At 68.5% G+C, this 90,310-nt stretch carries 86 protein-coding genes and 3 tRNA genes; 55 read left to right on the forward strand and 34 right to left on the reverse strand.

What is annotated here, in order from left to right:
- Positions 1-92 precede the first annotated feature (92 nt).
- Positions 93-515 (reverse strand): ExbD/TolR family protein, encoded by a 423-nt coding sequence (locus AC3WQY_RS13095; protein ID WP_492708948.1) that lies wholly within the window; start codon positions 513-515, stop codon positions 93-95.
- On the reverse strand, positions 512-1,153 hold the full coding sequence (locus AC3WQY_RS13100; protein WP_285232758.1) for a MotA/TolQ/ExbB proton channel family protein: 642 nt from the start codon (positions 1,151-1,153) through the stop codon (positions 512-514). The genes AC3WQY_RS13095 and AC3WQY_RS13100 overlap by 4 nt, the downstream gene beginning before the upstream one ends.
- A gap of 380 nt (positions 1,154-1,533) precedes the next feature.
- On the opposite strand from AC3WQY_RS13100, the gene xseA reads away from it, so the two are divergent.
- The 13 genes from xseA (at position 1,534) to AC3WQY_RS13165 (ending at position 13,579) form a co-directional block, all read left to right on the forward strand.
- The gene (gene xseA, locus AC3WQY_RS13105; protein ID WP_492708951.1) at positions 1,534-2,835 is read left to right on the forward strand and encodes an exodeoxyribonuclease VII large subunit; all 1,302 of its coding nucleotides are present in this window, start codon (positions 1,534-1,536) and stop codon (positions 2,833-2,835) included.
- Between the two features lie 82 nt (positions 2,836-2,917).
- Positions 2,918-3,499, forward strand: coding sequence for a superoxide dismutase (locus tag AC3WQY_RS13110; RefSeq protein ID WP_492708953.1), 582 nt, complete (start codon positions 2,918-2,920; stop codon positions 3,497-3,499).
- Between the two features lie 82 nt (positions 3,500-3,581).
- Positions 3,582-4,283, forward strand: a complete 702-nt coding sequence (locus tag AC3WQY_RS13115; RefSeq protein ID WP_492708954.1) for a response regulator — start codon at positions 3,582-3,584, stop codon at positions 4,281-4,283.
- Entirely contained in the window at positions 4,273-5,676 is a 1,404-nt protein-coding gene (locus AC3WQY_RS13120; RefSeq protein ID WP_492708956.1) for a sensor histidine kinase N-terminal domain-containing protein, read from the forward strand. Before AC3WQY_RS13115 ends, AC3WQY_RS13120 begins: the two co-directional genes overlap by 11 nt.
- 96 nt (positions 5,677-5,772) lie before the next feature.
- Entirely contained in the window at positions 5,773-8,043 is a 2,271-nt protein-coding gene (locus AC3WQY_RS13125; protein WP_492708958.1) for a heavy metal translocating P-type ATPase, read from the forward strand.
- Between the two features lie 4 nt (positions 8,044-8,047).
- Positions 8,048-8,230 (forward strand): cbb3-type cytochrome oxidase assembly protein CcoS, encoded by a 183-nt coding sequence (gene ccoS / locus AC3WQY_RS13130; RefSeq protein ID WP_342399166.1) that lies wholly within the window; start codon positions 8,048-8,050, stop codon positions 8,228-8,230.
- A gap of 41 nt (positions 8,231-8,271) precedes the next feature.
- The gene (gene ccoN, locus AC3WQY_RS13135; RefSeq protein WP_492708960.1) at positions 8,272-9,711 is read left to right on the forward strand and encodes a cytochrome-c oxidase, cbb3-type subunit I; all 1,440 of its coding nucleotides are present in this window, start codon (positions 8,272-8,274) and stop codon (positions 9,709-9,711) included.
- A gap of 18 nt (positions 9,712-9,729) precedes the next feature.
- Entirely contained in the window at positions 9,730-10,353 is a 624-nt protein-coding gene (gene ccoO / locus AC3WQY_RS13140; RefSeq protein WP_285232751.1) for a cytochrome-c oxidase, cbb3-type subunit II, read from the forward strand.
- A 9-nt stretch (positions 10,354-10,362) separates the two neighbouring features.
- On the forward strand, positions 10,363-10,539 hold the full coding sequence (locus AC3WQY_RS13145; RefSeq protein ID WP_492708962.1) for a cbb3-type cytochrome oxidase subunit 3: 177 nt from the start codon (positions 10,363-10,365) through the stop codon (positions 10,537-10,539).
- On the forward strand, positions 10,536-11,450 hold the full coding sequence (gene ccoP / locus AC3WQY_RS13150; protein WP_492708964.1) for a cytochrome-c oxidase, cbb3-type subunit III: 915 nt from the start codon (positions 10,536-10,538) through the stop codon (positions 11,448-11,450). The genes AC3WQY_RS13145 and ccoP overlap by 4 nt, the downstream gene beginning before the upstream one ends.
- Before the next feature lie 24 nt (positions 11,451-11,474).
- Complete coding sequence (ccoG, locus tag AC3WQY_RS13155) at positions 11,475-12,932, forward strand: cytochrome c oxidase accessory protein CcoG (RefSeq protein ID WP_492708966.1); 1,458 nt, start codon at positions 11,475-11,477, stop codon at positions 12,930-12,932.
- Between the two features lie 31 nt (positions 12,933-12,963).
- The gene (locus AC3WQY_RS13160; RefSeq protein ID WP_492708967.1) at positions 12,964-13,218 is read left to right on the forward strand and encodes a hypothetical protein; all 255 of its coding nucleotides are present in this window, start codon (positions 12,964-12,966) and stop codon (positions 13,216-13,218) included.
- A 139-nt stretch (positions 13,219-13,357) separates the two neighbouring features.
- The gene (locus tag AC3WQY_RS13165; RefSeq protein ID WP_285232746.1) at positions 13,358-13,579 is read left to right on the forward strand and encodes a hypothetical protein; all 222 of its coding nucleotides are present in this window, start codon (positions 13,358-13,360) and stop codon (positions 13,577-13,579) included.
- A gap of 37 nt (positions 13,580-13,616) precedes the next feature.
- On the opposite strand, the gene fnr is transcribed toward AC3WQY_RS13165, so the two are convergent.
- Positions 13,617-14,351 carry a fumarate/nitrate reduction transcriptional regulator Fnr gene (gene fnr, locus AC3WQY_RS13170; RefSeq protein ID WP_285232745.1) on the reverse strand — a complete coding sequence of 245 codons (735 nt, stop codon included), beginning with the start codon at positions 14,349-14,351 and terminating at the stop codon, positions 13,617-13,619.
- A 179-nt stretch (positions 14,352-14,530) separates the two neighbouring features.
- Between fnr and hemN the strand changes: the two genes are divergently transcribed.
- The 4 genes from hemN to icd all read left to right on the forward strand — a co-directional run bounded on the left by hemN (position 14,531) and on the right by icd (position 20,260).
- A complete protein-coding gene (gene hemN / locus AC3WQY_RS13175; protein WP_492708969.1) occupies positions 14,531-15,940 on the forward strand; it encodes an oxygen-independent coproporphyrinogen III oxidase in 1,410 nt (469 codons plus the stop codon).
- A 4-nt stretch (positions 15,941-15,944) separates the two neighbouring features.
- Positions 15,945-16,631: a sulfite exporter TauE/SafE family protein gene (locus AC3WQY_RS13180; RefSeq protein WP_492708971.1), complete on the forward strand. Its 687-nt coding sequence runs from the start codon at positions 15,945-15,947 to the stop codon at positions 16,629-16,631.
- 121 nt (positions 16,632-16,752) lie between these two features.
- On the forward strand, positions 16,753-18,990 hold the full coding sequence (locus AC3WQY_RS13185; RefSeq protein ID WP_492708973.1) for an NADP-dependent isocitrate dehydrogenase: 2,238 nt from the start codon (positions 16,753-16,755) through the stop codon (positions 18,988-18,990).
- 16 nt (positions 18,991-19,006) lie between these two features.
- Positions 19,007-20,260: an NADP-dependent isocitrate dehydrogenase gene (icd, locus tag AC3WQY_RS13190; RefSeq protein WP_492708974.1), complete on the forward strand. Its 1,254-nt coding sequence runs from the start codon at positions 19,007-19,009 to the stop codon at positions 20,258-20,260.
- A 92-nt stretch (positions 20,261-20,352) separates the two neighbouring features.
- Here icd and AC3WQY_RS13195 read toward each other — a convergent pair whose 3' ends face one another.
- Positions 20,353-20,604 carry a cold-shock protein gene (locus AC3WQY_RS13195; RefSeq protein ID WP_285232740.1) on the reverse strand — a complete coding sequence of 84 codons (252 nt, stop codon included), beginning with the start codon at positions 20,602-20,604 and terminating at the stop codon, positions 20,353-20,355.
- A gap of 210 nt (positions 20,605-20,814) precedes the next feature.
- On the opposite strand from AC3WQY_RS13195, the gene clpS reads away from it, so the two are divergent.
- Both clpS and clpA read left to right on the forward strand, forming a co-directional pair.
- Positions 20,815-21,183 (forward strand): ATP-dependent Clp protease adapter ClpS, encoded by a 369-nt coding sequence (gene clpS, locus AC3WQY_RS13200; RefSeq protein ID WP_285232739.1) that lies wholly within the window; start codon positions 20,815-20,817, stop codon positions 21,181-21,183.
- Positions 21,180-23,495: an ATP-dependent Clp protease ATP-binding subunit ClpA gene (gene clpA, locus AC3WQY_RS13205; protein WP_492708977.1), complete on the forward strand. Its 2,316-nt coding sequence runs from the start codon at positions 21,180-21,182 to the stop codon at positions 23,493-23,495. The genes clpS and clpA overlap by 4 nt, the downstream gene beginning before the upstream one ends.
- Here clpA and AC3WQY_RS13210 read toward each other — a convergent pair whose 3' ends face one another.
- The 5 genes from AC3WQY_RS13210 to AC3WQY_RS13230 are packed head-to-tail and all read right to left on the reverse strand — an operon-like array spanning position 23,496 to position 26,670.
- Positions 23,496-24,263: a M90 family metallopeptidase gene (locus tag AC3WQY_RS13210; RefSeq protein WP_492708979.1), complete on the reverse strand. Its 768-nt coding sequence runs from the start codon at positions 24,261-24,263 to the stop codon at positions 23,496-23,498.
- Complete coding sequence (locus AC3WQY_RS13215; protein WP_492708981.1) at positions 24,263-25,054, reverse strand: UDP-2,3-diacylglucosamine diphosphatase; 792 nt, start codon at positions 25,052-25,054, stop codon at positions 24,263-24,265. Before AC3WQY_RS13215 ends, AC3WQY_RS13210 begins: the two co-directional genes overlap by 1 nt.
- Positions 25,051-25,554 carry a peptidylprolyl isomerase gene (locus AC3WQY_RS13220; protein WP_285232735.1) on the reverse strand — a complete coding sequence of 168 codons (504 nt, stop codon included), beginning with the start codon at positions 25,552-25,554 and terminating at the stop codon, positions 25,051-25,053. The genes AC3WQY_RS13215 and AC3WQY_RS13220 overlap by 4 nt, the downstream gene beginning before the upstream one ends.
- Positions 25,551-26,108, reverse strand: coding sequence for a peptidylprolyl isomerase (locus tag AC3WQY_RS13225; protein ID WP_492708983.1), 558 nt, complete (start codon positions 26,106-26,108; stop codon positions 25,551-25,553). The genes AC3WQY_RS13220 and AC3WQY_RS13225 overlap by 4 nt, the downstream gene beginning before the upstream one ends.
- Positions 26,109-26,139: 31 nt before the next feature.
- Positions 26,140-26,670 (reverse strand): tetratricopeptide repeat protein, encoded by a 531-nt coding sequence (locus AC3WQY_RS13230; protein ID WP_492708985.1) that lies wholly within the window; start codon positions 26,668-26,670, stop codon positions 26,140-26,142.
- Between the two features lie 207 nt (positions 26,671-26,877).
- Here AC3WQY_RS13230 and cysS point away from each other — a divergent pair, with 207 nt between their 5' ends.
- The 6 genes from cysS to AC3WQY_RS13260 all read left to right on the forward strand — a co-directional run bounded on the left by cysS (position 26,878) and on the right by AC3WQY_RS13260 (position 32,818).
- A complete protein-coding gene (gene cysS / locus AC3WQY_RS13235) occupies positions 26,878-28,251 on the forward strand; it encodes a cysteine--tRNA ligase (protein WP_492708987.1) in 1,374 nt (457 codons plus the stop codon).
- Positions 28,251-28,904: a DNA-3-methyladenine glycosylase family protein gene (locus AC3WQY_RS13240; RefSeq protein ID WP_285232731.1), complete on the forward strand. Its 654-nt coding sequence runs from the start codon at positions 28,251-28,253 to the stop codon at positions 28,902-28,904. The genes cysS and AC3WQY_RS13240 overlap by 1 nt, the downstream gene beginning before the upstream one ends.
- Positions 28,905-28,991: 87 nt before the next feature.
- Positions 28,992-29,963: an acetyl-CoA carboxylase carboxyltransferase subunit alpha gene (locus AC3WQY_RS13245; RefSeq protein ID WP_285232730.1), complete on the forward strand. Its 972-nt coding sequence runs from the start codon at positions 28,992-28,994 to the stop codon at positions 29,961-29,963.
- Positions 29,932-31,269, forward strand: coding sequence for a tRNA lysidine(34) synthetase TilS (gene tilS / locus AC3WQY_RS13250; RefSeq protein WP_492708990.1), 1,338 nt, complete (start codon positions 29,932-29,934; stop codon positions 31,267-31,269). Before AC3WQY_RS13245 ends, tilS begins: the two co-directional genes overlap by 32 nt.
- 118 nt (positions 31,270-31,387) lie before the next feature.
- Positions 31,388-32,656, forward strand: a complete 1,269-nt coding sequence (locus AC3WQY_RS13255) for an aspartate kinase (protein ID WP_492708992.1) — start codon at positions 31,388-31,390, stop codon at positions 32,654-32,656.
- Between the two features lie 69 nt (positions 32,657-32,725).
- Positions 32,726-32,818, forward strand: a tRNA-Ser gene (locus AC3WQY_RS13260).
- Positions 32,819-32,872: 54 nt separating this feature from the next.
- On the opposite strand, the gene pdxR is transcribed toward AC3WQY_RS13260, so the two are convergent.
- Entirely contained in the window at positions 32,873-34,336 is a 1,464-nt protein-coding gene (pdxR, locus tag AC3WQY_RS13265) for a MocR-like pyridoxine biosynthesis transcription factor PdxR (protein ID WP_492708994.1), read from the reverse strand.
- A 90-nt stretch (positions 34,337-34,426) separates the two neighbouring features.
- Here pdxR and AC3WQY_RS13270 point away from each other — a divergent pair, with 90 nt between their 5' ends.
- Together AC3WQY_RS13270 and AC3WQY_RS13275 are read left to right on the forward strand one after the other, a co-directional pair.
- Positions 34,427-35,044 (forward strand): FMN-binding negative transcriptional regulator, encoded by a 618-nt coding sequence (locus tag AC3WQY_RS13270; protein WP_492708996.1) that lies wholly within the window; start codon positions 34,427-34,429, stop codon positions 35,042-35,044.
- Between the two features lie 11 nt (positions 35,045-35,055).
- Positions 35,056-35,499: a GNAT family N-acetyltransferase gene (locus tag AC3WQY_RS13275; protein WP_492708998.1), complete on the forward strand. Its 444-nt coding sequence runs from the start codon at positions 35,056-35,058 to the stop codon at positions 35,497-35,499.
- Positions 35,500-35,523: 24 nt separating this feature from the next.
- Here the strand turns inward: AC3WQY_RS13275 and AC3WQY_RS13280 are convergent, their stop codons facing one another.
- Positions 35,524-37,260 (reverse strand): diguanylate cyclase domain-containing protein, encoded by a 1,737-nt coding sequence (locus AC3WQY_RS13280; protein ID WP_492709000.1) that lies wholly within the window; start codon positions 37,258-37,260, stop codon positions 35,524-35,526.
- 130 nt (positions 37,261-37,390) lie between these two features.
- Positions 37,391-39,076 carry an electron transfer flavoprotein-ubiquinone oxidoreductase gene (locus AC3WQY_RS13285; RefSeq protein ID WP_492709002.1) on the reverse strand — a complete coding sequence of 562 codons (1,686 nt, stop codon included), beginning with the start codon at positions 39,074-39,076 and terminating at the stop codon, positions 37,391-37,393.
- Between the two features lie 230 nt (positions 39,077-39,306).
- Between AC3WQY_RS13285 and AC3WQY_RS13290 the strand changes: the two genes are divergently transcribed.
- The 4 genes from AC3WQY_RS13290 (at position 39,307) to AC3WQY_RS13305 (ending at position 41,488) form a co-directional block, all read left to right on the forward strand.
- The gene (locus AC3WQY_RS13290; protein ID WP_285232713.1) at positions 39,307-40,089 is read left to right on the forward strand and encodes an SDR family oxidoreductase; all 783 of its coding nucleotides are present in this window, start codon (positions 39,307-39,309) and stop codon (positions 40,087-40,089) included.
- A gap of 4 nt (positions 40,090-40,093) precedes the next feature.
- The gene (locus tag AC3WQY_RS13295) at positions 40,094-40,741 is read left to right on the forward strand and encodes a YceH family protein (RefSeq protein WP_492709004.1); all 648 of its coding nucleotides are present in this window, start codon (positions 40,094-40,096) and stop codon (positions 40,739-40,741) included.
- Positions 40,742-40,874: 133 nt separating this feature from the next.
- The gene (locus tag AC3WQY_RS13300; RefSeq protein WP_285232711.1) at positions 40,875-41,141 is read left to right on the forward strand and encodes a hypothetical protein; all 267 of its coding nucleotides are present in this window, start codon (positions 40,875-40,877) and stop codon (positions 41,139-41,141) included.
- Positions 41,142-41,233: 92 nt separating this feature from the next.
- The gene (locus AC3WQY_RS13305) at positions 41,234-41,488 is read left to right on the forward strand and encodes a hypothetical protein (protein WP_492709006.1); all 255 of its coding nucleotides are present in this window, start codon (positions 41,234-41,236) and stop codon (positions 41,486-41,488) included.
- A 48-nt stretch (positions 41,489-41,536) separates the two neighbouring features.
- Here the strand turns inward: AC3WQY_RS13305 and AC3WQY_RS13310 are convergent, their stop codons facing one another.
- Positions 41,537-44,260, reverse strand: a complete 2,724-nt coding sequence (locus AC3WQY_RS13310; protein ID WP_492709008.1) for a TonB-dependent receptor — start codon at positions 44,258-44,260, stop codon at positions 41,537-41,539.
- Positions 44,261-44,515: 255 nt separating this feature from the next.
- Here AC3WQY_RS13310 and AC3WQY_RS13315 point away from each other — a divergent pair, with 255 nt between their 5' ends.
- From AC3WQY_RS13315 to AC3WQY_RS13340, 6 genes are all read left to right on the forward strand, one after another.
- Complete coding sequence (locus tag AC3WQY_RS13315) at positions 44,516-45,778, forward strand: cyanophycinase (RefSeq protein WP_492709010.1); 1,263 nt, start codon at positions 44,516-44,518, stop codon at positions 45,776-45,778.
- Positions 45,779-45,856: 78 nt separating this feature from the next.
- The gene (locus AC3WQY_RS13320; protein ID WP_492709012.1) at positions 45,857-46,978 is read left to right on the forward strand and encodes a succinylglutamate desuccinylase/aspartoacylase family protein; all 1,122 of its coding nucleotides are present in this window, start codon (positions 45,857-45,859) and stop codon (positions 46,976-46,978) included.
- 9 nt (positions 46,979-46,987) lie between these two features.
- Positions 46,988-48,376, forward strand: a complete 1,389-nt coding sequence (locus AC3WQY_RS13325; protein WP_492709014.1) for a YfcC family protein — start codon at positions 46,988-46,990, stop codon at positions 48,374-48,376.
- 13 nt (positions 48,377-48,389) lie between these two features.
- Complete coding sequence (locus tag AC3WQY_RS13330; protein ID WP_285232705.1) at positions 48,390-49,388, forward strand: GlxA family transcriptional regulator; 999 nt, start codon at positions 48,390-48,392, stop codon at positions 49,386-49,388.
- A complete protein-coding gene (locus tag AC3WQY_RS13335; RefSeq protein ID WP_492709016.1) occupies positions 49,385-50,440 on the forward strand; it encodes an arginine N-succinyltransferase in 1,056 nt (351 codons plus the stop codon). Before AC3WQY_RS13330 ends, AC3WQY_RS13335 begins: the two co-directional genes overlap by 4 nt.
- A complete protein-coding gene (locus AC3WQY_RS13340; protein WP_492709018.1) occupies positions 50,437-51,171 on the forward strand; it encodes an arginine N-succinyltransferase in 735 nt (244 codons plus the stop codon). Before AC3WQY_RS13335 ends, AC3WQY_RS13340 begins: the two co-directional genes overlap by 4 nt.
- Here AC3WQY_RS13340 and AC3WQY_RS13345 read toward each other — a convergent pair.
- Both AC3WQY_RS13345 and AC3WQY_RS13350 read right to left on the reverse strand, forming a co-directional pair.
- The gene (locus tag AC3WQY_RS13345) at positions 51,168-53,066 is read right to left on the reverse strand and encodes a B12-binding domain-containing radical SAM protein (protein ID WP_492709020.1); all 1,899 of its coding nucleotides are present in this window, start codon (positions 53,064-53,066) and stop codon (positions 51,168-51,170) included. The genes AC3WQY_RS13340 and AC3WQY_RS13345 overlap by 4 nt on opposite strands.
- A gap of 112 nt (positions 53,067-53,178) precedes the next feature.
- Complete coding sequence (locus AC3WQY_RS13350) at positions 53,179-53,538, reverse strand: HU family DNA-binding protein (protein WP_492709022.1); 360 nt, start codon at positions 53,536-53,538, stop codon at positions 53,179-53,181.
- 186 nt (positions 53,539-53,724) lie between these two features.
- On the opposite strand from AC3WQY_RS13350, the gene AC3WQY_RS13355 reads away from it, so the two are divergent.
- Together AC3WQY_RS13355 and AC3WQY_RS13360 are read left to right on the forward strand one after the other, a co-directional pair.
- Positions 53,725-54,573, forward strand: a complete 849-nt coding sequence (locus AC3WQY_RS13355) for an AraC family transcriptional regulator (RefSeq protein WP_492709024.1) — start codon at positions 53,725-53,727, stop codon at positions 54,571-54,573.
- 16 nt (positions 54,574-54,589) lie between these two features.
- Complete coding sequence (locus AC3WQY_RS13360) at positions 54,590-55,483, forward strand: DMT family transporter (protein ID WP_492709026.1); 894 nt, start codon at positions 54,590-54,592, stop codon at positions 55,481-55,483.
- Here AC3WQY_RS13360 and AC3WQY_RS13365 read toward each other — a convergent pair.
- The 4 genes from AC3WQY_RS13365 to AC3WQY_RS13380 form a co-directional block, all read right to left on the reverse strand.
- Positions 55,469-56,032 (reverse strand): PAS and helix-turn-helix domain-containing protein, encoded by a 564-nt coding sequence (locus AC3WQY_RS13365; RefSeq protein WP_285232699.1) that lies wholly within the window; start codon positions 56,030-56,032, stop codon positions 55,469-55,471. The genes AC3WQY_RS13360 and AC3WQY_RS13365 overlap by 15 nt on opposite strands.
- Positions 56,033-56,045: 13 nt before the next feature.
- The gene (locus AC3WQY_RS13370; protein WP_492709028.1) at positions 56,046-56,447 is read right to left on the reverse strand and encodes a PaaI family thioesterase; all 402 of its coding nucleotides are present in this window, start codon (positions 56,445-56,447) and stop codon (positions 56,046-56,048) included.
- 66 nt (positions 56,448-56,513) lie between these two features.
- Complete coding sequence (locus AC3WQY_RS13375; RefSeq protein WP_492709030.1) at positions 56,514-57,635, reverse strand: substrate-binding periplasmic protein; 1,122 nt, start codon at positions 57,633-57,635, stop codon at positions 56,514-56,516.
- 8 nt (positions 57,636-57,643) lie between these two features.
- On the reverse strand, positions 57,644-58,906 hold the full coding sequence (locus AC3WQY_RS13380) for a hypothetical protein (protein WP_492709032.1): 1,263 nt from the start codon (positions 58,904-58,906) through the stop codon (positions 57,644-57,646).
- A 156-nt stretch (positions 58,907-59,062) separates the two neighbouring features.
- Between AC3WQY_RS13380 and AC3WQY_RS13385 the strand changes: the two genes are divergently transcribed.
- The 4 genes from AC3WQY_RS13385 (at position 59,063) to AC3WQY_RS13400 (ending at position 63,116) form a co-directional block, all read left to right on the forward strand.
- Positions 59,063-59,770, forward strand: coding sequence for a CoA transferase subunit A (locus AC3WQY_RS13385; protein WP_285232695.1), 708 nt, complete (start codon positions 59,063-59,065; stop codon positions 59,768-59,770).
- Between the two features lies 1 nt (position 59,771).
- Positions 59,772-60,410 carry a CoA transferase subunit B gene (locus tag AC3WQY_RS13390; protein ID WP_285232694.1) on the forward strand — a complete coding sequence of 213 codons (639 nt, stop codon included), beginning with the start codon at positions 59,772-59,774 and terminating at the stop codon, positions 60,408-60,410.
- A gap of 130 nt (positions 60,411-60,540) precedes the next feature.
- Positions 60,541-61,245 carry a helix-turn-helix transcriptional regulator gene (locus AC3WQY_RS13395; RefSeq protein ID WP_285232693.1) on the forward strand — a complete coding sequence of 235 codons (705 nt, stop codon included), beginning with the start codon at positions 60,541-60,543 and terminating at the stop codon, positions 61,243-61,245.
- 50 nt (positions 61,246-61,295) lie between these two features.
- Entirely contained in the window at positions 61,296-63,116 is a 1,821-nt protein-coding gene (locus AC3WQY_RS13400; RefSeq protein ID WP_492709035.1) for a gamma-glutamyltransferase family protein, read from the forward strand.
- Here AC3WQY_RS13400 and ubiM read toward each other — a convergent pair.
- Genes ubiM through AC3WQY_RS13415 form a run of 3 tightly spaced genes read right to left on the reverse strand, consistent with a single transcriptional unit; the run spans position 63,103 to position 65,386 of the window.
- Positions 63,103-64,356, reverse strand: a complete 1,254-nt coding sequence (gene ubiM / locus AC3WQY_RS13405; protein ID WP_492709036.1) for a 5-demethoxyubiquinol-8 5-hydroxylase UbiM — start codon at positions 64,354-64,356, stop codon at positions 63,103-63,105. The genes AC3WQY_RS13400 and ubiM overlap by 14 nt on opposite strands.
- 44 nt (positions 64,357-64,400) lie before the next feature.
- On the reverse strand, positions 64,401-64,892 hold the full coding sequence (locus AC3WQY_RS13410; RefSeq protein ID WP_492709038.1) for a disulfide bond formation protein B: 492 nt from the start codon (positions 64,890-64,892) through the stop codon (positions 64,401-64,403).
- Positions 64,892-65,386, reverse strand: coding sequence for a RidA family protein (locus AC3WQY_RS13415; protein WP_285232689.1), 495 nt, complete (start codon positions 65,384-65,386; stop codon positions 64,892-64,894). Before AC3WQY_RS13415 ends, AC3WQY_RS13410 begins: the two co-directional genes overlap by 1 nt.
- A gap of 98 nt (positions 65,387-65,484) precedes the next feature.
- Here AC3WQY_RS13415 and AC3WQY_RS13420 point away from each other — a divergent pair, with 98 nt between their 5' ends.
- Positions 65,485-67,989 carry a DNA internalization-related competence protein ComEC/Rec2 gene (locus AC3WQY_RS13420; RefSeq protein ID WP_492709040.1) on the forward strand — a complete coding sequence of 835 codons (2,505 nt, stop codon included), beginning with the start codon at positions 65,485-65,487 and terminating at the stop codon, positions 67,987-67,989.
- On the opposite strand, the gene mltB is transcribed toward AC3WQY_RS13420, so the two are convergent.
- The 4 genes from mltB to AC3WQY_RS13440 form a co-directional block, all read right to left on the reverse strand.
- A complete protein-coding gene (gene mltB, locus AC3WQY_RS13425; RefSeq protein WP_492709042.1) occupies positions 67,977-69,014 on the reverse strand; it encodes a lytic murein transglycosylase B in 1,038 nt (345 codons plus the stop codon). The genes AC3WQY_RS13420 and mltB overlap by 13 nt on opposite strands.
- Positions 69,015-69,084: 70 nt before the next feature.
- Positions 69,085-71,151: a transglutaminase TgpA family protein gene (locus AC3WQY_RS13430; protein ID WP_492709044.1), complete on the reverse strand. Its 2,067-nt coding sequence runs from the start codon at positions 71,149-71,151 to the stop codon at positions 69,085-69,087.
- Positions 71,148-72,128, reverse strand: coding sequence for a DUF58 domain-containing protein (locus tag AC3WQY_RS13435; protein ID WP_492709046.1), 981 nt, complete (start codon positions 72,126-72,128; stop codon positions 71,148-71,150). Before AC3WQY_RS13435 ends, AC3WQY_RS13430 begins: the two co-directional genes overlap by 4 nt.
- Positions 72,129-72,135: 7 nt before the next feature.
- Positions 72,136-73,077, reverse strand: coding sequence for an AAA family ATPase (locus AC3WQY_RS13440; RefSeq protein WP_285232684.1), 942 nt, complete (start codon positions 73,075-73,077; stop codon positions 72,136-72,138).
- Between the two features lie 47 nt (positions 73,078-73,124).
- Here AC3WQY_RS13440 and AC3WQY_RS13445 point away from each other — a divergent pair, with 47 nt between their 5' ends.
- Both AC3WQY_RS13445 and AC3WQY_RS13450 read left to right on the forward strand, forming a co-directional pair.
- Positions 73,125-74,060: a histone deacetylase family protein gene (locus tag AC3WQY_RS13445; protein ID WP_285232683.1), complete on the forward strand. Its 936-nt coding sequence runs from the start codon at positions 73,125-73,127 to the stop codon at positions 74,058-74,060.
- 16 nt (positions 74,061-74,076) lie between these two features.
- Positions 74,077-75,375, forward strand: a complete 1,299-nt coding sequence (locus AC3WQY_RS13450; protein ID WP_492709049.1) for a mechanosensitive ion channel family protein — start codon at positions 74,077-74,079, stop codon at positions 75,373-75,375.
- On the opposite strand, the gene AC3WQY_RS13455 is transcribed toward AC3WQY_RS13450, so the two are convergent.
- The 5 genes from AC3WQY_RS13455 to AC3WQY_RS13475 form a co-directional block, all read right to left on the reverse strand.
- The gene (locus AC3WQY_RS13455; RefSeq protein WP_492709051.1) at positions 75,360-75,542 is read right to left on the reverse strand and encodes a hypothetical protein; all 183 of its coding nucleotides are present in this window, start codon (positions 75,540-75,542) and stop codon (positions 75,360-75,362) included. The two genes, AC3WQY_RS13450 and AC3WQY_RS13455, sit on opposite strands and share 16 nt — an antisense overlap.
- A gap of 162 nt (positions 75,543-75,704) precedes the next feature.
- Positions 75,705-76,718: an NADPH-dependent aldehyde reductase Ahr gene (gene ahr, locus AC3WQY_RS13460; protein ID WP_492709053.1), complete on the reverse strand. Its 1,014-nt coding sequence runs from the start codon at positions 76,716-76,718 to the stop codon at positions 75,705-75,707.
- 86 nt (positions 76,719-76,804) lie between these two features.
- A complete protein-coding gene (locus tag AC3WQY_RS13465; RefSeq protein ID WP_492709055.1) occupies positions 76,805-77,947 on the reverse strand; it encodes a branched-chain amino acid ABC transporter substrate-binding protein in 1,143 nt (380 codons plus the stop codon).
- Positions 77,948-78,011: 64 nt separating this feature from the next.
- The gene (locus AC3WQY_RS13470; protein WP_492709057.1) at positions 78,012-79,553 is read right to left on the reverse strand and encodes a fumarate hydratase; all 1,542 of its coding nucleotides are present in this window, start codon (positions 79,551-79,553) and stop codon (positions 78,012-78,014) included.
- A gap of 58 nt (positions 79,554-79,611) precedes the next feature.
- Positions 79,612-80,214 (reverse strand): TIGR00645 family protein, encoded by a 603-nt coding sequence (locus tag AC3WQY_RS13475; protein ID WP_285232677.1) that lies wholly within the window; start codon positions 80,212-80,214, stop codon positions 79,612-79,614.
- A gap of 163 nt (positions 80,215-80,377) precedes the next feature.
- On the opposite strand from AC3WQY_RS13475, the gene acs reads away from it, so the two are divergent.
- Positions 80,378-82,345, forward strand: coding sequence for an acetate--CoA ligase (gene acs, locus AC3WQY_RS13480; RefSeq protein ID WP_492709059.1), 1,968 nt, complete (start codon positions 80,378-80,380; stop codon positions 82,343-82,345).
- A gap of 63 nt (positions 82,346-82,408) precedes the next feature.
- Here the strand turns inward: acs and AC3WQY_RS13485 are convergent, their stop codons facing one another.
- Complete coding sequence (locus tag AC3WQY_RS13485; RefSeq protein WP_492709061.1) at positions 82,409-82,720, reverse strand: c-type cytochrome; 312 nt, start codon at positions 82,718-82,720, stop codon at positions 82,409-82,411.
- Between the two features lie 159 nt (positions 82,721-82,879).
- Here AC3WQY_RS13485 and AC3WQY_RS13490 point away from each other — a divergent pair, with 159 nt between their 5' ends.
- Positions 82,880-83,125 carry a TIGR04438 family Trp-rich protein gene (locus AC3WQY_RS13490; protein WP_285232674.1) on the forward strand — a complete coding sequence of 82 codons (246 nt, stop codon included), beginning with the start codon at positions 82,880-82,882 and terminating at the stop codon, positions 83,123-83,125.
- Positions 83,126-83,151: 26 nt separating this feature from the next.
- Here AC3WQY_RS13490 and AC3WQY_RS13495 read toward each other — a convergent pair whose 3' ends face one another.
- Both AC3WQY_RS13495 and ilvD read right to left on the reverse strand, forming a co-directional pair.
- Complete coding sequence (locus AC3WQY_RS13495; RefSeq protein ID WP_285232673.1) at positions 83,152-83,517, reverse strand: hypothetical protein; 366 nt, start codon at positions 83,515-83,517, stop codon at positions 83,152-83,154.
- A 136-nt stretch (positions 83,518-83,653) separates the two neighbouring features.
- On the reverse strand, positions 83,654-85,333 hold the full coding sequence (ilvD, locus tag AC3WQY_RS13500; RefSeq protein ID WP_285232672.1) for a dihydroxy-acid dehydratase: 1,680 nt from the start codon (positions 85,331-85,333) through the stop codon (positions 83,654-83,656).
- 100 nt (positions 85,334-85,433) lie between these two features.
- Between ilvD and AC3WQY_RS13505 the strand changes: the two genes are divergently transcribed.
- The 7 genes from AC3WQY_RS13505 (at position 85,434) to AC3WQY_RS13535 (ending at position 90,310) form a co-directional block, all read left to right on the forward strand.
- Positions 85,434-86,411, forward strand: a complete 978-nt coding sequence (locus AC3WQY_RS13505) for a LysR family transcriptional regulator (protein ID WP_492709063.1) — start codon at positions 85,434-85,436, stop codon at positions 86,409-86,411.
- A 32-nt stretch (positions 86,412-86,443) separates the two neighbouring features.
- Positions 86,444-87,436 (forward strand): tetratricopeptide repeat protein, encoded by a 993-nt coding sequence (locus tag AC3WQY_RS13510; protein WP_492709065.1) that lies wholly within the window; start codon positions 86,444-86,446, stop codon positions 87,434-87,436.
- A 9-nt stretch (positions 87,437-87,445) separates the two neighbouring features.
- Positions 87,446-88,441: a tetratricopeptide repeat protein gene (locus AC3WQY_RS13515; RefSeq protein WP_492709067.1), complete on the forward strand. Its 996-nt coding sequence runs from the start codon at positions 87,446-87,448 to the stop codon at positions 88,439-88,441.
- A gap of 34 nt (positions 88,442-88,475) precedes the next feature.
- Positions 88,476-89,276: a prolipoprotein diacylglyceryl transferase gene (lgt, locus tag AC3WQY_RS13520; protein WP_492709069.1), complete on the forward strand. Its 801-nt coding sequence runs from the start codon at positions 88,476-88,478 to the stop codon at positions 89,274-89,276.
- A 20-nt stretch (positions 89,277-89,296) separates the two neighbouring features.
- Positions 89,297-90,007 carry a DNA polymerase III subunit epsilon gene (gene dnaQ, locus AC3WQY_RS13525; RefSeq protein WP_285232667.1) on the forward strand — a complete coding sequence of 237 codons (711 nt, stop codon included), beginning with the start codon at positions 89,297-89,299 and terminating at the stop codon, positions 90,005-90,007.
- A gap of 87 nt (positions 90,008-90,094) precedes the next feature.
- Positions 90,095-90,169 (forward strand) — tRNA-Val (locus tag AC3WQY_RS13530).
- A gap of 66 nt (positions 90,170-90,235) precedes the next feature.
- A tRNA-Val gene (locus tag AC3WQY_RS13535) sits at positions 90,236-90,310 on the forward strand.

The raw sequence follows: 90,310 nt of genomic DNA on the forward strand, positions 1-90,310 counted from the left end.
TTGGCCAGGCGACGAGCCTGGCCTGCGGCGCGCGCCTAGATTGCGCCCCTGGGCTGCCTTGCGGGCACCATGACGGGGTCGCAAACACGCTCTTAGGGGCTGCCGGCGGCCGCCTGGCTGGCGAAGGTCAGGCGCGGCAGGCCGGCGCGGCGCGCGGCGTCCATCACATTGATCACCGCCTGGTGCGGCGTGGCGGCGTCGGCCGAGACGATCACCACCGCATCGCTGCGGCCCTCGGCGGCGGCGCGCAGCGCGCTGGCCAGCGCATCGACCGTGCGCCCATCCACCGCCTGGCGGTTGATGGCGTAGCGGCCCTCGGCCGACACGGCCACGATGACCTCGCCCGGCCGCTCCTTCAACTTCTCGGCGTCGGCCGTGGGCAGGGTGATCTGCAGCTCGGTGAAGCGCGAGTAGGTGGTGGACAGCATCAGAAAGATCAGGATCACCAACAGCACGTCGATGAAGGGGATCAGGTTGATCTCCGGCTCCTCCGAGCCACGGCGGCGGAACTTCATTTGCTGGCGGGCTGCAGCGGCGGCAGGCAGTAGCGGCTCAGGTGCGAGAGAAAGCGCTCGCTGGCCTGTTCCATCTCCACCACATAGGCTTCCACCCGGCCACGGAAGTAGCGGTAGAACATCAGCGAGGGGATGGCGATGATGAGGCCGAAGGCGGTGTTGTAGAGCGCGATCGAGATGCCGTGCGCCAGCATCGTCGGGTTGTTGCCGGTGGGGCTCTGGCTGCCAAAGATCTCGATCATGCCCACCACCGTGCCCAGCAGGCCCAGCAGCGGCGCCGCGGTGGCGATGGTGCCCAGGGTGTTCAGGTAGCGCTCCATCTGGTGGATGGCATGGCGGCCGGACAGCTCGAAGCTCTGGCGCAGGCGTGTCTCGGGGATGCGCGGCTCCAGGATCACGGCGCGCAGGCCGCTGGCCAGCACCTGGCCCAAGAGCGAGTTCTCGCTCAGCTTGCTGACCACGTCCAGGCTAGGCAGTTGCTGGCTGGTGACGCCCAGCACTTCGTCCAGCAGCTGGCCGGGTGCGACGCGCGAGGCGCGCAGGCTGGAGAAGCGTTCAATCACCAGGGCCAGGGCCACGACGGAGCACAGAAGCAGGGGCCAGATCGGCCAACCGGCGGCTTGTATGATCGAAAACAAAGGCTACCCCTCTCAGGACTTGGTCGGCTTGTTCATGGTGCTCGGCGCCGCGCAACAGGCTGCGCCGCACTGCGGGGGCGATTATGGCCCCAAGCCCGGCGCTCCAAGACAAGCGGCCGGGCGGATTTTGGTCAGGGTTTGTGCCTCCGAAGTCATCCACTTTTGCTGTGGATAACTTTGTGCGTAACTGGGCTGGCATCGGCCCCGGAGCACGCAGAATCGGGCCCAAAGACAAATTGCCTCATTTTTAAGCAGGAAAAAGCTCTTGAAATTCAAGCGTTTATGGCTCTGTGACGGTCGCATGACGGCCCGCATGGGCCGCCAGGCCAGTATTGGCGCGGCTGTGGAGTTCTGGACCCGCGCCAGCATTGGGTTTGCGCATGGTTGAGCCCTTCAAACCCGCTCCAACACGGCTGGTCTGGGGCGTGCAGGCGCTGCTGACGGCGGTCTCCGACAGCCTCGCCAGCCGCTATGCCAACTGCACCGTCGAGGGCGAGTTGTCGGGTTTCACCCGTGCCGCCAGCGGGCATTGCTATTTCAGCCTGAAGGACGCCGATGGCGCCACGGCGCTGCTGCGCTGCGCCATGTTCCGGCGCGCCGCCAGCCTGGTGGACTTCGCGCCGGGCGATGGCCACCGGGTCGAGGTGCGCGGCCGGCTGGCGCTCTATGAGCCGCGCGGCGAGCTGCAATTCGTCGTCGAGGCGATGCGCCGCGCCGGTGCCGGTGCGCTCTATGAGCAGTTCCTGCGCCTGAAGGCCAAGCTGGAGGCGCAGGGCCTGTTCGATGCCGAGCGCAAGAGGCCCCTGCCGGCCTATGCGCGCCGCATCGGCGTCATCACCTCCACCGCCGGTGCGGCCCTGCATGACGTGCTGACGGCGCTGCAACGGCGCGCACCGCATGCCGAGGTGTTCGTCTATCCCAGCCTGGTGCAGGGGCCGGAGGCGCCTGACAGCCTGGTGCGCGCCCTCCAGCTTGCCAACGAGCGCGGCGATGCCGAGTTGCTGCTGCTGTGCCGCGGCGGCGGTTCGCTGGAGGACCTGTGGGCCTTCAACGACGAGCGCGTGGTGCGCGCGGTGGCGGCCTCGGCCCTGCCGGTGATCTGCGGGGTCGGCCACGAGACCGACTTCAGCCTGGCCGATCTGGCCGCCGACCTGCGCGCGCCCACCCCCACCGCGGCGGCGGAACTGGCGACGCCGTCGCGCGCGTCCTGTCTGGACGCGCTGGACGCCCTGGCGCGCACGCTGCGGCGCCGGCTCGAGCAGCGCCTGGACGCCGCCGCCCAGCGCCTGGACCGCGTCGCCCTGCGGCTGGCGCGGCCAAGCGACAGCCTGACGCGCCAGCGCCGGCGCCTGGCCCTGCTGGCGCAGCGCTGGGGTCAGGTCTTGCCGCGGCTGCAAGGCCTGCAGGCGCAGACCCTCCGGCATCAGCAGCAAAGGCTCGTGCGCGTGCTGCCGCAGCAGCTCGAACGGCAGGCGCGCCGGCTCGATACGCTGGCGCAGCGCCTCGCCGCGCTGGACCCGCACCGGGTGCTGGCACGCGGCTATGCCTGGCTGGACGACGGGCAGGGCCGGGCGCTGAGTTCGGTGCGGCAGCTGCGGCTCGGCGCGGCCGTGCATGCGGTGCTGGCGGACGGCCAGGCCGAACTGCAGGTGCTGGCGCTTAAACCCGATGCCGCGCCCTGAATCCCCGCGCCCGAAAAGGTTGGCCCAAGCTGCCTACAATCGCGCCGATCTTTAGCCCCACTTGCGAATCAGAGGAGTCTCCATGGAACATACCTTGCCCGCCTTGCCCTATGCCAAGGACGCACTGGCCCCCCACTACAGCGCCGAGACGCTGGAGTTCCACCACGGCAAGCATCACAACGCCTATGTGGTGAACCTGAACAACCTGCAAAAGGGCACCGAGTTCGAGGCCATGGCGCTGGAAGAGATCGTCAAGAAGTCCAGCGGTCCGATCTACAACAACGCGGCCCAGATCTGGAACCACACCTTCTTCTGGAACTGCATGAAGCCCAATGGCGGCGGTGCGCCGAGCGGCGCGCTGGCGGACGCCATCAACGCCAAGTGGGGCAGCTTCGACGCCTTCAAGGAAGCCTTCACCAAGAGCGCGGTGGGCAACTTCGGCTCGGGCTGGACCTGGCTGGTGAAGAAGGCCGACGGCTCGGTGGACATCGTCAACACCGGCGCCGCCGGCACGCCGCTGACCACGGCCGACAAGGCGCTGCTGACCGTCGACGTGTGGGAGCATGCCTACTACATCGACTACCGCAATCTGCGCCCGAAGTTCGTCGAGGCCTTCCTGAACCATCTGGTGAACTGGGAGTTCGCGCAGGCCAACTTCGCCTGAGCCAGGCGGCGTCCTTGCCGAGGCCGGTCGCTGACCGGCCTTTTTCATGGCCGACAATGCCGGCCACCTTGGAGGGACCCCGATGCGAGTGTTGCTGGTCGAGGATGATGCGGCGCTGAGCCTGGGCGTGGCGCGCGCCCTGGAGCGCGAGGGCTGGCAGGTGGACGTGCTGGCCGACGGGCGCCAGGCGGCCGCGGCCGGCCTGGTGGCGCAGTTCGAGTTGGCGGTGCTGGACCTGGGCCTGCCCGGGCTGGACGGCATGGGCGTGCTGCGCGCCTGGCGTGCCCAGGGCGCCAAGCTGCCGGTGCTGCTGCTGACCGCCCGCGACGAGCTGGCCGATCGCGTCGGTGGCCTCAATGCCGGTGCCGACGACTATCTCGTCAAACCCTTCGATCTGCCCGAGCTGATTGCGCGCCTGCGCGCCCTGCAGCGGCGTGCCCAGGGCCGCGTCAGCGACACCTTGCAGCTCGGCGAGCTGCTGCTGGACGGCGCGCATCGCGAGCTGCTGTTCCGCGGCGAGCCGGTGCGCCTGAGCCAGCGCGAATTCGCGCTCACCGAGATGCTGATGCAGCGCGCCGGCCGCGTGGTGGGCAAGGACGCCATCGTGGCGCGCCTGTCCAGCTGGGAGGCCGATTTCAGCGAGAACTCGGTCGAGGTCTATGTGCATCGCCTGCGCAAGCGCTTCGCCGAGCTGGGGGTGGAGATACGCACCGTGCGCGGCTTCGGTTATGTGCTCGAGCCCGGCGCGCAGCTGCTCGGCGCGGACGCGCAACATGCCGGCTAGGCCGCCGAGCCTGCGCCGGCAATTGCTGGCACCGCTGGTGTGGATCTGGGCGCTGGGCATCGTGCTGGCGGCGGCCGGGGCCTATGGGCTGGCCAGCAGCAGCGCGAATGCCGCCTTCGACCGCGGGCTGCAGGACGAGACCAGCGCGCTGGCCGCCAAGATGGCGTGGACCGATCGCGGCCCCTTGCTCGACATGAGCCCGCAGACCCTGGAGCTGCTGACCTGGGACAGCACCGAGCGCAACAACTTCGTGGTGCTGGACGAGTCCGGGCGCGTGCTGGCGGGCGATGGCGAGGTGCCGCGGCCCGAGCTGCGCCACCACAGCTTCGCCAAGCCGCTGCTGTTCGACGGCCAGTTCCAGGGCCAGGCGGTGCGTGGCGCGATGTTCTCGCTGACCTCGCCGATGCTGGATCGTTCGGTGTCCATCATCGTGATCGAGACGCGTGGCAAGCGCCAGCGCTTGGTGCGCGATGTGCTGGTGGCGATGGCGCTGCCGACCCTGGCGCTGGGCGGCCTGAGCATGGTGCTGCTGGCATGGGGCATCCGGCGCGGCCTGCAGCCGCTGCGCGAGGTGGCACGCGAGGTGGCGCAGCGCGCCTCCAGCGATCTGCGCCCGCTGCCGATCGAGGGCGTGCCGGCCGAGGCCGTGCCGCTGATCGAGCGCATCAACACCTTGCTCAGCGACGTGCAGCATTCGGTGGCCCTGCAGCGGCGCTTTGTGGCCGATGCCGCGCACCAGATGCGCACCCCGGTGGCGGGCCTGCGCGTGTTGACCCAGGAGCTGGAGCAGGAACTCAAGGCCTTGCCCGCGGCGGCCGGTGCCGAGCCGGCCTGGGAGCCGGTGCTGCGGGCGATGCTGCAGTCCAGCGAGCGCCTGGCTCGCCTGATAGGCCAGTTGCTGAGCCTGGCGCGTTCGGAAGCGGCGCTCGCCTTCGATGGCGAGCAGGGCCGCATGGACCTGCGCCCCATCCTGCGCGAGGCCGCCGAGCCCCTGGCCCTGCGCGCGGCACGCGAGGGCAAGAGCCTGAGCCTGGAAATGCCCATGGAGCCGGTGCTGGCCCAGGCCCACCCGCTGTGGCTGGGCGAGGCGCTGGTGAACGTGCTGGACAACGCCCTGCGCTATGGCGGCGCCCACATCGTGCTGCGCCTGGGCGTGGTGGAGGGGCAGGCGCAGATCGACATCGAGGACGATGGCGAGGGCGTCGCGCCGCAGGATCTGCCGCGCCTCAGCGAAGCCTTCTGGCGCGGCGCGCGCGCCGACACGCGCAACGATGGCGGCACCGGCCTGGGCCTGGCGATCGCCTTTGAAATCATCAGCCGGCTGGGCGGCAGCTGGGCCGCCTTCACCCGGCCCGAGTTGCAGGGCTTTCGCATCCGCTGGCGTCTGCCCTAGGGTTTACTGGGGTGCGCTTGACATAAGTCATGACATCCGCCGTGCTTCTGCGTAGATTACGGCCTGCCGCCCGCTCCGCGGCGCCAGCCCTTGCTCATGTCCACAACCGCCGCCAGCGCCGCTCGCCCCGTCCCGGGGCTGGACGCGCTCGATGACCCCGATCTGCTTGCCAGCTATACGCAGTGGCAGACCCCGGCCGGTGGTGAGCGCATCGCCGTCTCGCAACTGCAGCTCACCGGCATGCATTGCGCGGCCTGCGCCAGCATCATCGAGTCCACCCTGACGGCCCAGGCCGGCGTGCTTTCCGCCCAGGTGAATGCGGCGGCCGAGCGCCTGCAGCTGCGCTGGGACCCGGCGCGTACCCGCATCAGCACCCTGGTGCAGGCGATTGCCGGTGCCGGCTATGGCGCCGCGCCGGATGCCGCCGCGCCGGCGCGCGAGCAGCGCGAGCGCGAGCGTCGCCAGGCGCTGTGGCGCTTGTTCGTCGCGGCCTTTCTGATGATGCAGGTGATGATGCTGGCCACGCCCATCTATGTGGCCGATCCCGGCGATATGAGCGCCGACCTGCGCCAGCTGCTGCTGTGGGGCTCCTGGGTGCTGAGCCTGCCGGTGATGCTGTTCTCGGCCGGGCCCTTCTTCAGCTCCGCCTGGCGCCAGCTGCGTGCCGGCCACCTGGGCATGGACGTGCCGGTGAGCCTGGGCCTGCTGGTGACCTTCGTCGCCAGCACCGGCGCCACCTTCGATCCGGGGGGGCTGTTCGGCCACGAGGTCTATTTCGATTCACTCACCATGTTCGTCAGCTTTCTGCTGGCCGGGCGTTTCCTGGAGCTGCGCGCGCGCCACCGCGTGGCGCAAAGCCTGGAGCAGGCGATGTCGCGCCTGCCGGATCGCGTCGAGCGCCTGGAGCCGGATGGCAGCAGCAGCCAGGTGAGCCCGCAGCGCCTGCGCGCCGGGGATCTGGTGCGCGTGTTCGCCGGCCAGGCCTTCCCGGCCGACGGGCGGCTGGAGCAGGGCGCCACCGAGGCCGACGAGGCGCTGCTGAGCGGCGAGTCGCTGCCGGTGCCCAAGCGCGTCGGTGACGAGCTGGTGGCGGGCAGCATGAACCTGCATGCACCGGTGCTGCTGCGGGTGCTGCGCGTGGGCGCGGACACGCGCTACGAGGGCATCGTGCAGCTGATGCGCAGCGCGCTGACGCAGCGCCCGCGCGAGCTGCGCATGGCCGACCGCATCGCCGGGCCGTTTCTGTGGGGTGTGCTGCTGCTGGCCGGGCTGGCGGCGCTGGCCTGGCACTTCGTGGCGCCCGAGCGCGCCATCTGGGTGGCGGTGTCGGTGCTGATCGTCACCTGCCCCTGCGCACTCTCGCTGGCCGGGCCCTCGGCCTGGCTGGCCGCCGCGGGCGCGCTGGCGCGGCGCGGCATCCTGCTGGGCCGCCTGGAAGCGCTGGAAACACTGGCGCGCGTGGACATGGTGGTGCTGGACAAGACCGGCACGCTCACCGAAGACCGGCTGGTGCTGGCGGGCAGCTGGCCGGCGCGGCCCGATGCCGCGCTGCTGGCCCAGGCGGCCGCGCTGGCGCACCATTCGCGCCACCCGATGGCGCTGGCGCTGGCGGCCGCACACCCGGTGGACGAGGCCGCCAAGGCGCAGTGGCTGGACGTGCGGGAGCTGCCCGGGCGCGGCCTGCAGGCGCGCGATGCCCAGGGCCGGCAATGGCGGCTGGGCAGCCTGGACTGGCTGGGCGCGGACCGTGCGCTGCTGCCTGAGGCGCAGCTGGCGTTCGGGAGTGAGGATGCCAAGGGCGGCGTGAGCCTGATGCTGGCCTTTGACGAGCAATTGCGCCCCGATGCCGCGGCCGCGATGCAGGCGCTGCGCGCTCAGGGCCTGCAGACCCTGCTGCTGTCCGGCGATCTGCCGGCGCGCGCCGAGCGGGTGGCGCGGCAGGCCGGCGTGCAGGCGGCGCGCGGTGGCGTCAGCCCCGAGGGCAAGCTGGCCGCGGTGGCCGAGCTGCAGGCCCAGGGGCGCTGCGTGCTGATGGTGGGCGATGGCATCAACGACGCGCCGGTGCTGGCGCGCGCCGACGCCAGCCTGGCGATGGGGCAGGGCGCCCTGGTCGCCAAGGCGCAGGCGGATGGCATCGTGCTGTCGACTCGGCTGAGCGATGTCGTGCTGGCGCGCGAGCTGGCGCTGCGCACGCGCCGCGTGATACGCCAGAACCTGGGCTGGGCCGCGGCCTACAACGCCGCCTGCATCCCCTTGGCCCTGCTGGGCTATCTGCCGCCCTGGGCCGCCGGCATCGGCATGGCGGCGAGTTCGCTGTTCGTGATCCTCAACGCGCTACGGCTCTCCCAAGAGCTGGGCAAGACCTGACACCATGGAAATCCTGTATTTGCTGATCCCGCTGTCGGTGGTGCTGGTGCTGCTGATCGTGGGCGTGTTCGGCTGGGCCATCAACAACGGCCAATTGGACGATCTGGAGCGCGAGGGCGGACGCATTCTGGAGGATGAAACCGCGGTGGTTGATGGCGATCAAGCTCGGTCGCCGCAACAACCCTAAGAATCGCCGGGTCAATTTAGAAACGTGTAAGGAGCAGCTCAATGGCTAGTGTCTCGCAACCGGCTGGGCCGGTGTATGAGGACGGCGTCGTACGCGCATTTGCGCTTGCGGCCGTCCTGTGGGGCGTGGTCGGCATGCTGGTCGGCGTCATCTGCGCCGCCCAGCTCGCCTGGCCCGAACTCAATCTGGGAATCCCTTTCCTGAGCTATGGCCGCTTGCGTCCATTGCACACGAACGCGGTGATCTTCGCCTTCGGCGGTTGCACGCTGTTCGCGACCGCCTACCACGTGGTGCAGCGCACCGGCCAGACGCGCCTGTTCGCGCCCGGCCTGGCCTGGTTCACCTTCTGGGGCTGGCAACTGGTGATCCTGCTGGCAGCGATCAGCCTGCCGATGGGCTTCACCTCCGGCAAGGAATACGCCGAGCTGGAATGGCCGATCGACATCCTCATCACCCTGGTGTGGGTCTCCTACGCGGTGGTGTTCTTCGGCACCGTCGGCACCCGCAAGATCCGCCACATCTATGTGGCGAACTGGTTCTTCGGCGCCTTCATCATCGCCGTGGCCCTGCTGCACCTGGTCAACAGCGCCGCCATCCCCGTCAGCCTGACCAAGAGCTACTCCGCCTATGCCGGCGTGCAGGACGCCATGGTGCAGTGGTGGTACGGCCATAACGCCGTGGGCTTCTTCCTGACCGCGGGCTTCCTCGGGATGATGTACTACTACATCCCCAAGCAGGCCGGTCGCCCGGTGTATAGCTACCGCCTCTCGATCGTGCACTTCTGGGCGCTGATCTTCACCTATATGTGGGCGGGCCCCCACCATCTGCACTACACCGCGCTGCCCGACTGGGCGCAATCGGTGGGCATGGTGTTCTCGCTGGTGCTGCTTGCGCCCAGCTGGGGCGGCATGATCAACGGCATCATGACGCTCTCGGGTGCCTGGCACAAGCTGCGTGACGACCCGATCCTGAAGTTCCTGATCGTCTCGCTGTCCTTCTACGGCATGTCGACCTTCGAAGGCCCGATGATGTCCATCAAGACGGTGAACGCGCTCTCGCACTACACCGACTGGACCGTTGGCCACGTGCACTCCGGTGCGCTGGGCTGGGTGGGCCTGATCTCGATGGGCTGCCTGTATCACCTGATCCCGCGCATGTTCGGCCGTGTGGAGATGTACTCCAAGCGCGCCATCGAGCTGCACTTCTGGGTCGCCACCATCGGCATCGTGCTCTACATCGCCGCGATGTGGATTGCCGGCGTGATGCAGGGCCTGATGTGGCGTGCGGTCAACCCCGACGGCACCCTGGTCTACACCTTCGTGGAAAGCGTCAAGGCCACCTATCCCTTCTATGTGATTCGCCTCGGCGGCGGTCTGCTCTATCTGGGCGGCATGCTGATCATGGGCTGGAACGTGGTGAAGACGGTGCAGGCTGGCAAGGCTCAGGCCGTGCGCATCCCCGCCGTGGTCGCCCACGCCTGAAGCAGACGGAGTCAACAAATGGCAAATACCAATCACGCCGTCGCTGGTCACGAGAAGATTGAAACCAGCAATTTCCTGATGATCGTGCTGGTGCTGCTGACGGTGGTCGTCGGTGGCATCGTCGAAATCGTGCCGCTGTTCTTCCAGCGCTCCACCACCCAGCCGGTGGAGGGCCTCAAGCCCTATACCGCGCTGCAGCTGGCCGGCCGGGACGTCTACATCCGCGAGGGCTGCTACAACTGCCACTCGCAGATGATCCGACCCTTCCGTGCCGAGACCATGCGCTATGGCCATTATTCGGTGGCCGGCGAATTCGTCTACGACCACCCCTTCCAATGGGGCAGCAAGCGCACCGGGCCCGACCTGCAGCGCGTCGGCGGCAAGTACAGCGATGAATGGCATCGCATCCACATGACCAATCCGCGCGACCTGGTGCCCGAGTCGAACATGCCTGCCTACCCCTGGCTGGCCAAGTCGAACGTCAACCCGGCCGACATGGCGCCCAAGTTCCGCGCCCTGCGCACGGTGGGCGTGCCTTATACCGACGACGACATCGCCAAGGCCGGCGATGAGGTCAAGGGCAAGACCGAGCTGGATGCGGTGATCGCCTACCTGCAGGTCATGGGCACCGCGCTCAAGTAAGGAGTGACCATGGATATCAATGACCTGAGAGCGGGATTCACCCTGCTGTCGATGCTGATGTTTGTGGGCATCGCCTTCTGGGCGTACTCCAAGCGCAATCTGCACCGCTTCGATGAGGTGGCCGCCATGCCCCTGATGGACGATGGCGAGCCAGCCGAACCCAACCTCGCAAGGAGGCCTGAATGAGTGACTTTTTCTCCAATGGCTGGTCGGTCTTCGTGGCCGGCGCCACCATCCTTGGCCTGCTGCTGTGCCTGGTGCTGTTGATCATCGCCAGCCGCCGCAAGATCATGGCCAACGACAACACCACCGGCCATATCTGGGACGAAGACCTGCGTGAACTGAACAACCCGCTGCCGCGCTGGTGGATGGGCTTGTTCGTGCTGACGGTGGTGTTCTCCGGCATCTACCTGGCCATGTACCCGGGCCTGGGCAGCACCGAGGGCAGCCTGAAGTGGACCAGCACCGGCCAGTACGAGGCCGAGCAGGCCAAGGCCCGCGCCGCACTCGAGGGTGTCTACGCCAAGTACGCGGCCATGCCGGCCGAGGCCCTGGCCAAGGACCCGCAGGCGATGGGCATTGGCGAGCGCCTGTTCGCGAACAACTGCGCCGGCTGCCATGGCTCCGATGCACGCGGCTCCAAGGGCTTCCCCAACCTGACCGATAGCGACTGGCTCTATGGCGGTGCGCATGACACCATCATCGAAACCATCAGCAAGGGCCGCAACGGCGTGATGCCGCCGATGGCCGCCGCGGTGGGCACGCCGGAAGACGTGCGCAATGTGGCCAACTATGTGCTGAGCCTGTCGGGCAGCCCGCACAACTCGATCGCGGCCCAGCTGGGCAAGCCCAAGTTCGGTGCTTGCGCGGCCTGCCATGGTCCGGACGGCAAGGGCAACCAGGCTCTGGGCGCGCCCAACCTGACCGACAAGGTATGGCTGCATGGCTGGGGCGAAGACGCGGTGATGGCGATGATCAACAACGGCAAGAACAACGTCATGCCCGCCCACGCCTCGCGCCTGAGCCCCGAGCAGGTGCGCGTGCTGGCGGCCTATGTGTGGAGCCTGTCGCAAACCACGGCCGTGGCCGCCAAGTAAGAAGTAGCAGAAAAGCAGCAACTGATGAGCAGCGAAGCCAGCGCCACGACCCAGCCCAGCCAGAGCGGTGGTGATGCCGCCGTGGAGATGGTTTCGCTCTATCAGGCACAGAAGAAGATCTACCCCCGCGCCGTCACGGGGTGGTTTGCGACCTGGCGCTGGAGCCTGGTCTGGATCACGCAGCTGCTGTTCTACGGCCTGCCCTGGTTGAACTGGAACGGCCGCCAGGCCGTGCTCTTCGACCTGGGCGCGCGCCGTTTCTATATCTTCGAACTGGTCCTGTATCCGCAGGACTTCATCTTCCTGACCGGGATCCTGCTGATCTCGGCCTATGCGCTGTTTCTCTTCACCGCGGTGGCGGGGCGGCTGTGGTGCGGCTATGCCTGCCCGCAGACCGTCTACACCGAGATCTTCATGTGGGTGGAGAAGCGCTTCGAGGGCGATCGCGCCGCACGCATGCGGCTCGACGCCGGCCCCTGGACCGCCGAGAAGCTGGCGCGCAAGGGCGGCAAGCAGCTGGTCTGGCTGAGCCTGGGCCTGTGGACCGGCTTTACCTTTGTCGGCTACTTCACGCCCATCAAGCTGCTGGGCAGCGAGGCCCTGGCCCTGAGCTTCGGGCCCTGGGAATGGTTCTGGGTGCTGTTCTACGGTTTTGCCACCTACGGCAACGCAGGCTATATGCGCGAGCAGGTCTGCAAATACATGTGCCCCTATGCGCGCTTCCAGAGCGCCATGTTCGACAAGGACACGCTGATCATCAGCTATGACGCCGAGCGCGGCGAGCCGCGCGGCGCGCGCGGGCGCAAGGCGGACCCGAAGCAACTCGGGCTCGGCGCCTGCATCGACTGCAATCTCTGTGTGCATGTCTGCCCCACCGGCATCGACATCCGCAAAGGCCTGCAATACGAGTGCATCGGCTGCGCCGCCTGCGTCGATGTGTGCAACGGCGTGATGGACAAGATGGGCTATGCGCGCGGCCTGGTGCGCTATGACACCCAGAACGGGCTGTCCCAGCACCTGACGCGCAGCCAGCTGCTGGCGCGCATGTTCCGCCCGCGCGTGCTGATCTATACCGCCATCCTTTTCGTCATCAGCGCGGCCCTGATGGCCAGCATCGCGCTGCGCACCACCTTCAAGGTGGACGTGGTGCGCGACCGCGCTTCGCTGGCGCGGCAGGTCGAGGACGGCTATGTGGAAAACGTCTACCGCCTGCAGATCATGAATGCCACCGAGCAGGAGCAGCGTTTCACGCTGACGGCCTCCGGCCTGCTGGGCCTGCGCATGCAGCCCGCGGTGGACGTCGTTGCGGTCGGACCCGCCGAGGCGCGCTGGATCTCGGTGGCGCTGCGCGTGCCGCCCGAGGTCGCGGCCAGCGAGGGCGCCGGCGCCCATCCGATCCAGTTCGAGATCCGCCGCCTCGCCAGCCCGGGCACCGACGCCGGCAGTCTGATGGAAAAATCAACCTTTGTGCTGCCGCGTTGAGCGGCGGCCCATTCATCCGAAAGAGCACGCCATGAGCAAGCAGCAAGACCTGACCCCGGCCGACAAGCCCGCCCCCTGGTGGCGCGAACGCATGATGTGGCTGGTGGTGGGCGGCCCGTCGGTGGTGATCGTCGCCTGCATCGCCACGCTGACGCTGGCGATCCGTTTCCCGGATCCGGTGATCGAGACCAAAGCCCGCCTGTCGGCCGACAGTGCGGAAGAGCAGGGCGCGGCCCTGCAGCCCGCCATCAAGGCCCGCAACCATGCGGCGACGGGCGGCCACTGACGCAGCAGACTCACAAGCCGAGGGGGCGCGTATGGGTGAAGCAGGGGACGCAGCAGGGGACGAAGCAGGGGACGAAGCAGGGGACGAAGCAGGTATTGAGCGCAGGCCAGGTGACCGGCCGGGGCTGGTGCGTTCGGCCATGTTCATCCTCTGGCCGTCCTTCTTCATGGCCGGCGTGACCGTGGCGCTGGTGTTCGCGGTGGTGGACCCCAGCGATCTGAGTTGGTTCGGCGCGGCCCCGATGGCGCTGCCGCGCGCCGCCATCTACACGCTCAGCTTCCTGATCTTCTGGCTGCTCATCAGCGCCGCATCGGCGATGTCGCTGTACCTGGCCCAGCAACAAAAAAGCCCGCCTCAGTAGCGGGCCTGGGCGGGCGTTTGAGGCTTTGCGGCCGCGCTCAGCAGGTGGTGCTGTTGACCAGCTTCTGCAGCCCCGGCTGATCCATGATGCGGATCTGGCGCTGCTTCACTTCCAGCAGCCCGTCTTCCTGGAACTTCGAGAAGGTGCGGCTGACCGTCTCCAGCTTCAGGCCCAGATAGCTGCCGATTTCCTCGCGCGTCATGCGCAGCACCAGGGCCGAGGCCGAGAAGCCGCGCGCCTGCAGGCGCTGGGTCAGGTTGAGCAGGAAGGCCGCCAGGCGCTCCTCGGCGCGCATGCTGCCCAACAGCAGCATCACGCCATGGTCGCGCACGATTTCGCGGCTCATGATCTTGTGGAACTGGTGCTGCAGATCGGTGAATTCGCGCGACAGCTCTTCCAACTGGCTGTAGGGGATCACGCAGACCTGCGAGTCCTCCAAGGCCACGGCGTCGCAGCTGTGGCGGTCATTGCTGATGCCGTCCAGCCCCAGCAACTCGCCGGCCATCTGGAAGCCGGTGACCTGGTCGCGCCCGTCTTCGGAAGACACGCAGGTCTTGAAGAACCCGGTGCGCACCGCATAAAGCGACTGGAAGGAGTCCCCGGTACGGAACAGCGTGTCGCCGCGTTCGACATTGCGGCGTGTGGCCACCAGGGCGTCCAGTTGATCCAGGTCACCCTTGGACAGGCCGACGGGCAAGCACAACTCCCGCAGGTTGCAGCTGGAACAAGCTACCTTGAAGGGCTCGATCTTGATGGCGTGGTTGGCATTCATGTGGCGAATTATGGTGGCTGGGCCCGGAGCTGGGGCGGATTCCGCACCCGATGGCGTGCCTGTGTGCATAGAGTTGAACATGATGCTCCTCAAGATTGACGCCATTCTTTCTCTATGCTCGCGCTGCAAGATTGACCCAAGTCAAACGCCCTGTCAACGGGCTTGGCACAGTACGGTCCATGGAACCAAGAGTCGCTGAACCCCTGCCAGGCATCACCGAAGACGTGTTGCGCCGCTTTGACGTTTCCGGGCCGCGCTACACCTCCTACCCGACTGCCGACCGTTTCGTCGAGGCCTTTACCACCACCCAATACCGTCAGGCCCTGCAACAGCGGGCCCAGGGCGGCGTGGTGGGCGGCGGCGCGCCGCTGTCCATCTATGTGCACATCCCCTTCTGCGAGTCGGTCTGCTATTACTGCGCTTGCAACAAGGTCATCACCAAGCACCATGAGAAGGCGGCCGAATACCTGGACGCGCTGGTCACGGAGATGGACCTGACCCTGGCGGATCTCGGACGCACCCAGTCGGTGTCGCAGCTGCATCTGGGCGGCGGTTCACCGACCTTCCTCAGCGATGCGGAGCTGACGCGCCTGATGGACGACATTCGCAGCCGCTTCAAGCTCGCGCCCGGTGCCGAGATCTCGATCGAGGTGGATCCGCGCACCGTCACCAACGAGCGCCTGCAGCATCTGCGCGGCCTAGGCTTCAATCGCCTGAGCTTTGGCGTGCAGGACTTCGACCCGGCGGTGCAGAAGGCCGTGCATCGCATGCAGAGCTACGAGAGCGTGGAAGCGTTGATGATCCAGGCGCGTGCCCTGGGCTTCGAATCCACCAATGTGGACCTGATCTACGGCCTGCCGCAGCAGACGCCCGAGTCCTTCGCCCGCACCATCGCCCAGGTGGCGGCGCTCAAGCCGGACCGCATCGCGCTGTATGGCTACGCCCATCTGCCGCAGCGCTTCAAGCCGCAGCGCCGCATCGACGCCGCGCTGCTGCCGGTGGCGGCCGACAAGCTGCACATGCTGTCGGGCGCGCTCGGCGGCTTTGTCGGCCACGGCTACACCTATATCGGCATGGACCATTTCGCCCTGCCCAACGACAGCCTGGCGGTGGCCAAGCGCCAGGGCAGGTTGCACCGCAACTTCCAGGGCTACAGCACCCAGCCTGATTGCGACCTGATCGGCCTGGGCGTTTCCGCCATCGGCCGCATCGGCGCCACCTACAGCCAGAATGCCAAGACCCTGCCCGAGTACTACGACGCGCTGGCCCATGGCCAGCTGCCGATCGAGCGCGGCCTGGCCCTGTCGCGCGACGACCTGGTGCGGCGCGCCATGATCATGGCGCTGATGTGCCAGGGGCGGGTGGAGTTCGAGTCCATCGAGCTGGCGCATCTGATCAAGGTGCAGGACTACTTCGGCCCCGAGCTGGAGCGCCTGCGCGCCATGGCCGATACCGGCCTGGTGCTGGTGGAGCCCAGCGCGATCCAGGTCACCGCCATGGGCTGGTACTTTGTGCGCGCCGTGGCCATGGTGTTCGATCGCTACCTGAGCGCCGACCAGACGCGCGCCAAGTTTTCGCGCATCATCTGACCCCATGTTGGATCTCGCACTTGCCGGCTCGGCCCTGCTGATGGGCCTGGCCGGCACGCCCCATTGTCTGGCCATGTGTGGCCCGACCGCCGCTGCTTGCGGCAGAGCGGGGCGAGGTGCGGCGGGCGCGTTCCAGCTGGGCCGCATGCTGAGCTATGGGCTTGGCGGCGCCGTGGTGGCGGCCAGTGTGGGCGCGCTGGCCTGGATCGGCAGTGCGGCGGCCTGGCTGCGGCCGCTGTGGCTGCTCGTGCATGCCGCGGCCCTGTTGCTGGGCCTGTACCTGCTGGTGTTTGCCAGGCAGCCGGCTTGGCTGGGTCAGATCGGCCGCCAGGTCAACGTGGCAACGCTCGCCATGCCCGGGGCAGGGCGGGTGGTGCTGTCGGCCCCGGCTCGATCCGGGCTGGTCGGCCTGGCCTGGGTGGCCTGGCCCTGTGGGCTGCTGCAATCGGCCCTGCTGACCGCGGGCCTGGCCAGCGGCGCTGCGGCCGGCGCACTGGTGATGATGGCCTTTGCAGCCGGCTCCGGAGCGGGCCTGGCGCTGGGCCCCGGCCTGCTGCTGAAAGCCCTGGGTGCGCAAGGCATGGCCTGGGCGGTGCGCCTGGCCGGCCTGGCCCTGATCGCCGCCTCCGGATGGGCCCTGGGCCATGGCGTCTGGTTGCAGGTCGCCGCCCTCTGCGGCCTGCCCAGCTGAGAAACTGATCAAGGCCAAGACTTCTATAAGACTTGGCTCGCCGGCCGGCGCACCTGCCCTAGAATCACCGCTCTAATCGACCACCCCGCGGGCCTCTTTGATGGGCCGATCTGGATACCTCATGACTACTCAGCAACCGACCATCATCTACACCCTGACCGACGAGGCGCCGCTGTTGGCGACCGCGTCCTTCCTGCCCATCGTGCGCGCCTTCACGGCGCCCGCCGGCGTGCATGTCGAGACCAGCGACATCTCCGTCGCCGGCCGCGTCCTGGGCCAGTTCCCCGAAGCGCTGAGCGAGGCGCAGCGCGCGCCCGACCATCTGGCCGAACTGGGCAAGCTGACCTTGAGGCCCGAGGCCAACATCATCAAGCTGCCCAATATCAGCGCCTCGGTCGCTCAGCTGAAGGCCGCCATCAAGGAGCTGCAGGGCAAGGGCTACAAGATCCCCGACTTCCCCGAGAAGCCGCAGACCGACGAGGAAAAGGAGATCCGCGCGCGCTACAACAAGTGCATCGGCTCGGCCGTGAACCCGGTGCTGCGCGAGGGCAACTCGGACCGCCGCGCACCCAAGGCCGTCAAGGAATACGCGCGCAAGAACCCGCACAGCATGGCCGACTGGAGCCAGGCCTCGCGCTCGCATGTCTCGCACATGCATGCCGGCGACTTCTACCACGGTGAGAAGTCCATGACCCTGGACCGCGCGCGCAACGTCAAGATGGAGCTGATCACCAAGAGCGGCAAGACCATCGTCTTGAAGCCCAAGGTGGCGCTGCTGGACCGCGAGGTCATCGACAGCATGTTCATGAGCAAGAAGGCCTTGCTGGATTTCTACGAAAAGGAAATCGAGGACGCGCGCCAGACCGGCGTGATGTTCTCGCTGCACGTCAAGGCCACCATGATGAAGGTCTCGCACCCGATCGTGTTCGGCCACTGCGTGAAGATCTTCTACCGTGAAGCCTTCGAGAAGCACGGCAAGCTGTTCGACGAGCTGGGCATCAATGTCAACAACGGCATGGTCGATCTGTACAACAAGATCGCCACCCTGCCGCAGAGCAAGCAGGACGAGATCAAGCGCGATCTGCACGCCTGCCACGAGCACCGCCCCGAGCTGGCCATGGTCGATTCGGCCAAGGGCATCACCAACTTCCACTCGCCCAACGACATCATCGTCGACGCTTCGATGCCGGCGATGATCCGCAACGGCGGCAAGATGTGGGGCGCCGACGGCCGCCTGAAGGACGTCAAGGCGGTGATGCCGGAGTCGACCTTCGCCCGCATCTACCAGGAGATGATCAACTTCTGCAAATGGCACGGCGCCTTCGATCCCAAGACCATGGGCACGGTGCCCAATGTCGGCCTGATGGCCCAGCAGGCCGAGGAGTACGGCTCGCACGACAAGACCTTCGAGATCCCCGAAGACGGTGTCGCCAACATCACCGACCTGGACAGCGGCGAGGTGCTGATGAGCCAGGACGTGGAGCAGGGCGACATCTGGCGCATGTGCCAGTGCAAGGACGCCGCGATCCGCGACTGGGTCAAGCTGGCCGTCAACCGCGCGCGCAACTCGGGCATGCCTGTGGTGTTCTGGCTCGACGCCTACCGTCCGCACGAGGCGCAGCTGATCACCAAGGTCAAGATGTATCTGCACGAGCACAACACCTCGGGCCTGGACATCCAGATCATGAGTCAGGTGCGTGCCATGCGTTACACGCTGGAGCGCGTGATCCGCGGCCAGGACACCATCAGCGCCACCGGCAACATCCTGCGCGACTACCTGACCGACCTGTTCCCCATCATGGAGCTGGGCACCTCGGCCAAGATGCTGTCGATCGTGCCGCTGATGGCCGGCGGCGGCATGTACGAGACCGGCGCCGGCGGCTCGGCGCCCAAGCATGTGCAGCAGCTGGTGGAAGAGAACCACCTGCGCTGGGACTCGCTGGGCGAGTTCCTGGCGCTGGCTGTGAGCCTGGAAGACCTGGGCCTGAAGAACAACAACCCGCGCGCCAAGCTGCTCGCCAAGACCCTGGACGCCGCCACCGGCCGGCTGCTGGACAACAACAAGAACCCCAGCCCCAAGACTGGCCAGCTCGACAACCGCGGCAGCCAGTTCTACCTGGCGCTGTACTGGGCCGAGGCGCTGGCCGCGCAGGGCGATGACGCCGAGCTGGCCGCGAAGTTCGCGCCGCTGGCCAAGGCCTTGGCCGACAAGGAGACCACCATCGTGGCCGAGCTGGCCGCGGTGCAGGGCAAGCCGGTCGACATCGGGGGCTATTACATGCCTGACATGGCCAAGCTGGAAGCCGTGATGCGCCCGAGCGCGACCTTCAACCTGGCGCTGGCGTCCGTCGCAGCCTGATCAGAAAGACCGCACCATGTACCAGCACATCAAACGCCCCGAGCAGGGCAGCAAGATCACCGTCAATGCCGATATGTCGCTGACGGTGCCGGACGAACCCATCATCCCCTTCATCGAGGGTGACGGCACCGGCCTCGACATCACGCCGGTGATGCTCAAGGTGGTCGACGCGGCCGTGGCCAAGTCCTATGGCGGCAAGAAGAAGATCCACTGGATGGAGGTCTATGCCGGCGAGAAATCGACCAAGGTCTACGGCCCCGATGTGTGGCTGCCGGCCGAGACGCTCGAGGCCTTGCGCGAGTACGTGGTCTCCATCAAGGGTCCGCTGACCACGCCCGTGGGCGGCGGCATCCGCTCGCTGAACGTGGCGCTGCGCCAGGAACTCGACCTCTACGTCTGCCTGCGCCCGGTGCAGTACTTCAAGGGCGTGCCCTCGCCGTTGAAGGAGCCCGAGAAGACCAATATGGTGATCTTCCGCGAGAACTCGGAAGACATCTATGCCGGCATCGAGTTCGAGGCCGAGAGCGACAAGGCCAAGAAGCTGATCAAGTTCCTGCAGGACGAGATGGGCGTGAAGAAGATTCGCTTCCCGAACACCTCGGGCATCGGCGTCAAGCCGGTCTCGCGCGAAGGCACCGAGCGCCTGGTGCGCAAGGCCATCCAGTACGCGATCGACAACGACAAGCCCAGTGTGACCATCGTGCACAAGGGCAACATCATGAAGTACACCGAGGGTGGCTTCCGTGACTGGGCCTATGCCCTGGCGCAGAAGGAATTCGGTGCCGAACTGATCGATGGCGGCCCCTGGTGCCGGCTCGTGAATCCGAAGAGCGGCAAGCAGATCACCATCAAGGATTCGATCGCCGACGCCTTCCTGCAGCAGATCCTGCTGCGTCCGGCCGAATACTCGGTGGTGGCGACGCTGAACCTCAATGGTGACTACATCTCCGACGCGCTGGCCGCGCAGGTGGGTGGCATCGGCATCGCGCCCGGCGCCAATCTGTCGGACTCGGTGGCCTGCTTCGAGGCCACCCATGGCACCGCGCCCAAGTACGCCGGCAAGGACTATGTGAACCCCGGTTCCGAAATCCTCTCGGCCGAGATGATGTTGCGCCACATGGGCTGGTTCGAGGCCGCCGACCTGATCATCAGCGCGCTGGAGAAGTCCATCGCCAGCAAGAAGGTGACCTACGACTTCGCGCGCCTGATGGACGGCGCGACCCAGGTCTCCTGCTCCGGTTTCGGCCAGGTGATGATCGACCATATGTAAGCCACCGGCCGGGGCCCGAGCCCCGCGCTGGCAAGTAAAAAGGCCCGCTGCAGAGCGGGCCTTTGTCTTGCTGGCTGCCGAGAATCCGGCGCCTACGCGGCACCGCTCAGCGAGGCCTCCTGTTGCGCCGCGGCGGCGGCTTCCAGCGGGGTGATGTTCTGTGCCAGCTGCCCCTTGGGGCCCTGCACCAGCTCGTAGTTCACGCGGCCGCCCTGCTTGAGGGTGCGGAAGCCCTCCATCTGTATCGCCGAAAAATGGGCGAACACGTCTTCTCCGCCTTGCTCGGGTTCGATGAAGCCAAAACCCTTGGCATCGTTGAACCACTTGACAGTTCCTAGTGGCATTTCCTTCTCCATCCCGGTGTCTAACGCACCAGTCGCGGATTCTCTCCACTGTCTCCCAGATGTCAATTCAGGGCCTGCCCGGGGGTGCCGGAAGCAAGTGCCGAGAATTGCGGCACGGCCGGCGCCCAGTTCATCTCTTGTGTGCGCAGGACTTGTCGGAAGATGGACCAGCCCCATGTGGGGAGTTGCCCCTGTCTATAGAATCGGTTCATGCCTGATCTTCCCAACCAGCCTCCCACGCCACCTGGCCAGACGCCGGGTGCGGTGCCGGGGCGCGACGATGCAGACGGCACCACCATTCTGGAGCGGGTGCCGCAGAAGACCGAGCCCCCGCGCCTGTACCAGGTGCTGATGCTCAATGACGATTTCACCCCGATGGAATTCGTGGTGATGGTGCTGCAGGAATATTTCCGCCATGACCTGGATACGGCCACCCAGATCATGCTCAAAATCCATCACGATGGCCGAGGCGTTTGCGGTGTGTTCACCAAGGACGTGGCGGCCACCAAGGTCGAGTTGGTGCTGGCCGCCGCAAGGCGTGCCGGCCATCCTTTGCAGTGCATTATGGAGGCCGCATGATTGCGCAAGAGCTTGAAGTCAGCCTGCACATGGCGTTTGTCGAAGCGCGCCAGCAGCGCCACGAGTTCATCACCGTGGAGCATCTGCTGATGGCGTTGCTGGACAACCCGTCCGCGGCCGAGGTGCTGCGGGCCTGTTCGGCCAATATCGACGATCTGCGCAAGAGTCTGGCGCAGTTCATCAAGGACAACACGCCCACGGTGGGCGGCAGTGATGAGGTGGACACCCAGCCGACGCTGGGCTTCCAGCGCGTGATCCAGCGCGCCATCATGCATGTGCAGTCCACCGGCAGCGGCAAGAAGGAAGTCACCGGCGCGAACGTGCTGGTGGCGATCTTCGGCGAGAAGGACTCGCACGCCGTCTACTACCTGCACCAGCAGGGCGTGACGCGGCTGGACGTGGTGAACTACATCGCCCACGGCATCAAGAAGAGCGAACCGCCCGAGCCGCCCAAGGGGCAGGAGGGTGGCGGTGGCGAGGCCGAGCGCGAAGAGACCGACGCCGGCGGCGGAAAAGGTTCGCCGCTGGAGCAGTTCACGCAGAACCTCAACCAGCTCGCCAAGGACGGCAAGATCGATCCGCTGATCGGCCGCGAGCATGAGGTCGAGCGTGTGGTGCAGGTGCTGTGCCGCCGTCGCAAGAACAACCCGCTGCTGGTGGGCGAGGCCGGCGTGGGCAAGACCGCCATTGCCGAGGGCCTGGCCTGGCGCATCACCGAGGGCGATGTGCCCGACGTGCTGGGCGAGGCGGTGGTGTATTCGCTGGACATGGGCGCGCTGCTGGCGGGCACCAAGTACCGCGGCGATTTCGAGCAGCGCCTCAAGGCCGTGCTCAAGCAGCTCAAGGACCAGCCCAACGCCATCCTCTTCATCGATGAGATCCATACCCTGATCGGGGCGGGCGCCGCCTCGGGTGGCACGCTGGACGCCAGCAATCTGCTCAAGCCGGCCCTGTCGTCGGGTGCGATGAAGTGCATCGGCGCCACCACCTTCAACGAGTACCGCGGCATCTTCGAGAAGGATGCGGCGCTGTCGCGGCGCTTCCAGAAGGTGGACGTGGTGGAGCCCTCGGTGGAGCAGACCGTCGAGATCCTCAAGGGCCTGAAGTCGCGCTTCGAGGAGCACCACAGCGTCAAGTACGCGCTCGGCGCCCTGCAGGCCGCGGCCGAGCTCTCGGCCAAGTACATCAACGACCGCCACCTGCCCGACAAGGCCATCGACGTGATCGACGAGGCCGGTGCGGCGCAGCGCATCCTGCCCAAGAGCAAGCAGAAGAAGACCATCACGCGTGCCGAGGTGGAAGACATCGTCGCCAAGATCGCGCGCATCCCGCCGGCCTCGGTGTCCACCGATGACCGCGGCAAGCTCAAGAGTCTGGACCGCGACCTCAACAGCGTGGTGTTCGGCCAGGAGCCGGCCATCGACGCGCTCGCGGCCGCCATCAAGATGGCGCGCTCGGGCCTGGGCAAGCCCGACAAGCCGATCGGTTCCTTCCTGTTCTCCGGCCCCACCGGCGTGGGCAAGACCGAGGTGGCCAAGCAGCTCGCCTACATCCTGGGCATCGAGCTGATCCGCTTCGACATGTCGGAGTACATGGAGCGCCATGCGGTCAGCCGCCTGATCGGCGCACCTCCGGGCTATGTGGGTTTCGACCAGGGCGGCCTGCTGACCGAGGCCGTCACCAAGAAGCCACACGCGGTGCTGCTGCTCGACGAGATCGAGAAGGCGCATCCGGACGTCTTCAATGTGCTGCTGCAGGTGATGGACCATGGTTCGCTCACCGACAACAACGGGCGCAAGGCCGACTTCCGCAACATCATCATCATCATGACGACCAATGCGGGCGCCGAGACGATGAACAAGTCGACCATCGGCTTCACCAACTCGCGCGAACGCGGCGACGAGATGGGCGACATCAAGCGCCTGTTCACGCCCGAGTTTCGCAACCGCCTGGACGCCATCGTGTCCTTCCGCGCGCTGGATGAGGAAATCATCATGCGCGTGGTCGACAAGTTCCTGCTGCAACTGGAAAGCCAGCTGCAGGAGAAGAAGGTCGAGGTCACCTTCAGCGACAAGCTGCGCAAGCATCTGGCCAAGAAGGGCTTCGATCCGCTGATGGGCGCGCGTCCGATGCAGCGCCTGATCCAGGACACCATACGCCGCGCGCTGGCCGACGAGTTGCTGTTCGGCCGCCTGGTCGATGGCGGTCGCCTGAGCGTGGATGTGGACGATGCGGGCGAGGTGCTGCTGGACATCCAGCCGCTCAAGCGCAGCGACAACAAGCCCAAGGCCGAGCCGGCCACGACCAGTTGATCAGGCAGCGGGGTCCTGCAGATAGAAACCGCTGAGCAGCCGGTACAGCGCCGGCTGTTCGCTCCGCAGTTCTCTTGGGGCGACGAAGAAGGCCTCGCTGGCGACGGCGAAGAATTCCTCGATCGCCTCTTCGCCATAGGGATCGATGAGGGTCGCTTCGCCGGCGTCGACGCGCTCGCAGAAGCCGTGCCATTCGGCCTCCAGCACCTGCAGCCACTGCGCACGCGCCGCCGCGCTGGCTTGCGGCGGCACGCCATCGGCGATGCCGTCGCGCATGTCCAGCACATGGGCGAATTCGTGGATCACCACGTTGTAGACGCTCTCGGCCGCCATCAGTTCGGCGGGGTCGGGTGCCAGCTCGCTCCAGGCCAGCATCAGCGGGCCGCCCTCCATGGCCTCGCCGGCCAGCACCTCGTCGTACTCGTGCACGACGCCATCCTCATCCATGAACTCGCGCGCGGCCACCACCTCGTGCGCATGCATGACGATGCCGACGAAGCCGTCGTACCAGTCCAGCCCCAGGCGCAGCACCGGCAGGCAGGCCTGAGCGGCCACGGCCAGGGCCACCTCGTCGCTGACCTCGAAGCCGGCCACGCCGTGGAACTCCTTGCGGGACAGGAACTGCGAGCAGAGCCGGCGCAGCTCGCCGAGCTCGGCGTCCGAGCGCGCTGCGATGAAGGGGTAGCGGGCGAGGGTGAGCTGCCAGAGCGGCTCGGGGATCTGGCGCTCGCGGCGCGCACGCCAGCGCTGCCACCAGGCGGCCAGCATCAGCCGAGGCCTGGGCCTGGGCCTAGGCCTGGGCGACTGAGGCCGGTGGCCGTCAGGCGCAGCGGGCCGCCGCGCGGCGCGGCGTGCTCGCAGTCCCAGTCGGGCAGCACCCAGCGGCTCAGGCCCTCGCCCAGATCGTGCTCGGCGGGGCGGTGGGTGTGGCCGTGGATCAGCAGCGGCGCGGCCGCCTGGTGCAGCCAGGCGCGCGTTGCCTCGGCATCCAGATCGGCCCAGTTCTCGGGTTTCATGGCCTGTTGATTGGCCATGCTTTGCAGGCGCATCTGGCGCGCCTGCTCGCGCCGGCGCTCGACCGGCTGGGCCAGCATCTGCGCCTGCCAGGCAGGGTTGCGCGCCATTGCGCGGAACTGCTGGTAGGGCTTGTCGTCCAGGCACAGCGCGTCGCCGTGACTCAGCAGCCAGCGTCGGCCAAACGCCTCCAGCAGGCAGGGGTCCGCCAGCCGCTGGAAACCGGCGGCGGCGGCCATCTCGTCGCCGACCAGGAAGTCGCGGTTGCCGGCCATGAAGAACAGGGTCAGGTCTTGACTGGCGGACTTCAGCAGCGCCGTGCACTCGGCCTCGAAGGCATCGTTGCGCGCGTCGTCGCCGATCCAGACCTCGAAGATGTCGCCCAGCAGGAACACCGCCTGGGCCGGCGTGCTACGCAAATAGCGCCGCAGCGCGGCCAGGGTCAGCGGGGTCTCGGGGGCGAGGTGCAGGTCGGAGATGAAGTCGATCGCCGTCCAGGCGGACGGCGCCTGCACCGAGCTCAGCGGCTCAGGCAATCCGCTCACTCGATCACGACGGCACGCTCGATCACCACGTCTTCCAGCGGCACATCGTCGTGGAAGCCGGAGCGGCCGGTCTTGACCTTCTCGATCGCATCCACCACCTCGGTGCCGGCGACGACCTTGCCGAACACGGCATAGCCCCAGCCCGAGGGGCTCTCGGACTTGAAGTTGAGGAAGTCGTTCTTGGTGGTGTTGATGAAGAACTGGGCCGAGGCCGAGTGCGGCGCATTGGTGCGTGCCATCGCCAGGGTGTAGTGCTCGTTCTTCAGGCCGTTGTTGGCCTCGTTCTGGATCGGCGCCTCGGTGGGCTTTTGCTTCATGCCGGGCTCAAAGCCGCCGCCCTGCACCATGAAGCCCTTGATGACGCGATGGAACACCGTGCCGTTGTAGTGGCCGCTGTTCACATAGCTCAGGAAATTGGCCACGCTGATGGGGGCCTTGGCATCATCCAGCTCGATGCGGATCACGCCATGGTTGGTCTGCAGTTCTACGGTCTTGGTCATTTCTTGGACTCCACAATGGCCTTGGTGATGAGGACGGTCTTGGTGGGCAGGTTCTGGTGCACACCCTGGGGGCTGGTCGGGATGGACTTGATCTTGTCGACCACGTCCATGCCTTCGATGACCTGGCCGAACACCGCATAGCCCTTGCCGTCGCGGGCGTTGGCCGCGTCGAGGAAGGCGTTGTCGGCCACGTTGATGAAGAACTGGGCGGTGGCCGAGTTCGGGTCGGCGGTGCGGGCCATGGCCAGCGTGCCGCGCGTGTTGAGCAGGCCGTTGTTGCTCTCCAGCGGGATCGCCGGCTTGGTGGGCTTCTGCGCCAGCTTCACGGTGTAGCCGCCGGTCTGGATCATGAAGTTGTCGATCACCCGGTGGAAGATCACGCCGTTGTAGTGGCCGGCCTTCACATACTGCAGAAAGTTGGCCACGGTCTTGGGCGCCTTCTCGGCATCCAGCTGGACGCGGATATCGCCTTCGGTGGTGCTGAGCTTGACGGTCTGCGCACCGACGGCAGCGCAGAGCAGGGCGGTGCTGAGGGCTAGGATCTTGCTGTTCATGGTTGCGGTTCGGAAGGGTGGATATTGTGGCTCAGCGGCCGGGCGCGAGCAGGCGCGCCAGTTCGCGGGTGCGGCTGAGCTTGAGTTCGAGCGCCGGGCGCGCGCTGATGCTGAGCTTCTGCGCGCGTTCATAGGCCTGCAGCGCCAGGCGCAGCAGCACGTCGCCCAGGTTTTCCTGCGCCTGCACATGCTCGGGTTGCAGCGCGAGCGCCTGCTCCAGCGCGCGGCGCGCGCCTTCGAGTTCGCCACGCCCGGCGCGTATCACGGCCAGATTGTTGTAGGGGTCCGCCAGATCCGGGAAGTCCTGGGTTAGCCCCAGCAGCAGGGCCTCGGCGGCATCCGCGCGGCCGGACTCCATCTGCATCACCGCCAGCGCAAAGCGCAGGCGCGCGTCCTGCGGTGACTCGCTCAGCGCGGCCTGCACGCTCTGCAGGGCCTGCTCGCGCTTGCCGGCCAGCCAATCGGCCTGGGCCTGCTCCAGCACGCCGGCCTGGGCGACGCCCGCCAGCAGGGTGCTCAGCAGCAGGGCCAGGCCCAGCGCTCGGGTTCGTTGACGGTACATGGGGATTCGGATGTTGGGGCGCAGCGGGTGCCGAGGGCGCTCGTCTGAGGGCCGGCCCTCATGCCTCAGCAGAAGTCGAGCCGGTATACTTCGGGCCATTCTAGAGTGCCTGATCGCTGCCTGGCGCCGGTCAACCGCCCGTGCCACCACCGGCATGATCAGTGGGGCGCGCAGCAGCCTATCTCGCATCCAAGCCCAGCCCCATCCATGACTCTGCGCATCTACAACTCGCTCACCCGTGCGGTCGAGCCCTTTGCTCCCATCGAACCCGGTCATGTGCGCATGTATGTCTGCGGCATGACGATTTACGACCTCTGCCACGTGGGCCATGCCCGCATGATGATGGCCTTCGATGTGGCGCAGCGCTGGCTCAAGGCTTCGGGCTACCGCGTGACCTATGTGCGCAACATCACCGACATCGAGGACAAGATCATCAAGCGCGCGGTGGAGCGCGGCATCAGCATCCGAGAGCTCACCGACGAGATGATCGCCGCGATGCACCGCGACATCGGTGCCCTGGGCGTGGAGCGCCCCACGCATGAGCCGCGTGCCACCGACTATGTGGGCCAGATGCTGGACCTGATCGGCACGCTGGAAGGCAAGGGCCTGGCCTACCGCGCCAGCAATGGCGATGTGAACTATGCGGTGCGCAAGTTCCCCGGCTACGGCAAGCTCAGCGGCAAGTCGCTGGACGATCTGCGTGCGGGCGAGCGTGTGGCCGTGGACGACGGCAAGCTGGACCCGCTGGACTTCGTGCTGTGGAAGTCGGCCAAGGAGAGCGAGCCCGACGACGCCAAATGGGCCAGCAGCTACGGCCCTGGCCGCCCCGGCTGGCATATCGAATGCTCGGCGATGAGCTGCGCCCTGCTGGGCGAGCGCTTCGACATCCATGGCGGCGGCATGGACCTGCAGTTCCCGCACCATGAGAACGAGATTGCCCAGAGCGAGGGTGCGCTGGGCCATCCCTTTGTCAACGTCTGGATGCACAACGGCTTCCTCAACGTCGACAACGAGAAGATGTCCAAGTCCCTGGGCAACTTCTTCACCATCCAGGACGTGCTCAAGCGCTACGACGGCGAGACGCTGCGCTACTTCATGCTGCGCACCCATTACCGCAGCCCCTTCAACTTCAGCGATGTGAACCTGGACGACGCGCGCGCCGCGCTGCGCCGCCTCTACACCGCGCTGGATGGCATCGAGGTGCCGGATGCCGCGATCGACTGGGCGCAGCCGCAGGCCGCGGCCTTCAAGGCCGCGATGGACGATGACTTCAACACGCCGGGCGCCGTCTCGGTGCTGTTCGAGCTGGCCAATGCGGTGAATCGCAGCCGCTCGGGCGCCGACGCGGCCCTGCTGAAGGGCCTGGGTGCGACGCTGGGCATCCTGCAGCAGGCGCCGCGCCAGTACCTGCAGGCTGGGAGCGGCCTGGACGAGTCCGCCATCCGGGCGCAGATCGACGCCCGTGCGGCCGCCAAGGCCGCGCGCCAGTTTGCCGAGGCGGATCGCATCCGCGCCGAGCTGCTGGCCCAGGGCATCGTGTTGCAGGATTCTCCCAGCGGCACCACCTGGATGAAGGCCTGATGGGGCGCGCACCGGCCGCCGGGGTGACCCCGGACTACTGGGACGAGGCTTGCCGCCATCTGAGCAAGCGCGACCGTGTGATGAAGAAGCTGATCCCGCAGTTCGGCGAGGCGCGGCTGCAGAGCAAGGGCGATGCCTTCACCACGCTGGCGCGCTCCATCGTCGGCCAGCAGATCTCGGTGAAGGCCGCCCAATCGGTGTGGGACAAGTTCTGCGCCCTGATGAGCGGCCCGAGCCACAAGGTGCCGCCGCAGGCGGTGCTGGCGCTCACCGTGGAGCTGCAGCGCGGCGCCGGCCTGTCGGCGCGCAAGGTGGAATACCTGCGCGATCTGGCCGAAAGCTTCGAGGCCGGCCGCGTACATGTGAAGCAATGGACGCAGATGGACGACGAAGCCATCATCGACGAGCTGGTGGCGATCCGCGGCATCGGCCGCTGGACGGCCGAGATGTTCCTCATCTTCCACCTCATGCGCCCGAACGTGATGCCCCTGGACGACCTCGGTCTGCTCAAGGGCATCAGCCAGAACTACTTCTCCGGCGAACCGGTGTCGCGTGCCGAGGCGCGCGAGGTGGGCGAGGCCTGGGCCCCCTACCGCTCGGTAGCCACATGGTACATTTGGCGCAGTTTGGATCCGCTGCCGGTGGACTACTGAGCCCGTCAGGCGCCCTCGCATCGTGGCCTATCAGGCCTGCATTGCTGGTGTCGAGGCCATATCATCACTGAGAGAGACCCACGCAGGATGAGCAAGAAACACTTCCTCGAATTCGAGCAGCCCATCGCCGAGCTCGAAACCAAGATTGAAGAGCTGCGCTACGTGCAAAGCGAGTCGGCCGTCGACATCTCCGAAGAGATCGACCGCCTCTCCAAGAAGAGCCAGCAGCTCACCAAGGACATCTACTCCAGCGTGGCCCCATGGCAGACCTACCAGGTCGCCCGCCACCCGCAGCGCCCGCAGACGCTGGACTACTGCGCCGACATCTTCACCGAGTTCCAGGAACTGCACGGCGACCGCCATTTCGCGGATGACGCGGCGATCGTGGGCGGCATTGCCCGCTTCAATGGCCAGGCCTGCATGGTGATCGGCCATCAGCGCGGCGCGGACGCCAAGGAGCGTGCGCTGCGCAACTTCGGCATGCCGCGCCCCGAGGGCTATCGCAAGGCCCTGCGCCTGATGAAGCTGGCCGAGAAGTTCGGCCTGCCGGTGTTCACCTTCATCGACACCATGGGTGCCTATCCCGGCATCGGTGCCGAGGAGCGCGGCCAGTCCGAAGCCATCGGTCGCAACATCTTCGAGATGGCGCAGCTGGAAGTGCCCATCATCGCCACCGTGATCGGCGAGGGCGGCTCGGGCGGCGCCCTGGCCATCGGCGTGGCCGACCAGGTGCTGATGCTGCAGTTCTCGGCCTACTCGGTGATCTCGCCGGAAGGCTGTGCCTCGATCCTGTGGAAGACCTCGGAGCGTGCCCCCGAGGCCGCCGATGCGCTGGGCATCACCGCACACCGCTTGAAGGCCATGGGCCTGATCGACAAGATCGTCAACGAGCCGGTGGGTGGCGCGCACCGCGACAACAAGCAGATGGCCTCCAACCTGAAGCGCGCGCTCTCCGACGCGCTGCGCCAGGTCAGCGATCTGAAGACCAAGGAACTGCTGGAGCGCCGCTACGAGCGCCTGCAGGCCTATGGACGTTTCAGCGACACCAAGAACCGCTGACCCAGCCCGCCGCGTCGCCGTCGCCTACAGCGGCGGCCGCGATTCCACCGCCTTGCTGCACGCCACGGCCGCCCAGGCCCGGGCTCTGGGCTTGCATGTCTGCGCCCTGCATGTGCACCATGGGCTGAGCCCGCAGGCCGACGCCTGGCTGGCGCATGGCCAGCGGCAATGCGCGGACTGGGCTGCGGCCGGCCTGCCTATCAGTTTCCATGCGCGGCGCCTGAGCGGCGCGCCCGCGCCCGGGCAAAGCATCGAGGCCTGGGCCCGTGGCGGGCGTTACCAGGCCCTGGCCGAGATGGCGGCGACGCATGCTTGCGGCCTGCTGCTGCTGGCCCACCATCGCCGCGACCAGGCCGAGACCTGGTTGCTGCAGGCCCTGCGCGGTGCCGGCAGCGCCGGGCTGGCGGGTATGCCGCGCGCGCAGGCGCGCGCCGGCCTTGTCTGGGCACGGCCCTGGCTGGACCATCCCCGTAGCGCTATCGAGGCCTATGTGGCGGCCCATGGCCTGGCGCATGTCGAGGACGAGAGCAACCAGGATCCGCGTTATGCGCGCAACCGCATCCGCTTGCAGCTGTGGGAGGGCCTGAGCGAGGCCTTTCCGCAGGCCGAGGCCAGCCTGGCCCAGGCCGCGGCCTGGGCGCAGCAGGCCCTGAGCCTGCAGCAGGAGATCGCCGCCGAGGACCTGCCCCGTTGGACCGACGCAGAGGGACTGCAGCAAGCCGCGCTTGGCGTTCTCTCGGCCGCGCGTGCCAGCAATCTGCTGCGCGCCTGGTTGCTGCAGTGCCTGGGCCGGGCCGCGCCCGCCAGCCTGGTACAGCGCCTGCTGGATGAGCTGCCGACGGCCCGCACGGGCTATTGGCCGGTGCCGGGCGGGCGCTTGCAGCTCTACCGCGGCCGCCTGAGCCTGCAGCCGCTCGGGCCGGCCACCGTGGTGGCGGCACCGGAGGCGCTGGAGGCACTGGATTTGAGCCGACCCGGGCAATATCGGAGCGCGCAATGGGGTGGGTATTGGCTGGTGCAGGCGGTGGCGCAGGGCGGCGTTGCGCCAAGCACCCTGGCCGCGCTGAGCGCGCGTGCACGCCAGGGCGGCGAGCAATTCCTTTCTCATCCGCAAAGGGTGGCTCGCAGTCTCAAGAAGGCTTGGCAGGCGGCCGGCGTGCCCGCGTCGGCGCGTCACGGGCCCTTGCTCTATGCGGGCGCGCAATTGCTGCATGTGCCGGGCCTGGGGCTGGATGCGCGCTGCTGGGCCGAGCCCGGTCAGCCCCAGCTCAGCATCAGCTGGCATGCTGATTCGGCTGCTCGCTGAAGCTCGCTGTAACCCGCATGAACAGGGGATTGTTGCGATGCAACAGCTAGAATCCACGGCTGCGACCGCGGCGCACCCCGAGCTTTCCGAACCCACCGCGCATGCAACAAGACATCCCATGGCTTTGATCGTTCACAAGTACGGCGGCACCTCGATGGGCTCGACCGACCGTATCCGCAACGTGGCCAAGCGCGTCGCCAAATGGGCGCGTGCCGGTCACCAGATGGTGGTGGTGCCCTCGGCAATGAGCGGAGAGACGAACCGCCTGCTGGGCCTGGCCAAGGAGCTGTCGCCCGCCTCCACCAGCCCCGAGCTGATGCGCGAACTGGACATGATCGCCTCCACCGGCGAACAGGTGTCGGTGGGCCTGCTGGCCATCGCGCTGCAGGCCGAAGGCCTGGAGGCGGTCAGCTACACCGGCTGGCAAGTCCCGGTCTCCACCGATTCCTCCTACACCAAGGCCCGCATCGAGAGCATCGACGACAGCCGCGTGCGCGCCGACCTGGCCGCCGGCAAGGTGGTGGTGATCGCGGGCTTCCAGGGCATCGACGAGGACATGAACATCACCACCCTGGGGCGCGGTGGTTCGGACACGTCCGCGGTGGCGATCGCCGCCGCGATGAAGGCCGACGAATGCCTGATCTACACCGATGTGGATGGCGTCTACACGACCGATCCGCGCATCGTGCCCGAGGCGCGCCGCCTGCACACCATCAGCTTCGAAGAGATGCTGGAGATGGCCTCGCTGGGTTCCAAGATCCTGCAGATCCGCTCGGTGGAATTCGCCGGCAAGTACCGCGTGCCGCTGCGCGTGCTCTCCAGCTTCACGCCCTGGGACATCGATATCAACGAGGAAGCCAAGTCCGGCACCCTGATCAGTTTTGAAGAGGACGAAAAAATGGAACAAGCCGTCGTGTCAGGCATCGCCTTCAACCGTGACGAAGCCAAGGTGACCTTGCTGGGCGTGCCCGACAAGCCGGGCATCGCCTTCCAGATCCTGGGCCCGGTGGCGGATGCCAATATCGATATCGACGTCATCATCCAGAACGTCTCGCAGGACGGCAAGACCGACTTCTCCTTCACCGTGCATCGCAACGACTATGCGCGCACCATGGAGCTGCTGGAGAAGACCGTGGGCCCGGCCACCCATGCCGCCAAGGTGATGGGCGACCCGAAGATCTGCAAGGTCTCGATCGTCGGCATCGGCATGCGTTCGCATGTGGGCGTGGCCTCCAAGATGTTCCGCTCGCTCAGTGAAGAGGGCATCAACATCCAGATGATCTCTACCAGCGAGATCAAGACCAGCGTGGTGATCGACGAGAAGTACATGGAGCTGGCGGTGCGCGCCCTGCACAAGGCCTTCGATCTCGACCAGGAAGTCGCCTAAGAAAATCCGTCGAAAGATGGAGTTTCGCTTGAGAGGCCAAAAACTGCTGCTATACTGCGAGGCTCTGCTGGAGTCGTGACCGAGTGGCCGAAGGTGCTCCCCTGCTAAGGGAGTATGTGGGCAAAACCTGCATCGAGAGTTCGAATCTCTCCGACTCCGCCAACAGTATGCAAACCCCCGTGGCGCAAGCCACGGGGGTTTTGTTGTTTCTGGGGGTCAGGCCTTGCGCCAGGCCCTTGCCAGGGTCTGCACGGCGCTCTGGATCTGCGCTTCCGGCACCGGCGCGAAGCCCAGCACCAGGCCGGCCAGCTGGCTCGCCGCGGGCACGGCGCCGATCTGCCGCAACGCGCCCAGCTCGATGCCTTGCTGCTCGGCCAGGCGCAGATAGAGCGCCTCCTGCGCCGGGCTTTCCAGCGGCAGCAGGGCATGCAGGCCGGCGGCCACCGGGCGCAGCGGCAAGGCCTGGCCAAAGGCGCGCTGCCAGCTCTCCAGCAGGGCGTCGCGCCGCGTCAGTGCCGCGCGCCGCACGCGGCGCACATGGCGCAGGAAATGACCCTGCTCGATGAAATCGGCCAGCACATGCTGATCGGCGATGCCGGAGTGGCGGTCCAGCACCGCACGCAAGCGCGCCAGCGTTTCGGCCCAGCCCGGCGGCGCCAGCAGATAGCCCAGGCGCAGGCCGGGGAACAGCAGCTTGGAGAAGGTGCCCACATAGAGCGTGCGGCCGCTCGCGTCCAGCGCGGCCAGCGGTGCCAGCGGCACGCCGGTGTAGCGGTACTCGCCGTCGTAGTCGTCCTCGATCACGAAGGCGTCGTGGCGGCGCGCCCAGTCCAGCAGTTCGAGCCGGCGCGCCGGCGTCATCGTGACCCCGCTGGGGAACTGGTGCGAGGGCGTCACGTAGACCAGCCGGCAGGGCCCCAGCGCCTCCAGCGCGCCCACCCGCAGCCCCTGCTCGTCCAGCGGCACGCGCAGCACTTGGTTGCCCAGCAGGCCCAGCGCCGCCGCGGCGGCGCGGTAGCCCGGGCTCTCGGTGGCGACGCGGTCGCCCGCGCGCAGCAGCGCCAGCGCCGCCAGGCTGATGGCCTGCTGCGAGCCGGTGGTGATGATCACCTGCTCGGGCTCGCAGTGCAGGCCGCGCGCATGGCTGAGATAGTCGGCCACCTGGCGGCGCAGCCGGGGCAGCCCGGCCGGGTCCGAGTAGCCCAGCGCGCGGCTGGCGGGGTGGCGCCAGAAGCGGGCATGCAGGCGCGACCAGACCTCGGCCGGGAACAGATCCAGCGCCGGCATGCCGTAGCGGAAGGCGCGCGCCGGCCCCTCGGGCATGCGCGCGGGCTGGTAGGCCTGCAGGCGCTGCCACAGCGGGCCGTCCGGCATGCGCAGCGGCTCGGCAGCCTTGGGTGCATGGGCCGAAGCGCCGTGCAGTTCGCTGACATAGCTGCCGTCGCCGGTGCGGCCCTTGATATAGCCTTCGTCCAGCAATTGCTCGTAGACGCGCACGACGGTGTTGCGCGAGAGCCCCAGCGCGCCGGCGAGGGCGCGCGTGGTGGGCAGGCGCGCGCCCGCCGCCAGCTGCCCGCTCAGGATGCGCGCCTTGAGCTGCGCATGCAGCTGCGGCACCAGCGGCTGGCCGCGATCCACCGACATGCCGGCCGGATCCAGGGCCAGCGTACCCTTGGACATTGGTACCTCCATATTGCAGGAAATTGGAACTTTCATCGTACCAAGCGCCTGGCTACAGTGGCGCATCAACTTTCAAGGAGCAGGGCCGCGATGTACAACCCGCCGCAATTCCGCATGCAGGACCTGGCGCTGGCGCGCCAGCTCATCGCCGAGCATCCGCTGGCCTTGCTGATCGGCCCGGACGCCGACGGACGCAGCTTTGCCTCGCATCTGCCGCTGAGCTGGGGAGAAGACGCCGCGGGTGGCTGGTGGCTGGAGGGCCATATGGCGCGCGCCAATCCCCAGCATGCCTGGCTGGCGGCGCAGCCGGAGCTGCTGGTGGTGTTCAGCGGGCCCGGCGGCTATGTGTCGCCGCGCCTGTACGACACCCAGCTGAGCGTACCGACCTGGAACTACCTGGCGCTGCATGTGCGCGGCCGGCTGGAGCTGGTGGACGAGCCGCTCGCCAAGGATCGCCTGCTCAAGCGCCTGATCGCCCAGCACGAGCCGGAATATGCGGCGCAGTGGATGGGGCTGCCGGAGGATTTCCAGCACAAGCTGCTGGCTGCCATCGTGGGTTTTCGCATCCATGTCCGGAGCTGGGAGGCCAAGGCCAAGCTGAGCCAGAACCGCGCGGCCGGCGAGCGCGCGCGGCTGCGCGAGCACTATGCCCGCGAGGGCGACAACGGTGCGCAGCTGCTGCGCTGGATGGACCGGCTGGGCATTTGAGGGGCATGGCGATGAGCAGCAGCTTCGAGATTCGCGCCCCGCGCGCGGGCGACCGCGCCGGTTGGGAGCGCCTGGCACGCGGCTACAAGGCCTTCTACGAGACCGAGCTGGCCGATGCCGACTATGAGCTGGCCTGGCAGCGCCTGCTGGCGGGCGAGGTCGTGCACGGCCTGGTGCTGGAGCAGGGCGGGCAGTTGATCGGCCTCACGCATTACCTGTTCCATGCCAGCACCTGGAGCCCGGCGGTCTGCTATCTGCAGGACCTGTTCGTGGCCGAGCAGGCGCGCGGTAAGGGGGCGGCGCAGGCCCTGATCACGGCGGTGGCCGCGCGCGCCCAAGCGCATGGCGCCACCCGCACCTACTGGCTGACGCACCGTGACAACCAGCGTGCCCGCGCGCTGTACGAGCGCGTGGCCCAGCACCGCGGCTTTCTGCGCTACGACTGCCTGCTCTGAGGCTGAACCCGGCAGCCGCGGCCCTCAGGGCGCGAAGAAGGCGGCCGCGCTTTGCGCGCGCTTGCCCCGGTACATGGCGGCGTCGGCATGGGCCAGCAGCTCCGGCAGCCCGTCGCCATCCTGCGGGGCGAGCGCCTGGCCCAGGGCCATGCCCAGCTCGCAGCTGAGCGTGCCGATCTGGAAGGGCGAGCTGAAGGCCTCGAGCAGGCGCTCGCCCAGGGCCTCGGCCTGCTGGGGCTGGCTCAGCTCGGCGCACACCACCACGAACTCGTCGCCGCCCAGGCGCGCCACCAGATCGCCCGGATGCAGCTTGGCCTGCAGGCGGCGCGCCACCGCCACCAGCAGGGCGTCGCCGGTCTCGTGGCCATGGCGGTCGTTGACCTGCTTGAAGCCGTTCAGGTCCAGCAGGAACAGGGCCAGCTGATGCTCGGGGCGGCGCCTGGCCAGCAGCTCGTCCATGCGCGCCTGCAGGCCGCGCCGGTTCGCCAGGCCGGTGAGGGCATCGGTGTGCGCCAGCGCGTGCAGCAGGTCGCGCTCGTGCCGGGCCTCGGCGGCGGCCTGCTTGATCGCCGCGGTGCGCAGGCCCAGCACGCGCATGAACATCAGCATGTCGAAGCTGGCACCGAACTGGAAGGCATGCAGGGTCCAGAAGTTGGCGTCCAGGCGGCCCTTGATGACGCCGATCGCCACCGCGGTCGTGAGCAGGTAGACCAGCCAGGCCAGCAGCAGGCACCAGCCGATCGCGTCGCGCTGGCGCGCCCGGCGCAGGGCCCCGGGCAGGCCCATCACCGCGGGCGCCAGACCCAGGGTGCTGATGATGACGGTGATCACGCGCACGTCGATCAGATCGAAGGCAAACACCAGCGCGCTGAGCTGGGTGAGGGCGGCGCCGCCCCACATCAGGCGGCGGAACAGCAGCGAGCTGCCCTGCAAGGCCTGCTCGATGAAGAGATAGGAGCCGCAGGCGGCGATCAGCGCCGAGAGGCCGCCGGCATGCTGCTCCATCCAGATCGAGTCGGGCCACAGGAACTGCGCGCCGGTGCCGAACTGCAGCAGCGAGAACAACAGGCTGCCGGTGATCAGCAGCGCGTACTTGGCGAACAGCGGCTCGCGCAAGGAGAACCACTGTGCCAGGCTGTAGACCAGCAGGGCCAGGCCCAGGCCGTTCAGCAGGCCTTGCAGCAGCTGCTCCGAGAGGGCGTGGCTCTGGTAGGCCGCCGGCTTGGCAAGCGTGATCGGCACGGTCATGGCGCCTTGGGTCTGCACGCGCAGCAGCAGCTCGCTGCCGCGTCCGGGCGGCAGGCTCAGGGGCAGGGCATGGTTGCGTGAGGCCAGCGGCCGCGTGGCGCGCGGCAGCAGATTGCCCAGCGCCGCCTGCTGCAGGATCTGCCCCTGGTAGAGCAGATAGACCTCGACATGGTTGAGCGGCGGGTAGTCCAGCTCCAGCACCCATTCGCCATCGTCCTGGCTGGCCACTTGCAGCGGGATGCGCAGCCACACGGCGCCCTGGCGCAGGCCCAGCGCCCCCTTGGCGCCGTCCGGCCTGCCAAATTGCCCGGCCTGGGCCGCGGCCAGCGCTTGCTGGGCGCTCAGGCGCGGGCCAGTCTCGGCCAGCATGCTGAGGCTGGGCCAGAGCTCCACGCGCGTGGCGCCCGTGCCGAGCTCGGCCGCCTGCGCGGCACCCGCAAGGCACAGCCAGCTCAGCAGCAGGCAGCGCAGCAGCTGCCAAAGACGGTTCAGGGGTACAACAGGATCGGCCATGGCTCGCGCAGGAAACAGCAGCGCGGATTGTAGGAATGCGGCGGCCGGAAATGACGACGCAGCCTGGGCGGCCGGCGCCGAGGCTGCGTCAAAAGTCACCGCCCCGGCGGGGCCGCGGCTTAGAGCACGTTTACATACCGGCGTAGTTCGGTCCGCCGCCGCCCTCGGGCGTGACCCAGACGATGTTCTGCGTCGGGTCCTTGATGTCGCAGGTCTTGCAGTGCACGCAGTTCTGCGCATTGATCTGCAGGCGGTCGCTGTTGTCGTCGTTCTTCACGAATTCGTACACCCCGGCCGGGCAGTAGCGGCTCTCGGGGCCGGCGTACTTGGCGAGGTTGATGGCCACCGGCACCGAGGCGTCCTTGAGCGTCAGGTGCGCCGGCTGGTTCTCCTCATGGTTGGTGTTGGAGATGAACACCGAGGAGAGGCGGTCGAAGCTCAGCTTGCCATCGGGCTTGGGGTACTCGATCTTGGGCATCTCGGCCGCCGGGCGCAGCGCCAGGTGGTCGGGCTTGCTGTTGTGCAGGGTCCAGGGCGGCACCTTCACGCCCAGCTTGGGCAGCAGCCATTGCTCGATGCCAGTCATCAGATTGCCGACCAGCTTGCCGTGCTTGAACCAGAGCTTGAAGTTCTTGGTGGCTTGCAGCTCGGCGTGCAGCCAGCTGCGCTCGAAGGCGGCCGGGTAGGCGGCGAGCTCATCCTGTGCGCGGCCGGCCTGCACGGCCTCGAAGGCGGCCTCGGCGGCCAGCATGCCGGTCTTGATGGCGGCATGGCTGCCCTTGATGCGCGAGGCGTTCAGGTAGCCGGCGTCGCAACCCACCAGGGCGCCACCCGGGAACACCTGCTTGGGCAGGGCCTGCAGGCCGCCGTTGTTGATGGCGCGTGCGCCGTAGCCGATGCGCTTGCCGCCCTCGATGTGCTTGCGCACGTCCGGGTGGGTCTTCCAGCGCTGCATTTCCTCGAAGGGGCTCATCCAGGGGTTCTCGTAATTGAGACCCAGCACAAAGCCCAGCGTGACCTTGTTGCCTTCCAGGTGGTAGAGGAAGCCGCCGCCGAAGCTCTCGTCTGCGATCGGCCAGCCGGCGGTGTGCAGCACATAGCCGGGCTTGGCCCGGTCGGCCGGGATCTCCCACAGCTCCTTGATGCCGATGGCCCAGCTCTGCGCATCGCGGCCGGCGTCGAGCTGGTACTTGGCGATCAGCTGCTTGCCCAGATGGCCGCGCGCACCCTCGGCAAACACGGTGTACTTGCCGAGCAACTCCATGCCCAGCTGGAAGCTGTCATTGGGCTTGCCGTCCTTGCCAATGCCCAGATTGCCGGTGGCCACGCCGCGCACCGCGCCCTTGTCGTCGTACAGCACCTCGGCGGCGGTGAAGCCGGGGAAGATTTCCACGCCCAGGGCTTCCGCCTGCTCGCCCAGCCACTTGGTCAGTGCGCCCAGCGAGATGACGTAGTTGCCCTCGTTGTGGAAGCACTCGGGGATCAGCCATTGCGGCGTGCTGCGCGAGCCGGTTTCGCTCAGGAACAGGATGTCGTCGCCGGTGACCGCCTGGTTCACGGGCGCGCCCAGCTCCTTCCAGTTCGGGAACAGCTCGTTGAGCGCGATCGGGTCCATCACCGCGCCCGAGAGGATGTGGGCGCCGGGCTCCGAGCCCTTCTCCAGCACCACCACCGAGATCTCCTTGGACTGCTCGGCGGCCAGCTGCTTGAGCCGGATCGCCGTCGCCAGTCCGGCGGGGCCGGCGCCGACGATCACCACGTCGTATTCCATGCTTTCGCGTGGGCCGTATTCGGCGAGCAGATCGGAAGAGCTCATGGGGAATCCTTGGATTTTTTGAGTGAGGACTTGGCGCCGGCATTTACCGGTTTGCGGCGGATTCTACGGGCCTGCAGTTCAAATAGAACGATCGTGCTATTTTTGCCTAGAGTTGGCGGTCTAGGCTGTCTGGTCCGCGACGCTGTGCACGGCGGGCGGCGGCGCCCGCGCGACAGCGTTGGCGCGGGCTCGCGTGCTATCGTTCCCAGCAGGATTGCAAAGGACAAGACATGAGCTACAGCATCGATCTCGCGGGCCGCGTGGCCCTGGTGACGGGCGCATCCAGCGGCCTGGGCGCGCAGTTCGCCAAGACGCTTTCCAAGGCCGGCGCCGGCGTGGTGCTGGCGGGCCGGCGCGTCGAGCGCCTCAAGACCCTGCGTGCCGAGATCGAGGCGGGTGGTGGCGACGCCCATGTGGTGGCACTCGACGTCACCGATCTGGACAGCATCAAGTCCGCCGTCGCCCATGCCGAGACCGAGATGGGCACGATCGACATCCTCATCAACAACTCGGGTGTCAGCACCACGCAGAAGCTCACCGACGTGAGCCCCAACGACTACGACTTCGTGATGGACACGAATGTGCGCGGCGCCTTCTTCGTGGCGCAGGAGGTGGGCAAGCGCATGCTGGCGCGCGCGCGCGGCGCCGCGCCGGGCACCTTCACCGGCGGGCGCATCGTCAACATCGCGTCGATGGCCGGCCTGCGCGTGCTGAGCCAGATCGGCGTGTACTCGATGAGCAAGGCCGCGGTGATCCACATGACGCGCGCGATGGCGCTGGAATGGGGCAAGTACGGCATCAATGTGAATGCGATCTGCCCGGGCTATATCGACACCGAGATCAACCACCACCACTGGGGCAGCGAGCAGGGCAAGAAGCTGGTGGAGCTGCTGCCGCGCAAGCGCGTCGGCCATCCGCGCGACCTCGACACCACCTTGCTGATGCTGTGCGCCAACGAAAGCCACTTCATCAACGGCGCGGTGATACAGGCCGACGACGGCTTCGGAGTCTGAGCCGATGTCGCTGCGAACCCTGAGCGCGCTGGAAGCGCGCGTGCTGGCCGTGCTGGTGGAAAAACAGCACACCGTGCCGGACAGCTATCCGCTCTCGCTGAACGCCCTGACCCTGGGCTGCAACCAGAAGACCGCACGCGAGCCGGTCATGAACGCGGCGGAATCGGAGGTGCTGCTGGCGCTGGACGAGCTGCGCGGCATGAGCCTGGTGAACAATGTGAGCGGCAGTCGCGTGCTGCGCTACGAGCACAATCTGCGCCGCGTGCTGGGCGTGCCCGGCCAGGCCGAGGCGCTGCTGACGCTGCTGATGCTGCGCGGCCCGCAGACCTCGGCCGAGCTGCGTGCGAACACCGAACGCCTGCACCGCTTTGCCGACATCTCCTCGGTGGACGGTTTTCTGGAGGAACTGGTGGAACGCCAGCCGCCCCTGGTGCAGAGGCTGCCGCGCGCGCCCGGCGCGCGCGAGCAGCGCTGGGCCCATCTGCTGTGCGGCGAGCCCGTCTACATCGAGGCGGCCGCCGGCGCGGCGCCGCCCCGCGACGACGACGAACTGCACCAGCTGCGCGAAGAGCAGAAGGCCTTGCGCGCCGAGCTCGACGGCCTCAGGGCCCTGGTGAACCGCATGGTGGGCGAGCTGGGCATAACGCCCTGAGCTGGGTGGGCGCGCGGGCAAGCCTTCGAACAGGGGGTTTCCCGATGGCGGGTGGCACTGGCGCCGCGGCGCCGGGGCCGTCAGAATGCGCGCATCCAGGTGGTCCGACTGGTTTCACACAACGAGGCTGCATATGAACACGACCCGTATCCTGTCACTGAGTTTCCTGAGTCTGGCGGCCGGCCTCATGCTGCCGGGTTGCGCCAGCGCGCCCGCGCAAGCCCCCGAGGCCGCGGCGGCCGCATCGGCAGACGGGCGTGAGAAGCCCAAGACCTTCATCACCGGCTCGCGCCTGGCGCGTTCCGAGTGGTACGGTGCCGAGCATGTCAAGGGCGTCAGCCGCGACGCCTACAAGGACGACACCATGGACCACAAGATGCCGCATCGCGTGGGCAACTGAATTTCTTGCAAGAGTTCTTACAAGAGCGCGCAGCAGCGCGCCGATCCATGGCGGCCACCGCCGCCTCCATTGTTTCCAAAAGGGAGATCCCCATGAACTATCTGAAGCACGCCGGTGCGTGCCTGTGCGCTGTTTTGTCCGTCGCTGTCATGGCTGGCTGCGCCAGCACCCCTTCGCCCGAGGGCGAGAAGAGCAGCGCGCGCACCAGCGATCCCGACGACAAGAGCTACACCACCGGCTCGCGCATCCCGCGCAAGTCCAACGCCGAGAGCATCACCAAGGTCAGCAAGGAAGCCTTTGCCGAATCGATGCGCGAGCGCCCGCAGGGCATGGGCGCCGGCCAGTAAGGCCGGGCCCGGCAGCGCCGGCATGGCTGCCGGCGCTTGCACAGCCGCTCAGTTGAAGCTGTAGTTCAGGCTCACGAAGGCGCTGCGGCCCTTCGGATCGGTGTAGGTCGGGTCGTAGGTGGCCAGGAAGTAGTAGGCTTGGTTGGAGAAGGGCGGCGCGGTGTTGAACAGGTTCAGCACGCCGGCGCGCAGCTTCAACTGCTTGCTCACGTTCCAGCTTCCCGTCAGATCCCACAGTGAATAGGCTTTCACCGTGCGTGAGGGCAGCAAGGTGTCGCTGCTCGGGTCGTAGGTGGTGTTCTGGTCGGTGTAGCTCGACGAATACTGGTTGCTCAGGGTCAGGCCATAGGGTCCGAAGTCCCAGCCAAAGTTCATGCGGTGGCGCCACTTCTGCACCACCTGGTCGTTCAGGAACACACCCAGGTTGCTGCGGTAGGGCTCTTGCGGGCCGAACTGGCGGTCGTAGTGCAGGATCAGCGTGCCGGAGAGGCCGGCGCTGAAGCGGCCGAATTCGCCCTTGGCGCTCCGCCAGTCGAAGCCCAGATCCAGCCCGTCGGTCTTCAACACCCCTTGGTTTTCTTTTTGCAGCAGGATGTTGGTGATGAAACCATCGGCATCGCGCTGGATGTATTTGCCGTTGTACTTCTCGGGGCTGTCCACGATGATCTGCTCGCCCAGCGTGCTGATCACATCGGTCTTGCGGATGTTCCAGTAGTCCACGCTGAAGCTCAGATCGCGTGCCGGCTCAAAGATCAGGCCGAAGCTGAACTGGCGCGACTTCTCGGGCTTGAGATTCGGGTTGGAGCGGCGCTCCACGGCCCATTGGTCGGTACACAGATCGATCGAGCCCTCCTGCTTTACGCATTGCGGGTCGGTCAGGAAGCTGGAGGCCGAGCCGAAGGTGGTGGGCCGCTTCAGATCAGCCAGTGAGGGCGCGCGGAAGCCCGTGCCCACCGAGCCGCGCAGCAGCACCGTCTTCTCCGGTTGCCAGCGCACGCCCAGCTTGGGGTTGGTGGTGGAGCCCACCTCGCTGTAACGGTCGTAGCGCAGCGCGGCCTGCACTTCCAGTTCCTTGCTGAGGGGTGCGTTCAACTCGGTGAAGGCCGAGGCCACCTTGCGGCTGTCGTCGGTGGCCTTCAAGTCGGTGGTTGAACCCGCGGCCAGCCCGGTGTCGCGGTCACCAGCGATCTTGTTGTCCACCAGCAGCGCGGAGGGCGTGAAGCTGGTGTTTTCCTTGCGGAACTCGGCACCGACGGCGATCGCCAGATCGCCGCCCGCCAGCGTCATCAGGCTGCGCGAGGCCTTGGCATCGATGGAGGTGGTCACGCCCTTGGCCTTGCGGGCTTCATCGTTGACCTTGATGCTGCTGATCAGGTCCTTGCCGGCCTGGCTGGATGGCGCCCAGGGGTTGATGGTGCCGGCGCGCACGCCCGCGTCGAACTCCTTGAACAGCACATAGCCATCCACGTACTTGTCGATGGCGTGGTTCTGGGCGCGGGCGATGCCGAAGTCCAGGTCCCAGCCCGCAAAGCTGGCGTTGCCGCCCACTACCAGGCGCTGCGCGTCGCTGCTGACCTCGTTGGTACGGTTGCCGGCCTCGCTCATGCGGTAGCGGATGCCGCTGAACGTGGACGGCAGGCCGGGCGCGCTCAGCACCGTGCGGTACTTCTCGGGCAGCAGCGCCACCGGCAGGCTGCGAATGCGCTGCGGGTTGGGGCTCAGCACATAGCGGCTCTCGGCATGCGACTGCACCAGTTCCGCGAACAGCTGCAGATCCTCGCTGGCCTGGAAGGTGGCGCGGCCGATGAAGCCGAGTTTCTGCGCCTCCGGATAGATCTCCGTGTCCTTCATGTAGTCGTAGCTGCAAGCCAGCGGGCCGCCCGGGCCGGTGGGTGCGAACACGGTGGCATCGGTGAGCGTGTTGCAGGCCGGGTTGGCCGGATTGATGCGGGTGCGCGTGCTGCCCGCTGGCAGCACGCCCGCGGCGATGAGCGCGTTGCGCTGCGAGGAGCTGATGTCGATATTGGCCGGGAAGGTGTTGCTGGACATCAGGGCCGGCAGGGTGCTGGCCAGCGGGCGCTCCTGGATGAATTGGCGCTGGCTGGAGCGCAACGCGTCGAGCTGCTGCACGTCCAGCACGCCGAATACATTGAAGCGGTCCCTGTTCAGGTCGCCGGTGCCGGCGCTGAGGCTGGCGGTGCGTTTGCCGGCGCCGCCTTCCTGCGTGCCGCTGGCGTAGGCACCGAGTTCCACGCCCTGGTAGTCCTTGCGGGTGATGAAGTTGATCACGCCGCCGATCGCGTCGGTGCCGTAGATGGCCGAGGCACCGTCCTTCAGCACTTCCACGCGCTGGATGGCACCGGCCGGGATGTTGTTCAGGTCGACACCGGCGTTGTCGCCGGGCGAAGCGAAGTTGGCCAGGCGCCGGCCGTTCAGCAGCACCAGGGTGCTGGAGACGCCAATGCCGCGCAGGTTGGCGCCGTTGAAGCCGCGCTGGCCCGAAGTGCCATCGGTGATGCTGGCGCCGTCGCTCAGCGGTGCGGTATTGGCGCTGATGCTCTTGAGCAATTCGGCGGCGGTGGTGACACCGCTCTTGTCGATGTCGTCGCGCTTGATCACCTGCACCGGCAGCGAGCCTTCGCCTTCGATGCGCTTGATGCTGGAGCCGGTGATCTCCACGCGTTGCAGTTGCGCTTCCTGGGCATGCAGGGTCTGGGTGGCGATCAGCATCAGGCTGGCCTGGGCCAGGTGTTGCAGTTTGAATCGGGACATGAGGGCCTCGGAGTGGTGATGGGGAGGGAAGAAACTGGAGGCGACTCTAGGAGCGGGCCGAAGCACTTGCCTATGGGGTTTCGGCGCAGCGGTCGCTTCGGCATAAATGCGCGTCGCATGCATATAAACCCCGCAGAGGCAGCATGGGCCGGCCTTACATGGATGCGACATGCAATTGCCGAATGCGCGCAGGACACGGCTTGGCCGGGCCTTACCCGCTGGGCAGGGCGGGCGGCAGCTGACAAGATCTCGGCCATGACGACGAAATCCAAGACCACCCTGGCCAACGCAGTGCGCCTGAGTGCGGCCCTGCTGTGTGCCGGCGCCTGTGCATCCGCACAGGCGCAGACCGCCATCGCCATTGGCGGCGCGCTCAAGTTCGATAACGACGCGGTGTGGAAGCGCATCGTCGATGAGGCCGGTGGGCGGGGCGCGCGCTTTGCCGTGCTGGCCACCGCCGCGGGCAATCCGGCGCGCGCGGCGGCCTTGATCGTGGATGCGCTGGAACGCCAGGGTGCGGTGGCCGAGGCGATTCCGGTGGCGCCCAAGCTCAAGGGTGCGGACCTGCAGAAGAACCTGCAGGATCCCGCCCTGATCGCACGCATCGCCAGTGCCAAGGGGGTGTTCTTCTCGGGCGGCGCGCAGGAACTGATCGTGGACACCTTGCAGCCCCAGGGGCAGCCCACCGAGATGCTGAAGGCGATCTGGCAGGTCTACCGCGGCGGCGGTGTGGTGGCCGGTACCAGCGCCGGCGCGGCCATCATGAGCGAGCAGATGTTCCGCGACGCGCAGGACAATCTGCAGGTCCTCAAGGGGCAGCTGCGCGAGGGCAGGGAAGTCGACCGCGGCCTCGGCTTTGTCGGCCCCGCGCTCTTCATCGACCAGCACTTCCTCAAGCGTGGCCGCGTCGGTCGCATGCTGCCGATGATGCTGGCCAAGGGCTACAAGCTGGGCTTGGGGGTGGATGAGAACAGCGCGGCCGTGATACGTGGCAAGGACGTGGAAGTGATCGGCGCCAAGGGCGCGTTGCTGGTGGACCTGGGCGAGGCCAGCAGCGATGCGACGCTGGGGGCCTTCAACCTCCAGGGCGCACGCCTGAGCTACCTGGACCGGGGCGACCGTCACGACCTCAAGACCGGTGTCACGACGCCCTCGCCGCTGAAACAGCGTGAGCCGCGCATCGACCCGGCCGCGCCCGACTTCAAGCCCTATTACAGCAACGAGCCCTTCTACATGGACATGCTGGGCGACACCACCATCGTAAATGCGATGGCGCATCTGATCGACAGCCCGCATGCCGAGCTGCGCGGCCTGGCGGCGGATGTGCGCGTCCGTGCCGGCAACGAGCGGCCCGAGCTGGGCTTTGAATTCCGCCTCTACAAGGGCGCGGGCACGGTGGGCTGGGCCACCAGCGCCTTCGGTGGCGAGGACTACACGGTGCTCAATATGCGGCTGGACGTGATGCCCGTGCAGTTCGCGCAACCGCTCTATACCCCGCTGCGCCCGGCCGCGCGCTGAACTTTTCCGCCTTGCGCTGCCGGCTGCCGCATGCGGCCGGTGGGAGCAGCCGCGCCCCCTTTCCAAAGGATCGCCCCCATGAGAACCGTGCTGCATGCACTCCCGGACTTCAGTGCCGGCACCACCCGCACCCTGCGCAGCCTGCATTTCGGCAGCCGCGGCGCCGCCGGCAAGAAGGCCTATCTGCAGGCCTCTCTGCATGCCGACGAGGTCCCGGCCATGCTGGTGGCGCAGCATCTGCGGCGTCAGCTGGAGGCGCTGGAGGCGGCCGGCCAGCTGCGCGGCGAGATCGTGCTGGTGCCGATGGCCAACCCCATCGGCCTGGCCCAGGATCTGCAAGGCGCGAGCCTGGGACGCTTCGACCTCAGCACCGGGCTCAACTTCAACCGGCACTACAAGTCGCTGACGGCCGCGCTGATTCCCTTGCTGGAGCCGCGGCTGGGCCCCGACGTGGCGAGCAACACGGTCTTGATTCGCGGCACCGCCATGCAGCTGCTGCAGGCCTGGCAGCCCGCCACCGAGACCGAGGCGCTCAAGCAGCGCCTGCAATGCCTGGCCATGGATGCCGACATCGTGCTGGACCTGCACTGCGACAACCAGGCGGTGCTGCACCTCTATACCGGCACGCCGCTGGCCGCGCAGGCCGCGCCGCTGGCACGTTACCTCGGTGCGCAGGCGTTGCTGACCTGCACCGCGTCCGGGGACGATCCCTTTGACGAGACGGTGGCGCGCATCTGGTGGGAGCTCGGCGCCCACTTCGCGGGGCGCTTTCCGATCGCGCAGGCCTGCTTTGCGGCCACCGTGGAGCTGCGCGGCGAGGTTGAGGTCGAGCACGGGCTGGCGGCACGCGATGCCGGGGCCCTGATTGAATGGTTGCGGTACGAGGGCCTGGTCGACGGCCGCGCCGCGCCCCTGCCGGCAGCGCTCTGCGAGGCCACGCCGCTGGAGGGCGTCGAGCCCATCGCCGCGCCCCACAGCGGCTTGCTGGTGTTCCTCAAAGCGCCGGGTGATGCGGTGCAGGCTGGCGAGCCGATCGCCGAGCTGCTGGACCCTCTCACCGATCAGACCACGCCGCTGCTGGCCGGTGTCACCGGCACCCTGTTCGCCCGCGTGGCCAGGCGCTATGCCTCACGCGGCATGCGCGTGGCCAAGATCGCCGGCCAGCAGGCCTATCGCAGCGGCAAGCTGCTCTCGCTCTGAGACACCCTCATGAAGCTCAAGTTCCCCAATACCTTTGTGCTGCTGTTCAGCCTGCTGGCGCTGATTGCCCTGGCCACCTGGCTGGTGCCCGGCGGCCAGTTCGACACCCAGCTGGTGGACGGCAAGAAGCTGATCGTGCCGGGCTCCTTCCATGCCATCGAAGGGCGGCCGCAGGGCCCGGTGGCGCTGATGATGGCGCCCATCAAGGGCTTTGTGGAGGCGGCGCTGATCATCGGCTTCGTGCTCATCGTGGGCGGGGCCTTCGCGGTGCTGCAGAAGACCGAGGCGATCGACGCGATGATCAAGTCGGTCGCCAAGGCCCATACCCGCTCTCCCTTGGTGCGGGCGGCGCTGATCCCGGTGTTCGTGGTGCTGTTCTCGCTGGGCGGCGCCACCTTCGGCATGGCCGAGGAGGCCATCCCGTTCGTGTTGATCTTCATCCCGCTGGCGCTGGCGCTCAGGTACGACAGCATCGTGGGCATCGCGATTCCCTTCGTCGGCTCGCAGATCGGCTTTGCCTCCGCCTTTCTCAATCCCTTCAACGTGGGCGTGGCCCAGGGCATTGCCGGCGTGCCCCTGTTCTCGGGCATCGGCTACCGACTGCTGGTCTGGCTGGTGGCCACCGCCGTCACCATCGCCTTCCTGATGTGGTACGCGGCGCGCATCCGGCGCCAGCCCGAGCTCAGCCCCTGTTTTGAGCAGGATCAGGCGCGCCGCCGCGAGTTCGACCTGGCGGGCTTCGAGAACTTTGCCGGCATGCGCCTCACGCACAAGCTGGTGCTGCTGATCTTCGTGGCCACGCTGGCCACAATGATCTTCGGCGTGATCCGCTTCAACTGGTACATCGAGGAGATCGCGGCGCTGTTCCTGGTGATGGCCCTGCTGGTCGGGCTGGTGGGGCGCCTGCAGCCCGACGCCTGGGTGGCCGCCTTCATGCATGGCGCCAAGGACCTGGTCAGTACCGCGCTGGTGATCGCACTGGCCAAGGGCACGGTGATCCTGATGCGCGAGGGCCAGATCATCGACACCTTGCTGCACGCGCTGACGCCCTTCGTGGCTTCAGCCAGCCCCATCATCGCGGCGCAGAAGATGTTCCTGATCCAGTCGGTGATCAACTTCTTCATCCACTCGGGCACCGGACAGGCCGCGCTCACCATGCCCATCATGGCGCCCCTGGCGGACCTGGTGGGGGTGAGCCGCCAGACCGCCATCCTGGCCTTCCAGTTGGGCGAGCTCACCACGCCGGTGATCCCGACCTCGGGCATCACCGTCGGTGTGCTGGCGCTGGCCGGCGTGCCCTGGAGCAAATGGGCGCGCTGGATGCTGCCGCTGCAGCTGGCCTATCTGCTGATGGCGCTGGGGCTGCTGGCCGTGCCCTCGCTGATCGGCTGGCGTTGAGTACAGTGCACCCGTGAGCCTGCCGTCCCGCCCCTGTGCCGTTCTGCTGCTGCCTGGCTTTTCCATGCTGGCGGCCAGTGGCGTGCTGGACGCGCTGCAGCTCGCCAACGAGTTGCAGAACGAGGTGGCATACCAGGCCCATGCGGTCTCGCTCCAGGGCGGCCCGGTGGCCGCGGCCAACGGCAGCCTGCTGCAGACCGAGCCGCTGGATGAGCAGCGGGCCTGGCATGCCCTTTTCGTGGTGGCCGGCGAGGGTGCACCGCTGCTGCCTGCGCAGTTGCTGGCCTGGCGCCAGCTCGCCGATGCCGGCTGCACCCTGGGCGGGGTGGACGGCGGTGCCGCCCTGCTGGCGGCAGCCGGCCTGCTGGACGGCCAGCGCGCCACTGTCGACTGGCCCCTGGCTGACGCCCTGATGAGCGCCCACCCGGCGGTGGTGTGGACGCGCCACGTCTGGGAGATCAGTGGCGAGGCTCAGGCCTTGCGCCTGAGCTGCGCCGGTGGCACCGCCAGCCTGGATCTGATGCTGGCCTGGCTGAGCCGCCTGCATGGCGAGCGCCTGGGCCAGGAGCTGACCCCGCTGCTCGGGCTGGAGCGCGCGCGCGCGGGCGGCGAGCGCCAGCGCGTCGCCGTCTCCGAACGCCTGGGCAGCGGCAGCCCCAAGCTGGCCGAGGCGTTGGCGCTGATGGAAGCCAACCTCGCCGAGCCCCTGCCCACCGAGGAGGTGGCCCGCCTGGTGGGGGTGTCGAGGCGCCAGCTGGAGCGGCTTTTCAAGCAGTATCTGGACGCGCTGCCTTCGCGCTACTACGTCGAGCTGCGCCTGCAGCGCGCACGGCGGCTGCTGCAACAATCCAGCCAATCGATACTGCAGATCGGACTGTCCTGTGGCTTTTCCTCGGGGCCGCATTTCTCCCATGCCTACAAGTCCCTGTTCGGCAACACGCCGCGCGACGAGCGCAGCCAGCGGGCGGCGGCCTGGCGCGAGTTGAGCGCGCCGAAAGACAGCACACCATGACCAGCCCCCTCGACCTCCTGCTCAGGCCCGTGGCCATGAGCGACCTGCCGGCCCTGGAGCGCATTGCCGCGGCCAGCGAGCATGGCATCAGCTCGCTGCCGCATGACCGCGACAAGCTGGCCGAGCGCATTGCGCGCTCCTTGCAGGCCTTTGCCAGTCGCGATGCCGCCAGCGGCGAGGAAACCTATCTGTTCGTGCTGGAGGACCGCAGCGTCGGCCGGGTGGTGGGCAGCAGCGGCATCGCCGCCAGTGCCGGTTTCCACGATCGCTTCTACAGCTACCGCAACGAGTTCGTCGTGCACGCCTCGGCGGCGCTGGGCGTGAGCCAGCGCATGCACACCCTGCATCTCTGCCACGACCTGACCGGCTACACCTTGCTGACCTCCTTCTACCTGGAGCCGGCCTATGAGCAAGGCCCGGCGGCGCAGCTGCTGTCGCGAGCGCGCCTGCTCTTCATCCAGGCCTGTGCCGAGCGTTTCAACGAGCGCATTGCGGCGGAAAGCCCGGGGCTGTCCAACGCGGCCGGGCAGAGCCCGTTCTGGGACGCGGTGGGCCGGCGTTTCTTCAATATGGACTACCCGCAGGCCGAGGCCGTCACCGGTGGCCGCAGCAAGGCCTTCATCGCCGACCTGATGCCGCATTCACCGATCTATGTGCCGCTGCTGCCCGAGGCGGCGCAATGGGCCATCGGCCAGCTGCATCCGGTGGGCGAGCTGCCCTTCTCCATCCTGCTGGACGAGGGTTTCGATGCCGACACCTATGTGGACATCTTCGATGGCGGCCCGACCGTGGAAGCCAGCCTGGCCCTGCTGCGCAGCGTGCGCCTTGCGCGCGAGCTGCGCGTGCGCGAGGGCGGCATAGGCCAGGGCGAGGGCGCCTGGCATCTGCTCGTCAGGCCTCAGCGCGAGCAGTTCGCCGCGGTGCTGGCGCAACTGCCGCCCGGCACGCAAGACCTGGCTCCCGGTCATGAGGCGGCGCAGCGCCTCGGCGCGATGAATGGTGCCAGGCTCAGCGCCTCACCGCTGTGGCCGGACGCCGGGAGGGCCGCATGAACGCGCTGCACCTGCGCCCCTGGCGCGAAGCCAGCGACGCCGCCGTGTTGGCGCAATGGCGCAATCAAACCGGCGCGCTGGTGCAGCCCGCGCTCGCGCAGGGCGAACAATGGCTGCTGCTGGCCGACGCCGACGAGCGGCCGCATGCCTGCCTGCGGTTGCGCGCACGCTTGGGTCTGGACCTGCCGCGCTACAGCTACCACCTGGGCCGCGCCGTGCACGCCGCGCAGGAGCTGGGCTTGTTCCAGTGCCAGGCCACGCTGCTGCTGGGCAACGACCATACCGGCGAGAGTGAGCTGGCGGACCTGGCTTGCGCACCCGGCTTGCACGATCCCGATGTGGCGTTCGGGCTGCTGATCGAGGCGGCACTGGCCCGTATCGCCGATGCGCGCGAGGCCTTCGGTACGCGCCTGGTGGTGGAGCTGGGCGGCTTGCGCGATGCGCAGGGGGCATCGCCGTTCTGGCAGGGCCTGGGCGCCTTCTTCTACGTGGGCGACGCGGCCGAGGCCGCGGCGCGCCTGGGTGAGGCCTGGCGCAGCCACCTCGCGGCACTGCTGCCGCGCCAGACTCTCTACCTTTCCTTCCTCAGCGAGGCGGCTCAGGCCGCCGCCGGTGAGGTGGGGGAGGCGGGCCAGGCGGCCATGGTCGCACTGCGGGCGCAGGGATTTGCCGCCAGCAGCCATTTGCGCATCGACGACGGTGGGCCGATCTGGGAGCGGCTGCTGCCTTAAGCCAAGGCCCGCGCGATCTTGTGGCGCGGCACGGTCGTGCGCGGCACCTTGGTGGGGAACCAGCTGCGCACATCCTCGTCCACGCCGATGCCGTGCATGAAGTTGTAGATCGCCTTCTTGAGGCCCTTGCCCAGCAGATCGTGGTCCACCCCGGTCGGGTCGATGAAGCCAACGTCGTTCTTGGCAAAGGTGCCCGGCGGCAGCGGCCGCAGCTGCACGCCATAGGCCTCGGGGTGCATGCCCACCGGCGAGTGCACGGTGCAGGCGAAGCGGTGGAAGAAGCCGCTGTGGATGCAGCCGTTCTCGAACAACTGGCGCACATACTCGAGCGCGTCCACCGTGTCCTGCACCGTCTGGGTCGGGAAGCCGTACATCAGGTAGGCATGCACCAGGATGCCGGCATCGGCAAAGCCCTTGGTGACGCGCGCCACCTGCTCGACCGACACGCCCTTCTTCATCAGCTGCAGCAGCCGGTCGGAGGCCACCTCCAGGCCGCCCGAGATCGCGATGCAGCCGCTGTCGGCCAGCTGCTGGCAGATCTCGGGCGTGAAGGTCTTCTCAAAGCGGATATTGCCCCACCAGGAGATGCTGGTGCCGCGCCGCTGCAGCTCGGCAGCGAAGGCCTTCAGCGCCTTGGGCGGTGCGGCCTCGTCGACGAAGTGGAAGCCGGTCTGGCCGGTCTCGGCCACGATGGCCTCGACCCGGTCCACCAGGGTGGTGGCCGAGGCGGCCTCGTAGCGCGAGATGTAGTCCAGGCTGACGTCGCAGAAGCTGCACTTCTTCCAGTAGCAGCCGTGCGCCACGGTGAGCTTGTTCCAGCGCCCGTCGCTCCACAGCCGGTTCATCGGATTGAGCATGTCCAGCAGCGACAGGTACTGGCCCAGCGGCAGGCCGTCCCAGGTGGGCGTGCCCACCGCGTCGAAGGGAATGTCGGGCTCGACGAAGTTGATGTACTTCACCGCGCCATCGACACGCACGAAGGTGCGTACCAGGCGCTGTTGCGAGCGCTGGCCCTGCAAATGCTCCAGCAAGGCCAGCAGCGGGCGTTCGCCGGCGTCCAGGGTGATGAAGTCGACATGGTCGAACAGGCGCGGCTCGGCCAGCTCGCGCAGCTCGGTGTTGACGAAGCCGCCGCCCAGTACCAGCTTGATCTCGGGGTGGGCGGCGCGGATGGTCTGGGCGATGCGCAGCGCGGCATACACCGCGCCGGGGAAGGGCACCGACAGCAGCACCAGCTGCGGCGCATGTCTGGCCACGGCCTCCAGCGTCAGCGCGGCGAGCGTCTCGTCCACCAGATTGGGCGGCGCCGCCAGCGCCTCGGCCAGCGGATCGAAGCTGGGCTGGGCGGTGGCCAGGCGCTCGGCATAGCGCACGAACTCGAAGCGCTCGTCGATCGCCTCGCGCAGCACGTCGGCGAGGTCGTTCAGGTAAAGCGTGGCCAGGTGGCGGGCGCGGTCCTGCAGGCCCAGCGCGCCGAAGGCCCAGGCCAGCGGGTCCTCGCCGTCCTCGGCCAGGTAGGCATCGATGGTCTCGAAGCGCTTGCCCTCGGGCAGGAACTGGCGCGTGTTGATGCGGTGCGCCAGCGTCGGGTCGCCGCCCTGCAGAAAGGCGATGGTGGGCGCGATGGTGGCCAGGTAGCGCTCGAACTGGGCCTCGAAGTTCTGCAGTTGCTGGGTCTGGCGCGCCGCCGGCAGGGCCTGCACGCGCGTGCGCATCGCCTGCAGCCCCGCGCGCGAGAACAGCTTGAGCACCAGGCCCAGGGCCAGGTCTTGCTGCGTGGCCGGCACGCCGCGCGAGCGTAGAAAGCCGGTCAGGTAGGCGGTGGAGGGGTAGGGCGTGTTGAGCTGCGTCATCGGTGGGATGAGCGAGAGCACGCGCAGGGAGCTGGCAGACATGGCGGGTCGGGGCGGTCAGGCCTTCACTGTAAGGCCAAAGGAAAAGCCCGGCAGACCCAGGGTCTGGCGGGCTCTCGTGCGCAAGCGGCAGGCCTGGCGGCCTGCATTGCGATTACTTCTTGGCGGCCTTTTTGGCAGGCTTGGCAGCGGCCTTGGCAGGCTTGGCTTCGGCCTTGGCAGCCTTGCGAGCGGCGGCCTTGGGGTCCACGGCGGCCTTGAAGCCGGCGCCCGGGGTGAACTTGGGCAGCTTGGCAGCAGCGATCTTGATCTTGTCGCCGGTGCTGGGGTTCACGCCGGTGCGCGCGGCACGTGCGTGTTGCTTGAAGGAGCCGAAGCCGGGGATGGAAACGGCGCCGCCCTTCTTCACCGTGGTGACCACGGCGTCCAGCAGGGTCTCGAGGATGCGGCCAGCTTCGGCCTTGGTCAGCTCGTGCTTGGAGGCCAGGTGTTCGATCAGTTCGGTCTTGTTCATTCGAGTATGACTTTGGGTTGAGCCCGATTGCTCCGGGCGGTGCGTATTGTGGCCGATAAACAGGGCGCTCTGAGCGTGCACCAGGGAAAACATCGATGAACAGGCCGCTGTGGGCCGCTGCCCGGGGTCAAGTCTTGCGGCGCCCTGACAAATGGCAGCACGCCCGGCGGCTGGCATGCTGGCGCGATGGCCTTCCAAGAGCTGCGGCGCGTGCTGCCTTCACCCCTGCCGGGTTGCCTGGTGCTGCAGATGAGCGGCGCGCGCAGCTATCCGCGCCACAGCCACGACCAGCATGGCATCGGCCTGATCGAGCACGGCGGCCAGCGCTCGGCGAGCGGGCGCGGGCCGGTCGAGGCGCGGGCGGGCGAGCTCATCACGGTGAATCCGGGCGAGGTGCACGACGGCCGGGCGCTCGATGCGCAGGGCCGGCAATGGCGCATGCTCTACCTGGAGCCGGCGCTGTTCGAGGCCTGCGGCGCGGCGCTGCGGCCGCAGCTGGGCGAGGTGCCGCTGACGCCGCCGGTGCTGGCCCATGCCGGCCTGCGCCGCGCGCTGCAGCGCCTCTTCATGGCGATGGAGCAGGGCGGTGCGCCCTCGGCCCTGCTGCTGGAGACCCTGTTGCTGGAGAGCCTGGCCCAGCTGCTGCCGGCCTGTGGCGCTATGGCGCAGCACTCGCGCGCCGCGGCCCCGCTTGCAATGGCGCGTGCGCGCGAGCGCCTGCTGGCCGATCCGCAGCGCGCGCCGGGGCTGGACGAGCTGGCGCAGGCCAGCGGCCTCAGCCGCTACCAGCTGCTGCGCAGTTTCGCGCGCGCCTATGGCCTGCCGCCGCACGCCTATCTGCTGCAGCACCGGCTGGCGCTGGCGCGCCGCCTGATCGCGCGCGGCACGGGCCTGGCCGAGGCGGCGGGCGCGGCCGGCTTTGCCGACCAGAGCCATATGCACCGGGCCTTTGTGCGCTGCCTGGGTTTCACGCCCGGCGCCTACCGCGCTGCAATTTCGTTCAAGACCGCGCGCCATCCGTCCGCCAGCATCTGAGCCTTTGGAGGGCGCGATGATGGTGGATGAACGCAAGGGCCAGGCCTATGCCGGGCTGGCGATGCTGCTGGTGGGCAGCACGGTGGTGGTCAGCAAGCTGATCGCGGCGGGGGCTCCGCCGTTCGCGGCCACCGCGCTGCGTTTTGCGCTCGCGCTGCCGCTGTTGCTGGGCCTGCTGCGTTGGCGCGGCCTGGCGCTGCCGCGCCCCGACCGGCACGACCAGGTCCTGCTGTGGCTGCAGGCCGGTGCCGGCAGCGTCGGCTACACGGTGTTGCTGATCAAGGGCCTGGCCTGGGTGAGTGCGGCCGATGCCGGCGTGCTGACCGGCACGCTGCCGGCGGTGGCGGCGCTGTTCGCGGTGCTGGCGCTGGGCGAGCGGCCTGCGCCCGCGACGCTGGCGGCGATCGCGCTGGCCAGCCTGGGTGTGCTGGCGCTGAACCTCCGGCAGGCGGGCATCGGCCTGGGCTGGGGCCAGGTCTTGCTGCTGGGTGCGGTGCTCTGCGAGGCCTTGTTCATCCTGCTCAACAAGAAGCTGCGCCGGGCCCTGCACCCGCTGCAGCTCGCCACCCTGATGGTGGGCGGCGGCCTGCTGCTGGCCCTGCCGATGGCCGCGCTGGAACTGGCGCAGGCCGGCGGGCGCTGGATGAGCCCGGCGGCGCTGGCCGGCATTGCCTATTACGCCCTGGTGCCCACGGTGCTGGGCTTTGTGCTCTGGTATGCCGGTGCGGCGCGCATCTCGGCTGCCCAGGCCGCGCTGCTGACGGCGCTGATGCCGGCATCGGCCCTGCTGCTCTCGGCCCTGGTGCTGGGCGAGCCCATCACGGGCCAGCAGCTGCTGGGCCTGGCGTTGGTGCTGGCCGCGATGGCCCTGCTGGCCTGGGCGCAGCGCCGCGCCTCAACCCACCAATAGCTTGTGCACCAGATCGGGCGTGGTGGCGGCGCCGTACTTCTTCATCAGCCGCGCGCGGTAGACGTCCACGGTGCGCGGGCTGATGGCCAGCCTCTTGCCGATCAGCTTGCTGGTCAGGCCCTCGATCAGCAGCGCGGCGATCTCGCGCTCGCGCGCCGTCAGCTCGGCGCGCACGGCCTTCAGCTGGCGGTGCGCGGAGAGGTCCTCGAAGCTCCAGATGCCCTGGGCATGGGGGTTACGGGGGTCGAGCGCGCGGCCCGAGACATGGCACCAGAACAGCTCGCCGCGCCGCGGCCCGGCCAGCCGCTTCATGATGCGGTCGTCGGCGTAATAGCCCTGGCGATCGAGGCTGGCGACGATGCGCTCGCCGGTGCGCTCGAACTCGGCCGGGCTGGGGTAGAGCAGCTCGAAGCTGTGGCCGATGAACTGCTCGCGCTCGGCGCCGAACATCGCCAGCACATGGCGGTTGCAGTCGAGGATCTGGCGGTTCTCCGACAGCACCAGGCCGATCGGTGCGAGGTCGAAGGCGGTGCGGTAGTCCAGGCCCATGGCGCCGCCGTCTTCAGAGCAGGGCGTAGGTGGTGGTGGCCTGGGCGGCGAGCTTGCCGTCGGCGCCCAGGATGTCGATCTGCCCGAAGGCCAGGCTCTTGCCGCTGCGCAGCACCTGGGCATCGATCAGGCAATGCGTGCCGCTGACGGGGCGCAGAAAGCTGGTCTGCAGCTGCACCGTGGTCATGGGCCGGAACTCGCCCAGCGTGGCCATCATGGCCAGCACCATGGCGGTGTCGGCCGCGGCCATCGCGGCCTGCCCGCACATCACGCCGCCCACGTGCACGAACTCGGGTTTGACCGGCAGGCGCAACCGCACGCGGCCGGGCTCGGCGCTCAGCACCTCCAGGCCCATCTGGGCGATCCAGGGCGCAAAGATGCGCGGAATTTCCTGCTGGAGCTGCTCGATCTGCATGGGTGGCGGGCCTGGGTGGAAGCGAAGGCGCCAGCATAGCCGCGCGGCATGCCGCGCTGGTGTCCATCAGGGCGCGTACAGCACTTTCATGCTGGCATCGACCTGGCTGGCGTCCAGATAGGCGATCGCGCCCGGGTTGGCCAGCAGCGCGGCGCGCAGCTGCGCCGGATCGGCGAACTCGCGCGGCGCATGGCCCTTGCCGCTGAACACCAGGCGCGACCAGGCGGCCTTGACCTGGGCCGCATCGCGCTCCAGCACCCTGGCGTAGAACTCGTCGCGCAGCGCACCGCCGCTGGCCAGCAGCTGTGGCGCGCTGCCGTCGGGCAGGGCGCGCGCCTGCCCGAGGTAGAGCTCGCTCACCTCCTGCCTGCTGAGCCGGGCCAGCGGGCTCCGCGCCGAGCTCACCACCACCGGCTGGCTCACCAGGTAGCGGGCCAGGATGCGCTCGATCTGCCCGCTGCTGCGCAGCCGCTCGATGGCGGCGAGCATGAGTTCGCCGCCGCCGCCGCCGCTGCCGCCACCAGCCTCGCCGCGCCCGCTCTTGGGCACGGCGCAACGGAACTCGGCCTTGAACAGCGGCAGCCGCCAGTAGGCGATGTTGTGCCCGGGGTTGGCGCGCTGGTACCAGCTCACCTCGCGCTGCTCGGCGATCGCGTAGGGCACGCGGTTGAGGCTGAGCTTTTGCAGCGAGCGCTCGATGGCGATGGTGTCGTCGCGCCGCAGCCGGCCGTCGGCCACGCGCTCGTCGACGCCGGGATAGACGAAGCCCAGCACCGTGCCCAGCGCCTGGCCGCGCGGCAGCTGCTCGAGGCTGGCCAGGGCCTCGGCGGTCTGGTGGCCCACCAGCACGTTCTCCAGCTCCAGCAGCGGGCTGCTCCACAGGTATTGCTCGGGCATACGCGTGAACTCGGGGCTCAGATGGCAGCGCAGGTCGATCTCGCCGGCGGCCACGGCGGCATCCACGCGCGGGCGCGGCAGCAGCACATGCTGGACCGGCAGGCGCAGCGCCTCGCCGATCGCCTGGGCCAGATCGAAGTCGATGCCGCCCACCAGCGCGCCGTCCTTGAAGATCGCATAGGGCGCGCCCCAGGCCGGGATCACCGCCATGCGCAGCGGTCTGGGCTCGGCGGCGCCGGCCGGCCGGCCCGGTAGCAGCAGGTAAAGACAGAGCAAGAGGCGCAGCAGCATGGCCAGGTTCAGAACACGAGGTCGAGGTTGAGCGTCAGCACCCGCACCTGCCCGTCCCAGCGCGGGCCGGTATAGCCGCCCAGCGGCGGTGCGAAGGGGTAGCTCACCACGGTGTTGAGGCCCAGCCCGGTCTCGCGCGTGTGGCGCAGGCTCTCGAGCTGGAGTTTCAGCGCCAGGTTCTCGCGCAGATCCCAGCGCAGGCCCAGCTGCCAGATGTGGCGGTCGTTGGGCGCTTGCAGATAGCGGTCGAGGGCCGCGTTCGCCGCGGCCGCCGCGGGCCCGGCCTGCGCATCGGTGAGCAGGCCCAGCGGCGCCTCGGTGAAGCGCTGCTGGCCGATCACCGCATAGGGCGTGAAGGCGCCCAGGCGCAGGCTGGCCTGCAGATACCAGGCGCGCACATCGGGGATTAGCAGGCCGTCCGAGGCGCGCCGCATGGCCTCGCCCTGCAGGGCGAAGCGGCCGTTGTCGTAGACCATGGCGATGGTCTCGGTGCGCACCTGCAGGCCCTGCGCGCGGCCGCGCGCGTCCAGCACCGCGGTGCAGTTGCTGCAGCCGGTGCTGCCCGAGCGCAGCTGCGCAAACAGCTGCTCGAACACCGGCAGCTGCGCGTCGATGCGGTACTGGGCATGGGCCAGCCGCAGCGTCCAGTTGCGCCGCGTCCATTTGCCGACCAGGGTGGCGACGCGGTCGGCGTCGATGGAGCCGGTCGCGACCTCGACCTTGGAGCGTCCCAGCGCCGCCTCCAGGCTCAGGTCCCCCTGCGATCCATGCTGGTTCCAGAGCGCGTTCGCGCCGTCCACATGGGTAATGGGATTGAGCTGGTAGACGGTGTTGGCCGGCCGCACCGCGGTCTGGGCATAGCCGAGGTAGCGGGTGTCCGAGTTCAGGAACACCGGCAGCGAGGTGCGCCCGAGCTTGAGCTGCAGCTGCGGGCCGGCGTCCCAGGCGGCGTACAGCCATTCGACGCGCGGGCGCAGGCGGTCCGGCACCTCGTCCTTGGCGATCAGCTGCAGCACCGCGCGGGTCTCGCCGGGCGTTTTCAGCGTCAGCTGCAGGCCGGCGAGGCTGTCGCCGTCCAGGCGCCATTGCCGCAGCGAGGCCGCGGGCGCGCGGGAGTCGGCGCGCACGCTGGCCACCGGGTCGTCGGCGCGGTATGCACCCAGGGTGCCAAAACCATCCAGTGCCAGCCAGTCGGGCAGGCCGGCTGCGGCGGCGGCCGGCGGCCCGCCCAGGCACAGCAGCGCGGCGGCCATGGCGAGGCGGCGCGTCATTGGAATTCCTGCGGCATGGCGCGATGGTAAGGCCGACCCGGGGGCGCGATCTGCTGGCAAACCGCAGGTGGATTAGGTGAATTCGCGTAACGACTACGTAAAGCCATACGTAGTACGCTCGGCGGCGTTGCGAACACAGCTTGATTGGAGACAGCAATGAACAAGCTTTATCCCAGTGCGGCCGCCGCGCTGGATGGCATCGTCAAGGACGGCCAGCTGCTGGCCGTTGGCGGCTTCGGCCTCTGCGGCATTCCCGAGGCCCTCATCGCCGCGCTGCGCGATACCGGGGTGAAGCAGCTGACGGTGATCTCCAACAATGCCGGCGTGGACGGCTTCGGCCTCGGCCAGCTGCTCGAGACGCGCCAGATCAAGAAGATGATCTCCAGCTATGTGGGCGAGAACAAGGAGTTCGAGCGCCAGTACCTGGCGGGCGAGCTGGAGCTGGAGTTCACGCCCCAGGGCACGCTGGCCGAGAAGCTGCGCGCCGGCGGCGCCGGCATCCCGGCCTTCTACACCCGCACCGGCGTGGGCACCATCGTCGCCGAGGGCAAGGAGCTGCGCGAGTTCGATGGCCATACCTACGTGATGGAGCACGCGCTCAACCCCGAGGTGGCGCTGGTGAAGGCGCATACCGCCGACAAGAGCGGCAACCTGGTGTTCCGTCGCACCGCGCGCAACTTCAACCCGGCCGCCGCGATGGCCGGCAAGATCACCGTGGTGGAAGTGGAGCATGTGGTCGAGACCGGCAGCATCGACCCCGACGCGGTGCACCTGCCCGGCATCTATGTGCACCGCATCGTGCACAACCCGAACCCCGAGAAGCGCATCGAGAAGCGCACTCTGAGCGAAAAGAAGGGAGCCTGAGATGGCCTGGACGCAAGACCAAATGGCGGCGCGCGCCGCACAGGAGCTCGAAGACGGCTTCTATGTGAACCTGGGCATCGGCATCCCCACCCTGGTGGCCAACTTCGTGCCGGCTGACAAGGAAGTCTGGCTGCAGAGCGAGAACGGCATGCTGGGCATCGGCCCGTTCCCGACCGAGGACGAGGTCGACGCCGACCTCATCAACGCCGGCAAGCAGACCGTCACCACCATCGCCGGCTCCAGCATCTTCGGCAGCCACGACAGCTTCGCGATGATCCGCGGCGGCAAGATCAACCTCTCCATCCTCGGCGCCATGCAGGTGAGCGAGCAGGGCGATCTGGCCAACTGGATGATCCCCGGCAAGATGGTCAAGGGCATGGGCGGCGCGATGGACCTGGTGGCCGGCGTGAAGCGCGTGATCGTGCTGATGGAGCATGTGGCGCGCAAGAAGGACGGCAGCACCGACCTGAAGATCTTGCCCAGCTGCACCCTGCCGCTCACTGGCGTGGGCGTGGTCAACCGCATCATCACCGACCTCGCCGTGATGGACGTGACCCCCGAGGGGCTCAAGCTCGTCGAGCTGGCCGACGGCGTCACGCGTGAGGAGGTGCAGGCCAAGACCGGCGTGCCTTTGCGCTGATCCCGGCGTTTGTGCCATCCCTAGTCTGCAGCGCCTATATGCTGGCTTGCGCGGCCCGTCCTGACACAAAATCGCGCTCGGCTCATCCACAAGGTGGATGGCGCCGGGCCGGTGGAACAGGGGGCACAAGATGCAAGCGTTGCTGCAATCCCAGGGCGTTGACGAGCCGCGCCTGAGCTGGGCGGGGCTGGGTCTGGCGGACTATCGCGGGCCCGAACGGCGCCGCCGCGCGACCGGGCTGAGCCTGCCGAGCGGCCTGTTCTCGCGCGCCCTGGACGAAATCGATCTGGGGCTGCTGCTGGTCACCGAGAGCGGCCAGCTGCATTACGCCAACCACATGGCGCGCAGCCGCCTGGCCCACCATGCCGGGCTGTGCCTGCACAACGACTGCCTGAGCGCCAGCCTGGATGCCGACCAGCTGCGTCTGAAGGCGGCCCTGCAGGCCGCCGCCCTGCAGGGCCTCAGGCGGCTCATCACGCTGGGCAGTGGCGCGGCACGGCTGATGCTGTCGGTGATCCCGATGGCGCTGGGCGACAACCGGCCCGGCGCCCTGGTGCTGCTGGGCAAGCAGCAGCTCTGCGGCGAGCTCTCCATCCATGCCTTTGCGCGCGAGCATCGCCTCACCAGCGCCGAGCAGCAGGTGCTGCAGGCGCTGTGCGAGGGGCTGCAGCCGCAGGACATCGCCGCCAAGCACCAGGTGGCCGTCTCCACCATCCGCACCCAGATCGCCAGCCTGCGCGCCAAGACCCAGGCCGAAAGCATCCGCGACCTGGTGGGCATGGTGGCCATGCTGCCGCCCATGCTGGGCGTGCTGCGCGGCCCGACCCAGGGCTGAGCTCCCGCTGCGGCTAGGATGGCGGCCTCGGCATCCACTCCTACGCCCTCATGCGCTTGTTCGTGAAATGGCTGGCCCTGGCGCTGGGCCCGGCCCTGCTGCTGGCCTGTGCCAGCCCGCCCCCGCCTCCGCTCGCACCGGCCCAACCCGAAGCGGCGAGCGGCTGGACCGCCAAGCCCGGTTGGGCGACCCGGCATTTCGCGGTGGCCGCGGCCAATCCGCAGGCGGTGGAGGCCGGCTACCAGATCCTCAAGGCCGGCGGCAACGCGCTTGACGCCGCCATCGCCACCCAGCTGGTGCTGGCCCTGGTGGAGCCGCAGTCCAGCGGCATCGGTGGCGGCGCCTTTCTGATGCATTGGGATGGGCGGAACCTGAGCGCCTGGGACGGGCGTGAGACCGCGCCTGCCGCGGTGGATGAGCGGCTCTTCATCAAGCCCGACGGCCGCCCCATGAGCATGGGCGAGGCGGTGGTGGGCGGCCGCGCGGTCGGCACGCCCGGCGTGCTGGCGATGCTGGAGGCCGCGCATCGCCGCCATGGGCGCTTGCCTTGGGCGCGCCTGTTCGAGCCCGCCATCGCGCTCAGTGAACAGGGCTTCGAGGTCGGCGCGCGCATGCACCTGCTGCTCGGCGGCGCCAGCGGTTTGCGCCGCGATGCGGTGGCGGCGCGCTATTTCTTCGACGCCGAGGGCAAGCCCTGGCCCCAGGGCCAGCGCCTGCGCAACCCGGCGCTGGCCGAGGTGCTGCGGCGCATCGCCGCCGAGGGCAGCGAGCAGGCCTTCTACCGCGGCAGCGTGGCCCGCGACATGGTGCGCCGGGTGCGCGGCCATGCCGGCAACCCCGGCCTGCTCAGCGAGGCCGACCTGGCCGCCTACCGGCCGCGCGAGCGCCAGCCGCTGTGCACCGACTGGCGCCGCGACGCGCCTGCGGGCGCCGGCCCGGGCTGGCGCGTCTGTGGCTTTCCGCCGCCGTCTTCCGGCCACCTGACGGTGATGCAGATCCTGGCCATGCTGCCGCCCGGCGACGCCGCCCGCGATCTGCAGGACGGCAAGCCGCGCGCGGCCTGGCTGCACCGCTATCTGGAGGCCTCGCGCCTGGCCTTTGCCGACCGCGCCCAGTACATCGCTGATCCCGATTTCGTCGGCGCGCCGGCGGGCGACTGGGCGAGCCTGCTGGACCCCGACTACCTGCGCCAGCGCGCCGCCTTGATCGGCCCGCGCAGCATGGGCGAGGCGCAGGCCGGCACGCCGCGCCAGGCGCGCAGCGCCCATGCGCCGCAGGCCGCGCAGGTCGAGCATGGCACCAGCCATATCAGCGTGATCGATGGCGAGGGCCACGCGGTGGCGCTCACCACCACGGTGGAGGCGGCCTTCGGGGCGCAGATCATGAGCGATGGCGGCACCGGCCTGGTGGGGGGCTTCGTGCTCAACAACCAGCTCACCGATTTCTCCATGCTGCCGCGCGATGCCCAGGGCCGGCCGGTGGCCAACCGCGTCGAGCCCGGCAAGCGCCCGCGCTCCAGCATGAGCCCGACCCTGGTGTTCGACCCGCGCGACGGTCGCCTGCTGATGAGCCTGGGCTCACCGGGCGGGCAGGCCATCATCCATTTCGTGGCCAAGACCCTGCTGGCCACGCAGGACTGGGGCATGGACGTGCAGAGCGCCATCAACCTGCCCAATGTGGGCAACTTCAACGGCCCCTCGGTGCTGGAGCGCGGCCTGCTGCCGCCGGCCACGGTGCAGGGCCTGCGCGCGCTGGGTCACCAGGTGATCGAGCTCGATTTCCCCAGCGGCCTGCAGGCGATCGAGCGCCGCGGCAGCGGCTGGTTCGGCGGCGCCGACCCGCGCCGCGAGGGCATCGTCAAGGGCGATTGAGCGGCCGCTTGAAGAACGGCAGGTCGGGCAGGTTGGGGAGCTTGGGCAAGGGGGGCCGCCAGGGCTTGCCGGTCAGCTGCGCGCTGATGGCGGCCTTCAGCGGCGGCAGCCGCCCGGCCAGCGCCAGCACGCCGCGCCGCAGCAGGCGTGCGCCGGGGCGCTCGTCGGTGAACAGCTTCACCACCGCATTGGTGCCCTGGTAGATCGGCCAGGTGGCGCGGCGGTGTTCGGCCGCATAGCGTTGCAGCAGGGCGGCGTCGCCAGGGTCGGCCGCACCCTTCAGCAGCCCGGCCAGGGTCTGCACGCCATAGAGCCCGAAGTTGTAGCCATGCGCGGTGACCGGGTGCATGCCCACCGCGGCATCGCCGATGAGGGTAAAGCGCTGCGCGGCGAAGCGGTGTGCGTAGGTGGCCACCAGCGGGTAATGGTGGCGCGGGCCGATCAGCTGCAGCTTGCCCAGCTGGCCCAGGCTTTGTTCCTGCACCCAGGCGGTGAAGCGCGCCTCGTCCCAGGCGAGCATCTCCTGCAGCGGCTGGCTGTCCATCGTCAGCACCAGCGAGCTCTGGCGGCCATTGAGCGGCAGCCAGGCCATGGTGTGGCCGTAGTGGAAGCATTCCAGCGCGGTGGCCTCGTGGTCTTTTTCCTCATGCGCCATGCGGCAGACAATCACGCCGCGGCCGAAGTCGCGCATCTCGGCGCCGATGCCGGCCAGGCGGCGGGCGTTGGAGAAGCGGCTGTCGGCGGCGATCAAGAGCGGGGCCCGCAGCGTTTCGCCACTCTCCAGCGTGACGCTGGCCGCGTCGGCCTGCAGGCTCAGGCTGCGCATGCGCGCCTCGCAGCGTAGCTGGATCAGGCCGGCGCGGCGCAGCGCGCCCTGGTAGGCGATGCGGCGCAGCCAGTGGTTGGGCACCAGGGCGCCCAGCTGCCCCGCAGCATCGGGCTCGCCGGGCTCGAAACCCAGGAAGCGCGGCTCGCTACCGTCGAACACATGGGCGCGCCTGAGCGGCGAGATCTGCTCCGGGGGCAGGTCTTGCCAGGCGCCGAGCTGCTGCAGCACCGCCATGCCGCGGTGGGTGAGCGCGATCTCGCGGCCGTCCTCGGCCGGGTCGGCGATCTGCGCCAGCGGCGCCTGTTCCAGCACGGTGCTGGCGAAGCCGGCATCCGCCAGCGCGGCGGCCATGGAGAGGCCGGCCGGGCCGGCGCCGATGATGAGGACTTGGGGCTGTTGCTCTGCTTGCATCCGGCGAGGCTAAGGCCGGGCGGCCCGCCGCGCCTTGATCCGGCTCAGGTTTTGCGCAGGGCCAGCAGGCTGGCGATGGCCGTGCCGGCGAACAGCAGGCCGGCCCAGACCTCGTAGGGCGCGCCCAGCACCGTGTAGGCCGAGGCCTCGGAGCAGGAGGCCGTCACCATGAAGACCGAGGGCAGCAGGGTCTCCAGATCCAGCGCGGTGAGGATGCGGTCGGCCAGGGTCATGTCGCAGGAGGCCAGCTTGGACACCACCTCATGCTGGTAGATGGCGGCCGTGAGCCCCGCCAGGGCCAGCAGGCCGCAGACCAGCAGGCTGGCCTTGCGCAGCGCCGGCTGGCGCTTGCCCAGCCAGCCCAGGCCGGCGCAGGCGGCCAGCAGCAGGAAGATGCCGCGCTGCATCACGCACCAGGGGCAGGGCTTCACATTGAAGGCATGCTGGGCGATCAGGGCGAAGGCCACCGAGCCCAGGCTGGCCAGCGCGATCAGGCCGAGCGTGCGGGCCGGCAGTTTCGAGGGCGTGAGGAACATCAGGCGGCTTCGGCGCTGTCGTGGATCTCGGCGATCAGCTCGATCTCAACGCAGGCACCCAGCGGGATCTGCGCCACGCCGAAGGCGCTGCGCGCATGCTTGCCGGCCTCGCCGAAGACCTCGCCCAGCAGCTCGGAGCAGCCGTTGGTGACCAGGTGCTGCTCGGTGAAATCGGGCGTGCTGTTCACCAGGCTCATCACCTTGACGATGCGGCTGATCTTGTTCAGATCGCCCACAGCGGCGTGCAGGGTGCCGATCAGGTCGATGGCGATGGCGCGGGCGGCCAGCTTGCCGGTGGCGGTGTCCACGTCCTTGCCCAGTTGGCCCACCCAGGGCTTGCCGTCCTGCTTGGCGATATGGCCCGAGACGAAGAGCAGCTTGCCGCTGCGCACAAAGGGCACATAGGCGGCGGCCGGCACGGCCAGCGGCGGCGGCGTGATGCCCAGGGCATTCAGGCGGTCATACACATTGTTGCTGGCGGGGGTGGCGCTCATGGCTGTTCGCAGACTCAAAAAGGGGTTAGAACTTTGGCGCGCATCCTACACCGGCAGCCAATTCCGGCGCCCGGAGCGACAGGGAGTGGTGAAGCATCATGCTGGCGACGACGAGACCCGCGCCGCGTGCCTGGCATGGCGTGGTGTTGATGCTGGCCTGGCTGGGCGGCCTGGCGCTGCTGCAGCAATGCGCGCGCCTGCCGGCGCCGGCCGAGCTGGCGGGCCTGCTGCTGCTGGCCGGGCTGGCGCTTGGCCTGGCACGCCTGCTGCCGCACCGGCGCCTGGCTTGTCGCGCGGGGCTCGCCGCCCTGGCGCTGGCGCTGCTGGCCTTTGCGCAGGGCGCCTGGCGCGCCGAGCAGCGCCGCGCGCTCGAGCTGCCCAGCGCCTGGGAGGGTCAGGACTTGCTGCTGCGCGGCCGCATCGCCTCGCTGCCCCAGGCGGTGCAGGGCCATGGCGGCGCGGCCGGCTGGCGCTTCGAGTTCGAGCCGGAGCCTGCGGCAGGCGACCCGCTGACATCGCCACTGCCCCTGCCACCACGCCTGCTGCTGAGCTGGTACGGCGAGGCCGACGGCCCCGCGCCGCCCCTGCAGGCGGGCGAACGCTGGCAGCTGCCGCTGCGCTTGCGCCGCGTGCATGGCCTGGCCAACCCCCGGGCCTTCGACCATGAGCTCTGGATGTTCGAGCGCGGCCTGCGCGCCACCGGGGTGGTGCGGCCCGGCGCGGCCGCGCAGCGCCTCGCCGCCGCACCCTGGTGGGCGCTGCTGCGCTGGCGCCAGGCCCTGCGCAGCGCCATCCAGGCGCAGCTGGGCAGTGCCGATGCCGCCAGCGCCGCCAGTGCCGGTGTGCTGGCGGCGCTCAGCCTGGGCGATCAGGCCGCCATCGCCCGGCATGAGTGGGACCTGTTCCGCGACACCTCGGTCGCGCACCTGATGAGCATCTCGGGCCTGCATGTCACCATGTTTGCCTGGTTGGCCGCCGGGCTGGCGGCGCGCCTGTGGCGGCGCAGCGCCTGGTTGTGCCTGCGCCTGCCGGCGCCGCTGGCGGCTGAGGCGCTGGGCGTGCTGGCGGCCTGGGCCTATGCGGAATTTTCCGGCTGGGCCGTGCCCTCGCAACGCACCGTCTGGATGCTGCTGGTGCTGGCCCTGCTGCGCCTGACCGGCTGGCGCTGGCCCTGGCCGATGTGCCTGCTGGCCTCGGCCTGCGTCGTTACCCTGCTCGATCCCTGGGCCATCGCCCAGCCGGGCTTCTGGTTGTCCTTCGCCGCGGTGGGCCTGCTGATGGGCAGTGCTTCCGACAGCGCCCATGTCGCGGGGTCAGGTCTTGCCAAGGCCCTGCACCAGACCCTGCGGCAGGCTCTGCATGGCCAGTGGGTCGCCACCCTGGGCCTGGCGCCGCTGACCCTGCTGTTCTTCCAGCAGCTCTCGCTGGTGGGCTTGCTGGCCAATCTGCTCGCCATTCCCCTGGTGAGCTTCGTGATCACGCCGCTGGCCCTGCTGGGTGCCGCTTCGCCCTGGCTGTGGCAGCTGGATGCCTGGATCGTGCAGGGCCTGCTGGGCTATCTGGAATGGCTGGCCAGTTGGCCTCTGGCGGTGTGGCGCGTGCCGGTTGCGCCGGCATGGGCGCAGCTGCTGGGCCTGCTGGGCGGCGCGCTGCTGGTGCTGCCGCTGCCCTGGCGCGCGCGCGGCCTGGGCCTGCTGCTGGCCCTGCCGCTGCTGTGGCCCGCGCCGGCGCGCCCCGGGGAGGGCGAGTTCGAACTGCTGGCGGCCGATATCGGCCAGGGCAATGCGGTGCTGGTGCGCACCGCCGGCCATGCGCTGCTCTACGACGCCGGCCCGCAGGTCGCCCCGGGCATCGATGCCGGCCAGCGCGTGCTGCTGCCGCTGCTGCGCGCGATGGGGCAGGGCCGGCTGGACCTGTTGCTGCTGAGTCATCGCGACAAGGACCATGTGGGCGGCGCCGGCTCGCTGCTGGCGGCCCTGCCGATCGCCGGCCTGCTCAGCTCGCTGGAGCCCGCGCATCCGCTGCTGCAGGGTGGCCCGCCGGCGCAGCGCTGCGAGCGCGGCCAGCGCTGGCGCTGGGACGGCGTGGACTTCGAGTTGCTGCACCCGGCCGCCGCCGACTATGCGCAGCAGCCCGCCAAGAGCAATGCGCGTTCCTGCGTGCTGCGCATCATCAGCAGGGGCGGTAGCGCCGGCGGCCGCGCCGCCCTGCTGACCGGCGACATCGAGGCCGAGCAGGAGGCCCTGCTGCTGGCGCGCGGTGGCGCAGCGCTGGCCAGCGAGGTGCTGCTGGTGCCCCACCACGGCAGCAAGACCTCGTCCACCGAGGCCTTCATCGCCGCGGTGGCACCGCGCCTGGCACTGGTGCAGGCCGGCTACCGTAACCGCTTCGGCCACCCGGCGCTGCAAAGCCTGGCGCGCTACCAGGCCCAGGGCAGCCAGCTGCTCGCCAGCCCCTCGTGCGGCGCCTGGGGCTGGCGCAGCAGCGACGGCGCCTGGTGGTGCCAACGCGAACGCGAGCGGCGCTATTGGCATTGGCGCGATGACGGGCCGGCCGCGGGTGACGCGATGGGGCCGGAGCCGGAGGCGGGCTATGGCTTCTGAACGCCGGCGCCCGCCGCCCGCCATGCCGCCAGCGTGCGGCCCAGTTCGATCACCGCCATGGCGTAGTAGCTGGACCAGTTGTAGCGCGTCAGTGTGAAGAAATTCTCGCTGCCGGCGACATAGCTGGGTGCGGCGTCGCCGTTCTGCAGCTCGATCACCGCCAGCAGGCCGGCATGGGCCTGGCCGGCCTCGACCAGGCGCGCACCCTGTTCGGCCAGTTGCGCGGCCGTGAAGCTGGGCTTGATGTCGGGCGCCAGCAGCGTGGCGCGCGCCGCGGTGTCGACCGGCAGCGCGATCTCGAAATGCGTGGGCAGACCGCGTTGCCAGCCATGATTGGCGAGGAAATTGGCCACCGAGCCGATCGCGTCTTCGGGGCTGGCGATCAGGTCGATGCGGCCGCTGGCATCGAAGTCCACCGCATGGCGGTTCCAGCTGCCGGGCATGAACTGGCCGTAGCCCAGCGCGCCGGCATAGGAGCCCTTCACGGCCAGTGGGTCCAGGCCCTCGCGCTGGCACAGCAGCAGGAACTGCCGGAGCTCCTCGCGGAAGAATTCGCTGCGGTCCTTGCGGCCGGGCGGGAAGTCGAAGCTCAGGGTGGCGAGCACGTCGATGACGCGGAAGCCGCCCATGATCTGGCCGTAGAAGGTCTCCACGCCGATGATGCCGGCCACGATCTCGGCCGGCACGCCATAGCGTTCCTCGGCGCGCGCCAGCGCCGCCTCATGCTGCTGCCAGAAGGCCAGGCCGGCGGCCAGCCGACGGGGCTCGACGAAGCGGGCGCGGTAGGCCGCCCAGTCCTTGGCCGTGCCCACCGGCGGCGGCATGATGAGTTGCTGCACCCTGGGGTGGCGTTGCGCCTGGGCCAGCAGGTGGCGCAGCGCGGCGGGCTCGTAGCCGAGCTCCTGGGCGTGCTGGTCGGCAAAGCGCATCACGTCGGCGCGCTCGCCATAGGCCTGCGGCGTGGCGGCCTTGGCATGTTTGGCCTTGGCGGGGGCAGCGTGCTGGCGCGGCGGCTTGGCTTGCACCGATGGGGCGAGCAGGCAGGCGACGAGCGCAAGGGAAAGAAATTGTGCGAGACGAGGGCGCAAGGCGAGGCTACTTTCGGGTCAGATGGCGGCTGCGCAACGGAGCTGCCGCGCGGGTGAATTCTCGCTGCCATCGCCAGCGCGCCAGCAGGCCAAGCGCGGGCGCCGGCGCCGCGGCATAGCGGCTGCGCTCCAGCTCCAGCAGCAGCTCGGCCAGCGGCGCGGCCGCGCTGCCATGCCGGGCCATCAGCAGTTCGGCCCACTGGCGCAGGCCCTGGTGGGCCTGGGCGGCAATGCCCAGCCGTGCGAGCCGGGCCATCAGCCATTGGCGCTGGCGCGACCAGGCGTCGTGCGGCCGTGCCTGCCAGCTCGCCCACAGCCCGCCGGCCGCGGCGATCAGCGCGATCAGGCCGGCGCTGAGCTGGCCCAGCGCGCTCCAGTCGGGCGCGCTCCAACCCAGGCGCTTGAGCAGATCGAACTGGTCGCTGCGCGAATAGCCCAGCACGGCCTGCTGCCAGCGGTTGTTGATGGTCTCCCAGGCGCGCCGCATTTGCAGCCAGAGGGCGGGGTTGACCTGCCCGAGCGCGCCGGCCAGCGGCCCCGGCGGCGGGCGCAGCGGCTGGCCACCGCGTATGCGCTCGGGCGCCACGGCGGCGGTCGGATCGGCGCGCAGCCAGCCGCGGCCGGGCACCCAGTATTCGGCCCAGGCATGGGCCTGGCTGTTGCGCACCACCAGATAGCCATCCTGCAGCTCGGCATCGGCGCCCTGGAAGCCGGTCACCACCCGCGCCGGCACGCCCATGGCGCGCATCACCACCACGAAGGCGGAGGCGAAATGTTCGCAAAAGCCCAGGCGCCGATCGAACCAGAACTCGTCCACCAGGTGCGGGCTGGTCTCGCCGTAGCGGCCCGGCGCGAGCGTGTAGATGAACTCCTCGCTGCGCACATGGGCCAGCACCGCGTCCGCCAGGGCGACGGGCAGGCGGCTCGCGTCCAGGTCGGCAAAGCGCGGCTGGCGGCGCAGCTCGCTGGCCCAGCCAAGGGTGCGCGGGTTGCGGCTGGGCGGCAATTCCAGATAGGGCTGCAGGCCCAGGTCCGCTTGCAGCGGGCCGACGCGGTAGTCCAGGTAGGCGCTGGCCTGCAGGCGCAGGCGCTCGGTGATGGGGCGCGGCGCCTGCCATTGCAGGTCCAGGCCGCGCCGCAGGCTCAGCTCGCCCGCCTGCAGCTCGCTGCCCGGCGCTTCGGGGCTCATCTCCAGCAGCGGCACCACCGGCAGCCGCAGCGGCTCCAGCGTGAGCTCGTAGCGCAGGCGCGGGCCGGCCACCTCGGGCGGGCTGGCGCTGCGGCGGCTGAACTGGCTGAAGGCATCGCCGACCGCGCGCGCGCGCCAGGTCCTGCCGTCGAACAGCGTCAGCACCGGGCCGCGGAAGTACAGCGCCCAGGGCGGCGGCAGCACCACGCCGGGCTCGAAGCGCAGCCGCAGCGCGATGCTGTCGTCGTTGGCCAGCTCGGCCACGCCGCCGAACTCCATCTGGTTGGACAGGCCGGTGCGGCCGGTCGCGTCGCTGGGCACGCCCCACAGCGGCCCGATGCGCGGGAACAGCAGATACAGCGCCACCATCACCGGCAGCCCCCACAAGGTGTTGCGCGCGGCGTGGCGTGCCGCCAGGCGCAGGTGCGGCTGGCCCACCGGCATCTGCGCCAGGATCAGCGCGGCCAGCAGGCCCCAGACGGTGGCCAGGGTCCACAGCGCGGTGAGCAGGGACTGCGAGTAGAGGAACTGCGTCAGCACCAGGAAGAAGCCGAGGAAGAACACCACGAAGGCATCGCGGCGTGCGCGCAGCTCCATGGTCTTGAGCGCCATCAGCATCACCAGCATGGTCAGCCCGGGCTCGCGGCCCACCAGCCGGTGGTGCGTCAGCAGGGTCAGGCCCAGCACCAGCAGCAGCGCCGCCAGCAGGGTCCAGCGCCCCGGCAGTGCCGCGCTGCGCCAGGCCAGCACGCCGCGCCACAGCAGCACCAGGGCGGTGATGGCGCTGCACCACAGCGGCAGATGTTCGGCATGCGGCGCCACCGCTGCGGCGATCACCGCCAGCAGGAACAAGGTGTCGCGGGCCTCGCGCGGCAGCGGCTTCATGCGCGCTCCTGGGCGCGCGCCAGCAATTCCAGGCAGGCCTGCCGGTGCGCCGGTCCGGCATCGGGCCCGAGGCTCTGGCCGCCCAGGCGCAGGCCATAGGGCAGGGCTTGCGCATCGGCGCGCAGCACCCAGGCGCACAGGCGCGACAGCCGCGCCTCCCAGGCCAGGCCCTGGGTCTGGCCCAGCTCCAGCCAGAGCTCGTGGCCGCGCGGGCTGCGCGTGTCGCGCACCCAGAGCTGGGCATCGCCATCGCCGGCCTGGGCGGCCTTCTTCCAGAGGATCTGGCGCGGCGAATCGCCGCGGCGGTAGCCGCGCACCTCGTCCAGGTCCTGCCCGGGCAGGGGGGCGAGCTGCACGGCCCGCTGCGGATCCGCCGCGCCGCTGCCGGCCGGCAGCGGCGGGCAGGGCTGCTCGGGCGCGGGATAGACCCAGACCTGGCTGGCCGGCCGCCACACGCTCCAGGCGCCGAACAGGCCGAAGGGGAAGCGCGTCTCGATGCGCAGCGTGGGCAGCTCGTGCAGGCCGCGCCGCGGCATGGCCAGGCGCAACTGCAGCTGGCTGTGGCCCTGGGCCGGCACGTCGGTCCAGGCGCGCTGCTCGGCGCGCTGCTCGGCGGCGCGCAGGCCGATGCCGTAGCGCGCCGCGGCCGGGTTGTGCAGGCGGATCTGCAGGCCCGCCTCTTCGCCGGCGAACACCGGCGCGGGGGCGCGCAGGTCAAGGCTTAGGCCGCGCAGATTCGCGTGCGTCACATGCATGGAGACAAAGCCCGCACCGGTGAGCAGAAAGGTCAGCAGATAGCCCAGGCTGAGCTGCTCGTTGATGGAGGCCAGCAACAGCACCAGCAGGGTGGCGCAGAAGAACAGGCCCGGGCGGCTGGGCAGGATGTAGATATTGCGCTGGACCATCAGGTGCGTGTCGCTGGGCGGGTGGCGCAGCGACCACCAGGCCTGGAAGCGCTGGCGCGGCTTGCTCAGCATGGCGCCGTCAGGGGATGGGCACCGCTTCGATCATGGCGCGCACCTGCTCGCGCGCGCCGCGCCCGCTGCTCGCGCGCGGCGTGAGGCGGTGCGCGATGGTCTGCGGCAGGATGGCCTGCACATCCTCGGGCGAGACATAGTCGCGCCCGCTCAGCAAGGCCTTGGCGCGCGCGGCACGCAGCACCGCCAGGCCGGCGCGCGGGCTCAGCCCCTCGGTGAACCAGTGGCCCGAGCGGGTGGCGGCGAGCAGGGCCTGCAGATAGTCCAGCAGCGCGTCGGCGGCATGCACCTGCAGCACCGCCTGCTGTGCCGCCAGCACCTGGGCCGGCGTCATCACCGGCTCGAGTGCGCGGATCGCGGCGCGGCTGTCCTGGCCCTGCAGCAGTTCGCGCTCCGAGGCCTGGTCGGGATAGCCCAGGCTGATGCACATCAGGAAGCGGTCCAGCTGCGATTCGGGCAGCGGGTAGGTGCCCAGCTGCTCGCTGGGGTTCTGCGTGGCGATCACGAAGAAGGGCTGGGGCAGGGCATGGGTGGTGCCGTCGGCGCTGACCTGGAACTCCTCCATCGCCTCCAGCAGCGCGCTCTGCGTCTTCGGGCCGGCGCGGTTGATCTCGTCGGCCAGCAAGACCTGTGCGAATACCGGACCGGGGTGGAAGCGGAACTTGCCGCCGTCTTTTTCGTAGATGCTCACGCCCAGCAGGTCGGAGGGCATCAGGTCGGCGGTGAACTGCACGCGCGAGAACTGCAGGCCCATCGAGCGCGCCAGCGTATGCGCCAGCGTGGTCTTGCCCACTCCCGGCATGTCCTCGATCAACAAGTGGCCACCGGCGATCAAACAAGCCACGCAGTCGGCGACCTGCGCGGATTTGCCTTTGATGATCGTGCTAATCTGGTGCTGCAATGCCTGGAGTTGGTGCGCCAGCGCGGACTGCGAGTCTCGTTGCGTCATGCGGCGCACCTTAACCCAAAACAGCGAAGTACGAGGTTTCTGCCCGCATGTCCACCGCCTATCTCAGCCACCCCGATTGCCGCCGTCACGACATGGGTGCCGGCCACCCGGAATGCCCGCAGCGCCTGGATGCGATCGAGGACTGGTTGATCGCCCACGGCCTGGATGTGGCGCTGACCCGGCACGATGCACCACAGGCGCGCATCAGCGATGTGGAGCTCGCCCACACGCACGGCTATGTGGCGGAGATCCGCGACACGCTGGAGACCCTGGCCGCCACCGGCGAGACGCGCGCCGTCGACCCCGACACCATCGCCAACCCCTATACCTGGGCCGCGGCCCTGCGCGCCGCCGGCGCCGCGGTGCGCGCCACCGATCTGGTGATCGACCGCCAGGCCGAGAACGCTTTCTGCGCGGTGCGCCCGCCCGGCCACCATGCCACGCGCGACCAGAGCATGGGCTTTTGCTTCTTCAACAACGTGGCGATCGCGGCGCGCCATGCGCTGGACGTGCGCGGCCTCAAGCGCGTGGCGGTGGTGGACTTCGACGTGCACCATGGCAACGGCACCGAGGACATCCTGGCCGGCGACGAGCGCGTGCTGATGGTGAGCATCTTCCAGCATCCGCTCTACCCCTATTCGGGCGCCGTGCCCCAGGGCGAGAACATGGTCAACGTGCCGATCCCGGCCTACACGCGTGGCGCCGAGATCCGCGAAATGATCGAGGCCATGTGGATGCCGGCGCTGGAGCGCTTCCGGCCCGAGATGATCTTCATCTCGGCCGGCTTCGATGCGCACCGCGAGGACGACCTCGGCCAGCTCGGCCTGGTGGAGGCCGATTACGAGTGGATCACCATGCGGGTGAAGGACATGGCCGAGCGCCATGCCAAGGGTCGCATCGTCTCGGTGCTGGAGGGCGGCTACCATCTCGGGGCCCTGGCGCGCAGCGTCGGCGTCCATTTGCGGGTGCTGGCTGGCGTCTGAACTCCGAGTCGACGAATTGAATCAGACCTTCAGTTTTGAAGAGCTGCAGGCCTTGCTGGCCTCGCTGCTCAGCCCCTCCGCATTGACCGAACTGGGCCTGCTGCTGGCCTGCATGGGCCTGGCCTGGCTGATCGTCTGGCGCCTCAAGCAGCGCTTGCAGCAGCGCGCGCGCTCGGTGCTGCTGGGCAGCCATGTGGTGGACGGCGTGCTGTTCCCGGTGCTGGCGCTGCTGCTGGCGCTGGGCGCGCGCCGCGCCATCCCGCTGCTGGGCCTGAAGGTGGCGGTGTTCAAGCTCGTCATCCCGGTGCTGACCTCGCTGGTGGTGATACGCCTGATCGCGCGCGTGCTGCGCGCCGCCTTGCCCGATTCGGGCTGGATCCGGCTGCTGGAGCGCAGCGTCTCCTGGCTGGCCTGGGGCGGCTCCATCCTCTGGATCATCGGCGTGCTGCCGATGGTGATGGAGGAGCTGGACGATGTGCGCTGGAAGGTCGGCGCCACCCAGGTCTCGCTGCGCGCCATGATCGAGGGCGGCCTCACCGCGGCCTTCGTGCTGGTGCTGGCGCTGTGGATCTCCTCGGCGATCGAGCAGCGCCTGTTGCGCAACACCAGCGTCGATCTGTCGATGCGCAAGATCGCCGCCAACCTGACGCGCGCGCTGCTGATGTTCATCGGCCTGCTGGTGGCGCTGACCGCCGCCGGCATCGACCTCACCGCCTTGGGCGTGCTGGGCGGCGCTTTGGGCGTGGGCATCGGCTTCGGCCTGCAGAAGCTGGCCGCCAACTATGTGTCGGGCTTCGTGATCCTGGCCGAGCGCTCGCTGCGCATCGGCGACATGGTGAAGGTGGACAACTTCGAGGGCCGCATCAGCGACATCAAGACCCGCTACACGGTGATACGCGCGCTCAATGGCCGCGAAGCCATCATCCCCAACGAGACCCTGATCACCCAGCGGGTGGAGAACTCCTCGCTGGCCGACCCGCAGGTGCTGCTCAGCACCGTGGTGCAGGTGGCCTATGGCTGCGAGATCGAGGCGGTGATGGCGCAGTTGGCCGAGGCGGTGAAGGCGGTGCCGCGCGTGCTGCAGCAGCCCGGGCCGGCGGTGCAGCTGAGCAGCTTTGCCGCCGACGGCCTGGAGCTGACGGTGATGTTCTGGATTGCCGACCCCGAGAACGGGCAGGGCGGCGTGCGCTCCGACGTGAACCTGGCCATCCTGCGCTGCCTGAATGCGCTGGGGGTGGAGATTCCCTACCCCCAGCGGGTCGTGCATCAGGTCCAGGCGCCGTTCCCTCAGAGCGCGACTCAGAGCGCGATTTGAGCGGCGCGGTAGCTGCGCCGCCAATGCCAGGTCAGCCCGGCGGCGCCCAACAACAGCGCGCCGCTCAGGGCGCCCGGCCCCTGCAGCCCGAACAGGGCCCAGCAGGCCGCACCCGCGCCGGCATACAGCGCCGGCAGCTTCTCATACCAGTAGGCTGAGATCCACATCCCTCATCTCCCTCGACTTTTGCGATTCGTCGTGGCTGCGGGCGCTGGCCGCTTTTACTGCCGGCTCATGGCTGTCTCCGCATCCGTGGGAGGGATCTTCGCTTCTAGGGGCTTGCCAGGCCCATCCCCCGTGGGTAGGAGGCGGGCCCCTCAATCAGGGGGTCAGGCGCCGGCGTCCAGCACCACCCGGTAGCGCGCCTTGCCGCTGCGCAGATGCTCGACGGCCTCGTTCACCCGGCTCATCGGGAAGCGCTCCACCTGCGGCAGGATCTGGTGGCGCGCCGCGAAGTCCAGCATGCGCGCCAGCACCGCGGGGGCCGGCGTGGGCGAGGCCGAGAGGCTGCGCTGCCAGCTCAGCAGGCCGCCGCTCTTGATCGCCATCTTGTCGGTCACCACCCCCACCATGTGCATGCGGCCCTTGGGCGCGAGCGTGCCGATCAGCGCGTCCCACTCGAGGCTGGCGCCGACGGTGATGAGCAGGAAGTCGAGCGAGCCGGCGGCCGCCTTCAGCTCCTTGAGGTCGACGCTGGAGACGGTCTTGTGCGCGCCCAGCGCCAGTGCCTCCTCGCGCTTGGATGGCGAGGAGGTGAAGGCCGTGACCTCGCAACCCCAGGCGCGCGCGAACTTCACCGCCAGATGGCCCAGGCCGCCGATGCCCACCACGCCGACGCGGTCGGTGGGCTTGATGCTGTGGATCACGAAGGGCAGGAAGACGGTGCCGCCGCCGCACATCAGCGGGCCGGCCGCCGCCGGATCGAGCGCCGCGGGAATCGGCACGGCCCAGCTCCAGTGCGCGCGCAGGCGATCGGCAAAGCCGCCGTGGCGGCCGATGATGGTGGGCTGGCGCTGGCCGCAGAGGTTCTGCTCGCCGCCCAGGCAGAACTGGCAATGCGAGCAGCTGGCGGTGTGCCAGCCGATGCCGACGCGCTGGCCGATGCTGCGGCCCTTGGCACGCGGGCCCAGGGCGGTGACGATGCCGACCACCTCGTGGCCGGGCACCACCGGATAGCTGGCCGGGAACCATTCGCTGTCGACCATGGCGAGGTCGGAATGGCAGATGCCGCAATGCTCGACGCGGATCTCCACCTCTTCATCGCCCAGCGGGCCGGGGTCGTAGTCAAAGGGCTGCAGCGGGCCGCCGGCGGTGCTGGCGGCCCAGGCGTGGATCTGGCTCAAGATGGGCTCCTTGGGGTAGCAACGGATTCTCAAGCCTGCGCGCGCCCGGGCGGGTCACCCAGGCGACGCCCGCTGCCATCCAGCCATCACCAGTCCGCCGAACGCATCGCCGAGACCCAGCGGCCCTTCTCGATGGCGTAGACGCTGATGGTGCCGAACTTCTGCTCGCCCTGGGCGTCGTAGCGCAGGCTGGCGGTGACCGGGCCATGCAGGTCCAGCGCCTTCATCGCCTTCAGCACCGCGGCCGGATCGGCCGAGCCGGCGCGCGTCAGGCCCTGGGTGATGGAGTAGACCGCGTCGTGGGCGTAATGCGCGCCGTAGACGATGCCTTGCTTGGCGAGCTCGCTGTAGCGCTTCTCGAAGGCCGGGCCGGCATTGAACTCGTAGGGCTCGATGATGGGCGAGGTCGCGTACACCGCCCTGATGGGCAGGTCCAGCTTGGGCAGGGTGCTGGTCTTGATGGTGTCGCCGCCCAGCAGGGTGGCCTCGCGCAGGCCGGCCTTGCCCATCGCCTTCACCAGCGCCTCGACCTGGAAGTCCGCCAGCGTGGTGATGACGCAATCGATGCGGGCCGCCACCAGCCGCGCCACCAGCTCGTCGAACTGGGTGGTCTTGGCGTCCAGGCTGGCGCTCACCGCGGGCGCCTTGTCATGCTTCTTCAGCAGCGCCGCCACGCCCGCCATCAGGCCCTTGCCATAGGGCGTGGCGTCGTCCACCAGGGCATAGCGCTGCGCGCCGATCTGGCCGAGCGCGTAGCTGGCCATGGCCTTGGCCTGCATATCGTCGTTGGCCACCAGGCGCAGGGTGGTGGCCAGCTCCAGCTGGGTGTAGCGTGGGTTGGTGGAGATCGCCAGCTGGGCGATGCCGGCCTTGGCGTAGATGGGCGCGGCCTCGATGCTGACGCCCGAGTTCAGGTGGCCGATCACCGCCACCACGCCGGCGTCCACCAGCTCCTGCGCCACCGCCTTGCCGGTGGCGGCGTCGGACTTGTCGTCCTTGGCCAGCACCTCGAGCTGCACGCGCTTGCCCTGCACCGAGTAGTTGGCGGCATTCAGGTCCTGCACCGCCATCTGCACGCCGGCCAGCATGTCCTTGCCCAGTGCGCCCAGCGGGCCGCTGAGCGGCTGGGCCACGCCGATGCGCACGGTGTCGGGGATGCGGGAGCAGGCCGCGAGCAGGGCGGTGAGGGGTGCCGCGGCGGCGGCGAGGATCAGGTTTCTACGATGCATGTCGGGTGCTTGTGAATGTGAAAAAGCCACCGCATGCGGTGGCCCTGGAGCAAGGTTCGGCGCTTCAGGCCGCGTTGACCGGAATGGCCACCGTCTTGCCGCCGGCGATGCGCTGCTGCCACTCGGCCGGGCCGGTGACGTGGGCGCTGGTGCCGCCGGCATCGACCGCCACGGTGACGGGCATGTCGACCACGTCGAACTCGTAGATCGCTTCCATGCCCAGGTCGGCAAAGCCCACCACCGGCGCGGCCTTGATCGCCTTGCTGACCAGGTAGGCGGCACCGCCCACGGCCATCAGGTAGGCGCTCTGGTTGTCCTTGATCGCGTCGATGGCGATCTGGCCGCGTTCGGCCTTGCCCACCATCGCGATCAGGCCGGTCTGCTCCAGCATCATGCGGGTGAACTTGTCCATGCGGGTGGCGGTGGTCGGGCCGGCCGGGCCCACCACCTCATCGCGCACCGGGTCGACCGGGCCGACGTAATAGATCACGCGGTTGGTGAAGTCCACCGGCAGCGGCTCGCCCTTGGCCAGCATGTCCTGGATGCGCTTGTGCGCGGCATCGCGGCCGGTCAGCATCTTGCCGTTTAGCAGCAGGGTGTCGCCCGGCTTCCAGCTCGCCACCTCGGCCTTGGTGAGGGTGTTGAGGTCGACACGCTTGCTCTTGTTGTAGTCGGGCGCCCAGTGCACATCGGGCCACAGATCCAGGCTCGGCGGAGTCAGGTAGCTGGGGCCCGAGCCGTCGAGCACGAAATGCGCATGGCGGGTGGCCGCGCAGTTGGGGATCATCGCGATCGGCTTCGATGCGGCATGCGTGGGGTAGGTCTTGATCTTGACGTCCAGCACCGTGGTCAGGCCACCCAGGCCCTGCGCGCCGATGCCCAGCGCGTTGACCTTCTCGTACAGCTCGATGCGCAGCTCCTCGAGCTTGTTCTGCGGGCCGCGCTCGAGCAGCTCGTACATGTCGATGTCGTCCATCAGGGCTTCCTTGGCCAGCAGCGCGGCCTTCTCGGCCGTGCCGCCGACGCCGATGCCCAGCATGCCCGGCGGGCACCAGCCGGCGCCCATGGTCGGCACGGTCTTGAGCACCCAGTCGACGATGTTGTCGCTCGGGTTGAGCATATAGACCTTGCTCTTGTTCTCCGAGCCGCCGCCCTTGGCGGCGACGATCACGTCCACGGTGTTGCCAGGCACCACCTCCATGAAGACCACCGCGGGCGTGTTGTCCTTGGTGTTCTTGCGCTCAAAGATCGGGTCAGCCAGCACCGAGGCGCGCAGCTTGTTGTCCGGATGGTTGTAGGCGCGGCGCACGCCCTCGTTGACGGCGTCCTGGATCGAGCCGGGGAAGTCGCCCCAGCGCACATCCATGCCGATCTTCAGGAACACGTTGACGATGCCGGTGTCCTGGCAGATCGGGCGGCGACCCTCGGCGCACATGCGGCTGTTGGTGAGGATCTGCGCGATCGCATCCTTGGCCGCCGGGCTCTGCTCGCGCTCGTAGGCGCGCGCCAGATGCTGGATGTAGTCGGCGGGGTGGTAGTAGCTGATGTACTGCAGGGCGGCGGCAACGCTGTCGACGAGGTCGGCATAGCGGATGGTGGTGCTCATGGGGCGTTCCAGGAGGAAAGGTGTTGAAGCTTGGCCCAGTGTACGAGGCCAGGCTGACTCAATGCTTGTCGTCGGGCGCGTGGTGGGCCAGCAGCCGGTCGGTCATCGCGATCGCCATCGCCGAGAGCAGGAAGGCGATGTGGATCACGGTCTGCCACAGCAGCGTCTTCTCGGCGTAGTTGTCGGCGTTGATGAAGGTCTTGAGCAGGTGGATGCTGGAGATGCCGATGATGGCGGTGGCCAGCTTGACCTTGAGCACCGAGGCGTTCACGTGGCTCAACCATTCGGGCTGGTCGGGGTGGCCCTCGAGATTCATGCGGGAAACGAAGGTCTCGTAGCCGCCCACGATCACCATGATGAGCAGGTTGGAGATCATCACCACGTCGATCAGGCCCAGCACCACTAGCATGATGATGGTCTCGTTGAGCTTGAGCGGGCCGGCGTCGGCCTTGTAGCCGATGCTCTTGACCAGCAGTTCGAGCGCGGCGCTGTTGCCGAAGGCGGCCTCGATCAGGTGCACCAGCTCGGTCCAGAACTGGAACACATAGACCGCCTGGGCCAGGATCAGGCCGAGGTAGAGCGGCAGCTGCAGCCAGCGGCTGCCGAAGATCAGTTGCGGCAGCAGGCCGAGCTTGGGATTGCTTGGGGGTTGTGAATTCATGGGTAGCTCGCTTGGGTGTTGGCGGCGGATTCTAGTGAGACCCTGTGACTGTCACTGCGGTGACGGCAGAATGTCTTCTACAAGAGTAAGCGGTTCGTCAGATGCAGGCCGCACAGTAGCGCCCAGCGCTTTATTTCAATTCTGAGACCAGGAGAGAGACACCATGAGCAATTCACCCGCAACGCTGTATCTGCCCTCGGAGGCCGCAGCGAAATCGGCCCATGTCTCGGGCATGGCGGCCTATGAGGCCCTGGTCAAGGAGGCCGAGACCGATTACGAAGGCTACTGGGCGCGCCTGGCGCGCGAGTTCCTGAGCTGGAAGACGCCCTTCACCAAGGTGCTCAACGACAGCGAGGCGCCGTTCTTCAAGTGGTTCGAGGACGGCACGCTGAACGTCTCCTACAACTGCCTGGACCGCAATATCGAGGCGGGCAAGGGCGACAAGACCGCCATCATCTTCGAGGCCGATGGCGGCGAGGTCACCAAGGTCACGTACAGCGAGCTGCTGGCCAAGGTCGCACAGCTGGCGAATGCGCTGAAGGCGCGCGGCGTGAAGAAGGGCGACCGCGTCGTCATCTACATGCCCATGTCGGTGGAGGGCGTGGCCGCCATGCAGGCCTGCGCCCGCATCGGCGCCACCCACTCGGTGGTGTTCGGCGGTTTCTCGGCGCAGAGCCTGCGCGACCGCATTCAGGATGCCGGCGCGGTGATGGTGATCACCGCCGACGAACAGGTGCGCGGCGGCAAGCAGCTGCCGCTCAAGGCCATCGTCGACGAGGCCCTGGCCGACAACGCCTGCCCCACGCTCAAGGACGTGATCGTCTACCAGCGCACCGGCGGCAAGATCGCCTGGGTGGCCGGCCGCGACCTGTGGCTGCACGAGGTGCTGCAGGGCCAGTCGAGCAGCTGTGAGCCGGAGTGGGTGGGTGCCGAGCATCCGCTCTTCCTGCTCTACACCTCGGGCTCCACCGGCAAGCCCAAGGGCGTGCAGCACAGCACCGGCGGCTATCTGCTGCATGCGGCGCTCACCACCAAATGGACCTTCGACCTGAAGGAGGACGATGTGTTCTGGTGCACCGCCGATATCGGCTGGGTCACCGGCCACACCTACATCAGTTACGGCCCGCTGGCGCTGGGCGGCACCGAGATCGTGTTCGAGGGCGTGCCCACCTACCCGGACGCCGGCCGCTTCTGGAAGATGATCCAGGACCACAAGGTCAGCATCTTCTACACCGCGCCCACCGCGATCCGCTCGCTCATCAAGGCGGCCGAGAGCAACGAGGCCGTGCACCCCAAGAACTACGACCTCGGCTCGCTGCGCATCCTGGGTTCGGTGGGCGAGCCCATCAACCCGGCCGCCTGGGAGTGGTACCACCAGCACATCGGTGGCGGCCGCTGCCCCATCGTCGACACCTTCTGGCAGACCGAGACCGGCGGCCACATGATCACCCCGCTGCCGGGCGCCACGCCGCTGGTGCCGGGCTCCTGCACGCTGCCCTTCCCGGGCATCCAGGCTGCCATCGTGGACGAACTGGGCAATGACGTGCCCAACGGCCAGGGCGGCATCCTGGTGGTGAAGAAGCCCTGGCCCTCGATGATCCGCACCATCTACGGCGACCCCGAGCGCTTCAAGAAGAGCTACTACCCCAGCGAGCTGCGCGGCTACTACCTGGCCGGCGACGGCGCGATCCGCGACGAGAAGACCGGCTACTTCACCATCACCGGCCGCATCGACGACGTGCTGAACGTCTCCGGCCACCGCATGGGCACGATGGAGATCGAATCGGCCCTGGTCAGCTGCACCGAGCTGGTGGCCGAGGCCGCGGTGGTGGGCCGCCCCGACGACACCACCGGCGAGGCGATCTGCGCCTTCGTGGTGCTGAAGCGTCCGCGCCCCACCGGCGACGAGGCCAAGGCGATTGCCAAGCAGCTGCGCGACCATGTGGCCAAGGAGATCGGCCCGATCGCCAAGCCCAAGGACATCCGCTTCGGCGACAACCTGCCCAAGACCCGCTCCGGCAAGATCATGCGCCGCCTGCTGCGCTCGGTGGCCAAGGGCGAGAGCGTGACCCAGGACACCAGCACGCTGGAGAACCCGGCGATCCTTGAGCAATTGGGCCAAGCCTATTGAGGCAAGGCGCAAGCCAAAAGGAAAGGCCCGCTGATGCGGGCCTTTTGCTTTGGAGCAGTGGGTTTACTTCACTGTGAGGACCCACTTGGCCAGCGTCTCGGCTTCGGCCGGGCTGACCTGCGTGTTGGCGGGCATCGGCACCGGGCCCCAGACGCCGGAACCGCCCTTGACGATCTTCTCGGAGAGCTTCTTCACCGCATCCTTGTCCTTGGCGTACTTGGCGGCCACGTCCTTGTAGGCCGGTCCGACGACCTTCTTGTCCAGGGCATGGCAGGCCATGCAGTTCTTCTTTTGCGCCAGCTCGGCGTTGGCGAAGGCGGCGGGTGCGGCCAGGGTGGCGGCGACGGCGGCCAGGGCGATCAGGGTCGACTTCATAGCGTCCTTTCGGGGGTCATGCACGAGGAAGGGTAACTCTCGCGCCGGCTCGACCAAACTGCTCTACAGTCTCGTCAAGCAAGCTGCTGAAATGATTGTAGGGGCGCGTTCCCGCGCCATCACGTCAGCAGGGTTTCACGCGTGCGAAAGGAGTTGTCAATGTGGTTCTTAGCCATCGGCCTGGTGCTGTTGTTGCTCAAGCTGGCAGCGGTGGCGCCCGTGGTCGACTGGAGCTGGCTCGTCGTGCTGGCGCCTTTCGGTCTGGCCATCGCTTGGTGGGGCTGGGCCGACTCGCATGGCTACACGCAGAAGAAGGTGATGGAGCGCATGGATGAGAAGAAGGCCGCGCGCCGCGAGAAGGCGCTGGAAGCGCTGGGGCAGGGCGAGAAGCAGCGCCGCCGCTGAGCGTGGCGCCGCCGCCGGCTTGGCGCTCAGCTGCAGTGCGGGATCTCGGGCTTGGCGTCGGCGCGCATGCATTGCTGGTAGCCGTTGGGCAGCTGATGCAGTTCGCGCGTCTGCCCCACCGGCACGCTGAATTCCTCGATCACCTGATGGGTGCAGCTGGTGGCGGCCTTGCCGCCCGTGCCTTCCAGACTTTGGCAGCGGCTCGTGTAGAGCGCGTAGAAGCATTGGCCGCTGGCGCTCTGCACGCACTGGAACTTGGCCGTGCCGGTGCTGCGCATGACGCGCTGGCCGGTGGGGCCGCCGTCGGCATTCACGGTGATGGCGCAGGCGCTGAACAGGCTGGCGATGCCGAGCGCGAGCACGGACTTGAGGGCGAGGTTCTTGATCATCATGGGCAATCGGTCTGATCGGGCCCACAGCGGGCCCGCTTGACGCGATTGTTCGACAGGGGGCCGCGGCCCGTGCCCGCCATGCGATGAACTGCACGATGGCGGGATCAGGCCGTCAAGACCTGACCCCGAGCCCGCCTCACTCGAACTTGTCAAGCACCGCGCCCGAGCTCGCGCTCGACGCGTTCTTGGCGAACTTGGCCAGCACGCCACGGGTGTAGCGCGGTGCGGGCTGCACCCAGGCGGCGCGGCGCTTGGCCAGCTCGGCGGCGTCCACATGCAGCTCCAGCAGCAGTTGGTGCGCATCGATGGTGATGCGGTCGCCCTCGTGCACCAGCGCGATCACGCCGCCCTCGTAGGCCTCGGGTGCCACATGGCCGACCACCATGCCCCAGGTGCCGCCGGAGAAGCGGCCGTCGGTGATCAGGCCCACGCTCTCGCCCAGGCCCTGGCCGATCAGGGCGCCGGTGGGGGCCAGCATCTCGGGCATGCCGGGTCCGCCCTTGGGGCCCAGATAGCGCAGCACCATCACGTCGCCGGCCACGATCTTGCCGGCCATGATGGCGGCCAGAGCCGATTGCTCGTCGTCGAAGACGCGTGCCGGGCCGGTGATGACGGGGTTCTTCAGGCCGGTGATCTTGGCCACGCAGCCCTCGGGCGAGAGATTGCCCTTCAGGATGGCCAGGTGGCCCTCGGCGTAGATGGGCTTGCCGACCGGGCGGATGACGTCCTGGTCGGCGCGCAGGTCAGGCACCTCGGCGAGGTTCTCGGCCACGGTCTTGCCGGTGATGGTCATGGCGTCGCCATGCAGCAGCCCGGCCTTGAGCAGTTCCTTCATCACCGCCGGGATGCCGCCGGCATGGTGCAGGTCGATCGCCAGGTAACGCCCGCTGGGCTTGAGGTCGCACAGCACCGGGGTCTGGCGGCGCACGCGCTCGAAGTCGTCGATCGTCCAGTCCACCTCGGCCGCATGGGCGATCGCCAGGAAGTGCAGCACCGCATTGGTGGAGCCGCCGGTGGCCATGATCACCGCCACCGCGTTCTCGATCGCCTTCTTGGTGACGATGTCGCGCGGCTTCAGGTCCTGCTTGACCGCCTCGACCAGCACCGCGGCGGCCTTCTTCACGTTCTCCACCACCTCGTCTTCCACGTTCGCCATGGTGGAGGAGTAGGGCAGGCTCATGCCCAGCGCCTCGAAGGCCGAGCTCATGGTGTTGGCGGTATACATGCCGCCGCATGAGCCGCTGCCGGGAATGGCGCGGCGCTCGATCTGGCAGAAATCTTCCTCGCTCATCTTGCCGGCGCTGAACTGGCCCACCGCCTCGAACACGCTCACGATGTTGAGGTCCTGGCCCTTGTACTTGCCGGGCAGGATGGTGCCGCCGTAGACGTAGAGCGCCGGCACATTGGCACGCAGCATGCCCATCATTCCCCCGGGCATGTTCTTGTCGCAGCCGCCGATCACGATCACGCCGTCCATCCACTGGCCGCCCACGCAGGTTTCCACGCAGTCGGAGATCACCTCGCGCGACACCAGGCTGTACTTCATGCCCTCGGTGCCCATCGCCATGCCGTCGGAGATGGTGGGCGTGCCGAAGATCTGCGGGTTCGCGCCGGCCTCCTTGAGGCCGATGACGGCCGCATCGGCCAGCTTCTGCAGGCCCGAGTTGCAGGGCGTGATGGTGGAGTGGCCGTTGGCCACGCCGATCATGGGCTTGCCGAAGTCGCTCTCCTGGTAGCCCATGCCGTAGTACATGGAGCGATTGGGGGCGCGGGCCACGCCTTCGGTGATGTTCTTGGAGCGGCGGTTGTAGCTCATGGTGTGCGAAGCAGGGTAGGGGAAGTGCGGTGAGTATGCAGTTGGGCCAGTCTCTGGTCCAATATATGTTTCATGAGTTAATGATTCATAGGGTGTATCAGTGATCGAGACCCGCAGCCTCCGGCAATTCCTGGTGCTGGCCCAGCAGCTGCATTACGGGCGCGCCGCCGCGGCCCTGCATATGACCCAGCCGCCGCTCAGCATGGCGATCCAGAAGCTGGAGCAGAGCCTGGGCGTGGCGCTGTTCGAACGCAACCGGCGCTCGGTGGCGCTGAGCCCCGCCGGCGCCACCCTGCTGCCGGTGGCGGCCAAGCTGCTCGAAGAGATCGAGCAGTTGCCCGCGCTGCTGCAATCGGCCGCCGCGGGCCTGCACGGGCGTTTGCGCCTGGGCTTCGTTTCCACCGTCGGCTATGGTGAGCTGCCGCAGTGGTTGCGCAGCTTCCGCGCCGCGCATCCGGGCATTGCGCTGGCCCTGCGCGAGGCCACGCTGGACGTGCAGCTGCATCACTTCGAGCGCGGCGATCTGGATGCCGGCTTTGTGATCCATCCGCCCGGCGCCGCGCCGGCCGGTTTCGAGGCCCTGCGCATCAGCGTCGAACCCATGGTGCTGGCCCTGCCCGAGAGCCTGGCGCTGCCCAGGGCGCCGGCCGCGGCGCTGGCGCTGCTGCTGAGCGAACCGCTGGTGATCTTCCCGCGCGAGATCGCGCCCTCGCTGTACGACGCGCTGCTGAGCTTCTACCGCGGCCATGGCGCCACGCCGCAGATCGCGCAGGAGGCGATCCAGATGCAGACCATCGTCAACCTGGTGTCGGCCGGCATGGGGGTGGCCTGGGTGCCCGAGGGCCTGAGCGCGCTGCAACGGCCCGGCGTGCGCTACCAGCAGCTGCAGGCGCAGGTGCCGGCCTGCGAGACCAGCCTGATCTGGCGCGCCGGCGCCAGCCCAGTGGTGGCGCGCTTTGTCGAGCATGTGCGGGCGGCGCTGGCGCAAGTGCCGAAAGCCAGGGCTGGCAAGCGTGCGGGCGCTGTGCACAATGCGCCCACTTCAAGGCCGTCAACCAAGCGTCCCACGCAACGTTGAGCCCAGACCTACTCACCCATTCACAAGCCCTCATGCGCAAACACCGCCTTCTGTGCCTGGTCTCACTGTCGCTTGCCACCGCTCTGTCTGCCCAGGCGGCGGTGTTCAAGGATCCGCAGCTGCAGTCGGTCTGGGAGGGCGGCAAGGCGGAGGAGCTCGACAAGATGGCGCAGGCGCGCCTGCGCGCCAATCCGGCCGACACCCAGGCCGCCGCGGCGCTGGCGCTGAGCGCGCTGGACGCCGGCGACGGTGCCCGGCTCGATGCGGCCGCCAAGACCATGCAGCAATGCGTGGAGCGCCAGCCCAGGGATGCCATCTGCCATTTCGCGCTGGGCCGCGTGCTGGGTGCGCAGGCGATGGGCGCCAGCATGTTCAAGGCCATGAGCCTGGCCGGCAAGGTCAAGGAGGCCTTCAGCAAGGCCTTCGAGCTGGAGCCCGGCTCCTTCGAGATGCGCAGCGCCTTGCAGCAGTTCTATCTGATGGCGCCCGGCATGGCCGGCGGCAGCGTCAGCAAGGCCAGGGAGCTGGCCCAGGATCTGCGGGACATGCCCGAGCATGCCAAGCTGATGCGTGCCCGCGTGGCCCAGCATGAGGACAACTATGCCGAGGCCGAGCGCGAACTCGCGAGCCTCAAGCCCGGCAAGGACCTGGGCCTGCAGACCGAATGGCGCGAGGCCTGGGCGGGGCAGGGCTACCAGTACCTGCGCGACAAGCAGTACGCCAAGGCCAAGGCCTGGTTTGAGCAGCTGCAGCGCGAGCAGCCGCAATATGCCGCGGCGGGTTACGGCCTTGGCCGCGTGGCCACCGAAACCGGCCAGCTCGACGAGGCGATCCGGCAGTTCGAGCGCGCCCGCGGCCTGGAGGGCGCCGAGGCCTTGCCCTTGGACCACCGCCTCGGCGTGGCCTGGCAGATGAAGGGCGACAAGGCCCAGGCCAAGACCCTGCTGGAGCGCTTCGTCGCCAACAAGAAGGCCAATCCGCGCAATCTGGAAGACGCCAAGAAGCGCCTGGCCGAGCTGGGCTAGAGTGTCCGCATGAGACTGCTGCGACTGCTTCTTTGTACCAGCCTGCTGGCATGGCAGGGCGCCCAGGCCCTGGTGTTCACCGACGGCCCTTGGCAGGGCCTGCTGGATGCCGGCCGCAGCGACGAGATGGAACGCCAGGCGCAGGCGCGCCTGCGCGAGCAGCCGCAGGACCTGCAGGCGAGCGCGGCCTTCGCGCTCTCTCAGATGACGCTGGCGGACCGCAAGCGCGTGGATGCCGCCGCGCGCCTGATGCAGGACTGTGTGGACCAGCATCCCGACGAGGCCCTGTGCCATTACGCCCTGGCCTCGGTGATGACCATGCAGGCGCGCAACGGCGGCGCCATGAAGATCATCAGCCTGGCCGGCCCGATCAGAAAGCATTTGCAGCGCGCCCTGGAGCTCAAGCCTGATTTCATCGAGGCGCGCAGCAGCCTGCACCAGTACTACCTGCTGGTGCCGGCCTTTGCCGGCGGCGGCGTGGGCAAGGCGCGCGAGCTGGAAGAGCAGGTGCGCGCCAGCCAGCCCGAGTTCGCCAAGCTGATGCGCGCCCGTGTGGCCGGCAGCGAGAAGAACTGGGCGCTGGCCGAGAAGGAGCTGCTGAGCGTGCGCATCGCCGCCGACCCCAGCCTGCTCAATGAATGGCGGCTGGTGTGGGGCGTGCTGGGCAAGGAGTGGCTGGACCAGCGCCAGTACGCCAAGGCCATCGTCGGCTTCGAACGCATGCTCAAGGAGCAGCCCCGTCAGGCCCTGGCTGCCTATGGTCTGGCGCGCATCTATTTCGCCCAGGAGCAATACGACGAGGCCATCCGGCAGTACGAGCGCGCCAAGGAGATGGACGGCGCCGAGGACTTCCCGCTCGACCATCGCCTGGGCATCGCGCTGCAGGCCAAGGGCGACAAGGCGCAGGCCCGGGCGGCCTTTGAACGCTATTTGCAGAACCGCCGCGCCAGCCCCAGCAACGCCGAAGACTGCCGCAGGCGTTTGAAGGAGATGGGCCCCGTATGATGCGCGCCAGTTCTCATCAAGAGGAAGTCGTCGCATGTGGGTCCATCCCCAGTTCAATCCGGTCGCGCTGCAGCTAGGCCCGCTAGCCATTCATTGGTACGGCATCACCTACCTGGCCGCTTTCGGCATGTTTCTCTGGCTGGCGAACCTGCGCGTGGCGCAGCCGGCACATGCCGCGCGTGGCTGGGTCAAGCGCGATGTCGATGACCTGCTGTTCTTTGGCGTGCTGGGCGTGGTGCTGGGCGGACGGCTGGGCTATGTGCTGTTCTACAAGCCCGCCTATTACCTGGCGAACCTGGGCGAGGTGTTCGCGGTCTGGAAGGGCGGCATGGCCTTTCACGGTGGGCTGCTGGGCGTGATCCTGGCGATGGCGCTGTTCGCGCGGCTGCGCGGGCGCAGCTTCTTCGAGGTCACCGATCTGATCGCACCCTGCGTGCCCACCGGCCTGGCGGCCGGGCGCGTGGGCAACTTCATCAACGGCGAGCTGTGGGGTCGCGCGGCCGACCCCAGCCTGCCCTGGGCGATGGTGTTTCCGCAGTCGGGCTCAGCCCTGCCGCGCCATCCCTCGCAGATCTACCAGTTCCTGGGCGAGGGCCTGCTGCTGTTCGTGTTGCTGTGGCTGTATGCGCGCAAGCCGCGCCTGACCGGCCAGGTCTCGGGCATGTTCCTGATCGGCTACGGCATGCTGCGCTTTGCCGCCGAATTCTTCCGCGAGCCCGACGACTTCCTGGGCCTGCGGGCGCTGAACCTGAGTCAGGGACAATGGCTGTCTTTGCCGATGATTGCGGCGGGGCTGCTGATCTGGTGGTGGGCCAGCCGCCGCCGCCCCGCCTGAGCGCTCCTTCATTCTTCCCCATGCGTCAGATATTTTTCGATACCGAAACCACCGGCCTGCGTGCCGAGGCGGGCGACCGCATCATCGAGGTCGGCTGCGTCGAGATGGTGAACCGCCAGCTCACCGGTAACAACCTGCACCTCTACATCAACCCCGAGCGCGCGAGCGATGAGGAGGCGGTGCGCATCCACGGCCTGACCGACGAATTCCTCGCCGACAAGCCGGTGTTCGCCAGTGTGGCCGAGGAGTTGCTGGAGTTTCTGCGTGGCGCCGAACTGGTGATCCACAACGCCGGCTTCGACGTCGGCTTCATGAACGCCGAGCTGCGCCGGCTGGGCCAGCCGCCCATCACCGACATCGTCGGCGGCGTGCGCGACACCTTGCTGATGGCGCGCGACATGTTCCCCGGCAAGGCGAACTCGCTCGACGCGCTGTGCAAGCGCCTGGAGGTCGACAACTCCAGCCGCACCCTGCACGGCGCCTTGCTGGACGCCGAGCTGCTGGCCGAGGTCTACATCCGCCTGACGCGCGGCCAGGACTCGCTGGTGATGGACGAGGGCGGCGGCAATGCCGGCAGCGGCAACGCCGACTTCCAGCTCGAGGCGATCGACTTCAGCCGCTTCCAGCTGCCGGTGCTGGCCGCCAGCGCCGCCGAGCTGGAGGCCCACCAGAGCCTGCTGGCGGATCTCGACAAGGCCAGCGGCGGAAAAAGAATCTGGCAAGAAGCTTGATCGAGCCAGTAATGTCGTGGCATAATCGTGGGCTTCCCGGTTGACGAATTGAGAGTTTGAACTTTTGATTCGTTCGGCAACAGGACCGGGCGGTTAGCTCAGCGGTAGAGCACTGCCTTCACACGGCAGGGGTCGCAGGTTCGAACCCTGCACCGCCCACCAGAATTCAGAGATCGGCAACCGTATCGATTTCGCTTCTGACCTTGTTGCACGAAGCCCCCAGATACCGGGCGGTTAGCTCAGCGGTAGAGCACTGCCTTCACACGGCAGGGGTCGCAGGTTCGAACCCTGCACCGCCCACCA

The organism is Roseateles sp. FW301-B2 (genome assembly GCF_058788955.1).

Coding starts and splice junctions, on each gene's coding strand:
- AC3WQY_RS13095 (WP_492708948.1), bottom strand. CDS start 515: ATGAAGTTCCGCCGCCGTGGCTCGGAGGAGCCGGAGATCAACCTGATC.
- xseA (WP_492708951.1), top strand. CDS start 1,534: ATGGTTGAGCCCTTCAAACCCGCTCCAACACGGCTGGTCTGGGGCGTG.
- AC3WQY_RS13110 (WP_492708953.1), top strand. CDS start 2,918: ATGGAACATACCTTGCCCGCCTTGCCCTATGCCAAGGACGCACTGGCC.
- AC3WQY_RS13115 (WP_492708954.1), top strand. CDS start 3,582: ATGCGAGTGTTGCTGGTCGAGGATGATGCGGCGCTGAGCCTGGGCGTG.
- AC3WQY_RS13120 (WP_492708956.1), top strand. CDS start 4,273: ATGCCGGCTAGGCCGCCGAGCCTGCGCCGGCAATTGCTGGCACCGCTG.
- AC3WQY_RS13125 (WP_492708958.1), top strand. CDS start 5,773: ATGTCCACAACCGCCGCCAGCGCCGCTCGCCCCGTCCCGGGGCTGGAC.
- ccoS (WP_342399166.1), top strand. CDS start 8,048: ATGGAAATCCTGTATTTGCTGATCCCGCTGTCGGTGGTGCTGGTGCTG.
- ccoN (WP_492708960.1), top strand. CDS start 8,272: ATGGCTAGTGTCTCGCAACCGGCTGGGCCGGTGTATGAGGACGGCGTC.
- ccoO (WP_285232751.1), top strand. CDS start 9,730: ATGGCAAATACCAATCACGCCGTCGCTGGTCACGAGAAGATTGAAACC.
- AC3WQY_RS13145 (WP_492708962.1), top strand. CDS start 10,363: ATGGATATCAATGACCTGAGAGCGGGATTCACCCTGCTGTCGATGCTG.
- ccoP (WP_492708964.1), top strand. CDS start 10,536: ATGAGTGACTTTTTCTCCAATGGCTGGTCGGTCTTCGTGGCCGGCGCC.
- ccoG (WP_492708966.1), top strand. CDS start 11,475: ATGAGCAGCGAAGCCAGCGCCACGACCCAGCCCAGCCAGAGCGGTGGT.
- AC3WQY_RS13160 (WP_492708967.1), top strand. CDS start 12,964: ATGAGCAAGCAGCAAGACCTGACCCCGGCCGACAAGCCCGCCCCCTGG.
- AC3WQY_RS13165 (WP_285232746.1), top strand. CDS start 13,358: ATGTTCATCCTCTGGCCGTCCTTCTTCATGGCCGGCGTGACCGTGGCG.
- fnr (WP_285232745.1), bottom strand. CDS start 14,351: ATGAATGCCAACCACGCCATCAAGATCGAGCCCTTCAAGGTAGCTTGT.
- hemN (WP_492708969.1), top strand. CDS start 14,531: ATGGAACCAAGAGTCGCTGAACCCCTGCCAGGCATCACCGAAGACGTG.
- AC3WQY_RS13180 (WP_492708971.1), top strand. CDS start 15,945: ATGTTGGATCTCGCACTTGCCGGCTCGGCCCTGCTGATGGGCCTGGCC.
- AC3WQY_RS13185 (WP_492708973.1), top strand. CDS start 16,753: ATGACTACTCAGCAACCGACCATCATCTACACCCTGACCGACGAGGCG.
- icd (WP_492708974.1), top strand. CDS start 19,007: ATGTACCAGCACATCAAACGCCCCGAGCAGGGCAGCAAGATCACCGTC.
- AC3WQY_RS13195 (WP_285232740.1), bottom strand. CDS start 20,604: ATGCCACTAGGAACTGTCAAGTGGTTCAACGATGCCAAGGGTTTTGGC.
- clpS (WP_285232739.1), top strand. CDS start 20,815: ATGCCTGATCTTCCCAACCAGCCTCCCACGCCACCTGGCCAGACGCCG.
- clpA (WP_492708977.1), top strand. CDS start 21,180: ATGATTGCGCAAGAGCTTGAAGTCAGCCTGCACATGGCGTTTGTCGAA.
- AC3WQY_RS13210 (WP_492708979.1), bottom strand. CDS start 24,263: ATGCTGGCCGCCTGGTGGCAGCGCTGGCGTGCGCGCCGCGAGCGCCAG.
- AC3WQY_RS13220 (WP_285232735.1), bottom strand. CDS start 25,554: ATGACCAAGACCGTAGAACTGCAGACCAACCATGGCGTGATCCGCATC.
- AC3WQY_RS13225 (WP_492708983.1), bottom strand. CDS start 26,108: ATGAACAGCAAGATCCTAGCCCTCAGCACCGCCCTGCTCTGCGCTGCC.
- AC3WQY_RS13230 (WP_492708985.1), bottom strand. CDS start 26,670: ATGTACCGTCAACGAACCCGAGCGCTGGGCCTGGCCCTGCTGCTGAGC.
- cysS (WP_492708987.1), top strand. CDS start 26,878: ATGACTCTGCGCATCTACAACTCGCTCACCCGTGCGGTCGAGCCCTTT.
- AC3WQY_RS13240 (WP_285232731.1), top strand. CDS start 28,251: ATGGGGCGCGCACCGGCCGCCGGGGTGACCCCGGACTACTGGGACGAG.
- AC3WQY_RS13245 (WP_285232730.1), top strand. CDS start 28,992: ATGAGCAAGAAACACTTCCTCGAATTCGAGCAGCCCATCGCCGAGCTC.
- tilS (WP_492708990.1), top strand. CDS start 29,932: ATGGACGTTTCAGCGACACCAAGAACCGCTGACCCAGCCCGCCGCGTC.
- AC3WQY_RS13255 (WP_492708992.1), top strand. CDS start 31,388: ATGGCTTTGATCGTTCACAAGTACGGCGGCACCTCGATGGGCTCGACC.
- pdxR (WP_492708994.1), bottom strand. CDS start 34,336: ATGTCCAAGGGTACGCTGGCCCTGGATCCGGCCGGCATGTCGGTGGAT.
- AC3WQY_RS13270 (WP_492708996.1), top strand. CDS start 34,427: ATGTACAACCCGCCGCAATTCCGCATGCAGGACCTGGCGCTGGCGCGC.
- AC3WQY_RS13275 (WP_492708998.1), top strand. CDS start 35,056: ATGAGCAGCAGCTTCGAGATTCGCGCCCCGCGCGCGGGCGACCGCGCC.
- AC3WQY_RS13280 (WP_492709000.1), bottom strand. CDS start 37,260: ATGGCCGATCCTGTTGTACCCCTGAACCGTCTTTGGCAGCTGCTGCGC.
- AC3WQY_RS13285 (WP_492709002.1), bottom strand. CDS start 39,076: ATGAGCTCTTCCGATCTGCTCGCCGAATACGGCCCACGCGAAAGCATG.
- AC3WQY_RS13290 (WP_285232713.1), top strand. CDS start 39,307: ATGAGCTACAGCATCGATCTCGCGGGCCGCGTGGCCCTGGTGACGGGC.
- AC3WQY_RS13295 (WP_492709004.1), top strand. CDS start 40,094: ATGTCGCTGCGAACCCTGAGCGCGCTGGAAGCGCGCGTGCTGGCCGTG.
- AC3WQY_RS13300 (WP_285232711.1), top strand. CDS start 40,875: ATGAACACGACCCGTATCCTGTCACTGAGTTTCCTGAGTCTGGCGGCC.
- AC3WQY_RS13305 (WP_492709006.1), top strand. CDS start 41,234: ATGAACTATCTGAAGCACGCCGGTGCGTGCCTGTGCGCTGTTTTGTCC.
- AC3WQY_RS13310 (WP_492709008.1), bottom strand. CDS start 44,260: ATGTCCCGATTCAAACTGCAACACCTGGCCCAGGCCAGCCTGATGCTG.
- AC3WQY_RS13315 (WP_492709010.1), top strand. CDS start 44,516: ATGACGACGAAATCCAAGACCACCCTGGCCAACGCAGTGCGCCTGAGT.
- AC3WQY_RS13320 (WP_492709012.1), top strand. CDS start 45,857: ATGAGAACCGTGCTGCATGCACTCCCGGACTTCAGTGCCGGCACCACC.
- AC3WQY_RS13325 (WP_492709014.1), top strand. CDS start 46,988: ATGAAGCTCAAGTTCCCCAATACCTTTGTGCTGCTGTTCAGCCTGCTG.
- AC3WQY_RS13335 (WP_492709016.1), top strand. CDS start 49,385: ATGACCAGCCCCCTCGACCTCCTGCTCAGGCCCGTGGCCATGAGCGAC.
- AC3WQY_RS13340 (WP_492709018.1), top strand. CDS start 50,437: ATGAACGCGCTGCACCTGCGCCCCTGGCGCGAAGCCAGCGACGCCGCC.
- AC3WQY_RS13345 (WP_492709020.1), bottom strand. CDS start 53,066: ATGTCTGCCAGCTCCCTGCGCGTGCTCTCGCTCATCCCACCGATGACG.
- AC3WQY_RS13350 (WP_492709022.1), bottom strand. CDS start 53,538: ATGAACAAGACCGAACTGATCGAACACCTGGCCTCCAAGCACGAGCTG.
- AC3WQY_RS13355 (WP_492709024.1), top strand. CDS start 53,725: ATGGCCTTCCAAGAGCTGCGGCGCGTGCTGCCTTCACCCCTGCCGGGT.
- AC3WQY_RS13360 (WP_492709026.1), top strand. CDS start 54,590: ATGATGGTGGATGAACGCAAGGGCCAGGCCTATGCCGGGCTGGCGATG.
- AC3WQY_RS13365 (WP_285232699.1), bottom strand. CDS start 56,032: ATGGGCCTGGACTACCGCACCGCCTTCGACCTCGCACCGATCGGCCTG.
- AC3WQY_RS13370 (WP_492709028.1), bottom strand. CDS start 56,447: ATGCAGATCGAGCAGCTCCAGCAGGAAATTCCGCGCATCTTTGCGCCC.
- AC3WQY_RS13375 (WP_492709030.1), bottom strand. CDS start 57,635: ATGCTGCTGCGCCTCTTGCTCTGTCTTTACCTGCTGCTACCGGGCCGG.
- AC3WQY_RS13380 (WP_492709032.1), bottom strand. CDS start 58,906: ATGACGCGCCGCCTCGCCATGGCCGCCGCGCTGCTGTGCCTGGGCGGG.
- AC3WQY_RS13385 (WP_285232695.1), top strand. CDS start 59,063: ATGAACAAGCTTTATCCCAGTGCGGCCGCCGCGCTGGATGGCATCGTC.
- AC3WQY_RS13390 (WP_285232694.1), top strand. CDS start 59,772: ATGGCCTGGACGCAAGACCAAATGGCGGCGCGCGCCGCACAGGAGCTC.
- AC3WQY_RS13395 (WP_285232693.1), top strand. CDS start 60,541: ATGCAAGCGTTGCTGCAATCCCAGGGCGTTGACGAGCCGCGCCTGAGC.
- AC3WQY_RS13400 (WP_492709035.1), top strand. CDS start 61,296: ATGCGCTTGTTCGTGAAATGGCTGGCCCTGGCGCTGGGCCCGGCCCTG.
- ubiM (WP_492709036.1), bottom strand. CDS start 64,356: ATGCAAGCAGAGCAACAGCCCCAAGTCCTCATCATCGGCGCCGGCCCG.
- AC3WQY_RS13410 (WP_492709038.1), bottom strand. CDS start 64,892: ATGTTCCTCACGCCCTCGAAACTGCCGGCCCGCACGCTCGGCCTGATC.
- AC3WQY_RS13415 (WP_285232689.1), bottom strand. CDS start 65,386: ATGAGCGCCACCCCCGCCAGCAACAATGTGTATGACCGCCTGAATGCC.
- AC3WQY_RS13420 (WP_492709040.1), top strand. CDS start 65,485: ATGCTGGCGACGACGAGACCCGCGCCGCGTGCCTGGCATGGCGTGGTG.
- AC3WQY_RS13430 (WP_492709044.1), bottom strand. CDS start 71,151: ATGAAGCCGCTGCCGCGCGAGGCCCGCGACACCTTGTTCCTGCTGGCG.
- AC3WQY_RS13435 (WP_492709046.1), bottom strand. CDS start 72,128: ATGCTGAGCAAGCCGCGCCAGCGCTTCCAGGCCTGGTGGTCGCTGCGC.
- AC3WQY_RS13440 (WP_285232684.1), bottom strand. CDS start 73,077: ATGACGCAACGAGACTCGCAGTCCGCGCTGGCGCACCAACTCCAGGCA.
- AC3WQY_RS13445 (WP_285232683.1), top strand. CDS start 73,125: ATGTCCACCGCCTATCTCAGCCACCCCGATTGCCGCCGTCACGACATG.
- AC3WQY_RS13455 (WP_492709051.1), bottom strand. CDS start 75,542: ATGTGGATCTCAGCCTACTGGTATGAGAAGCTGCCGGCGCTGTATGCC.
- AC3WQY_RS13465 (WP_492709055.1), bottom strand. CDS start 77,947: ATGCATCGTAGAAACCTGATCCTCGCCGCCGCCGCGGCACCCCTCACC.
- AC3WQY_RS13470 (WP_492709057.1), bottom strand. CDS start 79,553: ATGAGCACCACCATCCGCTATGCCGACCTCGTCGACAGCGTTGCCGCC.
- AC3WQY_RS13475 (WP_285232677.1), bottom strand. CDS start 80,214: ATGAATTCACAACCCCCAAGCAATCCCAAGCTCGGCCTGCTGCCGCAA.
- acs (WP_492709059.1), top strand. CDS start 80,378: ATGAGCAATTCACCCGCAACGCTGTATCTGCCCTCGGAGGCCGCAGCG.
- AC3WQY_RS13485 (WP_492709061.1), bottom strand. CDS start 82,720: ATGAAGTCGACCCTGATCGCCCTGGCCGCCGTCGCCGCCACCCTGGCC.
- AC3WQY_RS13490 (WP_285232674.1), top strand. CDS start 82,880: ATGTGGTTCTTAGCCATCGGCCTGGTGCTGTTGTTGCTCAAGCTGGCA.
- AC3WQY_RS13495 (WP_285232673.1), bottom strand. CDS start 83,517: ATGATGATCAAGAACCTCGCCCTCAAGTCCGTGCTCGCGCTCGGCATC.
- ilvD (WP_285232672.1), bottom strand. CDS start 85,333: ATGAGCTACAACCGCCGCTCCAAGAACATCACCGAAGGCGTGGCCCGC.
- AC3WQY_RS13510 (WP_492709065.1), top strand. CDS start 86,444: ATGCGCAAACACCGCCTTCTGTGCCTGGTCTCACTGTCGCTTGCCACC.
- AC3WQY_RS13515 (WP_492709067.1), top strand. CDS start 87,446: ATGAGACTGCTGCGACTGCTTCTTTGTACCAGCCTGCTGGCATGGCAG.
- lgt (WP_492709069.1), top strand. CDS start 88,476: ATGTGGGTCCATCCCCAGTTCAATCCGGTCGCGCTGCAGCTAGGCCCG.
- dnaQ (WP_285232667.1), top strand. CDS start 89,297: ATGCGTCAGATATTTTTCGATACCGAAACCACCGGCCTGCGTGCCGAG.